Below are 94,676 nucleotides of genomic sequence, written 5' to 3'. Positions count from 1 at the left end.
TCGGGATGGCCGTGCGCCGGAACCACCACCGACACCGACAACACCGGCGTCCACTCCCCCAACGCGGGGGGCCGGAGGATGCCGTGATCGTTGCGCGGGACGCGGGGCTGGCGTGTGAAGTCGATGTCCTCCCGGGGCAGCACGGCCGCGGTTGCGGACCCGTGGCCGTCCACGGTGGCTTGCTGTTCGGTCTCTGTGGTGGTCAACGCTGTCCCCCTGTGTACTCGGTGATGGACCGGCCGAACTCCGCGGGCTCGCCCTCAAGGAGGGAGCTGGGCCGCCAACCGGCCCACTGCCGGGCGTAGTTGTGCAGGAAGTAGGCCATGTCCTCGGACCAGGTGTGTCCGCCGCCGGTGCGGCGCAGCACGTAGCCCAGCCCGTGTGTGCGATGGATACGGCCGCCGCCCCGGGTGACGGCGAGGAGGAGCTGGGTGTCGATGGCCCGGGGCAGCGGGCGGAAGCCGCCCGTCTCCTCCAGCACCACACGGTCGGTGAGGATGGTGCCCCCGGCGATGAACCTGGTGGCCGTCTCCGACTCGCGGCTGCGCCACACGGTGACGTCCACCTCCTGGAGGTAGACGAAGTCCTGTCCGGTGCCGACCAGCTCCGCGCCGGAGTAGGCGCGGGCCAGGGCCAGGTCCGCCAGGTGGTCGGGCCCGTACCAGTCGTCGTCGTCCCACTTGGCGATCAGGTCGCCCGACGCGCGGGCGGCGGAGTCGTTGAGCACCGAGCCGAACACCTGGCCCGCGTCGGCCTCGTGGACGACGATCCGCAGACCGGTCGCGGCCGCCTCGGTGATCGCCGCGGCCACCCCGGGCAGGTCGGCGGGGAATCCGTGCAGGGTGAGCACCACCTCCACGTCCACGTCGCGCTGCCGGGCGATCTGGGCGAGCGCGAACCCGACCATCTCGGGGCGGCGGGTGCACAGGACGACCGAGATCCGGGGTGCGGGCGGGACGGGGACGCCCGCCTCGACGGCCAGCGACCTCCACCGGGTGCGCAGGCCGTGGGTGCGCAGCGCGGCGCGGCGCAGCCGGACGCTGTACTCCTCCCTGCGGAGCCGGTCGGTGAGGTCGGAGTCGGCGGCCCCTTCCACGAGGTCCGCGAGCGTCCGTCCCAGTCCGGCGGCCCACCCGGGCACAGGGCCGCTGAGCAGGGGGACCCCTCCGGCCGCCAGCGAGGCGACGGTACGCACCGCCGCCGAGGGGCCGGTGTGCCCGGACCAGTCCACCCGGACCCCGCGCAGATGGCGCAGGCGGGTCAGGTCCACGTCGGTGACGGTGCCGTCGGGCGCGACGGTGACCAGGTCCTTGTTCCCCTCGCGGACGACCGCGCGGTCGCCGTGGGCGGTGAGGTCCGCGAGGGGGCCCTTCTCGGCCTTGGTGAAGCCGACGGGGTTGACGGTGAGCTCGTCCACGGGGGCGACCGCCGACACGGGGTCGGTCCCCCCGGCCGGGCGCACCGCCCGCAGGAGGGCGTGTCCGTGTTCCCCGGCCAGGTCCTTCCAGGCGTCCGCGCCGGTGGTGACGCGGTCCAGCGCGGGAACGACATCGTCCTCCCAGGAGGCGTGCACGCCTCCGGAGGCCAGTCGCAGTGCGAGGTCGGCGACGGGGGTGACGCGGCGCAGCGGGACCGGGCCGGTCGCGGGCACACCTGCCGCACCGGTGTCACCCGGCCTCCACAGGGCGCCCTCCGGCCCGGAGAGCGCGGCCAGGGGGGTGACGGCGGGGCCTCGACGGCGCCCCCGGGTTCCGTGCAGGACCGCGTCGAGGACCTCGGCGGTGTCCACCCCGTTGGGGAAGAACAGCTCGCACAGCCAACCCTGCCGGTCGGCCCGGCGCACCCGCACCTCCTGCAGGTCGCGCCACTGCCCCATGCCCGGGGAGGCGGGAAGCGGCGGGTCCTGGTGCCCGGGGACGGCGACCAGCGCGACCAGGACGTGGGCGGCCCTGGGCAGGTGGACGGCCGTGGTCAGGGCACGGTGCAGGTCGGTGGTGGTGGCGGCGACGACCGCGACCAGGCCCACCTCCCCGTGGTCGGCCACCGCCGCACCCAGGGGGTGGGCGTCCAGGTCGAGGACGACGTCGGAGGGGCGTGTCGGCAGCCCGGCCAGCCTGGCAGCGGTGCCGGCGCCCGTATGGCACAGCACGGCGGTTTCGTCCCCGCGGGCGCGCAGGGCCTCGCGGAGGGCGGTGGTGATCATCTGACGACCTCGGTTCGGGGGACGTGGGGCAGGTGTCCGGGAGGGGCGGCGGGGCTCAGGAGCGGGTGAACACGTGCGCGCCCTTCTCCGCGGCCTCCTCCGTGCGGCGCAGAGCGGGGTTCTCGGCGAGCCAGCGGTCCCCCAGCGCGCGCTCGTCTGTGCGGGAGGCGTCGTCCAGGATGATCACGACGTCCTCGGAGCAGTGCGGCAGCAGCGCGGGGACGGCCGGGTAGCGGGCCTGGGCCCCGGTGGCCTCCGGCGGTCCGTCGACGAACAGCAGGCCGATGCCCTCCAGGTCGGCGAGGACGGAGGTGTCGTACCACTGGCGGGGGCCCCCGCCCGCGCCTTCCGCCCCGTCTTCGGGCTCCTCGCCCCCGGAGGTGAACTCGGTGAGCGGTGCGGTGCGGACCTCCACCACGTCCTCCAGCCCGTGCGAGGCCACCAGGGCGCGGCTCAGCTCCGCGTAGCGGGCGTCGTGTTCGACGGCGACGAGCCTGCCGCCGCCGGCGCGCCGCAGCGCGTAGCCGATCCAGACACTGGAGGACCCGCTGCCGCACTCGACCACGAGTTCGGGGCGGCGCCGGTCGATCTCGCGGACCAGGAGGCGCATGACGTCGGGCGAGGCGGCCCAGCCGCGCAGGGGCGGCATGAACGTGGGAGTGCCGAGGTGTTCGCGCAGCTCGGTCCAGGCGACCTGCTGCTCGTAGTCGTTGCGCCCCTGCACGGTGATCGCGTGGGTGACCTCGCGCGTCAGCTTGGGTAGGGAGTGGTCCCGCAGGTGCGTGAGCCTCTCCTTGACCCCGTCCATCGAGCGGGCGGCCTCCAGGCGGTCGCGGCCCAGCGTCTCGGCGACCCTGCGGCTGTGGGTGTCCATCACCGTGGACACCGATGTGGCCAGGCGGTTCACGGTGCGGCGCAGCAGGAGGAGTCCGAGGGCCAGCACGAACACCGCGCCGCCGAGCGCGCCGAGGAGCACGAGGGCGGCCGCGTCCACCCAGCCGATCAGGCCGAGGGCCCCCAGGGCCACGGGGACCGCGAGAACGGCGGCACCGGCCACCGCGCCGATGACCAGGAGCGGACGGAGAAGGCTGCGAAGCGACCGCATGGGCGGGTACCTCCACGGGAGTTGGCGACCCGGCACCGCAAGGGTGAACCGAGGGGGGACACAGAGGGAAATCGGTTTTCTCCACACGGAGCGGCCGGTTCCGAACACCGTTCCGAAGGGAGGGGTGACAAAGGGGTCAAACTTTGACGAGACTAACCCTTCGCGTCGATGACGCGATGCGCGTGAGTCGAATCGAAACCCGAAGGGTGGTCAATTCTCCCGTTGTTCACCTTTCCATCACCAATTCCTTGTTTCCGCGTATCCCTCCCCTTCCCGAGCGGGTCGGTTCACCACCCGGTGGCACCGCGCAGCGCCTCGCCCATCACCGGTCCCAGGGTCGCGGAGTAGGTGGCGGTCATGTGGGAGTGGTCCCAGAACACCAGGACGTTCCCGATGACGGCGTCGCACCGCCTCTCCGGGCACACGTACTCGGTGAGGTCGACCAGCGTGACGTTGCCGGGCAGGTCCGCGACCGAGGCCGGGTCGGTGTCGTCCTGGCTGTAGTCGGCCGGGGAGACGCACTCCTCCAGGGGGCGGCTCTCCACGCACTCGGCCCCCGCGCTGTCGCGTCGGGGGAGGTCGCGCACGCCGATCACGTCGATTCCCAGCGCGTCGAGCTGCCGCCAGCGCTCCACGAACCCGTCGTGGACCGTCTCCCCGGCCGGGCTGGCCCTGGTGGAGGAGGTGAAGACGGCGTCGGGCCGTTCCCGTTCCAGAACCTCCATGGCCTCGGCGTTCCACGCCTCGCACTCGGGGAAGGGCTCACCGTCCCGGGTGGGGACGCCCGCGCTGAACTGGCAGCCGCTCTTGGTGAAGGACAGGAGCCTCCACCCGTTGGCGGTGGCAGCCTCCAGGACCGACGGGTACCAGTGCGCGACACGGGAGGCTCCGACCAGGGCCAGGGTGTGCTCGGCGTCGGAAGGGCCGGTCTCGCACACCGTGACCTCGCTCTGCGAGAGCGGGACGTGGCAGCCCCGGACGTGGTGGGCGGACAGGTCCTGCCTCGCGTCGGCGGGGTCGGGGCGCACCGGCATCTCCTGGAGCACCCGTTCCAGGGAGGGGTCGGACGCCATCATCGCGCCCGGGTAGTAGGCGGGTTCCGCGACCTCCTCCGCCCGGTGCCGCTGCTCCTCCTCGATCCGCACCGACCACAGCGTCGTCGCGGCCATCACGGGGACGACCAGGGCGGCGGCCACCCCCAGCGACCAGGCCGGGGTGCGCCGTCCGGGCGCCCGGGTGAGGCGTTCGACGCCGCCCTCGACGGCCTTGGAGGTGACCCAGGCCAGGACCAGGGACAGCGCGAGCACCAGCGCTCCCCCGAGCGGGTCGGCCAGGGACCGGTCGGTCACCGCCAGGTAGCAGACCAGGACCGGCCAGTGCCACAGGTAGAACGGGTAGGAGAGCGCACCCAGGGCCATGAGCGGCTTCCAGGTGAGCAGCCGGTCGGCGCCGAACCGGGTCCCGGAACCCGCCAGGACGACCATGACCGCGGCGCCGGTCGGCCACAGGGCGACGTAGCCGGGGAAGAGCGTGGACACCTGGAGCAGCATCCCGCAGGAGACGAGCGCGGCCAGGCCGGCCCATCCCAGGACCACTCTCAGGCGTTCGGGCAGGTCGATCCGGTGGACGACGAGCGCGAGCAGCCCGCCCAGGGCGGGCTCCCACAGCCGGGCACCGGTGTCGAAGTACGCCCAGGCCTGGTCGGCCCCGGTGATCCACACCGAGTAGGCGAGGGAAACCGCGAAGACCAGACCGACGACCGTGGTGAACGCCACCCCCGGGCGCACGCGGGCCCGGGACGCGACCAGGGCCGTGAATCCCAGCAGGAGGGGCCAGAGCAGGTAGAACTGCCCCTGGATCGACAGTGACCAGAAGTGCTGGACCGGGCTGGCCGCGGCCTCCCTGGCGAGGTAGTCGACCGCGGCGTTGGCCAGGGCCCAGTTCTCGTGGTAGAGCGCCGCCGCCCTCACCTGCGCGATGACGTCGGTCCACCGCGAACGCGGCAGCCACAGGTAGGTGGCGGCGAGGGTCGCCGCGAGCACGACGGCTGCCGCGGGGGTGAGCCGGCGGGCCAGCTTGGTCCAGAAGGCGGCGAGCCCGATGCGGCCGTCGCGTTCCAGCGCCCTGACCAGCGACCCGGTGATGAGGAAACCCGTGAGGAGGAGGAAGACGTCCACACCGCCCGAGACGCGGCCGAACCAGACGTGGTAGACGGCCACGAGGAGCACAGCGACGGCCCGCAGGCCCTCGATCTCGGGGCGGAACCCTCCACCCCGGCGCGTGCCGGACGGGGTACGGGAGAGCGTGTTCGAAATGGCGGGCGCGGGAGCCCCTGCCGTGGAGACAGACATGAGTGGTGAACGGCCCCGAAGAATAGGAAGTTTTCTACCGAAAGAGACGCGGAGCAGGTTCGGTCCCTCGAATGCGGCGATGAATCATCGCCGGTCCCGACGCCGCTCCGGTGAATGGCGGGCCAACGCGCGGCCAACGGCCCACCGACACTCGTGGCGATTCCCCTGGTGTATGCCCGGAACCCTAGGAGAAAGGGCTCCTCCTCAGCACTACGGGACCGGACGGGCGGTTTCGCCACCAAGGTGATGATTGCGGGAGAGTCCTGCGGGGAAGAGCGGGAGGGGGTCCGCGGCGAGCAGCACCGGCGGACCCCGGTGCGGTGCCGCCGCGCCGGGGTGCGGGGCCCGGTTTATTCCCCGTCCGGGATGTAGAGAGCCTGACACCCGGTGCTCGGCCACCTGGCTGATAGCTTGCTGCCTAGGCGATCCCATCGCTGGTGAACACGACGAACCCGTTCCTGGAAAGGTGCGTCAGAGATGTCTGCGCCATACACGCTTCCCGAACTGCCCTACGACTACGCGGCCCTGGAGCCGTGGATCTCCGGCCAGATCATGGAGCTGCACCACGACAAGCACCACGCTGCCTACGTCACCGGTGCCAACACCGCTCTGGAGAAGCTGGCGGAGGTTCGCGAGTCCGGTGACTACGCCACCGTGAACCTGCACGAGAAGAACCTGGCGTTCCACCTCGGCGGCCACGTCAACCACAGCGTCTTCTGGAAGAACCTGTCCCCCGAGGGCGGCGACAAGCCCGAGGGCGAGCTGGGCGCGGCCATCGACGACCAGTTCGGTTCGTTCGACGCCTTCCGCGCTCACTTCGGTGCCGCGGCCACGGCCCTCCAGGGCTCCGGCTGGGCGATCCTGGCCTGGGACGCCCTGGGCCAGCGGCTGATCATCGAGCAGCTGTACGACCAGCAGGCGAACATCGCCATCGGCACGCAGCCGCTGCTGATGCTGGACATGTGGGAGCACGCCTTCTACCTCCAGTACAAGAACGTGAAGGCCGAGTACGTCAAGGCGTTCTGGAACGTGGTCAACTGGGCCGACGTCCAGGACCGCTTCGACGCCGCCCGCAAGGTGCAGCTGGGCTAGCAGCCGGGCTGGATCCGGGCTCCCCGGACACCGGTCGCGCTCCGGTCGGAGAACCAGCACCGTGCCGGGGCTGCCCGGCCCGGGCCGGGCAGCGCGAGGGGCGGCACCACCGCGGTGGTGCCGCCCTCGCATGTGTCCGGTCCAGGGTCAGACGACCAGCCGGACGGGGTCCTCCGCCACCGGGCCGTGCCGGTTGAACTCGCGCCAGGCGCGCGCGAGCCGCCAGACCAGCTCCTCCCGGGTGGTCGCGTCGAAGGCCACGGGCAGCCGGAAGTACTCGGCGTGGCGTCCGTCGGGGGACGCCGACATGGTGGGGCCGGGGACCAGCTCCACGTCGTGGCAGAGCGCGACCTGGGCGTAGGCGCCCGAGTCCACGCCGGGGAGGTGCACCCACAGGGCCGCGCCCCCGTCGGGACGCTGCCACTCCCAGGTGGGCAGGGAGGCGCGGAGGAGGCCCTCCATGTGGGCGATGGCCTCGCGCATCAGCTCCGAGCGCTCCCGTGCGAGGTTCCCGTAGTCCTCCAGGAGGCGCACCGTCACCGCCTGGTCCAGGAGGGGGCCGGCCAGGTCGGCGAGGACCTTGCGGCGGCTGAGCCGCAGTGCCATCTCGGCCGGGGCCCGGAGCCAGCCCACCCGGAGCCCGGCCCAGGAGACCTTGGACAGGGAGTCGACGCTGATCACCTCGGCTCCGCGCGGGGCGAACGCCGCCAGCGGGGAGGGCTCGTCGGGGGAGCGCAGCCCGGTGTAGGCGGAGTCCTCCAGGATCGGCACCCCGTGGCGGGCGGACAGCTCGCCCAGCTCCCGGCGGCGCGCCGCGGACATCATGGTGCCCGTGGGGTTGTGGTAGGAGGGCATGACGTAGACCAGGTGCGGCGCGTGCTCGACCACGGCCCGGCGCACGCCGACCGCGTCGATGCCCTGGTCGTCCAGGGGCACGGGGAGGAAGCGGGCCCCCCGGTCCCCCATCAGGTCCAGGCATCCCGCGAAGCTGGGGTCCTCGACCACCACGGGCGACCCCTCGCGCAGGTACAGCTGGGAGACCAGGTTGACGGCCTGGTGCGCGCCGGTGGTGACCACGATCTGGTCCGGGGTCGTCGGCAGGTCCAGACGGCAGTAGTGGTCGGCGATGGCCTGGCGCAGTGCGGGCAGCCCGCGCGGGTAGTAGGTGCTCTCGGCCATGAGCGACGGCAGGTCCTCGGCGACGACCTGCCGGATGGCCGTCTCCACCCCCGGCAGTGCCGGGGTGTTGAGGCAGGAGGCCGAGATGAGGCCCTCGTCGCTCTGGAAGAGGTTGCGGTACATGGGGTTGCCGCTGCCGTTGCGGGTCCAGCCGTCCGGCCGGACGGGGGCGACCCTGCCGCTGATCCGCGTGCCGCTGCCCTGCCTGCTGTCGAGCAGGCCCTCCGAACGCAGGGAGTCGTAGGCGGAGACCACGGTCGTGCGGCTGACCCGGAGTGCGGAGGCGAGGACCCGCTCCGAGGGAAGGCGCTCGTTCGGCGTCAGAGTGCCCTGTCCGACGAGTTCGCGCAGGGTGTCCGCGAGACGCCGGTAGAGGGGCCCCTCTCCCCGGGACCAGGTGCCGAGGAGTGCCGCGAGTTCGGCGGGCTGCCGAGAAGAGTCCATTTTCCACTCCATTGGATCTGTGGGGTCGACCCCCTGGGTTCCATAATGGCACCCAGAAAGAAGAGTCCACCAGAGCCAAAGTGGACTCTTGAATCGCAGTCCACTTTCCGGTCGGAGCCGTCATGGACATCCTCGCGAAGCGCCCCCGCGCCTCCGCCTCCCACCCGCGTGCAACACGCTCCCTTCCCTACCCGCAGGGCCTCCGGGAACGTCGGCCCGTCATCGTCGAGTCGCGTACGATCCGGGGCGACCACCGGTACCTCGCCGGGCTCGCAGCCGCGTTACGGGAGCGGTCCGCCGAGGAGGCCGGCGCCCCGGTCGAGGTCCACTTCGCCGACGAAGGGGACCGGATACACGTCATCGTGCTGTGGCGCTCACCGACGGACGTACGGGAGTTCGTGGAGTCGGCGCACCGGGACCTCCTCGGCTTCCACGCGCGGGCCGGCGCCTTCCCCGAGGTGGAGCGTGTTCTGTGGTGGGCGGCCGAGGGCAGCGCCGTGACCGCGCAGGAGGCCGCCTCCCGGACGGACCACCTGCGTGAGCACGGGCCGGGCCGGCGCGCGTTCACGCTCGCCTCCCCCGTCCCCGCCCCCGTCTGAGCGCCGGCTCCGGTCACGGTGCCCGTCGGCCGTGCGCGGGGGTCGCGCGTGCGGGGTACGGATCGTGTCCCCCGTCGCCGGGTCCTCGTACGGGAGCATCCGCGGGGGCGGGGTCAGCGCGCGGCGTCGGCCGCCCAGGTCCCGCCCAGCGCGGGAGCCAGGGAACGGCGCGCCACGCCGGCGAACCCGTCCGGCTCCAGGCTCCCGGTGCCCTCCGGCACCACCCCCGCCAACGGCCCCGCCCCCATGTCCGGCAGGTCGGTGACGTTGCAGCGCATCGCCAGGTCCGGCTGGTCCGGCCAGGACCCCACCACGACGCCCACCGGGTGCAGCCCCCGGGTACGCAGCGCCTCGCCGGTCAGCGCGGTCGCGTTCAACGTCCCCAGGTCCGGCCGGGCCACCACCAGGACGGGCGCGGACAGCAGCACCGCGGCGTCGGCCAGGGTCTCGCCCTCGGAGTTCAGCCGTACCAGGAGCCCGCCGGCGCCCTCCACCAGCACCAGGTCGTGCTCACCGACCAGGCCCCACACCGCGTCGGCCACGTGTTCGGCCCGCACGGCGGGAGTCCCGCAGCGGGCTGCGGCCGTGGCGGGCGCGAGCGGGTCCGGGTACCGGGCCAGCTCGACCGTGGTCACCCCGGGAACGAGCCCGGCGACGACGTCCACATCACCCCGTTCGGCCGGCCCCACACCCGTCTGGGCGGGTTTGACCACGGCCACCCGTCGCCCCGCGGCCCGCGCCAGAGCGGCCACGGCCGCCGTGACCACGGTCTTGCCGACCTCGGTACCGGTCCCGGTCACCATCAGAACGGTCACGGCCACCACACTCTTTCCCCGTCGTCGCCCACGCGGCCCCTCACCCGTCCTCTCGTCTCCTCGTCCCCGTTACTCCTGAACGAGCAGCCTTCCCAATGAGGAGGGCTCCAAGCACGCCCCCTCCCCGACCGGTCTGTGACCAGTGTCTCCGGGGCCGTGCCCGCTCAGTGTCCGGCGTCCCCGCCCGCCCGAACCGAGGCCTCCACGGCGGCGACCATCCCCCCGGCGATCACGGCCACGTCCTCGGCCGTGCAGGTGTAGGGGGGCATGGCGTACACGTGCTCGCGGAAGGGCCGCAGCCACACCCCCGCCTCCACCGCCGCCCGTGTGGCCTCGCGCATCCGCACGGGGGCCTCCAGCTCCACCACCCCGATCGCCCCGAGGACCCGCACCTCCCGTACCCCCGGTATCCCCCCGAGCGGGGCGAGGCCCGCGCGCAGGCCGGCCCCGATCCGCGCCACGTCGCCCTTCCAGTCGCCACCGGTCAGCAGGTCCACCGATGCCACGGCCGTGGCGCAGGCCAGCGGGTTGCCCATGAACGTGGGCCCGTGGGCGAGGACCGGCACCTCCCCCTCCGCGATCCCCCGGGCCACACGACCGGTGCACAGGGTGGCGGCGAGCGTCAGGTACCCGCCCGTCAGCGCCTTGCCCAGGCACATCACGTCGGGGGCCACCCCGGCGTGGTCGGCGGCGAACAGCTCCCCCGTGCGTCCGAAACCCGTCGCGATCTCGTCGAACACCAGCAGCAGCCCGTGCCCGTCCGCGATCCTGCGCAACTCCCGCAGGTAGCCGGGATGGTGGAAGCGCATCCCCCCGGCCCCCTGCACCACGGGCTCCACGATGATCGCCGCCAGTTCGCCGGCGTGCTCGGCGGCCAGGCGCTCGAACCCCGCCACGTAGTCGGGGTCGGGAGGGGCCTCGAACCCTCCCGGGGGCGCGGGCGCGTACACCTGGGTGGGCAGGACACCGCCCCACAGGGCGTGCATGCCCCCGTCGGGGTCGCAGACGCTCATCGCGTGGAACGTGTCCCCGTGGTACCCGCCCCTCCAGGTGAGGAAGCGCCGCCGCTCCGGGCGCCCCGTGGAGCGGTGGTACTGGAGGCACATCTTCATGGCGACCTCCACCGACACCGACCCGGAGTCGGCGAGGAAGACGTGCTCCAGCGGCTCCGGCGTGATCTCCACCAGCGCCTCCGCCAGCTCGGCCGCCGGACCGTGCGTGAGCCCCCCGAACATGACGTGGCTGAACGAGTCCACCTGCTCCCGCACCGCCGCGTCGAGCACGGGGTGCCGGTACCCGTGGATCGCCGACCACCAGGACGCCATCCCGTCGACCACGCGGTGGGACTCCCCGTCCGACCACAGGGTCAGCCGGGGCCCCTCCGCCCCGGTGACCACGTACGGCGGTTCGGCCGCGGGGACCGTCGAGTAGGGGTGCCACAGGTGAGCGGTGTCGGTGTCCCGGACCCGCTCGGGCCCGGGCCTCGGGCGGACCGCCCCTGTGTCTGTGCGCGTCATGGTGTTCCATTGTTCACCCGGTGCGCACGGGCGCCCCCGTACCGTCCCACCAGGAATCCGCGCGGAACTTTGTGGGCTTCCACCGGTGACGGGCGGCCCCGCCTCCCGGCAGAGTCGTAGCTGCCTCCCTGGCACCCGGGACCGGGCCGGCCCAGCGGGATTGGCCGCCGCTGGGCCGGCCCGGTCCGGGAAGACCCGCCGCCGGACGGGTGTGCCGGACGCGGCCCGCCGCAACGGCGGCCCCGCGACGCCGCCCCGCGACGCCGCCCCGGGACGACGGCCCCGTGCGCGTGACGCCCGCCCCCTCCGCCCCGTCCCCATCGGAGTGTGCCCGACACCGACCACCGCACCGAGGAGCCCGTGCGCATGGAAAGCCGCACCGCCACCGCACCGCCCCGCCGCCCGTGGACCCTGCGGGCCACGTGCCTCCCCCCGCCGGTCACCACCGCCCGCGCCGACCCGCACCCCTTCGCGTGGCTGGACGGCGCGGCCCGGCGCCGCGCGGACGCCGGACTGGCCCGGCGCACCGTGCCCAGATCCGTGGACGACGACCTCCTGGACCTGGCCGGCAACGACTACCTGGGGCTGCTCCGCCACCCGGACGTGGTGGGCGCGGCGGCCGACGCGGCCCGCACCTGGGGCGCGGGCGCCGGAGGATCACGTCTGGTGACCGGCGACACCGACCTCCACCAGGAGCTGGAGCGCGAGCTCGCCGCCTTCTACGGCACGGAGTCCGCCCTCGTGTTCTCCTCCGGCTACACGGCGAACCTGGCGATGGTCACCGCTCTGGGTGCCGCCGACCGCGACGACGCACCCCTGGTGGTGTGCGACAGGTACAACCACGCCTCCCTCATCGACGCGACGCGGTTGGCGAAGGCCTCCGGGGCGCGCGTGGCACTCTTCGACCACGCCGACCCCGCCAGGGCGGCGGAGGCGCTCGTCCCGGCGCGGGGCCGGGCCCTGGTGCTGAGCGACACCGTGTTCTCGGTGGACGGCGACCTCACCGACGCGGCCGCGCTCGCCCTCGTGGCGCGGCGGCACGGCGCCGCCCTCCTGCTGGACGACGCCCACGGGTTGGGCGTGGTGGGGCCGGGCGGGCGGGGCACGCTCACCGCCGCCGGGCTGCGCGGCGCGGACGACGTCGCGGTGTCGGTGACCCTGTCCAAGTCGCTCGGTGCGCAGGGCGGCGCGGTCCTCGGGCCCCGCCGGGTGATCCGGCACCTGGTCGAGACCGCGCGCACGTTCGTCTTCGACACCGGCCTCGCCCCGGCGGCGGCGGGAGCGGCGCTCGCGGCCCTGCGCGTGCTGGGCGCGGAGCCCGAACGGGCCGACGCGGTCCGCGACCGCGCCCGCCGGCTGTCCGAGGGGCTGCGCGAACGCGGCCTCGACGCGAGCCGCCCCGACGCCGCCGTGGTGTCGGTGCGGGCGCCCTCGCCCGAGGCGGCCCTGGAATGGCGCGCCGCGTGCCTCGCGGAGGGCGTGCGGGTGGGGTGCTTCCGCCCGCCGTCGGTCCCGGACGGCGGGTCCCGGCTGCGGCTGACCGCCCGAGCGACCCTCGGGGCCGCAGATGTCGACCGCGTTCTCTCCGTCGTCGGAGCGACCCGCCCCCGGTAGTCTTGCGGAGGAATCAGGAGCCGTCCGGTAGGTGAGAGGCGGTATCGGCCGTGTCAGCACGTGGTGAGGACCCGGGGGCGCCGGAACCCGTGTCCGACGAATCCTCCGGAGCCGCCGGGGCCGGCGGCCCCGACGACGAACCCGGAACCGTTGTGGACGGATCCCCTCCCGACCACCCCGACGGTCCCGGTGACGCTTCGCCGGACACCGGCGGCGAGGCTCCCGGCAGGCCGCGGAAGCGGCGGCGCGGAGCCCGTGCCGCCATCGCGGTCTCCCTCCTCCTCGTCATCACCCTGGTCGTCACCCTGACCGTGCCCGCCACCCGCGAAGGGCTCATGGGTCTGTGGTGCGACGTCACCCGCGGCGTGTGCCCCGGTGAGGAGCTCCCCCCGATCGCCGAGGACGAGGAGTCCGACTGGCGGGTCCGTATGGAGCCGGAGGAGGCGGCCCTCTGGGGCAACTACGTGGCCCTGGGCGACTCCTACTCGTCGGGCGACGGCGCGGGCGACTACGACCCGGAGACCGCCGAGCCGGGCGGCTGCTGGCGGTCGGAGAACGCCTACCCCCACATCATCGGTGAGGAGTTCGACTTCTCGGGTTCCCTGGCCTTCTACGCGTGCAGCAGCCACAAGGGCAAGGACATGCTCAGCGAGGTCGGCGCCCCCGAGTCGCAGATCGAGCGCGTCACCGAGAACACGTCGCTGGTGACCATCGGGATCGGCGGCAACGACCTGGGGTTCACCCCGGTGCTGCGCACCTGCATCGTGCGGATGCCGCTGCTGGAGAGCAGTGTCTGCGTCGGGCAGGAGGAGGAGCTGGAGAGCCGGATGGACGCGTTCGAGGAGACCCTGGCCGAGGTGCTCGGCGAGATCCGCGACCGCGCGCCCGACGCCCGCGTGCTCGTGCTGGGCTATCCGCGGTTGTTCCCCGAGGAGCCCTCGGGCATGTACTACACACTGACCGTGAGCGACCAGGTCTGGTTGAACTCGGTCGCCCAGCGTTTCAACGAGCGCATCCGCGACGGGGTGTACGCGGTGGACGGGGACGTGTACGGCGGTCGCGGGACCGGCAGCGTCGAGTACGTGAACACCTTCAGCGCCCTCAACGGGTACGAGGTGAGCGCGGAGGAGTCCTGGTTGAACGGCATCGTGCTCGGCCAGTTGGGCGAGGGGCTGCGCGTGGACCGGGCCAGCTTCCACCCCACGGCCATGGGCCAGATGTCCATCGCCGAACGCGTGCGGCTCCAGATCCTGCAAGGGCCGGAACGCACGCTGTACACGTCCCGGGAGACCCTCGACGACGTCGATCCGGACCAGCTGATGTCGGAGCTGGGAGGACCGTTGGACCCCGTCGGTGTCCCGGAGACCCCGGGGTCCCCGGCCAACGAGGCCGACGCCCCCTGACACCTCGCGGGCGGGGTGCGCGGGTCGGGGTCCGGCGACCGCGGTGTGGAACCGGTGGCGGGCGGCCTCCGTCGCGGAGCCGGGTGTCCCACCGGTCGCCGGCCCGGCGGGGCACCCTTCTCACGTGGTCGTCTACTGCTGCGCCCTGAGCTCCTCCAGGACCTCGCCGAACCGGTCCAGGCCCCAGTTGAGGTCCTCCTCGCTGATCACGAGGGGCGGTGACATCCGCACCGTGGAGCCGTGGGTGTCCTTGACCAGGACGCCGTGCTCCGCGAGACGCCTGCACAGCTCCTTGCCCGAGGCGAGCCCGGGGTCGACGTCGATGCCCGCCCACAGCCCGATGCTGCGTGTGGACACCACCCCGTTGCCGACGAACTCCTTCAGGCGGCGCCTGAGCACCTCGCCGAGGCGGCGCGTGTTCTCCAGGTAGGGCCCCTCGGTGAGCATCCGGACCACCGTCGACCCCACCGCTCCGGCCAGCGGGTTGCCGCCGAACGTGCTGCCGTGCTGGCCCGGCTGGATCACGCCGAGCACGTTCTCGTCGGCGACCATCGCCGACACGGGCAGGATGCCGCCGCCCAGTGCCTTGCCGAACAGGTAGGCGTCGGGGACCACCCCGCTGTGCTCGCAGGCGCGGATGGTGCCGGTGCGGCCCAGCCCGGACTGCACCTCGTCCGCGATGAACAGCACCCTGTTGGCGTCGCAGATCTCCCTCACCCTGGGCAGGTAGTCCGGGGGAGGCACGATCACACCCGCCTCGCCCTGGACCGGTTCGATGAGGACCGCCGCCGTGGTGTGGTCGACGGCCTCCTCGATCGCCCTGGCGTCACCGTAGGGCACCGACCGGAACCCCGGGGTGTACGGGCCGAAGCCGGTTCTGGCCTCGGGGTCCGAGGAGAAGGAGATGACCGTGGTGGTGCGCCCGTGGAAGTTGGCTCCCGCCACGACGATGGTGGCCTGGTTCTCCGGGATTCCCTTGACCTCGTAGCCCCACTTGCGGGCCACCTTGATACCGGTCTCCACCGCCTCGGCGCCGGTGTTCATCGGCAGGACCTTCTCCTTGCCGACCATGTCCGCGAGGGAGCTGACCCAGGGGCCGAACCGGTCGTTGTGGAAGGCGCGGCTCGTGAGCGTGACCCGGTCCAGCTGCTGGTGCGCCGCCGCCAGCAGGTCGGGGTTGTGGTGGCCGAAGTTCATGGCCGAGTATCCGGCCAGGCAGTCCAGGTACTTCTTTCCCTCCACGTCCGTCACCCAGGCGCCACGGCCCTCGGCGATCACGACGGGAAGGGGTGCGTAGTTGTGCGCGGATCGCGCCTGTGCCAGCGCGATGTGGTCGGCGCTGGAGAGTCCTCGTCCGCCGGGGTCTCCGGCAGGGTCCTGCTGGCCCAGATTCTGGGTGGTGTCCATCTAGCCGCTCCGATCACCATTGACCGATGTCAGACAGTAGATACCCACCGGATGGCCCTGTAGAGCCGTCCGGCGGGCGATCCCCAAGAGTTGAGCAGATGATCCCGTGAGCCCACAAGGGGTGAGGCGTATCACAGATCGCCCCCCTGGCCCGAAACCCGCGCGCGACGACACCCTCCAGGCCCCCTGAGCGGGCCCCTTGCATCCACCGTGACCTGCGATAACACCCTGGGTGACGCGCTCCACAGCCCTGACGGCGATCGGGCCGCCCTCTGCGGGGTACCGTCGCACCAACAAGCCACAGTGCCGCCGCGAGCCCCTCCGCCGTGGACGGCCCGTCGACCCACGTCAGGGAGGCCGGAAGTGCCCACCGCCGTGTCCCCAACGTCCGCGGACGCACCCTTCTCCCTCGCCGCGCTGCTCGCCGCGGTGACCGACGCGGTTCCCGACCGGACCGCCCTGGTCGCGGGGCCCCGGCGCCTCACGTACCGGACTCTGCACGAGCGCTCCGTGCGCCTCGCCCGCCACCTCGTCGGCGCGGGCGTGGCCCCCGGCGAACACGTCGCGATCTTGGCCTACAACCGCGCCGAGTGGGTGGAGTCCTTCCTCGGGGTGCTGCGCGCCGGCGCGGTCCCCGTCAACGTCAACTACCGCTACGTCGCGGGTGAGCTGCGGCACGTCCTGGCCGACTCCCACGCGGTCGCGCTGATCGCGGAGGACTCCCTGGCCTCGACGGTCTCCGCCGTGCGACCCGACCTGCCCCGGCTGCGCCACGTGCTGCTCGTCTCCGACGGCTCCGCGCGCGGCACCGAGGGGGTCGACTACGAGGAGGCCCTGGCCTCCGCTCCGCAGGACGCGGCCCTTCCGCCGACCAGCGGCGAGGACCACTACCTGCTCTACACGGGGGGCACCACCGGCTATCCCAAGGGCGTGCTGTGGCGGCAGGCCGACATCTTCCGCGCCGCTCTGGAACGGCGTTCGCCGGGAGCGCCCCGCGCCCGGACCCTGGACGACGTCGCCCAACGCGCCGCCCGCTGTTTTCCGCAGCGCATGCTGGTCCTGGGGCCGCTGATGCACGCCGCCGGGCAGTGGAACGCCCTGAGCATGCTGCTGTGCGGCAAGCAGGTCGTGCTCTCCACCGACCGCAGCTTCCGCCCGGACCGGGTGCTGGAGGTGGCGCACCGCGAGGGCGTGCACACGGTCCAGCTGGTGGGGGACGCCATGGCCCGCCCGCTGGCCCGGCACCTGCTCACCGAGCCCGGCCTGTGCCCGGGGCTGACCGCGGTCCGCTCCGGCGGCACGCCGCTCACCCCGCAGGTGCGCGGCCTGTGGCGCGCCTGGCGCGAGGATGTCGCCCTGGCCGACTCCTATGGCGGATCGGAGACGGGCGTGTGCGGTTCGGCGACGGCGGCCGAGGGCTCGCCGTCGGAGGGGGCCGAGACCTTGGCCGGGGCCGTCGACGGCCGCAGCTTCACGATGGGCGGCAGCATCGCGGTGCTGGACCAGGCCCTGCGCCCCCTGTCGCCGGGCTCGTCGGAGGTCGGCCGGATCGCGCGCACCGGACGGATCCCGCTGGGCTACTACAACGACCCGATCACCACGGCCCGCACCTTCCCCACCGACGCCGACGGGCGCAGGTGGGCCCTGTCGGGCGACTTCGGGACCCGGGCCGAGGACGGGTCGATCGTCCTGTTGGGACGCGGGAGCGCCGTCATCAACACCGCCGGGGAGAAGGTGTACCCGGAGGAGGTGGAGGCCGCCCTGAAGGCGCACCCCTCGGTGGAGGACGCGATCGTGGTGCCCGCCTCCGACGAACGGCTCGGCCAGCGGGTGACCGCGCTGGTCTCCCTCGCCGCCGGCGCCCGTCTGGAGCAGGCGTCGCTGTTGGAACACTGCCGTGTGCGGCTGGCGGGGTTCAAGGTCCCGAGGACCGTCCACTTCGTGGACCGGGTGCGGCGCACGGCCGTCGGCAAGCAGGACTACCGGTGGGCGGCGTCGGTCGCCCGGGACGGTTCGGCCTCGCGTGGGACCGCGGGGACCGTGTCCCCCGGCCCGCTGCGGTACTGACGGCCGCCATCTGCGGCGTTGTCCCGGCGCGCGGGCGGGGGTGGTGACCGCCTCTGGCGGAGGACCGCACCCCGCCCCTAAAAAAGTACGGTTTTCGGATGCCATCCGCTTGATCCACCACAGGGCCAAAAAGAACGACATTCAAGGACAAAGTCCACGTGGGGGTTCTGACAACCCCTCCGCGGCGGCTCTCGGCGGGGTGCGGACGACCCCCGCTGTCTGCGGTGCCCGCCCAGAGCGGCCCCCGCCCCTTGTACCTTAGATCCCGTCGGCCGCAGTCTCCGGCCGATTCGGACGGTCCCCTTTCTCGCCTCATCCCCCACCCAGCGCACGTTCGTGTGCGCGGTGACACCCTTAGGACGGAGGATGGCGCGCCCCCTCCCGGGCTTCCCGGGCCGCGCCCAACTACTCAGATGGCCAATTCCGTAGGCTCCTACCTCTTCAACGCGGTGCGCGGCGGCGCCGTGGGCGCCTCTGAAGCGCTTCCCGGCATCAGCGGCGGCACCGTCGCCCTCATCGTCGGCCTCTATGACAAGCTCATCGGCGGCGCGGGCCACATGGTCAGCGGAATCAAGAGGTACGTGACAGACGTCCCGCGCGGGCGCGGCAAGGAGCGCGCACAGGAGCAGTTCCGCCAGGTGGACTGGAGCGTCCTGGTCCCCGCTCTGGTCGGCATGGTGATCTTCCTGGTCCTGGCCGCCCTCCTGCTCGCGCCGTTGGTCGACGCCTACACCCAGTACGCCTACGCCCTGTTCTTCGGCCTGGTCCTGGCCTGCCTGTGGATCCCCTACGCCGGGGCCGGCAGGCCCTGGAAGGCAGGGCACTACGTCGTGGCACTGGTGTTCGCCACAGCCGCGTTCCTGCTCACGGGACTGCCCGGCGCCAACCTGCCCACGCACCCGGTGGTCGTCTTCCTCGCAGCCGCCGTGGCCGTCTGCGCCCTGGTGCTGCCCGGCCTGTCCGGCTCGTTCATCCTGCTCACACTGGGCCTGTACGAGCCGACGATCAACGCCGTCGGCGACTTCGACATCGCCTACCTGGGCATCTTCGCCCTGGGCATGCTCACCGGCCTGTCCCTGTTCGTGAAGTTGCTCCAGTTCCTCCTGGAGAACTTCCACCACATGACCCTCGTCGTACTCACCGGCCTCATGGCCGGATCCCTGCGCGCGCTGTGGCCCTGGCAGACCGAGTCCCGTGAGTTCCTCACCCCCACCGACGTCCCCGTGACCGTCGCCTTCATGGTCGTCGGCTTTGCGATCGTGACCGCGGCCATCGTCTGGGAGCGCCGCAAGCGCACGCAGGCCGAGGCCCTCCGCGTCTCGACCGGCGTCTGACCGGCAAGAACGGAATCCACTGCTCATGCCAGCGAATCTGTGGACGGCGTCGAACCCGGCGATGGAGGGCGAGGTCGTCCACGAGTACGAGGGGTTCATCGGCTGGGTCCTGAGCCTGATGACGACCCTGGGCGAGCCCGGTGTCGGTGTGGCCCTGTTCATCGAGACCTTCTTCCCCCCGATGCCGAGTGAGGCGGTCCTGCCAGGCGCGGGGTTCCTCGCCTACGACGGGCACATGAACGTGTGGCTGGCCATCGTGTGGGCCACGGTCGGCTGTCTGGTCGGCGCCTGGGGCTTCTACGCGATCGGGGCCCTGCTGGGCCGGGACCGCACCAAGTGGCTGGTGGAGAAGACCCCCTTGCTGGAGGTCGAGGACTTCTACAAGGCCGAGCGCTTCTTCGCCCGCTTCGGCGGCCTCGCGGTCCTGCTGGGCCGGTGCGTGCCGCTGGTGCGCAGCTTCATCTCGGTCCCCGCCGGTATCGAGCGGATGCCCATCCTCAAGTTCTCCGTGTACACCGTGATCGGCTCCGCCGTCTGGAACTCGATCTGGATCGGACTCGGCTACGCCTTCGGTCCGGCCATCAAACCGATCCTGGTGCAGTGGAGCGGCCTGATCAGCAACATCGTGCTCGCCGTCATCGCCCTGCTGTTCCTGTGGTTCGTCGTCGTCCGCGTACGCAAGCTGCTCAGGGCCCGGCCCGCGGACAACGCCCCCACCGCCTGAGCCGCGCAGGCGGGCGTACGGGCCCCCTCGGGCCCGTACGCCCCCCACCAACGTCGGCCGCACGGGCCCGACCACACACTGAGCGGGGCCGCCCACACGGCGGCCCCGACGGCGCGGGGTGCCGGTGGCCCAGGCCACCGGCTGAGAGCACACCCGTCGAACCTGCCCTAGTTCGTACTAGCGAAGGAACGCCCATGAGCGCGTACAACATCGTCTCCGTCGCCGGCAGCGACCCCAGCGGGGGCGCCGGGATCCAGGCGGACCTCAAGGCCTTCTCGGCCCACGGCACCTTCGGCATGACCGTGGTCACGGCCCTGACCGCGCAGTCCACGCGCGGCGTCGCCGGGGTCCACCCGATCCCCGCCGAGTTCGTCACCCGCCAGATGGACACCCTCTTCTCGGACGCCACGGTGCACGCGGTCAAGGTCGGCATGCTCGGCACCGCCGAGGTCACCGTGGCCGTCGCCGAGGCGATCGGGCGCCACGAACTGCCCCACGTGGTCGTGGACCCGGTGATGGTCGCCAAGAGCGGCGACCGGCTGCTGGAGTCCTCCGCCGTCGAGGCCCTGCGCACCCGGCTGCTGCCGCGTGCGGACCTGCTCACCCCGAACCTCCCCGAGGCCGCAGACCTGCTGGACGAGCCCGAGGCCACCGATCTCGCGACAATGCGCGACCAGGCACGCCGCCTGCTGGAGTTCGGTCCGCGCAGGGTCCTGATCAAGGGCGGGCACCTGCCGGGCGGGGAGAGCGTCGACATCCTCGTCTCACGGGACGCCGACCCGGTCGAGTTCCGTGCGCGGAGGGTCCCCACCCGCAACACGCACGGCACCGGGTGCACTCTGTCCTCCTCGATCGCGGCCCTGCTGCCGCAGCGCCCGGACGCGGCCTCCGCCGTCGGCGACGCCAAGGCCTACCTGACCGAGGCGCTCCGGCACGCGGACGGGATCGACGCCGGAGGCGGGCAGGGGCCCGTGCACCATTTCCACGCCTGGTGGAAGTAGGCGCCGTCAGCGTACGGGCTCCATGACCGCGTCCGGGTTCCGCCAGTCGGGGTCGGCGAAGAACCTCCTGGTCTCGGCGACCACGACCGGCGACAGCAGGAGCAGCCCGATCAGGTTGGGCAGCGCCATGAGCCCGTTGGCGATGTCGCTGAACAGCCACACCGCGTCGATCTGCGCGGTGGCGCCGACGAAGATGAACGCGATGAACAGCACCCGGTAGGGCAGCACGAACACGCGCCCCGCCAGGTACACCACGCACCGTTCGCCGTAGTACGCCCAGCCGAGGATGGTCGTGTACGCGAAGACCGCTATCGCGCAGGCGACGAAGACCGGCCCCAGGGCCGCCAGTTCGGGGCTGATCCGGCCGAGTCCGACCTCCATCGCCGCGGTGGTGAGCAGGACCCCCCTGTTGCCCCCCTCCGCCCCCTCGGCCTCGGCGCCCTGCCACACCCCGGTCGTGATGATCACCATCGCGGTGAGGGTGAGCATGATCAGGGTGTCGATAAGGGTCTGCGTCATCGCGACGAGTGCCTGGCGGACCGGCTGGCCGGTCCTGGCCGCGGCCGCGGCGATGGCTCCGGTGCCCAGGCCGGCCTCGTTCGAGAAGACGCCGCGGGAGACGCCCTGGCGGATGACGCACATCAGGGTGGCGCCGGCGAAGCCGCCCACCGCCGAGGTGCCGGTGAAGGCGTCGCCGATGACCAGGGCGAAGGCGGGACCGATCCGGTCGTGGTGTACCGCCAGGACGAGCAGGTTGATGAGGACGAAGCCGGTGATCATGAACGGCACGACGGCGGAGGCGACCCTGCCGATCCCCTTGATGCCGCCGAGCACGACCACGGCGGCCAGCAGCATCAGGACGAGTCCGGTGGTCCGCTGGTCCACTCCGCAGACGTTGTTGACCGCGTCGGCCACCGCGTTGGCCTGGGTGCCGTTGCCGATGCCGAAGGCGGCGATCGCACCGAAGACCGCGAACCCCCAGCCGAGCAGGCGGCCGAGCCCTCCGGGGAGGCCCCTGCGCAGGTAGTACATCGGGCCGCCGGCCTGCTCCCCCCTCTCGTCGGTGACCCGGTACTTCACGCCGAGCAGGGCCTCGCTGTACTTGGTGGCCATGCCGAGGACGCCGGTGACCCACATCCAGAAGAGGGCCCCCGGGCCGCCGATGCCGATGGCCAGGCCCACGCCGGCGATGTTGCCGACCCCCGTCGTCGCGGCGAGGGCCGTGCTCAGGGCCTGGAAGTGCGAGATGTCGCCCCTGACGTCCTGGCCGGTCTCCTCCCTCCGGACGAGGGCGAACCACAGGGCGTGGGCGAGCCGGGTGAACTGGAGCAACCGGAGCCGGACCGTCAGGTAGCTCCCGGTGACGAGGAGCAGGGGGAGGAGCACGAGCGGACCCCAGACGACACCGCTCAGTACTTCGGCCATGTCGAGGAACAGGTCCACCGGGGTCTCCGTCTCGGTGCGCGTCGGCCCGGGACCACCGGCATCGTTCCACGAGGTCCGGCGGCCCGGGGGGTCGTGCCGACGCTAGTGGACACCGATCGGCCGCGTCGGGTAATCGCGACAACATGCGAAGAACCCGTGTCCTGGGGCGCGCGTCCTCACCGGAGGCCGGGGGCTACCGCCCTCCGACGGCCTCCGGTTCCCGGGGGCACGGGCGGGCCGGGGTCAGGATTCGTCCTTCTGGTCGAGGGCGAGCCTGCTGAGTGCCGCGGCGGCCCGGTCCGGGTCCGCGCCCCGGCCCACCGCGATGCCGAGCAGGTAGGTCGTGAGCGGGGCCGCGGGGCGGGCCACGGAGTGGGCGGCGTCCCTGGCCAGGTCGAGGACGCGGTCGACGTCCTCCTTGCCCAGCGGGTCGGTGTCGGCCAGTTCGAGTTCACGGCGGACGGCTTCCGCCCATTCGACGAGGGTCACCGGGTGACTCCTTGGAGAGGGATGTCGGTCACGTCAGGTGATCATAGCCACCTGGGGGTCACCGGGCGGCCACGGGCGCGCACGGGCGGGTCACCGTCCGCTCGACGAACCCACGCCTGCGCGTCGGGAGCGGTTCCCCCGGCTCCGGACCGTGGTTCATCCGGCTCTCCTAGGCTCGGGACCAGCCTTCCCCCGGCGTTGGGAGCCCCCGCATGTCCCCGACCGAGCCCTCTCGGCCGCTTCGCGTGGCGATCGTGACAGAGTCCTTCCTTCCGCAGGTCAACGGAGTGACCACCTCCGTGTGCCGGGTCGCCGACCTGCTCGCCTCGCGCGGGCACCAGGCCCTCGTCCTGGCCCCCGGGCCCGGCCCGTCCTCCTACGCGGGCTTTCCCGTGGTCCGCATGCCCTCACTGCCCCTGCCGTTCTACCGGGACTTCCCCGTGGGCCTTCCCGCCCGGCGCACGATGACCGCGGCGATCCGCGCCTTCGCCCCCGACGTCCTTCACCTGGCCTCACCCGCCCTGCTCGGATCGGCGGCGGTGGAGACCGCGCGTCGCTGGGCGCTCCCGACGGTGGCGGTGTTCCAGACCGACCTCCCCGGTTTCGCGGGGCGCTACGGGCTGCCGGGCGGGGACGGGATCTGGGCCCTGCTGCGGCGTACGCACTCCGCCGTCGACCGCACGCTCGTGCCGTCCTCGGCCACCATGGAGGCGCTGTCCGCACGCGGGTTCCCCCGGCTGCACCTGTGGCGCCGGGGCGTCGACTCCCGCCGTTTCTCCCCCGGCCACCGCGACGCCGACCTGCGCCGCAGGCTGGCGCCGAACGGTGAGGCCGTCGTGGGCTACGTGGGGCGGCTGGCCCGCGACAAACGGGTGGACCTGCTCGCGCACGTGGCCCGCCTGCGCGGTATCAGGCTGGTCGTGGTGGGGGACGGCCCCGAGCGCGCCCGCCTGCGTCGCCTCCTGCCCGACGCGGTCTTCACCGGCCAGCGCACCGGCGCGGACCTGTCCCGGCTGTACGCGTCGATGGACGTGTTCGTCCACACGGGCGCCGACGAGACGTTCTGCCAGTCCGTGCAGGAAGCGCTGGCCTCGGGGGTGCCGGTGGTCGCCCCCGCCGCCGGCGGGCCGCTGGACCTGGTCGTCCCCGAGCACAACGGGCTCCTGTTCGCGCCCGACTCGGTCCGTGAACTGCGGGTGGCGGTCGGGCGGCTGGCCCACAACGCCGGGGTGCGGGAGAAAATGGCCGGGCGGGCCCGCGCCTCGGTGGAACACCGCAGCTGGGAGGCGGTCGGCGAGCAGCTGCTCGGCCACTACCGCGCGGTGATCGCCCCCAGCCGTGAGCTGGGCCGGGTCGACGCCGGACATGGTTCCGGCCTCCCCCGGAAGGAGCGGCCGGGGGAGGCCGGAAGAGTGCGCGCCCGCCCCGCCCCCTTTGACGGGGCGGGCGCCGGGAGAGCCTAGGCCGTGTTCCGCGGATCATTCCGGGCTCGCAACCGCCAGGCTGCCTCTCGCTGCGCCGACCACGCTTGGACAGCCAGACCCGGGCTGACCTGCGCTACTCGTCTTGCGAGAGATTGTCTGGAGGCCGCTCGCGGCGATCGGCGCAAGCGCCGAATCAACCGAAAGCATCCACGGAACACGCCCTAGACGGCGGCCTGGGCGGCGGTCTGGGTCCGGGTGATGACGGTGCTGGGAGCTGCGTCGAGCAGCGCGCCGAGCACCTCGTCGAGACGGTCCAGGTGGGCGCGGACCCAGGGCAGGGCCAGCGGGTCAGTGGCGGCGAGCGCGGCGTAGCGCCGCTCCTCGGACTCCCCGTAGAGGAGGCTGGTGGCGACCCGCATGCGCAGGGCGTCGGTCCCCTCTCCGAACTCGACGGCGGGCAGAACGCCCATGCCGAAGCGGTCGAGGAGCAGCCCGGTCAGCTCGGGACCGGTGGTCACGCCGTGCAGGGAGGCCAGTCTTTCGCGGAACGGCTCGAAGTCGGGGTAGAGGTAGAACGCCGCACGCGGGGTGGCGACGGTCGCCCCGGCGCGCACGAACGCCTCGGTGACCGCGCGGGCGACGATGCCGTGCAGGCGGCGGCTCCGGTCGATGTGGTCGAGGAGTTCGGCGGGCTCGGTGAAGGCGTGTGCGGCGGCCTCCTGGACGGGGGCCGCGGGGCTGGACCAGATCTCGCTGGCCACGCCGAGCAGACCGCCGCGCAGCCGGTGGCCGGTCTCGGAGTCGGGCAGGCGCAGGACGCCGATGCGCCAGCCGCCCAGGGCGAGGTTCTTGCTCAGGCCGGTGGAGATGACGGTGCGCTCGGGCGCGTACTCGGCGGGACTGTGGATCTCGACGGGGTCCTCCCCCGGGCCCGCCGGGTGGACCAGGTCGCGGTAGATCTCGTCGGAGATGACGAGGAGGTCGAGCTCCCGCGCCACCTCGGCGAGCCTGCGGACGGTCTCGGCGTCGGCCACCGTGCCGGTGGGGTTGTCGGGCAGGGTGACGATGACGGCGTTGACCGTCCGGCCCTGCTCGCGGGCCGCGGTGACCGCGGCGTGCAGCAGGTCGGGCTGGGGCACCCCGCCCTGGCCCGTGGCCGTGGGAACCAGGATCGGCCGCTGGCCGAGCAGGCGGCTCTGCGCGGCGTAGCTGACCCAGCTGGGCGCGGCGATCGCGGTGTCGCCGCCGATCTCCAGCAGGAGGCTGTACAGGAGCGGTTTGCTGCCGGGACCGGCGATGACCATGCCGGGGTCGGTGGGAAGCCCGCGGCGTTCCCAGTAGCCGGCGGCGGCCCCGCGCAGGGCCGCGGATCCGGCGACGGGACCGTAGGCGTTGGCGCCGTTGCCGGCGGAGAGCTGGTCGCGCATGACCGGGTGGACCGGGAGCCCGGCCTCGCCGAAGCCGAGCGGCAGCACGCGCACTCCCTGGAGTCGCTTCTCGGCGAGGGCTTCGTTGACGGCAAGGGTGGCGGACACAGTGACGGTCATGGACGACTCATCTCCGGACGTATCGTTCGGCGCTTGACCGCACCTCAGGGGTGACGGTCTGTCACTCCCCACCATGCCCCTGTTCAGCCATCAGTACAAGCGAGTCTTTTCGATGGTGAGCATAAGCTGTTCTTATGCTAGATCTTCGCCGCCTGCACGTTCTCCGCGAGTTCGGTGTCCGAGGCACCATCGCGGCCACCGCGAGCGCTCTCGGCTACACGCCCTCGGCGGTCTCCCAGCAACTCGCCCGGCTGGAGCAGGAGACGGGTGTCGCACTCCTGGACCGCTCCCCGAAGGGCGCCGAGCTGACCGACGCCGGACGGCTCCTGATGACCCAGGCCGAGGAGATCCTGGCGCTGGTGGAGGCGACCGAGTCGGTCCTCGCCGAGCAGGCGGACGTCGCCCTGGGCATGGTGACCGTCACGGCGTTCCCCACCGCCGCCGTGGCTTTCGCCCCGCTGCTCGCGCCGCCGCTGCGGCGGCACGAGGGGATGCAGCTCGTGCTCCGCCAGACCCTGCTGTCGACCGGGACCCAGAAGGTGCGCTCGCGGGAGGTGGACATCGCGCTGGTCGACGACTGGAGCGGGCAGCACCCCGGCCGCGGACCGGATGCCGGCCTGCGCCACATCCACCTGCTGCGCGACCCCCTGGTCCTGGCGGTGCCCGAGGAGCACCGGCTGGCCGCCCCGGGCGTGCCAGTGGCCCTGGACGGGCTGCTGGGCGAGTCGTGGATCGTGGCACCGCAGACCGAGCGGTCGCGCTACGGGACGGACCGGCTCCTGGCCGAGGTGGGCGGACTGCCCGCCACCACCTGGGAGTTCGAGGGCCTGGGAACCATACTCAGCCTGGTGTCCCGGGGCATCGGGATCGCCGCGGTGCCGGCGTTGGCGATGGTGGGCGCCCCGGCGGGGCTGGTCTACCGGAGGTTTCCGGCGTCGGCACCCGAACGGCACGTCTACGCGGTGGTGCGTCCGGCCTCGCTGCGCCGGCCGGCGGTGCAGGTGACGCTCGCGGCGCTGCGGGAGGCCGCCCGGCAGGTCGACCGCGAGCTCGCGGAGATCACCGACCCGTAGTCCGTCCGCGGCGGGCCGGGCGGGAGGGGTGCCGGACGCGGAGGGCGCGACAACGGCGTGTGGCCCGGCCACCCGGGCCGGGCCACACGTCGAGCGGGTCGTGGTCGGTTGTTCGGTCCTGTGGCGCGGCCGTGTCGCACCGGTTCACTCGCCGTTGTCCCTACCGCGCGTCCGGTCGATCCTGCGCCGCAGTCTGCGGCAGACGTGGCGTGCGCGGTCACGGTCGTCCCGGGCGTTCCACCATCGCGCGTAGGCTTCCAGTCTCCGTTGTCGCAGCGACTCCAGCTCGGCCTCCATCCGGGTCACCCGGTGCTCCAGGTCGATTCGTTCGCGCTCGAACGACGACATGTCGCGCTCATGGAACCCCGCCTCCCGCTCGGCGCTGTCGAGCCGATCGGTGAGGCCCTCGGCGGTGTTTCCACCGCGGGTGATCCGGCCGCGGCCGGCCTGTCCACTGATGCCTTGGAACCACACAGTGACTGGTGTTTCCCGAAGCGGACCAACATCACCGATCGCTACGCAAAGAATACGGAAAGTGGCAAATGGTGCAAAATTCCCATTCAGGCCACCGCACGCAGTCCGGTCACACCGCGATCGGGCGCGTGGACACCGCCCTCTCGTCCCGCAGCGGCACCGGAGCGGCCCCACGCAGACGCACGTAGGCCGCCTCGAAACGCTCCAGCGACCGGTGGTGGTCGTGCCGCAGGGCGATCTCGCGGCTGGCCGCCCCCAGGGAACGGCGGGTCCGCGCGTTCCCGAGGACCGCGAGCAGGCGGTCCGCCAGGTGCGCCGAGTCGCCCGGCGGGAAGAGGAACCCGTTGCGCCCGACCTCCACCAGGTGCGGTAGCGCCATCGCGTCGGCGGCGACCACCGGCAGACCCGTCGACATCGCCTCCAGCGTGGCGATGCTCTGCAACTCGGCGACGCCCGCGATCGCGAACACGTCGCCCGCCGCGTACACCAGCGGAAGGTCCTGGTCGGGGACGAACCCCAGGAAGAACACCCGGTCCGCCACTCCCAGCTCGGCGGCCAGAGCGCGCAGCTCCTGCTCGCGTGCTCCGATCCCCGCAAGAGCCAGCTGGGCGTCCCGCTCCGGCAGGATCCGCGCCAGTGCCCGGATCGTGTCGTCGATCCGCTTCTCCGCGTCCAACCGGCCCACGAACACGATCGTGTCCCGGTCCGGGAGCCCGAACCTGGCCCGCGCCTGCGAGCGGTCCTGCGGCCGGGGGTGGAAGCGCTCCAGGTCGATCCCGCACGAGACCGCCTCGACCGCACGGGCGAACCCCTTCTCGCGGAGCAGTTCGGCCGCGCGCGGCGTCGGCGTCGTCACGTAGTCGGCCTCGGTGGCCACCCGGACCATGTCCTTCCACGCCAGCGCTCCGGCCGCCGACTGCATCGGCCGGGGCACCCGGGCGTGCGCGTACAGGTTGTCCGGCATGAAGTGGTTGGTCAGCACGACCGGGATGCCCGCGGCCCGGCCCCGGTGCATCGCCGAGCGGCTGAGCGTGAAGTGGCTCTGCGCGTGCACGACGTCCGGGTCCAGGCGCCGCACGAGCCTGGCGATGTGCCCGCCCATGCCGACCGGGACGGCCGCCCGCATGCTGGGTTGGAAGGGCAGGCGGGCGGAGCGCAGGCGGTGCTCGGTGACCGCTCCGCCGACCGCCACGTAGGGGTCTCCCAGCTCGGAGGGGCACACCACGTGGACCCGGTGGCCGCGCCCGGCCAGCCCCTCGGCCAGGCGGTGGGCGAAGTACCCGGCACCGTTGACGTCGGGGGGGTACGTGTCGGTGGCGATCAGGACACGCAGCGGACGCGTGGGCTCGGCCATGGTGGAACTCCTTCGTTCAACGTGGACGGAAACGGATCGTCTTCTCCGAGCTCCTCCGGCCGCCGGGGGCCTCGGGGTTGCGGTGGCGGGCCTGCGCCAGCGCGATGGTTCCTGCGATCGCCAGCCCGCTGAAGGCCAGCGCGCCCACCTGGGCCCCGGGGGTCTCCGGCGCGCCCTCCCCCAGGAGGAAGGCGCCGATCGCCACACCGACCACCGGGTCGGTGATCAGAAGGGTCGCGTAGGCGGCGGAGAAGTGCCCCGTGCGGTAGGCGTTCTGCATCAGCAGGGCGCCGAAGACCGCCGTGACCACGGCGAGCAGGGTCAGCCAGTCGATGACCCGGGTCCAGTCGCCGAGCGCGTTCGCGGTGACCACACGGGCCAGGCCGGAGGTGGTCCCCAGGGCCGCGCCGCCCACCAGGGCGAGCAGCAGGGCCCGGGTGCCCCTGTTCATCCAGTGCGCGGTGAGGTGGACGATGACGCCTGCGCCGATCGTGGCCCCGGCGAGCACGAGCGCCGTGGTGGTCGGGAGGACGGGGGTGTCGGATCCGTGCGGGAAGAGGAGGAGGACGCCGACGAGGCCGCCCATCACGGCGACCCCGGCGATGATCTGGGAGACCCCCACCCTCTGCCGGTTGAACACCGCCGACAGCACGATCGCGAACAGCAGCCCGGTCACGCCCAGCGGCTGGATGGTGGTCAGCGGCGCCCCGCTGAGGGCGATGAGGTGAAGACTCGCCCCCAGGACGACCGCGGCGCTGCCGATCAGCCAGCGGGGCTGGCGGAGCAGGTGCAGCAGGAACCCGGCACGGGCGACCTGTCGGCCGGGGGCCCGGACCGCGTCGCGCTCCTGGAGCGCGGAGCCGAGTGCCAGGCTGAACGCCCCCGCGACGGCGAGGATGACGGGCCACGGCATCACTGCCACCACCCGTCGTCCTCCACGGGCGTCCCCCATCTCTCCACCATCGCCGTATCCCCTGACATTCGGTCCCGACCCGGACCGTCGAGCTCCGGGTATGACCAGAACACTACGAACGGGAGGGTTCTGCCGGCGATGGGGCCAGCGCCCGTCCACCCGTAGTGCTCACCCCACCGCGCACCGGGGTTCGTCCACGTGCTGCGCCTTTCCTACGGTGGTTTTCGGCGTCTTCGCACCGTTCCGTCTGTTCCTACGTCTCCCGCAAAACACGGAGTGTTAAGAGCCATGCAGAGTCAAGACTGGGTATGGGGTGGACTCGAACGACGCCCCCGGAGGACCGATTACCACCAGGGGTGTGCCCTCGATGAGCACCGTGGCACTATGTCCGTTATTGGTCTAGACCGGACAGGAGCAGTCCACCGTGCCCGACACCCCCGTCTCACCCCTGCACCCCCGCCCCGTGATCCCCCGCCCCGCCCGGACGGAGCCCGGCGGCCAGGGAGGTCTCATCCTCACCGCCGCCACCAGGGTCTCCGCCGACACCGAAGCCCGGGGCACACTCACGTGGCTCCAGCGTGAACTCGGTGCGGCCACCGGGCTCGCCCTGGCCACGGGCGACGAGGCCAGTGCGCAGATCCGGCTCAGCGTCGACGCCCGGGCCGGTCTGGGAAGCGAGGGCTACCGGCTGATCGTGGACTCCGAGGGCGCCATCATCGTCGGCAACGACCCCGCCGGGGTGTTCTACGGCGCGCAGACCCTGCGCCAACTCCTTCCGCCCGACGCCTACCGCGACGCCCCCCTGGGTGGCACCGTGTGGGCACTGCCCGCCATCAGCGTCACCGACGCCCCGCGCTTCCGGTGGCGCGGCGCGATGCTGGACATCGCCCGCCACTTCTCCCCCAAACGGGAGATCCTGCGGTTCATCGACCTCCTGGCGATGCACAAGCTCAACGTGCTGCACCTGCACCTGACCGACGACCAGGGCTGGCGGATCGAGATCCGCCGCTACCCGCGGCTCACAGAGGTCGGCTCCTGGCGGACCGAGAGCCAGGTGGGCGCCGCCAGGCCGCCGGTGTTCGACGGCCGCCCCCACGGCGGATTCCTCACCCAGGACGACATCCGCGAGATCGTCGCCTACGCGGACGCCCGCCACGTGGCCGTCGTCCCCGAGATCGACGTGCCCGGCCACTCCCAGGCCGCCATCCACGCCTACCCGGAACTGGGTGAGAGCGGGCTGATCCCGGTGGGCACGCGGTGGGGTGTCTTCGACGAGGTCCTGGCGGTGACCGACAACGTCCTGGAGTTCTACAAGAACGTCTTCGACGAACTCCTCGAACTGTTCCCGAGCACCTACATCCACGTGGGCGGCGACGAGTGCCCCAAGACCCAGTGGAAGGACAGCGCGTCCGCGCAGAAGCGGATCAGGGACGAGGGACTGGCCGACGAGGACGAGCTCCAGAGCTGGTTCGTCCGGCAGCTGGACGAGCACCTGACGGCGCGCGGCCGCCGCCTGCTCGGCTGGGACGAGATCTTGGAGGGCGGGCTCGCACCCGGTGCGACCGTGATGTCGTGGCGCGGCGAGGAGGGCGGCATCGCCGCCGCCCGTGCCGGCCACGACGTGGTGATGAGCCCCACCGCCACCTCCTACCTCGACTACAAGCAGTCCGAGTCCGAGGACGAGCCGATCAAGGTGGGCACGCTGTTGCGGGTCGAGGACGTGTACACGGCGGAGACGGTCCCCCCGGGACTGACCGAGGAGGAGTCCCGGCACGTCCTCGGCGCTCAGGTGAACGTGTGGGTCGAGCACATCGACACGCCGCGCAGACTCGACTACATGGTGTTCCCCAGGCTGTCGGCCTTCGCGGAGAAGGTGTGGTCCGCAGATGAGCGCGACTACTCCGAGTTCGAGCCCCGTCTGCGGCGCCACCTGGAGCGGTTGGACGCCGCAGGGGTGGAGTACCGGCCGCTGGACGGCCCGCGCCCCTGGCACACCCGCCCCGGTGTCGGAGGCTGGGGGGAGTAGCGCCCCGCCCCGGTCCGCCGCGTTCGGGCGGCGGCAGGGGGGCGAGGTCAGAAGTAGGTGGCGACCGCGTCCACGACGGTGTCCGCGTCGTCCACCACCGGGATGACGTGCCAGCGGTCGAACGCGGTGCACGGGTGCGAGATGCCGAACGAGAGCAGGTCGCCTGGACGGACCCCCAGCTCCGGAGGAACGCGCAGGTAGGCGTGGTGGTCGTTGAGGTCGGTGATCTCGATGCCCTCCGCCTGCGCCGTGCCGCCGTCCGCGCGGCGCAGCAGGCGCGGGACGGGGAACCCCTGGTCGTGGTTGGCCTCGCGGCGCCCCAGGGCGGCGATCGCCAGTCCCCGCTCCGGCGTCGAGGTCACCTGCGCCCACAGCTCCAGGGCTCCGGCCAGGGCCCCGGGGCCCTCCGGAAGCCGGTTGTAGGGCGTGATCCGCTTGTACAGGCCGTCGTCGTGGGCGACGTAGGCGCCGCTGCGCAGGATCGGAACGTACTCGGTCCGGCCGCCCATCTCGTCGGCGACCAGGTCGAACCACGCACTGCCGCCCACTGAGACGATCGGCTGGTCCACCCCGAGCCCCTCCGTGAGGACTGCGGCGTCGCCGGAGAGGTCCCGGAGGAAGCCCCGGACCGCGTCGGCACCGGCCAGCGGGCCCTCGTAGCCCGCGACGCCCGCCACGGCCAGCCCCGGCGCCTCCCGCACCGCGTGCGCCACGGCGAGGACCTCCTCGCGGGTGCGGCAGCCGGTACGGCCGCCCGGGACGCCGCGTTCGACCAGGACCCTCAGGGGGCGTCGTCCCCCCGCCCCGGCGGCGACCGCGCGGGCGGCTGCGGCGACACCCTCCGCGGAGTCGGCGTAGAACAGGAACTCGAAACCGGGGTCGGTGTCGGCCTCCTCGGCCGCCCAGCGCAGGACCTTCTCGTCGAACAGCTGGTTGGCGAGCAGGATGCGGCGGACCCCGAACCGGCGAAAGTCCAGGACCTGGTTGGCGGTGGCGGCGGTGACGCCCCACGCACCCGCGTCCAGCTGGCGCTGGAGGAGGGAGGGGGCCATGGAGGTCTTGCCGTGCGGGGCGAACAGCAGGTTCCCCCGATGGGTGAAGTCGGCGAGCGCGGCGATGTTGCGGTCCAGCGCGGAGGCTCTCAGGACCATCAGGGGCCAGGTGAACGGGCCGGTGAACAGACCGTCGCGGCGGGCCGCGAACTCCTCCAGGGTGATCGGGTCGCCCGTCCACCACAGGCCCTTGGTCCGCCAGTCGACGTGCTCCTGGGGGATGGTCAGCCGATCGCTCACGTCGCCTTCGCCTCCTGCTCCAGTACCCCCGCGCCGGGAGCGGCCGTGGTCGGCCGCCCCCGCCCGGGGGTTCGGTGTGGTCGGGACCGATCATCCCATCGCCGGCGGCGCGGCCACCAGGGTCAGTAGCGGACCTGGGCGGGCACCGCCGTGGCGGCCCTCTCGATGGCGTCCCGTCCCCGGGTGAAGTCGGCGATCGCCCGCCGGCCGGTGTCGGGGAAGTCGGTGATGAACCCGTCGACCCCGAGGCGGAGGACGTGGTCCATGCGCGCTCTGTCGTTGACGGTGTAGGGCATGATCTCCAGGCCCGCCTCGTGGACGCGGTCGACGTAGGCCGCGTCGATGGTGGTGTGGTTGGGGTTGATCATGTGCGCCCAGGAGAACTCGGCGATGCGGCCCTCGGGTACACGCCCCAGGAGTGCGTGCGGGACGGCCGGCAGCAGGGACTTGGAACGCCGGACCGAATCCCAGTCGAAGCTCTGCACGATGAGTTTGCGGGGTTTCCAGGGCGGGTTGTGCTCCAGCCAGGTCCTGCGCCCGATCAGCTCCTCGGCGACCGCCCGTTCGATGCCCGGGTAGAGCGTGGGTTCCTTGACCTCCAGGAAGAGGTTGAGGTCCAGCTGCTCCAGCCGGTCGAGCGCCTCGTCGAAGGTCGGAACGGTCTCACCGGTGAAGGAGGGCGCGAACCACGACCCCGCGTCGAGCCGCTGGATCTCCTTCAAGGTGAAGTCGCCGACGAGGTAGGGGCTCCGGTCGGGGAAGACCGTCTCGACGTCGGTGGTACGCGCCAGCGTCGTGTCGTGCAGGAGCACGATCTGGTTGTCCGCGGTGCGCTGGATGTCGATCTCGACCGTCGCGGCTCCCAACTCGTGGGCCGCGTCGAGAGCGGCGAGCGTGTTCTCCGGTGCGTGTCCTGCGGCTCCCCGGTGGGAGACGGCGAGCAGGGGGCGGCTGGGTGCCGCGTGCTGGACCTCGATGACGTCCCGTGTGCTCGTCCCTGCCGGGTCGAGGGCCGGTGCCGCGACCGAGGCGGTGGCACTGACGGTAACGAAGAGTGAAACGGCTCCGACGACGATCCCGATGCGGCGCACCGGACCTCCCATGTGAGCGTGAACAGGCCGACTGCTTCCTCAGGGTGAGCGCGCATGGTGACAAGGCGGTGACCGTACGCAGAGCGTTCGGTGATCCGCTGCCCATCATCTGGTGGTGGACCAGCAACCCGGCGCTCCCATCTCACCCAATGCATCCCTTTGATTACTTCATGTGCGATTTTTGACCACAGAGTCCCCCGTTGACTACCCAGAGCCCTGAGACCATCACTATAAGTAGTCGATGGGAAGGAACACTTATGCGCAAGCACCACACGGGGTGGGTCGCGCTGCTCGGCGCCGCCGCCATCGCGACGTCGGGGCTGGTCGGCCTCCCGGCCGTGGCGTCCGCCGCCGACAGGGACGACGGGGGCCTGAGCTGGCCTGTGGTCCGGCAGGGGGTGTCGTCGTACAGCCTCGACGGGTTCAAGATCGGTTACCTGCCACCGGGGCTGGAGCGGTACGGGATCAACGCCTCCTCCACCACCGACCGGCTGGGGGCCCGCCAGTCGCAGATCTCCTGGGTCCAGGGCCCCGACCAGCTGTACGGCCGGGTCACGGTTCTGCGCTCGGAGCGGGTGCAGGAACTCGACGACCTCCGCCAGGGCCGTTACAGCCATCTGGCGGACAAGGGCCTGGAACGGCTGGCGGCAGGTGAGGACTTCGAGCACGAGGCCTACCTCTCGGAGTCCACGGGCGACCTGTTCTGGATGGAGCGACCGGGTGTCGCGATCACCACCCACCTCCAGCCGGAGCGGTGGGACAGGGGCGAACTGGTCGAGATGGCCGGTTCCGTGACCGAGGAGAACCGCTCCCAGGAGGCACCTGCGGAGCAGGCTCCGCAGACGCCGGTCGAGGCTCCCTCGGAGGAGGCCGCCGCCGAGGAGGAGGCCGCCGAGGAGGCCGCCGCCGAGGAGGCGCCCGTGACCGGGCCGGTGGCCCCGGAGGAGGCGGGAGCGCCCGCCGGGGGCCAGGACACCGCACCCGAGGTGCCCGCGGAGGAGGCACCCGCCGAGGAGGTTCCCCCGCAGGAGGCATCCGCGGAGGAGGCCGTAGAAGAGGCCGCCCCGGTCGAGAACCCCGGGGGTCCGCAGGCCCCCGAGGCTCCGGCGGAGGGCACCGGGGAACCCGCCGAGACCCCCGCCGAGACCCCGGCGGAGACCCCCGCTGAGGCGCCGGCGCAGACTCCCGGAAGCGCGGAACTGCCCGAGGGCGCCGGCTCCCGCGAGGTCAAGGAGTGCGTCATCGACCGGTTCGTGGACTTCGAGACCGGCGGGTCCGGGCTGGACGACAGCCGGCTGTCCCAGGCCGACGGGGAGTTCGTCGAGAGGGCCCTGACCAAGGACCAGCTCACCGAGGAGGACCGCGACCAGCTGCTCGCCACCGTCTGGCACTACGGCGAAGAGGGTGCCAAGACCGGTGCCGTCGACCACTGCGCCGGTGAACTCGGGCTGGAGACCGCCCAGGTGGAGGGCGTGATCGGCGAGGTCGTGGACCGGCTCGGCGAACTCTTCCAGGAGCCCGGACAGGAAGCGGCCACGGGTGTGGAGCAGGCGGCGGACGGGGACGGCGCACAGGAGGACGGCGCCACGGGCACGGAGTCCGAGCCCCTCGACCCCGTCGACGCCCAGGAGTGGGAGGAGCTGTGGGCCTCCCTGCCCTGGAGCTTCGAGGCCGGGGGCGTCTGACCCCTGGAAGGCCGGGGTGACCCGGACCGCACGGGCCCGGGACGGCTCGGGGTCACCCCGTCCCGCTCCGGGCCCGGGGCGGGACGGCCACCGGGCAGCATGATGCGGACGGGGGCCGGGGTCCCCCTGTATCCAGTCAACCCGGGGTTGGTGCGGCGCACCAGCCCCGGGTTCCGTCTGTGGACGGCCGTGCGGCGGGGATCCGACCCTGTGGACAACCCCTGGTGAGGCCCCAGGTGGGAACACCCCATGATGTACCGTCACCTCGATGCCCGCGGCCGGGCGCCCCGTCACCGACCCCGTTCGGGACGCCCCGCCACCGGACACCGACGGCGACCGCCGCCCCCCACCCCCGAGGAAGGGCCCGCTCAGATGCCCGGTTTCACCACACGTCCCCAGCTCCGCGGCGACTTCGGCATGGTCGCCTCCACCCACTGGCTGGCCAGTGCCACCGGCATGTCCCTGCTCGAACGCGGGGGCAACGCCTTCGACGCCGCCGTCGCTGCGGGCTTCACCCTCCAGGTCGTCGAACCCCACCTCAACGGCCCCGGCGGCGAGGTCCCCATCATCTACCAGGCGGCGGGCGCAGCCCCCCGCGTACTGTGCGGGCAGGGTGTGGCGCCCGCCGCCGCGACCATCGACGCCTACGAGGGCATGGACCGCATCCCGGGCAGCGGCGTGCTCGCCGCCACCGTGCCCGGTTCCTTCGACGCCTGGATGCAGCTCCTGCGCGACCACGGCACGATGACCGTCCGCGACGTCCTCGACCACGCCATCGGACTGGCCGAGCGCGGCTACCCCGTCCTGGACCGGATCGCCGCCGCCGTCACCGCCCTCGAACCCGTCTTCACCCGCCACTGGGCGGGGTCGGCCGCCGTCTACCTCCCCCACGGGACCGCGCCCGCCCCCGGGACGCGGCTGCGCAACCCCGTCCTGGCGGCCACCTACCGCCGGATGGTCGCCGAGGCGGAGAGCGCCGGCGGCAACCGCGAGGAGCAGATCGAGGCGGCGCGTGGAGCCTGGTCCCAGGGGTTCGTCGCCGAGGCCGTCGGCGACTTCCTGTCCTCCCCCGTCCCCGACGGCGCGGGCGTACCCCAGCGGGCACTGCTCACCGCCCAGGACATGGCGGACTGGAGCGCCGGCTACGAGGACCCGGTCGGTGTCGCCTACGGCTCCCACACCGTGCACAAGACCGGCCCGTGGGGCCAGGGTCCGACCATGCTCCAGCAGTTCCGCCTGGCGGAGGAGCTGGGGACCGGCCCCGGCGTCCGTGACGGGGTCACCGCCGACTTCGTCCACCGCGTGACCGAGTCCGCCAAACTCGCCTTCGCCGACCGCGAGGCCTGGTATGGCGACCCCGACTTCACCGACGTCCCCCTCAAGGAGCTGCTCGGCGCCGACTACGCCGCCGGGCGCGCCGCCCTGGTCGACGACACCCGTGCCAGCCTGGAGCAGCGGCCCGGCCGCATCGGCACCCGTTCCCCCTTCGAGCCGCCCGTCCACGTGCCCGGCCGGACGCCCGGCGACCGCACCACCGGCGAACCGACGGTGGGTGACGCGGCCGTCTCCAACCCCGCGAACCTGCGGGGCGACACCTGCCACGTGGACGTCGTGGACTCCCACGGCAACATGGTCTCGGCCACCCCCAGCGGCGGCTGGCTCAGCAGCTCACCGGTCATCCCCGCCCTGGGCTTCCCTCTCGGCAGCAGGGCCCAGATGTTCTGGCTGGACCCCGACTCCCCCAACGCCCTCGCGCCCCGCAAACGCCCCCGCACCACGCTCTCGCCGACCCTGGTCACCCGCGAGGACGGGCAGGCCGTACTGGCGATCGGCACCCCGGGCGGCGACCAACAGGACCAGTGGACGTTCACCGCGCTGCTGCGCGTCCTCAACGGGGTGGACGACCTCCAGGAGGCCCTGGACACCCCCATGTTCCACACCAACGCCTTCCCCAGCTCGTTCCACCCGCGTGAGACGGTACCCGGCGACCTGGTCGTGGAGCCCGGTGTCGGCGAGGACACCATCACCGACCTGATCGGGCGCGGGCACCGTGTGCAGGTCGCCCAGCCGTGGTCGCTGGGGCGGCTGGCGGCCGTGGCCCGCGACCCCGAGAGCGGCGAACTGCGCGCCGCCGCCGACGCACGCGGCTCGCAGGGGTACGCGGCCGGCCGCTGACCTGGAAGGAGACACGAGGGAACCGAAAAGGGGGTGGCCCTGAGCGGGGTGACTGTCGGACGCAGCTTGAGAGCGCTTGCCTGGCTTGATCTCGCCCCTTGCCAAATCGTCCGGTCACTGCTTATGTAGACCTGTGCAACGGACCCCCGAGAACTCTCGGAGCGCTCTCCGTCGCTACTCGAAACCATCGAATACAGGGTTCGCGCGCTGTCTCCCCCTCCCTCAGCGACGGCCCTGTTCCCCCTCCTGACCGAAGCCTGCCTTCCCCTCCCGGCTGGGTTTTTCGGACAAGGAGAAAAGAAGTGGGCCGTGGTGCCGCCGGCGCGGTGACATCACGGCCCACTCCTGTTTTCCCAGCGTTCCGCATTTCCCTCGTACACAAGGAAATCCCCGCCCGGACCAATTCCGGACGGGGAAATCCCGGGGTCACGCGTGGACGCGCACCGCGCCCGCGTAGTTCTGGGTCCGCACCGACGTGACGCGCACGTCCAGTCCGGTCCTCGGCGCTTCCAGCATCATGTCGTCGCCGAGGTAGATGGCGACGTGCGAGATGTAGTCCGGAGCCGTGGGGTCGGAGCGCCAGAACAGCAGGTCGCCGCGTTGGAGGTCCTCGTACTCCACCCGTTCTCCGGCGTTCCACTGGTCGTGGGTGACCCGGGGGATGTCCACCCCCGCCTCGCGGAACGCCCACTGGAGCAGTCCCGAGCAGTCGAAACCGACGTCGGGGGTGGTGCCGCCCCAGACGTAGGGGACGCCGAGCTGGGTCTCGGCGTTCGCGATGACCTGCTCGACGACCGTGGAGGGGACGGCGTCGCCGTCGACGAGGGGTTCGGGGGCGTCGGTGACGAGCTGGAGGGAGGCACCCTCCTCCCCCAGGACCTCACCCAGAGCCTCGTGCAGGTCCCACAGGTCGGCGTCGGGCGCCGAGACCACCAGGGCGTTGCCCCGGGGCATACCGAGTTCACCGGCGCGCTCGCGGGACACGAGCGCGTCGATGCCGGCGATGCCGGAGGTGGCGTGCGTCCACACCTCAAGGGGGATCTCACCGCGGCCGCCGGCCACGGTGACCTCGCTGCCGACCTCCAGTTCGCGGTCGGTGCCGACGTCCTTGGACAGCGCGATGTGGCCCTCGGCCACACCCTGCCAGATCTCGTCGGACTCGGCGGAGGGCTCGGGGGCGTGGTTGCGGAAGCTGGAGGGGCTGACACCGAGCAGGGAGGTCGGCTCTCCCTCGATCTCGACGCGGGCGGCGTCGACGGTCAGGACGTTCTCGACGCCCTCGATGTCACGGACGGCGTCGACGGCCCCGCGGGGCAGTTCGCCCGGGGCGACGGCGAAGTACTCGATGCTGCGGGCCTCGCGGAAGGGAGCCACGTAGGCGTCGCGTGTGAGATCGGAGACGTCGGAGACGTCGGGGGTCCGGGAGGTGGTCTCCTGGTCATGCCGGGGGTCTGCGCCGCTGGGGGCGTCGAGGGAGAGTTGTTCGCTGACGGGGGGGCGGTCCTGGACCACCGGGTCCGCCCAGGCAGGGCCGGCCCCGAGGGCGCTGAAGGCGACCGCGAACGCGACCGTGGTACCCGCACACGTTCTGAAACGGCTCCGCACGGGGAGATCTCACCTTTCTGTGAACCACCCGGGGTGTGGGGGACCCCTGAGGCGCACGGGCTGTCTGTCCTTGCGACACTTATCGCGTCCAAGAATGGGCGCACCACGACGAGTTTGCAAGAAGCCCACGCCGTTCGGTACCGGACGTTCAGCTCGCGGAGGTGCAGCCGTTCTAAAGACGTGCGTAGTTGTCGGTGACGACCGTCGCCAGGGGGAAGCGTACGGGAGTGTCCCCGAAAAGCGTCGTCCGGGTCTGCGTCTCCGCCTCGGCCACCGCGCGCACCGTCTCGTCCGCCAGTTCGGCGGGCACGTGCAGGACGACCTCGTCGTGGACGAAGAAGACGATCCCGCCCCCTTCCGGCACCTCCGGCAGGCGCCGCCGCAGTGCTGCCAACAGGACGAGCGCCCATTCGGCGGCGGTGGCCTGGACGACGAAGTTGCGGGTGAAACGTCCGTGGGCGCGCCGTCGGCGGTCGCCGCCGGGCCCCGCGACGGCGGCGGCCCAGTCGTCCGGTGCCGGTGAGGTCCGTCCCAGCCAGGAGCGGACGACTCCGCCGCCCTCCCCCGTGCGCGCGGCGGAGTCGACGTAGTCCAGGGCGCGCGGGTAGAGGCGGCGCATGGTGGCCAGGAGGGGTGCGGCGTCACCCGAGGTCTGCCCGTACATGGCGGAGAGCATGCCGATCTTGGCGCGTTCGCGGTCGCCGCCCACGTGCGCGGCCAGGCGGGCGTACAGGTCCTCCTCCGCGGCGGCCGCGGCGAGGGCGTCGTCTCCGGACACGGCGGCGAGTACGCGGGGTTCGAGTTGTCCGGCGTCGGCGCGCACGAGCACCCAGCCCGGGTCGGACCGGACCGCTCCGCGCAACGATTTGGGGATCTGGAGGGCACCGCCGCCGCGGGTGGCCCAGCGCCCGGAAACGACGCCGCCGACCACGTAGTCGGGGCGGAATCGGCCGAGCCGCTCGCCGTCGGGTCCGGGGCGGTCGCTGACCCAGGTCTCCAGCCAGGCCCAGCCGTTGGCCGAGTGCAGGCGGGCGAGCTCCTTGTAGCGCAGGAGCAGGGGCACGACGGGGTGGTCGACCTTCTCCAGGACCCAGGACCGGGTGGACTCCACGGGGTGGCCGATCCACGCCATGGCCTTGAGGACCTGGGCCGGCGAGTCGGGGTTGACCTCGCGGCCGACGGCGTCGCCGATGCGGGCGGCGAGGTCGGCCAGCACGGGCGGGCGCCGGCCGGCCGCGGGGCGTGGGCCGAGGATCTCGGTGAGGATCTGGTCGTGGACGCGGGGCCGCCAGGGCAGGCCGTCGTGGCTCATCTCGGCGGCGGCGAGCCCGCCCGCGGACTCCACGGCCGTGAGCAGGCGCATCCGCCCCGGGTGGGGGAGGTCGGCGATGCGGCGCAGCTGGTCGGCGTGCACCTCGACCAGGGCGGCGAGGCGGTCGGTGCCGGGCGGCAAAGTGGAGCGGTCGGCCTCGAAGAGCGCGGGCTGCGCCGCGGTCCCCTCGCCGAGCGGCCGGACCGGATCGGCGGGGACGGGCAGTCCGTGCAGCCTGGCCCAGGCCGCGCCGAGGGAGTGGGCCTCCCCGTGGCGGACCTGGTGGCCGAGCAGGAGCGCCTCGACCAGGGCCGCGTCGTGGCAGCGGGAGACCCTGGCGCCCGCCCTGACCAGGTCGGGGTAGACGTCCTCGCCGGAGGACCACACCCACCGGGGCGGCTCGGGGCCCGTGTGCTCGGCCGCGCGGACGGCGGAGGCGAGGTCGGCCACGCGTCGGACCGGGCCGGGGGCGTCGTCCAGTTCCTGGAGCCAGCCGCCGCCCTCGCCGTCGGCGACCACCGCGATCCTCATGGCCCCATTCTGGCCGCGCACGCCGACATTCGGTCGTTCCCTGCCAGAACGGGCACCGTGTCGGCCCACAGCCGCCCGCGGGGGCGGCGCCGACGGCGTCCGAGTCACCGCGGGCGGTGCCCGGAGCCCCCGGGAAGTCCGTGTCAGCGGGCGGTGGCCCCGATGTGGACGACGTTGTCCAGGGGCTCTCCCGAGGCCCAGCGGGCGAGCTGGGTGTCCATGAAGGCGCGGGCGCGCGGGTAAAACGCGGCGGCTCCACCCGCGATGTGCGGGGTGAAGAAGACCCCCGGCGCGTCCCACAGGGGGTGGTCGGCGGGCAGCGGCTCGGGGTCGGTGACGTCGAGGGCTGCGCGCACGCGGCCGTTCTGCGCCAACAGGGCCCGGGTGTCCAGGACCGCTCCCCGCCCCACGTTGACCACGAGCGCGTCGTCGCGCAGCAGGGCGAACTCCTCGGGGCCGAACAGGCCGCGGGTCGCCTCGGTGAGCGGGGTGACCATCACGACGATGTCGACGCCGGGCAGCAGGGCGTGCAGCTCGTCGACGCCGTGCACGTCCTCGTCGGGGCGGGCCCGGCTGGCCACGCGGACGACCTCGGTCTCGAAGGCGAGCAGGCGCCGCTCGATGGCCTTGCCGATGCTGCCGTAGCCGATGACCATCACGCGCGAGTCGGCCAGGGAGCGCAGCGGGACGGCCTCCCAGCGGTGGTCCCTCTGGTCGAGCGCCCACCGGGGGAGGTCGCGCTGCGCGGCGAGGATCAGGGCGAGGGTGTGCTCGGCGGTGCTGGCGTCGTGCAGCCCGCGCCCGTTGCACAGGGTCACGTGGTCGGGGACCAGCGGCAGGACGTGCTCGTAGCCCGCGGAGAGGAGCTGGACGACCTCCAGCGAGGGCATCCGCGCGATCACGTCGAGGCGTTCGTCGACGCCCTGGGAGGAGGGGGCGTAGGGCACCTGGTAGAAGGCGACCTCCTCGATGCCGCTCTCGGGGGCGGTCCCTCCGGCGTAGACGTCCACCGTCAGGGAGTCCGGGGCGCTCGCCCTGTTCTGTTCCCACTGCACCAGTGCTCGGCCACCCATGTCACCGCACCCCTTCCCTCGGTCCGTTTCACGGACACCCTAGTGTCCCGCGCACACCGGAGTCCGATGGTGGGACGAACCTCGCGTTCGCTCCGGCTCTTCCGCGGGTGGCGGGGCAGGGGCAGGCCGTCCGGGGGGACGGTGCGAGCGGCCCCACCGGCTTCAGGGGCGTGCGACGCGCGCCAGCTCATAACAGGCGATGGCCGCGGCCGCGGTGACGTTGAGGGAGTCGACGTCGCGCTCGGCCATCGGGATGTGCACCCGCGCGGTCGCGCGCTCCAGCCAGCGAGCGGACAACCCGTCGCCCTCGGTGCCCAGCAGCAGCCCGACCCGGTCCGTGGGGGCGAGCGAGGCCATGGCCTCGCCGATCGGCACCGAACCCTCCCCCGGCGTGAGCGCCATCAGGTGGAACCCCGCGGCGCGCAGGGTGTCCAGACCGCCGTGCCAGTCGTCCATACGGGTGTGGGGCAGCGTGAAGACCGCGCCCATGGACACCTTGACCGACCGCCGGTACAGCGGGTCGGCGCAGCGGGGCGCGAGGACGACGGCGTCCACGCCCAGGCCGGCCGCGCTGCGGAAGATGGCGCCCACGTTGGTGTGGTCCACCAGGTCCTCGAGCACGACGATGCTGCGGGCTCCGCGCAGGACCTCGTCGAGCGCGGGCAGGGCCCGGCGGTGGAAGGCCGCCAGCGCGCCGCGGTGCAGGTCGAAGCCGACGAGCCGCTCCGCCGTGTCCTCGGAGACGACGTACAGCGGCGCGTCGGAACCGGTCACCACGTCGTCGAGGGCCTCGGCCCGGCGTTCGGTGAGCAGGAAGCTGCGTGGGCGAAACCCTGCGGCGGCCGCCCGGCGGATGACCTTGTCGCCCTCGGCCATGAAGAGGCCGTGCTCGGCCTCCAGGTGGCGGCGCAGGTTCACGTCCCGTAGGCGGGTGTAGTCGGCCAGGCGCGGGTCCTCGGGGTCACTGACCTTGATGACGTCCATGGGACAGGATTATCTCCTGTCCGGAGTGCCCGCCCGCCGAGGTGCCGCGGGATCAGCCGATCTGGTCGGTGAGGGCGCGCAGGCGCTGCCAGCGCGCCTCCTCGCAGGACCCCTTGCGTGTGAGCGTCGTCTCGACCTCCTGGCCCTCCCAGGTGCCGATGACGGCGGCTTCCTGCTGGCCGTAGACCTTGTCGGTGCAGACGGTGCCCTCGCCGACCTCGGTGAACAGCTGTTCGCCACCCGGGTCCGCGGCGGCGGTGGGTTCGGCGTCGTCCTCGGCGGGGACCTCCTCCGACTCCTCCCCGGCGCCCTGCGCGCTCTCGGTCCCGCCCTCGAACTCGGAGGCGGCCAGGGCCAGCTCGGCACAGGTGGCGGGGTCCTCCTCCGCGTCGCCGGTGCAGCGCAGCGTCTGCACCCAGGCGCGGTCGCGGTCGCTGACCTGGATCTGGAGGAAACCGACCGGACCCGGTTCGGCCACCGGTGCGGGCTCCGGTGCGACCGGGCCGGCGTCGGGGGTCATCGCCGTGGTGGCCTGGACGTCCTGGGGTGGCAGCATCGACGGACCGACGACCACCCCATAGGCGATCGCGCCGACGCAGCAGGCGCCGGCGAGCATGACGGTACCGAGTGTGCCTCGGTTCCGGTGGTCACGATGCGATGGGGACATACCAAAAACCCTCGGGGGTCGGCTGGTCACGAGTCGTCCACTGGGGAGTGTGAGTCGGGGTGGACGCCAGGGGTGGGGCCCAAGCTTAGCGGTCGGCACGGATCACTCCTCCGAGAGCACCGTAACAAAGCGGTCACCCCGATCCGGCGGCTCCGGGGCACCCCGCGTGTACGGCCCGCCCCTTCCGCTTCACCGTTACCAACGAGTAAGGTCCACGTGAAGAATCGTTCGCGCCCCAGGGCGCGGTCGTTCGTACTCCACCCCGTGGGACGCCGGCCGGCGCGTGATGGTTCGCCACTTCCCCTACCGCGGGTGCGGGACGCCACCCCCTGCGGCCTCCCCTCGCACCCACCCGGCTTCCGGGCGGCCACCGGTCGCAAGCCGGACCCCGCCACACCCCCGGAGTGCACGTGTCCAGTGGACGCCACCGTCATCCCTCCCCGACCAGCCGGGCCACCCGCAGTGTGTTCAGGTCGCCGCTGGGGGTCGCCGCGATCGTCGTCGCTCTCATCACCGTCGCCGCGGTCGCGGTTCCGCTCGCCCTGAACTCACTGGGTTGCGGCGACGTCCGCTACCTGCGCGTGTCGGCGACCCAGAGCATCGCACCCGTGCTGCGCGAGGCCGCCACCGAGTTCAACGCCGACCGTCCCGGCTACGGCGACGCGTGCGTCTACGCGCAGGTCGACGAGATCGCGCCGCACCGCATCATGACCGCGCTGTCCGGCGGGCAGCCGGGCGACTCCACCATCGCCCCCCACGTGTGGGTGCCCGAGTCGTCGGCCTGGGTCGAGCTGGCCAGGGTCTCCGCGGGCGGAACACACGGCATCGAGCCGGACCCGCCCTCCCTCGCGTCCTCGCCCGTGGTCCTGGCCGCCCCCGAGCAGACCGACGGCATGCCCGACCCCGACGACACCAGCTGGACCACGGTCCTGCCCGACGCCCGGGACCCGGACCGTCCGCTGGTCATGGTCGACCCCAACCGCGGCGCCGACGGCATGACGGTCATGCACGCCGTGCGCAGCCACCTGGGCACCGGCGACGACGCCGACACCGCCATGACCGACTTCGTGCGCGACGTGCAGATGGACAGCGCGTTCGGCGAGATCGACCTCACCACCTTCTACACGGGTTCCGCGGCCTCCGGACAGCGCGTGGACCCGGTGATCATCGTCCCCGAACAGGCGGTGGTGTCCTACAACCTGGACCGGGCGCAGTCCGCGCCCCCGCTGGACGCCCACTATCCGTCCGAGGGAACCGTCAGCCTCGACTACCCCTACGTCACCACCACCGACGACACGGCGCTGCGGTCCGCCGCGGCGGACCTGTACGAGGTGCTGGGCGACGACGCCTACCGCTCGCGCCTGCGCGAGCTGGGGTTCCGCGACCCCGGTGGGAACGCGTCGTCCGCCCTGGCCGCCCAGCCCGGCCTGATCCCCGAGGAACCCGCCACCCACGAGGACCTGACCGGCGACGCCCTGCTGGCCTCGGTCACCGACTGGAACCGGCTGTCGATGCCCAGCCGCACGCTGGTGCTCGCCGACGTCTCGGACAACATGGCGGACGACCTCGACGGCGCGGGCGGCCCCACCAGGATGGAGGCCGCCCTCCAGGCCGCCCTGCTGGGCCTGTCGCTGTTCCCCGACGAGACCGACATGGGCCTGTGGCTGATGTCGGACGAGTACGGGGAGGAGGGCCGCGAGGAGTCGGCCGACATGCACCAGCTGGGTACCTCGGACGGCGAGGGCGACTCGACCCGCCGCCAGGAGCTCACGGCCGTGGCCGAGGGTGTCGGGGTGCGCGGCGGCGGCTCCCGCCTGTACGACAACATCCTCGCCGCCTACAACGAGGTTCAGGACGGCTACCACGAGGACAAGATCAACAGTGTCATCCTGCTCACCGCCGGTCAGGACGAGGGGTCCAGCGACATCTCGCACGCGGAGCTGGTCGCTGCGCTGCAGGACCGGTTCGACCCCCAGCGCCCGGTCAGCATGTTCATCATCGCCTTCGGTTCTCAGGCGGAGGAGGCGGAGCTGAGGCAGGTCGCCGGGGCCACGAGCGGTTCGGCGTTCGTGACCGACGACCCGGACGAGATCGGCGACATCTTCCTCAGCTCGATCTCCCGCAGGCTGTGCGTTCCCCACTGCGACAACTGAGGCGGACCCCCGGTCGGCCCCCGGAGTCCATCCGCTTCCGGGGCCGGCCGGCGAGAGCGCCCAATGGTCTCGATTGGATATCGGAATCGAGTTTCGGTCCGACCGCTTCACACTTCGCAGCCCGCGCGGAAGCGAACCGAATATCCCGAGGTGACCGGCGCTGAGCTCGGGTTCACCCCCCGTGCACCCGGGGGTCACCGGCCCGCGGCACGTCCGGTCGGCATTCACTACCGCTGGTCCGTTGAGTACCGTTCCCACCAGTAACACACCGGTGGCCGGTTCACTCCCGATGTGGACCGGTACGCGCGGCCCGTCCCGGGCCGGTCGCCCACGAGCCGGCATGTCTCCCCCCGGACGGCGCCCCGTCCGTACATCACCCCGTGAGGAAACCTGTGGGACGTCACCGCGGAAGATACGCAGAAGAACCCTCCCGCCAGGCCAGACGCCGGCGCGGCCGGGGCGGGGCCTTCGTGGCCCTGGCCGCCGCGCTGGTGATCGTGCTCGGCCTCGCCGTGGCGGGCGTGTACATGTTCGGCGGGTCCGACAGGTGCGGCGGCTCCGACATCGCGCTCGACGTGGCCGTCAGCCCCGAACTGGCCCCCGCCATCGACCAGGTCGCCTCCGACTTCAACGCCGGGGAGAACCAGGTGGACGGGCGCTGCGTGCACGCCGAGGTGCGCCAGGTCGACTCCGCCAACGTCGCCTACCAGATCACCGGTTCGGGCGCCACCATGGGTGACACCGAGTCCGACGTGTGGATCCCCGACTCCTCCGTGTGGCCCCGGCTGGTCCAGAGCCAGGCGGGCGACGCCGTCATCACCGAGACCGGCACCTCCGTGGCCCGCTCACCGCTGGTCCTCGCCGAACTCGCCGAGTTCTCCGACGGGGAGGCGGACCTGACCTGGGCGGACGTCATCCCCACCTCCGCCCCCGGTGAGCCGTCCGACCGCAGCGTGCGCGTCGTCGACCCCGCCCGAAGCTCCACCGGCCTGGGCACCCTCTCCTTGTTGCGGACCGCGTTGGAGGAGTCGAGCCCGGACGCCGACACCTTCAACGCCCAGATGACGGCCGCCCTCCAGGCACTCCACCAGGGGGCGTCCTCCGACGAGGACGCCGCGTTCCTCGCCCTCAGCGGCGGCCAGGCCGACTCCCCTCCCGCGATGGTGATGTCCGAACAGGCCGTGTGGCGCTACAACGCGGCGCACGCCGACGCCTCCGCCCGCGCCCACTACCTGGAGGGCGGCACCTACTACCTCGACTACCCGTACGTGGTGCGCAGCGAGGAGAGCGACCTCACCCGCGCCGCCGAGGTGTTCCGGGAGGCGGTCCGCTCGGACGAGGCGCTCCCCCACCTCCTCGGGCAGGGGTTCCGCGGCCCCGGCGACCAGATGGACGCCTCCGTGCTCACCGAGGAGGTCGGCTTCGCGGAGGACGCCCCCGAGGAGCTGCCCACCCCCTCCGACGGGACCGTGACCGACCTGACCCGGTCCTGGAACCAGCTCAAGATGGACTCCCGGGTGCTCGCGATCGTGGACGTGTCCGGATCGATGCTCGCCGAGGTGCCCGGTACCGGGATGACCCGCATGCAGGTGACGGGCGCCGCCGCCACGGAGGGCCTCCAGATGTTCACGCCCACCTCGGAGCTGGGCCTGTGGGAGTTCTCCACCGACGTCAACAACAACCTGCACTACCAGGAGCTGACGCCCGTCCGCGAGCTCCAGGCCGCCGGGGACGGCGGGACCGAGCACCGCGACGTCATCGCCGGGGCTCTGGCCGGACTCCAGCCCCGGCCGCAGGGCGACACCGCGCTGTACGAGACCTACCTGGCCGCCTACCAGGAGATGTCGCGCACCTACCAGCCCGACCGGACCAACGTCATCCTGATGCTCACCGACGGGGACAACGACAACCCCGGTGGGATGGCGTTGGACGAGCTGATGACGCAGATCGACGACATCGCGAGCCCGTCCCGGCCCATCCCGATCATCACGATCGCGTTCGGGCCGGACGTGCAGAACCTGGAACCGCTCCAGGAGATCGCCGCGGCCACGGGCGGCGCCGCCTACATGACGGAGGACCCCACCGAGATCGGCGACATCTTCCTCCAGGCGTTCTCGCTGCGGCTCACCGAGGACGATCCCGGTACCGGGTGACGGTGGTCCCGCGCCGGCGCGGGACCACCGGGGCGGCCCGGACACGGTGGTGGAGCGCGTCCGCGCCGCCTCCGGCGTCGGGCCCCGGGCGTGACTGGGGGTGACAAGACCCTGTCCTACAGAGAAGGGGATATGGACTTCTCCCCCGTGTTGGCGTACCCAGGGAAGGGCCGGGAACCGCTACCCGGGTGCCCGGCCCCTCGCGGAGGGGACGTGCCCCGCGGTCGGTCAAACCGAGTCTTCCGGGCCTTCCCCGCAGCGTCGGGCCCGGCCACACGACGACCCGATGGGGGAGTGCCATGGTGAAGGCGTGGATGCCCGGTGCCGAGAGGCTCGACGGCGGGGCCACCCGAACACCCCCCGGTGCGGGTGCGCCGCGCGCCGTGTGGACGGTGACCGGCTCCGACCCCGGTTCGTGGTCCGCGCAGGAGGAGGCGCGGCGGCTGGTGGGCGAGGGGCGCGCGACGCACCTCGTCTGGAACCCCCTGACCGGTGGAACCGTCCAGAGCCTGGCGGCGACCAGGCGCTGCCGTCTGGAACTGGGCAGTACCGACCTGTACGGACAGCACCTCGACCACGGGCACGAGGGCCGTGTGTGCCTGGTCGTGTCGGTGGTGGCCTTCCGTGAGACCCCCTTCACGGACGGCCCGATGCACGGCCTGGAACCGCTGCTGGCATGGCTGGAGTCCTGGGGGGTGCGCCGGGCGTGGCCCGCCGGCCCGCCCGGGGCCGACAACCCCAAGCCGGAGGAGGCCGCCCGCGCGTGGGCCAGGGGAGGCCACTTCGGCCATGACCAGGTCCCGGGGTCGTCCGCGAAGGGGCCGGGGAGGTTGGACACCGCGTACCTGTTGTCAGCAGCGGCGGGACCCGCACGCACGGGCGGGGGCGCGGAACCCGTCCTCCTGCCGAGCCCCCGCACCGACCCCGACCACAACCCTGTGCCACGCTGTGAACACGAAAGGTGATGGCCCTGTGGTCCACGCTCCCGTGAGCACGGGGAACCGGGTACCACTGGTCGATCACCGCCCCGCCACCCCTTAGTCTGTCGCCCATGGGTGGATCTATCGAGCCGGGTTGGTACGCGGACCCGCAGGGCGACGCGCAGACGCTCAGATGGTGGAACGGCGACGAGTGGACGCGGCATACCCGTTCACTGAGCGAACTCCAGGGCGGTGTCGGCGTCCCGGAGAACGAGGAGGCCGCCACGGCGTTCCTGGGCGCTTCCGACCGCGGGGACTCCGCTCCCCCTGCCGAGGAGGAGGTCGGGACCATACGGCTGGGCTCCTCCGCGCCGTCGGCCGCGCCGATCGAGGACGAGCCCAGCACCATGCGCCTCGGCCCGTCCTGGGCGCATGGCACCCCCGAACCGCCCACTCCGGTGGACGACGAGCCCAGCACCATGCGCATCAGCCCCTCGTGGGCGCAGGACTCCTCCCGGCCGCCCGCCACCCCTCCCTCCCCGGCGCCCCCCACCCCCGCGCCGATCGACGACGAACCCAGCACCATGCGCATCAGCCCGTCCTGGGCCCGGAGCGCCGCCCCCGCGCCCTCCCCCGAGACGACGGCCCCCACGCCCCCGCCCGCACCGGCGGACGACGACCACGGCACCGTGCGCATCAACCCCTCCTGGGCACAGGGCCCCTCCGAGGACGAGACGCCCACCGCGGACGTGCGCGGCCCCGATGACGACGAGACGCCGACCGCGGACCTGAGCGACGCCGGCGCCACCATGCGCGTGAACCCCGGCGACCTCCCCGGCCGGGACCAGGACGAGGCGCCCACCGCGGACTTCGGCGACGACGAGATCCCCACGGCCAACCTCACCGACGACGACATCCGCCCCCAACCGCCCACCCCCGTTTTCAGCCCCTCCGCCGACGCCCCCCGCACAGCGGTCTTCACGCCGTCCGCGCAGGAGCCCTCCGGAACGGCCGTGTTCGACCCCAATGACCCCATGTTCTCGGGCTCCGGGAACGCCGGGAATGCCGCAGACGACGGGGCCGAGGACGGCAAGGGCGGCAAGATCAACAAGTTCCTGGGCAGCCTCAAGGAGGGCTGGGCCGACCTCTCCGAGGAACGCAAGGAGCAGCGCCGCAAGTCCGAGGAGGAGGCCGCCAAGCAGCGCGAGGAGGAGCGCGTCCGCAAGGAGGCCGAACTCCAGGAGGAGGCCGGGCGCCGCGCGGCGGAGGCCGAACGCCTCGCCGAGGAGCAGGCCCGCAACCCCCAGGGACAGCCCCCCGGCCAGGCGCAGGGCCAGGCCCCGGGCGCCGGTGCAGCCGTGCCCGGCGAACCGCAGCCCGCGCAGCCGTGGCCCTCCCGGACCCCGGACGAGCAGGCCCAGGGCCAGGTCCCCGGCCGGCAGGCGTCCGGGCCGCAGGACAGGGGACAGCAACCGTCGGGGGCGCAGACACCCGCGCAGCAGTACCCGGGCGCCCCGCCCTTCTCCGGCCCGCAGCAGGGGCACGCCGTTCCGCCGTCCGCGCCCTCCGGACCGTATCCGGGGGCTTACCCGCCGCAGCGCTCCGGCCCGCAGCACCCCCCGTCGGGCCCGCAGCCCGGCTACCGCCAGCCCCCGCCGCACCAGCAGGGCGGTTTCCCACCGCCCGGGTACCCGCCCCAGCAGATGGGCCACCCGAACATGGGCGGCCACCCCCAGCAGGGCCCCCCGATGCCGCCCCCGCAGCAGATGCACCGACCCCCTCAGGGACCGCCGCCCGGTTACCCCCAGGGCGCCGGCTTCCGCGCGGGCGGCCCCGGAGCGCCCGGCGGGCAGCCGCCGATGGGTGGCCCCCGCGGTGGCCACCAACAGCCGCAGTGGGGCCCGGGGCCGGGTGGGCAGCCGCCCGGCGGCCAGCCGTACCCGCAGCAACCCCCTCAGCCGCCGCGGAAGAAGAAAAAGCGCGGCTGCGGCTGCGGCTGCTTCTTCTTCCTCCTGATCCTGCTCGTCGTCCTCGCCCTGGGCTACCTCCAGTTCTGGGGCGTCTACGACTGGATGTACGCCTTCTTCGGCGTCGGTGCGCCCTCCGGCATCTCCGACAGCTGGGTCTGGGACTGACCGGCCACTGGGGCGGTCGGGCCGGGGGCCCGGCCGCCCCTCCGCCATCCCCGGCACTTCCCGCAACCCCTAAGCTGACCGGTATGAATGACAGTTTGGTGTGGATCGACTGCGAGATGACAGGCCTCGACTTCGAGAACGACGCGCTGATCGAGGTGGCCTGCCTGATCACCGACGGTGAGCTCAACGTCCTCGATGAGGGCGTCGACGTCGTGATCAAACCGCCGCAGGCCGCACTGGACAGCATGGGCGACTTCGTCCGCACCATGCACACCACGTCCGGCCTGTTGGAGGAGCTGGACAAGGGCGTCACCCTGCACGAGGCCGAGGACATGGTCCTGGAGCACATCCGGCAGTACGTGACCGAGCCCCGCAAGGCCCCGCTGTGCGGCAACTCGATCGCCACGGACCGCACGTTCCTGGCCCGCGACATGAAGCGCATCGACGAGTTCCTCCACTACCGGATGGTGGACGTGTCCTCCATCAAGGAGCTGCTTCGCCGCTGGTACCCGCGCGTGTACTACGCGAGCCCGGACAAGAACGGCGGGCACCGGGCGCTCGCCGACATCACCGAGAGCATCCGTGAGCTGCGCTACTTCCGCGCCACCGCGTTCGTCGCCGAACCCGGCCCCAGCTCGGCCGCGGCCCGCGCCGCCGCCGCCGAGGTGATCACCGGGGGCAACGGACTCAAGGCCCGTGACGGGGCCGTCGGGGACGACGGGGCGGAAAACTGATCGAAGCACTCCCCGGAGTCCGCTAAGCTTTCATACGTACGCAAGGCCGTGAGGCCGAGCGAACGTGGTGGGTGTAGCTCAGCCGGTAGAGCACTTGGTTGTGGTCCAAGAAGTCGCGGGTTCAAGTCCCGTCACTCACCCCAGAGGCTTAAGCCCCTGACCAGCGCAGATGCGCAAGGGTCGGGGGCTTTTGCGTTGCCGGGGGTGCACCGGAGGGTGCACGGGGCCGGAAAGCCGGGTCGGTGAGTGTGCACCGCCCATCCCGTCACTCACTCCCCGACCGGGGGTGCACCCGGGTGCACGGGCACGCGTCGGCACGGCACCGAACCCCCGCACCCCGGGCATCAGCGGCGATCAACGGATCGACCGGACACCCCCGCTGGCCTGTGGAAAGATTGTCGAGAGCCTCCGCCGATCCCCTCCGTTTCCGTCCGCAGCCAAGCGGGTCCATGCCCCCAGGCCAGACACCTGACTGGCGGAACAAGACGTGTACAGATAAAGTTACCTGTACACGAAACGGATCATGGAGGTGAGCGCCTTGGAGATCCTGCGACCCAAGCAGACGCCCGACCTCGGCATGTCCAAGAGCACCCTGTACCGCGCCGCCCGCGACGGAACCTACGAGCGCGTCGCACGAGGCATCTACCGCTCCGCCGACGCCCCGGCCGCGGACTGGGACTGGATCGAAGCAGCGACCCGCCGACCCGAGGCAACGATCTGCCTCACCTCCGCGCTGGCCTACCACGACCTGACCGACTCCATCCCGGATGCCGTGGACATCGCGATCCCGCGCGGCACCCGCATCCCTGCGACCCAGGCCGCGATCAAGTGGCACGTGCTCGCGAAGCAGACCTTCGACCTCGGCCGCTCCGAGATCCCCATCCCAGGGTCGGAACTGCACATCGGCATCTACTCGCCCGAGCGCAGCATCGCTGACGCGTTCCGACTCCGAGGCGACCTCGGATACGAACTGGGAAGAGACGCCCTTCGCGAATGGCTCCGCCGTGGCGGCAAGCCGGCGCACCTCATGTCGGTCGCCACCCGCCTTCCCCGGGCCAAGGGCCCGGTCCTTCACGCGCTGGAGATGCTCACGTGACCAGTGGCGACGAGGTGTTCCGGCAGATCCAGAAGAAGGCGAGGGCGGCCTCGGCCGCAGAAGGCAGACCCGTACCGACCGCCGAGTACCTCACCAGGCACGCTCTCGAATCCTTCCTCGACCGACTGACCCGGACCGAGCACAAGGACGACTTCGTCTTGAAGGGCGGCATCCTTCTCGCCGTCTACGGGGTTCGTCGTCCGACCAAGGACGTCGACGCGGAGGCGATCAGGACCACGGTCACACCTGAGGTCATCACGCAGGTCATCCGTGACGTGGCCGCAGTCCAAGCCTCCGACGGCTTGGACTTCGATCTCAACACGATGCGCGTGCAGGAGATCCGCGACCAGGCGGACTACCCGGGTCTGCGCATGCGGGTCACCACCCACATCGGCTCACAGAAGACCGTCGTCGCCTGGGACATCTCGACCGGAGACCCGATCGTCCCGTCGCCGAAGCCGGTCAAAGTACCCCGCATCCTCGGGAACGAGATCGAGATGCTCGGCTACGCCCCCGAGACCACGGTGGCCGAGAAGGGCGTGACGATCCTGGAACGCGGCATCACCAGCACCCGCTGGCGCGACTTCATCGACATCGTCCAGTTGGCCGCGCGGCACGACATCGACGAGGAGCAACTGCTGGAGTCCGCGCGAGCCGTCGCCCGCTACCGCAAAGTCGAACTCGTACCGATCTCACCCGTGATAGAGGAGTACGGCGCCGTCGGCCAGGCCAAGTGGGCGGCGTGGCGGCGCAAAGAAGGCCTTGAAGACATCAGCGAAGCCAGCCTCGACGACCAGATGGCGAAGGTTGCGGAAGTGATCGATCCCGTGTTCTCGCATGGTCCGGACACCGCCAGCGCGAAGGCGTCAACCACCGGCATCTAGCGAGAGCCGGGTGCACGGACTGGCTACGAACCGGCATCAAACACCGCGTCCTGGACATCAGCGGCGATCGACGGATGGACCGGTCACCCATGCTGGCCTGCGCAAAGATCTTCGAGGACCTTCGCGGATTCTCTTCGCTTCGGCCCCCACCCAAGCGATGGTCCACCCATGGCAACCATCAACCAGCGCACTCTGGCCGACGGATGCATCCGCTACTGGGTCAAATGGCGGCTCGGCGGCACACGCACCGGCGCACCCCAGTCCGAACCCTTCGACACCCGCGCGGACGCCCACACCTTCCGTCTTCACGTCGAAGCCGCCGACCACCACTGGCCCAAGAACTGGATCCCCCGCCAGGGCTGGGCCGAGGGATGGGTCCCCGACCACGGTGGATCAAGGTCGAGGAAGAGGACGAACCCGAAGCCGAACCGGTGCTGTTCGCCGATTTCGCCCGCGAACTCATCGACTCCATGACCGGCATCGCCGAACGCACCCGCGCCGACTACCACCGCGAACTCGAACTGCACCTGATCCCGCACTTCGGACAGGTGGACCTACGGGACGTCACCCAGCTCAAACCCAAGGACGTCCGCGCCTGGGTCAACCAGCTACGCACCGGCCCCCGCCCCCAAAGCCTCCTACCGCACCCCCAAACCCCAGCCGCAAGAAGGAACCCGGATGGCTTCGCAAACCCCTCTCGCCCAAGTCCATCCACAACCTGCACGCGCTGCTGTTCACCGTCTGCGAGGCCGCCGTACGCGAGGACCCGCACCGGTTCCGTTCCAAGCCCGTTCCGCCCGCGTTGCCCAAGGTGGTCCATATCAACGCGCCCCGGGCCGCCAGCAAGGAGGAGACCGCTCCCGAGCTGGGAAAACCCGCAGCGAACGTCTCACAGAGATTGACAGCTTCCGATCCCCCACAACCGTCGCCAGGGCTCCCATCCCCGTGGCAGGACACGTCCCTGTCCTTCGAGCACGGCGGCTCCGCGAAGCCGGGTGTCCCCGCCCCTTCCCGTGGCCGGGGACACCGTGGGCGGAACCTGTCAGCCGGTGTAGATGCTCACGCCCCAGAGGTTCACCATCGGCATGAGCTCCGCGTAGTAGGTCGTGCCGCCGGAGGAGCAGTTACCCGAGCCACCGGAGGTGACGCCCTGGGCCTGTGAACCGGAGACGAAGGGGCCGCCGGAGTCACCGGGCTCGGCGCACACGTTGGTGCGGGTGAGCCCATAGACGGTGCCCTGCGGGTAGCTCACCGTCTGGTTACGGGCCTGGATGGTGCCGCAGTGCCAGCCGGTGGTGGAGCCGGAGCGGCACACCGCCGAGCCGATGGGCGCCTGGCTGGCGCCGGTCACGGCCTGGGCGCCACTGGAGTTGTAGCGCGACACCAGGTTGTGCAGGGTGAAGTTGGAAATACCGCGGACGAAAGCGATGTCTCCACCGGAGAAGGTCGAGTACTGGAAGACCCCCACCCCGTCGGGGGGGACGGTGACCTGGGTACCGACACGGCCGCAGTGAGCCGCGGTCACGAAACCGGGCTGTCCGGCGCTGTTGGTCGCGGCGAACCCGACCGAGCAGCGGCCGAGGCCGGTATAGAAGGGTACGCCGCCGATGATGTCGGCGTAGACCTGCGGAGCCTGGTCGGTCTCCACGACCTGGATGGCGGAGGCCTCCACGCCGGCCTCGGCGACCATGGCGTCGACGTCGGCGCCGGAGCCCTCCAGGACCTCGATCACGACCGTGTCGCCGGCCACGTCCGGGTACCAGCCCAGCACGCCCTCCTGGGCGGAGGCCTCGTTGAGGTCCTCCACGACCTCGGCCAGGCCCTCGGTGCCGTAGGAGACCACGGTGGCCTCGGCACCGGTGGCCTCGACCGCGTCGACGGCCGCGGTGTCGGTCACCAGGACGGTGAGCTTGTCTGTGTCGGTGTCGAACAGGGAGCCGGCGTAGGCGTCGCCGGCGGCCTCGGTCGCCTCGGCGTCGGTGTCCAGGGCGGCTTCTTGGACTTCCAGCAGTGATTCGGCTTCGGCCTGGGTCAGGTCGAGGTCGCGCTTGAGCGCATCCATCATGCCGGTGGCGTGGTCGTCGGCGACGGGATTCTGGGGTACCGGGCCGAGGGCCGCGAGGGCTCCCGGGGCCGTGGACAGTGCCAAGCCGAAGGCCAGGGTTGCTGAGCCGATGGCGGAGACGACGGGGGAGGGTCTCATATCCCTGATTCTCCAAAGGGGGGGTTGGCGGGGGAGGGGAACTTCCGCTCCGGTGGGTGCGGGAAGTCCCTTTCATGGCTCGGAGTTGGTCCGATTCACGAAGTTCACCGAGACATCCGGTAAACGGTTTTCCACCATAAGTGCACATTTTGACAATGGAAAGACCCCTTATTGAGCTGGAGTCTGTTGGTTCCTGTGGTGCTACAGGTGAATGAGCGATGACGATGACCGGCGTATGGATATGCGCAGCTCTCACCCACCCGACAGAGGGCATCCCGAATGCGAGTGAGGGGCGCGATCGACCACGGCATGCCCCAGGCCGAAGCCGTGTGGATCTTCGCCGTCGGCCCGGACTCGATCCGCAACCGGCGCCGCAGCCAAGGAACAGACGGGATCCAAGGACTGCGCTCTGGTGGGCCGGGCAGGAAACCGGGTGAGCGCACCAAACTCACCCCCTCCAGGAACAGGCCCCGGCCGAAGCGCTCTTGGACTACATCCCTCAGGAGTCGAGGGCGGTCGGCACCCTGCGGACTACTGCCAAGGTCACCGCTTTGGCCCAACGGTTGTTCGGTACCGCCTTCCCCGACCGAGGCGCCCGCAGATTCCCGCCCCTTCGGGGGTTGCACTTCCAGCGCCCGGACCGGCGTGCGACCGAAATCGACCCTCGGTCTCAACGGAAGTGGACCGATCAGACCTACCCGGACCTGCGTGCCCGGGCCTGGGACGAGGGCACCCGGGTGATGGTCGCCGCGCTCGGCGCCTACCTGCTGGTGCGCGTGGGTGCTCAGCGGAACGCTCTTCTTGGCGGGGCTTCTCCTGCTGTTGCGACCCCTCCCGGTCGATTCGAACCACCCGGATACCAAGCCGGGGCGAAACCCACCACCGGAGGTGGCCATCGGAGGTGGGTCCATTCCCGCATGTGTGGGGAGCAGTTGACGGCGTAGCGGCCCAGGAAGACACCGGTCGCCCATTCCCGCATGTGTGGGGAGCAGACCAGGCGACCTGGGACTTCATCGCGATGAACAGACCGAATCTGCGACTTGGCGAAAATCAGCCACGAAGCTATTTCCCCGCGAAGAGGAGGAAAGAGCCGCCCGTATCAACAAACGGTTTCCACAGACCGACGCGAGCGGCCAGCCCGACCGATTTCGGATCGAGTGGCTCCGCCGGCGTGAATCTCCGGTGTACCCGCGAAGGTGCGCCACGGAGAGCGAATGCGTGCACCCGCAGGGTGCACGCCCCCCCAGCGGCACCCGGGGCGACCCGGCACAATCGAGCACCCACCTCCCCCGCAACCCGCGCCTTCTCGCATCACCGCAGTTCATCCCACTCCCCCACCAGCGTTCAACTCCCGTCACTCACCCCACAGGCTCAAGCCCCTGACCAGCGCAACGCGCAAGGGTCAGGGGCTTTTGCGTTGCCGGGGGTGCACCCGGCCGCCGGGAACCGGAGGCGCTCCCCGTCCGGCGCCGACCCCGTCCCGAAAGGAGAGGGGACAGGGTCGAACCATGGTTGATCTTGGTCAGCCGGCAACCGGGTCCTTACGTGCGGTGAGACGGTGCGCGACGCCCCCGGCTATCAGAAGGAGGGCGGGGAAGAGCAGCAGCCAGCCGAAGCCCACGAGGACGACGAGGGCGGGCAGGGCCGCGCACAGGGCGAGGATCCGCTGCCACCAGGCACGGAAGACCGCACCATAGGCGAGGGCGGACAGGATGTAGCCGATCAGGAAGTTCACACTGGACAGCCGGAAGACCTGGTCCAGAGTGAGCAGACCGAATCCGAAGGCCACCACCACCCCGCCGAACATCAGCACCGACACCCAGATGGCCGGAACAGGGGCGCCGTTGGTCTTGTTCACTCGCGCAGCGACAGAGGGCAGCATGCCTTCCCTGGCCGTGGCGAAGACGATGCGGGACGTGGCCCAGGTCCCGCCCATCAGAGTGGCGAAGATGATGAGCACGCCCAGCAGCGCGGCGGCGAGCCCGGCGGAGTCGCCGAGGACCCGGCTCAGGACCGCCACCACGGGCGCGCTCGCGGTCACCGGGTCCTCGGGGTCGAGGGAGATCTGGACCGCGGCGGCCACGCCCAGGTAGAGCACGATCATGATGGCGAACGAGACACCGACGACGATGGGCAGGTCGCGGCGCGGGTTCTTGTATTCCTCCGTGGTGGAGGCCACCAGTTCCCATCCGGTGAACGCGAAGAAGACCAGGCCGATCGCCGGAATGACGGTGAGCGGGTCCGTTGGGGGGGTGATGGATCCAGTGGCTTCGAATCCCGGTACCGCGAACGGCATGACGGCCACCAGGGCGATGAGCAGAACCAGCACAGCCGTCACAACGGTCTGCAGTCCGCCGGCCAGTCGTGCCCCCTGTGAGTTGAGCACGGCGACTATGAGCAGGTAGACCAGCGCCGCGGGCAGGACCCACGATGGGGATCCCAGCAGGGACCCGGCGTAGCTGGCGCCGGTCAGCGCCATCGCGGCGCCACCGAAAGCGGTCGCCCCCAGCAGCACGTAGGCGACCGGTCCTGCCCCCGCACGCCCGAACCCGGCACGCAGGAACCCGATCACTCCGCCCGCGTTGGGGAAGCGCGCACCGAGCCGGGAGAAGACCAGCAGCAGCGGCAGCATGACGACGGCCGCGGCGATCCAGGCGTATAACGCGGCATCGCCGGAGTTGGCGAAGGCCAGGCCGGGCAGCACCAGCAGGCCGCTGCCCACCACCATGCTCACCGCGACACCTATGCCTCGCGTCACGCTCAGCGTCTTGTGTAGTTCTCCGGAGGTGTGGGCATCGGTGGCAGTCATGGACGGCACCTTCTAGTCACTGTGTCGCTGGCGGATGAGGATGCGCTCGCCGTCGTGCTCCGCGAGCAGTGGGATGCCCTCTCCGGCCGCTGTGGCGATGGGCTGGTCGAAGGTCTGCACAGCCTGGCGCCAGTGGGTGCCCTGGACATGCGGTCCGTTCGACAGGACGGCCCCTGCGCCCAGGTCCAGCTCGAACCACAAGGCGATGGCGTGGCTTCGGCCGCTGTCGGTAGCGGTCGGAGCGACAGCGACCGCTGTGTCGCCGTCTCCGCTGTGGAAATCGAAGTCCATGAGAGGAAACGGTGCGGTCAGCGGACGGTGTGCGTAGGTGTCCAGGTAGGTGGAGAAGTACTCCAGGGAGCGGAAGCGGTTGAAGTGTGAGACGTCGAAGCCACACGCCTGGCCGACGTGGTTGCGCTCGTACAGTTCAGGGCTGTCCACCAGTTGGCCCCACACTCGTGCGCTGCCGGGAATGAGGACGGCGTTGTCCGTGAGCAGGGCCTCGCGGGCGTGGGCGAAGGTGGACAAGGCACCCTCCCCCAGCAGCCCGCAGTCGAAGACCTCCGAGACCAGCACGTCGGCTCTCCGGGGCAGGTCCGCGCCGACCCGTAGGTCGGTGGACATCGCATCGACCACTGTGACGCGGTCGGCCAGGCCGGCGTCGGCGATGATCTTGCGGGCCGTGGCCGCGATCATCGGATCCGCCTCGCAGGAGACCACGTGCTCAGCGCCGGCCTGAGCGGCCAGCAGAGCGAGCAGCCCCGAGCCGGTACCGATGTCGAGAACCAGGTCACCGGAGTGGACCTGAGCATGGATCGCGTCCCGGTACGCGGTGTTCCGTCCCTGGTCGTTGAGCATGGAGAAGTGCCAGCGAGGGACGATCGCGCGGATCGCGCGGTTGTACAACCGGTCAGATGTCCCGTTGCCCTCGTGCCCGACCAGGGAGAGCAAGTCGATCGCGGCCACGTGGTCGTGCCGCCGTATCGCGTTCTCGGCGTGCTTGACCAGAATCCGTGTCTGGGGGTCGGGGGCGGTTTGTGCCGTGGGAGGGGAAGGGAGTCGATCCTTCATCGGCCTGGTCTCATTTCGCGAAGACGAGCTGGCGGGCGGGGACAGCGGAGGCGCCGGGGGCTGCGGAGGGGTAGGCGAGGAGTTCGTCGCCGACCTGTACGGCGGGGACTCCTCTGGCGCAGAGCCGTGAGAGCAGGAACTGGTTGCCATGCCAGGGGCAGTGCAACCGCTCGACGCCCCCTTCGTCCCGGACCGACCCCAGATGGAGCGGGCCGCCGCGATGAGGGCAGCGGCTGCGGATGACACTGGGCCCGGTGTCACGCTCGATGCGGAAGTAGAGTTCGTCGCCCACCCGGACGGTGTTGTCCTGGGGGCCGAACCGCACACGCAGGCGGGTGCTCATCGAGTCCCTTCCGCGGCTTCGGACAGCGTGACGGCGGATCCCTCGCCGGGTACCACTCCGTACAGTCGCCCGCGCGGTACCCGCACACTCTGCCCGGAGCCGAACCTCAGAGGTGCTCCGGTCGGACTCCAGTGCAGTTCGGCTTCCCCCTCCACGACGGCGATGACCGTGTCACGGTCGGCGACACGGGTCTCGAATGCTCCTCCGGGCTCCAGGGGTTCGCCGCCCGTCCCGGCCGCGTCGATGGCCTCGGGCCGCCAGGCGATCTGCGCGAGGAGGTCCTCATCGCCGATCCGGCCCAGCAGACGCACCTCTTCGATGCCCCGGACCATCTCCTGAATGGCGTACGCACCGTGCTTACGGCCGAGGGGGAGCAGAAGGTCGTAGACCGCCATCCGGCCGTGGTGCTCGTCGATGTGGGCGTGCTCGTCGAAGTAGCGGGTGTCCACCGCGTCGCCGTAGACCGAACGGAAGGTCTTGGTCATCGCCGCGAACGACGGAGCGAACGTGGCTTCCAGGAACGCCATACCGCCGATGTAGCGGAAGAAGTCGGTCCGGGACCGGGTGACCTTGTAGAAGTAGTTGTTCCCGGCGATCCACGACGGCAGGTAGAAGTACCAGTAGTGGTGTGGCTGGTCGTTCATGCCGACGCTGCGGGCGAGCTCGGCGAAGAGGGTGCTGTGCTTGGCGTCGAAGACCCCGTAGCCGAACTCGTCGATGAAGATCTTGAACAGCTCGCTCTGCTCCGCGCCGAACGCCCCTCCGAGGTTCTGCGACATGGCTGTGGCCTCGGTGAGACCATCCAGCGCCATCTGAGCGATCATCGTCTCCGCTGCGCGCTTCGGATCGGGCGATTCCTCGATCGCGCGCAGGACCGGGCGGTCGGCGGAAGTGGTCTCCTTGATCGCTGCGGTGACGTGGGCCTCCAGTGCGTCGGTGTCCCACTGGCCAGTGACCCGGACGGCAGAATCCAGGAAACCGAAGACGAACCGTTCCACCTCTGGGCGCGCGAGCTCGGCGGCTTGGGCGGCTTCGGTGCGGTAGAAGTCCTCGAATGCGGCCTGCTGCCTGGCAAGGCCGTCCGAGGGCAGGAAAAGAGAACCACTCTCATAGAAGTTCATCAGCAACCGGTTGGCCATCAGGCCCGGATCGCAGACCCAGTCCTCCTCGACCAAGGGAGCTGACCAGGAGATCGCTCCGAGCCTCTGGGAATCGAGTGGCCGATGATAAGGGGTCGCAGCGATGAGGGGTTTCTTGCTCGGCCGGTAGCTCGATCCTTCCGCGAACGTACTGATGACCTCAGTAAGCGGCCTACCAAAAGCAGATTCGTGGCGAATGGACATGTTGGCGCGTCCCTCCAGGGGATCCATTACAGGGAGCAGTCGACTTGAAACCGAGTGCAACATACTTCATACTTCGAAGATCCAGGAATTCGCCACATTCACCCGTCGGCCGATATTGCGAAACCCGCATCAGCTCTTCATTACCAGAGTTTTATACCATTGGTTGAATTCCAAGTCGATAATCTCGAATGTCCGGATGTGGCCACTTTCTGGGACAGAGTACACAAAGACCGTTTTCGACTTTGGCAAGGAATGGCGTTCGTGCTGTTCAGGGCAGACCTGTCACTCTCAAAGTTCGCGTGAACACCTCAGGACGAACGTCCATGGAACACCCCACTGGGTCGCTCCAGAGAGCGTGTACGCACCCATCTGTGGTAATGGAACGGCCGCCACCGCGGCACGACCGGATGGTCGACTTCGCCGCGAACTGCGAACTCTCTCGTCCTTGCAGGTCATGACCCTTGCCGACCACGCAGTTCACGTTCCGTCACTCACCCGCGGGCGGGAGTGCACCCGGGTGCACTCACTGGCCAGGACCCGACATCGAACCTCCGCATCCCGAGCATCAGCGGCGATCGACGGATGGAACGGGAACCCCTGCTGGCCAGACAGCGATCGCAGCGTTCGACATCTCCGCGCCGATCCAGGGCTTCATCGCCTCGGCCCAGCTCTTCTCGTCGAAGACCGGAGCATCCAGGAAGCAGGAGGTCGACGTTGGGCACGATCTCGCTGAGCACCGCCCCCCGGCTCTGCGCTTCTACAAGGAGGAGCGCTCCCCCACCCTCGTCGAGGCTCAGGAGCACGGTCCTCAAAGGCGTAGGTATGCCCCCTCGACGGAGCAAGCGTCATGTCTCACGAGGACAGCAGGACCACGGCGATCGACGTCGACTTCTACACGAGTGCGAGGGTTCTCTCCGAAGTGATCGAGCGCGGCAGCGGTGAACTCCCGGTTATCGACGGGGACATCAGGATCGACGGAGCGGGAGGTGCCGCTCCGCGGGAGGTTCTGGAGAGCGCGGGACTGCTCGGCGAGCGTGACGGAGAGTACTACATCGACTTCGACGGTGAGCCGGGGGAGGACGCCCGGGCCTCTTCCGAGGTTCAGGAGGTGTTGAACCGGTACCTGGACTCCAGGGAGGTCGACTGGACCCCGGGGAAGACCCACTCCGGGACCGACTTCTCGTCGAACTTCACCGAGTACTCCGGTGACTACTACAACCCCATCCAGGATCAGATGCGCTACACCAAGGACAACATCGACGGGCTCCACGAAGGAGTCCCGGCGGACGTGCCGAGTTCCTGACAGACGGGTTCTGCTACTGGTTTCGAAATGAAGGTTGATCACCCGTGAAAAGGGCTCCACTGGCACTGGCCGCCGTTTCCGCTTCTGTTCTTGTGCTTGTTTCCGCCTGTGTTTCCCCCGAGAGTTCACCGACCGGTAGTGACTCTCCTTCCCCCCCTGTGTCGAGTGAGCGGGTGACGGAGATATGGGTGAATATCACCATTGACGCCCATGTCATCCAGGAGATGTTCGCCAGGGACGAGGACGGATCCGTCATGGAGAACATCAGGGACTACTACGAGGAGCGGAGAGAGGTCGAGGAAGCCAGGGGCCTCGAACCGTTCGATGGCATGGAGGTGCTCCTGGACTCCGGTGTCCTCGTCGAAACCGACGAGGACTATCACGTGGTGGTTGATCAGGGCGAATGGAATACCGGGGGCGGTTCCGGGCCGGGGGAGAGCGAAGTTCTCCAGGCGATGAGGCATGTACTTGAGGCGAACCAGGTGGACTGGTGCGGCGAACCCGTGAAGGGGTACGAGTTCTCGGACCTCTACCTTGATTCCTACTGGGGAGCCTTCGACACCCGGGAAGAGTACGTGGCGAGCATCGCCGACTACGTCGGCTGCGGGACCGGGGATTATTAGGGAACCGACGGCCCGTGTGTACGAAGTGTGCTTTCATCCTTCCCGTTGGTCGCAGTATGCGTGAACTTGGTCCTCCCGCTGTAACTTTTCAGGTGGTGGTGGAGGCCCGCCGGGATCCGGCCACACGCCCCGGAGCGACCGCCCCCGCTCAGCCTCGGGGGCGCGCCGGCACCGGGCGGTTCGGGGTGGAGGCCCGGGTGTCGAACCTCGTGCTCGCCAGGGTGCGCTCCGCCATGGTGATCAGGTCGAGCACATCACGGGCCAGGTAGGCGGTCGCACCCCGTTCGATCGACTTGGTCTGGAGGATCCCTGCCTGGCGCAGTTCGTCCAGGGCCGCACTCGCCGCCGGGAACGAGACACCGAGGATCCTCGACAGGGTCGTCGCCGTGACCACCGGAGCCTCGGGCAGCCGCCCCAGCAGGCGCGCCACGGCCGAGTCCGCACGGGGGGCGGCACGCCGTCCGAGGGACTCCCGGTGAGCGGACAGCTGTTCGTTCCACGAAGTGCGAAGCTCGTTTACCTGCCCCATGAGCTCCACCGACTGCTCGACCGCGATGGCGCAGGCCTGGACGAAGGTCTCCAGCCACGCGTTGACCGATGCGCTCGCCTGCGTGCTCCCCGTGGGCGCGTCGTGTCGATAGGCTCCGAGCCCGTCGACGTAGCGGTCCCGCAGGGTGGCGAGCACGAGACTGACCGGAAGGACTGCGTCCTCGGTCAGCCCGCGGCGGGCCAGGACCGTGTGGATGAGGGCGCGACCCACGCGCCCGTTGCCGTCGGTGAACGGGTGGATCGTCTCGAACTGGGCGTGGACGATGGCGGCTTGGATCAACGAGGCGTGTGCCGCACCGTTCATGTAGTCGACGAGATCGATCATCAGCGCGCGAACCCGGTCGGGATCGGGGGGGACGAAGTCGGCTTCGACGGGGTTCCAGGTCGAGCCGCCGATCCAGTTCTGCGCCGTGCGCAGCCCGTGGTGGTGAGGCTGGTCGGGAAGCAGTGACCGGTGGAGTTCGACGATATGGTCCACCGTCAACGGGTCCGCCTCGACGAGTTCGGTCGTCGATCGGGCAACGACCGTCATGTTGTTGGCCACGAGTCGGGCCTGTTCACTGACCCCGCGAACGGCTTCTGACTGGCCGAGTTCGGCGAGTGCGACCTGCTGTGCCGACGGTGCGATGCCCTCGATCCGCGAACTCGCGATGGCCTCCGAGCGCAGGAGGAAGCGGGCGATGCCGGCCAGGTTCTCCGCGTTCGGGCCGTTGAGAGCACGGATGCTGCGCTCGACCGTGTTGACGCTTCGTGAGAGGTCGCCGTCGACCGCCAGGGCGAGGCCGTCGATTCCGTCGGGGACGTAGCGCTGGTAGGTCCCTGAGAGCCGTGCGGAGCGCGGCACCCCGGAGCCGACACTGGACTCCCAGTGCGCCTCTTCCCATGTGGCCATCAGCGGTTTCCTTTCATCGAACCACCATCCATCAAAGGATAATAGGTGAAGCTTTGATGGATGGGTGATTCGTTCAAGGATTCTCCTGACCGCATCGGCCCCGCCGCGGATTCGTCACAGGCCCGCGGGGCCGACACTCCAAGGGTTGGCCCCTGTAGTGCAACCGGGCGACCGTCCATCCCACCACCAGGCTCAAGCCTTCCAGCAGAGTCCCAGTGGTCACTTGGAAACCATCAGAAACATCGGCCCCATGGTCTACTCCTCGGCACAACAGCCAAAGAGCGACCGTAGGCACCAACTTTTGAAAATCGCTTATTGTTTAACTGACAAGAAGCTAGGCTCGCCGCATGCCGAACGAAACGTGGCAACCACCCTCCGTCATGCTGACGGTCGACCTGGTGATCCTGACGCTGCGGTCATCGACCCTTCACGTCCTGGTGATCGAGAGGGGCATCGAGCCCTACAAGGGGCACTGGGCCCTTCCTGGAGGGTTCATCTCGGACGTGGGCGAGGACATCGTCGACGCGGCCCGGAGGGAACTCCGGGAGGAAGCCGACCTCGACGCGACATCACTGCACCTGGAGCAGCTGGGCGCCTACGGACGCCCCGGCAGGGACACGCGTGGACGCGTCGTCTCCGTCGCCCACCTCGCCATCGCGCCAGGGCTGCCGGAACCGGAAGCGGGCACCGACGCCTCGGCGGCCTCCTGGTGCCCCGTCGAGGAGTTCACCTCGGGTCGAAGAACCCTGGCCTTCGACCACCGGCAGATTCTCGGCGACGGGCTGGAGCGGGCTCGCACGAAGATCGAACACACATCGCTGGCCACTGCGTTCTGCGACGAGACCTTCACCCTCACCGATCTGCAACGCGTGTACGAGGCGGTGTGGGGGTTCGAGCTCGACCCGCGCAACTTCTACCGCAAGGTCCAGGCGGTACCCGGTTTCCTCACCGCGGTCGGGCCGGACCGTCGCACCACCAAGGGTCGCCCCGCCCGCCTTTTCCGAGCCGGTCCCGAGCACCTGCTGCGCCCCCCGATGATGCGTCCCCTCCCCACAACCCAGAGTGAGACGGAATGACGAGCGACGACCTTGTGGTGGTCCTGACCGCCCTGAACCTGGAATACGAAGCCGTACGCGAGCGCCTCACCTCCCCCGAGCTGTACCTGCACCCCCGAGGCACCCGGTTCGAGTTCGGCTCACTGCCCGGCGGCCATGGGCGCGTCGTCCTCGGTCTGACCGGCAAGGGCAACCAATCGTCCGCCGTCCTGACGGAAAGGGCCATCCAGGAATTCTCGCCCGCCGCGCTGCTCTTCGTCGGTGTGGCCGGAGCGCTGTGGGGCACACCGCGCGGCGACGTGGTCGTGGCGACACACGTGTACGCCTACCACGGAGGGACCAGTGAGGACGACGGCCTCAAGGCCCGGCCCCGTGCGTGGGAGTCACCGCACGGGATCAGCCAGACGGCCGCGCACCTGGCCAGGCTCGGCACGTGGACCCGGCACGCTCCCGCGCAACGGGCCCGGCCACGGGTGCACTTCGGCCCCATCGCCGCTGGGGAGATCGTGCAGAAATCCAGTGTCTCCCGCGAGGCCGAGTGGATCAGGCAGACCTTCAACGACGCCCTGGCCATCGAGATGGAAGGTGCGGGAATCGCCCAGGCGGGGCACCTGAGCTCGACACCGGTGGCGATCGTGCGCGGAATCAGCGACCACGCCGACGGGGAGAAGACCACCGAGGCGGACCGGACCTGGCAACCGATCGCCGCCGCGAACGCCGCTGCCTTCGCCCTGGACCTCGCCCAAGAACTCGTGCGACAAGAGGAGCCCTCCACGATGCGTAGCGACAACGCGCCCCGGGACACCGGCAACGTCACCAACACCGCTCACGGCAGCGTCGGCGTCCAGGCCGGACACGTCAGCGGCAGCACCTTCCACGTGTCTTCGACCTCCACCGGGCAAGCCCCCGTCGATCTGTCGGCGCGACTCTCGGCGCTGCGAGAGGAACTGTCACGGGAGCGTTCCGCAGGGCGCATCGACACCGAGACCCACGAGGCCGCCTCCGAGGAGATCGACATCGCGAGCAAGGGCATCGAGGAGGGGACTGCTGAGAGCCGGAAGACCTCGGTCCTGGCCCTCAAACGCCTGCGCGGCCTCATCGGCGATCTGGCGTCCCTGGCCGCGAAGGTCGGGGCGCTGATCAGCGCGGTGAGGGGGCTGTCGTGAACGGATCCGACACCTTCAACACCGCCGAGTCCGGTTCCTTCGTCGGAGCCCAGGTCGGGCAGATGCACGACTCGACCATCTACGTTGTGAACCCCGACGACCCGCCCGAACAGGACTTCAACGTCGGCTGCCGCTACCTCGCCGACGGCGTCCCGAGCAAGGCGAGGGAACACCTGGAGCAGGCCCGTGCCCGTGGATTCAGTGGGCCGGAGCTCCACTTCCACCGAGCCCTGGCCATCCTCAGCAAGCGCTCCTACCGCGACCTCGCGAAGGAGGACCGTGTGGTCCTGCGGGAACTGTCGGCTCGCGGGACGCCGACGGGCCGCGATGCCTGGCGGCGGGGCCTGGGCGCCGTCTCGGCCCTGCTGTCCTGTGTGGACGGCTCCGGCGGGGACGCCGAGGCCGCGGCGGCCGGGCTGGACGACCTGCCGGCCGTGCAGCGCGACCTGGTCCTGCGCCACCTCGACCTGGTCCTCACCGGCGGTATGAAGCAGCGCGTGTGGCACCGGGTCAAGAAGAACGCCGAGAAGGAGCGGTTCTCCAACGAACGCGTGGACCGCGTCTGGGCCTACTTCGAAGCCGAGCCCGCGGGTCTGCGGGCCGAGCTCCCGGAACCGCGGTCGACCGGCGGTAGGGAGATCTTCGTCGGGCTGCTCCTGGCGGCCGCGTCCCTGGCCCCCGTCGCGGTCGTGACCGGCTCCGCCCTGTCGGAGGGAAGCCTGACGGCGCTGCTCGCCTGCCTCGCCGTGCTGACCTTCGGGCCGGCAGCGGGGTGGCATGTCGCCGACTGGCATCACACGTACCGGCGCAGGCTCATCCTGGAGCGCGCGTACGGGCACGGGCGGTCCCCCTCGTCTCCGCCCAAAGGCGGTTTCGCCGATCAGGTGGAGCGAGAGTTCGAGCACTACTTCGCCAAGTACGCCCCCGACCCGCTGGACAGGAACGCCTGGTTGCAGAGGACGAGGGGCGTGCGCCGCTCCCTGCGCGACGAGGTCGTCCGGATCTACCGGGAGACCAGGATCGAAGCCGATCAGGTCAAGTGGCTGATCCGGTTCCTGGTGCGGGACGTGCGGCAGCGCCTGCTCGCAGGGCAGCCCGTGGAACCGTACGAGGTCCACCGCGTGGACTCGGCGGTCAAGGTCCGCTGTGCGGCCCTGTGCCTGGCCACGGCCGCAGCGACGGCGATGGTCGTGGTCACCGCGTTCCAGCAGGCGCCGGTCTCCACTGCGGGCTGTCTCGTGCTCACCGCCGCCGCGGCCAGGTTCGCGGTCCCCCTGTGGCTGAAGATCCACAGTGAACGACGACGTTTCGCCGAGGAGTCCCAGGAGTACGAAGCCGTCAAGGCCGCCCGCGAGACGGAGTACGAGCGGTGGAAGAACAAGCTCGATGCCCTGCGCCCCCGTGAGGAGGAGATGGAAGCCTGGCTGGGCGCGGACAAGACGCTGATCCTCGACGAGACTCTGAGGAACCACCGTCTGGCCTGGCACGAGGTCGTCGCCCACGCCTTTCTGCCGACCCCGAAACGGCCCTGTAAGTCAGCCCATGTGCGCAAGGGCCCTTGGCGCTATTCGAGGTACGAGATCAGGGTCTTCCTGGTCACCGAGGAAGGTGTCCGGGAGGCCACGGCCGTCCTCGATTTCGCGCGGTCCCGGTGGCGGACCAGGTCGCGGAAGAACTACCGGTTCGACGCGGTCTCGTCGGTGCACGTGGAGATAGCGAGCACGCGTCGCTACACCCTGAACATCACCCTGAACAACGGACCGTCGGAGAGCATCGTGGTGTCCGAGGCCCCCAACCGCGATGCGGTGCTGGACGAGGAGTCGCAGACCGACGCGCCTGATATCAACCTCGACACCGCCGGGTTCTCCCACACGCTCCGCGTCCTCGAAGGCATCGCGGCCGAGGGCAAACCGTGGTTCGGGCGTGCGGGAGATCCTCCCTCCGCCGATTCGTCCGATCCGTCCGCTGCCGCCTGAAGTCCAGACCGGAAGACTCGGCGTTCCCGGATGGGCTGGGTCCTCACCATGTCCGTCTCCGAACGGATAACCGCTGTGGTGCACCCGCGAGGGTGCACCACAACGGCCGAGGGGTTCATCTGGCGAGTGCACAGGGGCAGAGCCCGAAACCTGCGGAGGAGCCGCGAAAGGCGGGACGGCGGCCCTGCGCGAACCGGGCCCGCGTACGGTCAGCAGGGGTTCACGGGCGTGCGGGCGTGCGGGCCCGCTCACGACGGCCGCGGGCACCCGGCAGGGCGACGTGCCCCTCGGTGACGAGGTGGAACCGTTCGAGACCCGGGCACTGCACCTGCACGACGGTCGTTCCGTGCTCCAGCACCTGGAGCGGGTGGGCCACGACGCGGTGTCCGGCGGCCCCGATCCGCTCCACCACGGCGGCGCGCTGATCGGACACCGACGCTCCCCGGGCGAGGGTCTCCGCCGGCAGAGGCCCCCGCGGCGACTCGCGCAACCGCCCGGCGAAGTCCAGCAGTGCGCAGGACAACAGGCGCGGGTGTGCGCGGAGCCGGGCGTACACGTCCGCTTCGATGTCGTGGTCGGCTATGAGCTGCGCGAACGGCCCGGACCGCTCGTCGGACGCCGCCTGTTCCGACACCACCCGGGAGAGCAACTCGTCCTGCACGAACTCCGTGAGCGCGCGCTCGGCGGCGAGCGCGCCCCACAGGGACGCACCGAGGCCGTAGCGGTGCTTCGCACCCGGTCCCGAGCCGGACCGGGTGTGCGAATAGGCCACCACGACGGGTACCGAGAGGTCGCTGGTCAGGTCCAGGAGCGTCACCGTCCCGCCGACCAGTTCCTCGGCCCGGTCCAGGTGGGCGCGCAGAGTACCGGGCAGGTCAGCTCGGGACACCTGCGACGGCATGGGGCCGCGGTCGTAGACCGACCGCAGGAGGAAGAGGGAGAACGCGTCGCGCTCCACCCACTCGTTGAGGGCGTGCAGGAGCGCCTCGTCCTCCGTGGCTCCGATGGCGCAGCCGGAGTTGACGCTGTAGGCCAGCGCCGAACTGTAGTCCGACGTGTCGCCCAGTCCGCGACGGAGCGCCGAGCCCTCCGGGGTCGGCGACGTGTACCAGGGAGCCCAGAGGTACACCGGGACGTCGAGGTCCGGACCGCCGTCGAGCGACTGGTAGCGCACGCACGCCACCCGGGCACCGTCCTGCGCGGCGATGTCGCGGACCGCCCGGTCGGAGGCGAACGGACCCCCGGACAGCGTCGAGGCGCCGATGGCTCGCACCGGTAGCGAGTCGAGGGCCTTGGGGCCGGTGAACGCGTGCTCCACCGCTTCGAACTGCGCGCCCACACGGGCGGGCAGGCCCAGCCCTTTCCCGGCGCCCAGGCCGTAGGGAACCTCATCGCCGGCCTCGTCCCACAGAGCGCACTGGACCGCGGTCGGGTCGGCGTCGTCCAGGACCCTGTACCGCGACGCCCAGCCCAGAGCGGCGATGTCCGCCCGGATCCGGCTCTCGGCCTCCTCCAGGGTCAGTTCGCGCTCAAGCGTCCCAGCCCATCGGGCACCCGGTTCGGGGAGCGGGCGCGTAGCGCCCCGCTCCCCTTCCGAGCGAACCCATGCGGGTCGGGCCACAGTCACTCCGCGCTTTCCTCATCGAGTTCCTCGACGGCGGGAGCGATGTCCTCGGTGGGGTCGATGGGGGAGGACATCATGAGAGATGCGCAAGCCATGGTCGGGTCCTTTCCTCTTGGCCCAAGCGACGGAGGGCATCCGCTCTCGGGCGTTCCTGTCTCGACTCGGCCGTTTCTGCCACAGCGCATACTGCTAAAGATGAGCTGATCTATCAATGGGTCTCTGCACGTTTAAGAACAAATGTCCCATCTCACCTGCAAAGATGCAGGAAGTAACTTCAGCTGGCACACTCTCGCCATGGTGAACGCGCGATCAGATCTCATGGGCCGGGTCGACGACATGTTCGACCAGGTGTGGGTACTGGCCGCGCTGGCCGCGGCGGTGGGGAACACTCCGCTGCCGAAGGAGCACGGGGAGCTCCTGGCCGCCTCCGGGTTGGCCGAGCGCGGCACCGAGGGCTGGCGACTGCGCGCCGACTACGACGCTGTGCTCACGAGCCGGCCGAACGCGGCTGCCTTCCCGCGCCGGATCGCGGAACTGCTGCGCCAGGCCGCGGATGCCGCCGAGGGCATCACCACACCCGACCGGTCCGATGACGCCGCCTACCTTGCCGACGGCCGCTCGTCGGGCAGACACATGCGTCTTTTCCTGGATGCGCTAACCGATCGGATACCTGGTTTCGCCGGGTTGCTGGATCACGGATCCCCTCGGTTCCTGGACGTGGGAACGGGCATCGGAGCGATCTCGGCCGTGGTCGTGGAACGCTCTCCGGGCGCTCGCGCGGTGGGGCTGGACGTGGACCCGCGAGCGCTGCGACTGGCAGAGGAGTACCTGACCGGACTCGGGCTGCGCGACCGGGTCGAGACACGGCTTCAGGACGTCGCCGACGTGTCGGAGTCCGACGTCTACGACCTGGTCTGGTTTCCGTTGTCGGTGTTGGACCCCGAGACCGCCGAGGCGGCGCTGCCCCGGCTACGGGCCGCCCTTCGTCCCGGCGGTCTGCTGGTGGCCGCGACGGCGTTGACCTCCGATCCGGGGGCCGAGCCCGGTACCGGGGAGAGGGACGTGCACACCGCTGTCACCCGCTGGCGGATGAGCCGGGCGGGCACAGCGCCGTGGGGACCCGGGGAGCTGGGCCGCAAACTGTCCGAGTGCGGTTTCGAGGACGTGCGGTCCGCGGGGTCGCCCAGCGGCACCGTCACGCTCCTCACCGCCCGCGCCCCGTCGGCACGGGAGCGGTCGGGCTGACGGAGGATGCGCTCCGTCGGGGAGGCGGCCGTCGCCCCGGTCGGCCCGGACGACGTCAGGGGCAGCACGCCGGTCTCCCGAGGGCCGGTGCGGACGTGCCGCGGGCCCAGCGTTTCCGCGGGCCGCACGGCTTGGCCGACACAGCTCGGCTCCACCAAACCCAGTGCGTGCCATAGCCTCCATCACGCCCGGCACGAGGCACAACGCTGGCCGTTGATCCCCTGGCGTGGCAAGATGACGCTCATGCCCCGATCGACCCCCTTCGGGTTCCCCCCGAACACCCCTCTGCCCGGTCCCCGGTTGGGCACCGCACCGCAGCGCCCGCAGGGGTCGCCCGCGGACAGGGCCATCACGATCGTCCTCATGTGCCTCGCACCACTGGTCTGCCTCGGGGCGAGTTTTTGGGGCTTCTTCTCGGTCATGGCGACCGCGAGCTGCGGAAGTGACTGTGGCGGCGCCGTCAACATGGCCATCCCACTGATGATCTTCTCGCCGTGGGTGGTCTGGCTGATCGTCACCATCTGGGCGGTCGTGCGCCTGGCCAGGAGGAGGCCCGCAGTCTGGGTGATGCTCCTGGGTCTGGGGGTGGCGACCGTGATCTATGTGGCGGCGAACATCATGCTGTTCACCGCCGTGGGCTGATCACCCGCAAGCGTGGAGGTCCCGTCGCTCACCCCACAGGTGCATGAGCCCGTCCCCAGGGCATTTCGCGTTGCCGGGGTGTACAGCGGTCACAGATCCACCCGGCGGGTGGGGGGCCGCCGGTGAACGCATGGATCGTCCCGGAGTCCGTACGAGGGACCGGTCCGGTCTCGGCGCGCGGACGCCGGTGGCGGCCCGGAACCCCGCTGTGTGGTGCCCACGCACACAGGTGGTTCCGGACCGCCTCGGCTTCCGGCGGCAGAGCCCCCCGCTGGGCCCTGCCGTAGGTGCGTCCGGTGTCGGGGACGGACACCTCTCCCCTCGGCGCGGAACCGTGCCCTCACCGCAGGCGGCCACCGTGCCCTGTGGCCGGTGCGGCGATGACGCGGTTCCTCGGCCCCTTCCGGGCGCCGCCCCGCCGCGGCGCTCCGGGAGCGGCCCGCCCGAACCCCTCGGGCTACCGCCGATGCGTTCCTCCACCTGGTTGGAGGCAGTATCAGGAGAGATGGACGCCGTCGTCCGTCAACCGGTTCCCTGCGGTCGGTGAACCGGAGTGCGGTCTCCGACCGGTGTGGTGACCGGAGGCCCCCTGGACTTGGGGGCCGCGATCCCGCCCTGTTGCCGGTGGCTGCCCGGAGCGGACGGTCGGTCGGTCCGTTCCCCCCGCTGGGAACGGATCCGCTCACCGCCGGTCCGGCGCCGGACACCGGCGTCGAGGCCGTGGACGCGGGCGTCGTCGGCTCTGCCTTCCCCGGGGACGGTGTCGCCGGAAAGGGCGGGGCCTTCGATGGTTCGGGGCTGTGAAGGGTTCGGGGAGTCCCCGGTTTGGAGGGCGGCGCGGTCACCGGTCGGCCCGGCGGTCGCCTCCCCGTCCGGGGAGCCATTCACGGTGCCGGTCGGATCGGGGGCCGTGCCCGGGGTCTGCGGTGTGCTGTGGTCGACGGCCAGCACCGGCGGGCTGTCCTCGACATCGAAGCGGCGCCAGGCCGTGGTTCCGGACTCGTCGCGTTCCCCGAGCCTCAGGTGGAGGTGGGATTTCCCGTTGTCCACGGCCCACTGGTAGGCCTCGGTCACGTCGAACTCCACGCCACCGGCCACGGGGCAGGCGGCCTGACCGCCCCTGACCTTTCGGGTGTCGAGCAGGGCGCGGGCCGTCGGCTGGTCGTTCCAGGTGGTCCCGGCGTCGAAGGGGTCGACCCGGTGCAGCTGTGCGAAGGAGTCGCTGTCGCAGTCGTAGGACCACGCCACCTCGGTGCGCAGCACGGCGGAGTCCACGACGGTGCCGGGTTCGGACGCGACCGGGAACCGGAACAGGGCCCTGCGGGTGTAGACGCGGTCCCATGCGAGGCGCCCCGTGCCCACGCTGGCGGCCTCGGCGTCTCCGTAGGCCCGGTCGGGAAAGGCACGGTCCACGTAGGTCCACGAGGAGATCTCGGTCTCGGTCCGACCGGCGCCAGAGCGTGCAGGGGCCGCGGAGACGCCCTCGGCGAAGGAGGTCTCTTCCGGTCCACCGCTCCGTTCTCCGGAGACGGCCGTGCCATCGACGGCGGCCGGGGTCTTCTCGTCGGCTGTGGCGGGAGCGACCGACCCCAGCGAAATGACCAGGGCGTAAGCCGCACAAGCCGCCGTCGCGCGGGTCAGGGAACGACGCATTACGGGGGGTGCCTACACATTCCAGCTATGACCGAAAAAGAATCTGGGCGGGATATTCTCACCCCGCTCCAACCACAGGGAAGTTACCAAATTCCCGCAGCGACCCACAAACCCCAGAGATATAAATACGGACCAAAACCATCATTACTACCACCAGAAACACGGGCACCACACGGGCACCACACAAGCCCGTGCACGCAGCCAGAAGCCCTCGGCCGCGCCGCCCGCCTTCATTCGGTGAATACCAAACATCAGTTCACATCGAGCCGAAAATCAGCCGTCCGCAAAGGGCGGACAGGAACGCGCCACCGCACCACCCGCGCGACAGTTCGACACACGCGCCCGCGTCCATTTCGGCGCAGCCCGACATAGCTCTGCAGACAGCCAGAATTCTGCGCCCGAGACAACGGCGAGAGATCGGGGCGGTTCGTGCCGTTTCCCTCGGGGCACGGCGCACCCCGCCTGCAACCCGGGCAGGGCGGTCCCGCGCCTCTGCGACCTCGGCAGGACGGATGCGGCCGGCGGCGTCGGAACTGATGGTTCGACCGTTCCGAACAGGCCCGAAACCCTCACGGAAGGGCATCCGCTACGCTTCACCCTGCATCCCCAGCGCTTGGAAACGACCCCCATGGAACCACTACGTCCTGACGACCCCCGAGAGCTCGGGGGCTACCGGCTGCTGCGCCGTCTTGGCGAGGGCGGTATGGGTGTCGTCTTTCTCGCGGTCTCCGACGACAGCGCGGGGGCCGACCTGGCTGCGGTGAAGGCCATCCGGCCCGAGTACGCCGGGGACAGGGAGTTCCGAAAGCGGTTCGTCGGCGAAGCGGACCTGGCTCGCCGTGTGCGGGGGCCATACACCGCCCGCGTCCTCAAGGCCGACACCGACGGCCCGCAGCCGTGGCTGGCCACCGAGTACGTTCCCGGCCCGTCACTGAACGACGCGGTGCGCGACAGCGGCCCCTTTCCGGAGGACTCGTTGCTGGCCTTGGCCGCCGGTCTCGCCGAGGCGCTGTCCGCCATTCACGCGGTCGGGCTGATCCACCGCGACCTCAAACCCTCCAACGTCCTGTTGTCGCCTCGGGGACCCCAGGTCATTGACTTCGGTATCGCCCGCGCGGCCGAGGCCACCGCGTTCACCCGCACCGGTCAGACCCTGGGAACTCCCGCCTACATGTCGCCCGAGCAGGCCACCGGGGCGGACCTGGGCCCGCGCAGTGATCTGTTCGCCTTCGGCGGCGTACTGCTGTTCGCCGCCACCGGGCGCCCGCCCTTCGGTACCGGCGCCCCCTCGGCCCTGCTCTACCGCGTCGTCAACGAACGCCCCGATCTCAGCGGGGTACCGGAGACACTGCTCCCCCTCGTCACCGCGTGCCTGGCCAAGGACCCGGATGACCGGCCGGACCTGGGTTCGGTGGCTGCCGACCTCACTGGCACCGTGCTACCGGAAGGCGAGGACGGGGAGGCCACCGTGTGGCTACCCGAAGCGGTCGCCACCAGGATTCAGAGCACTCTGGTGGCCGTCACCCGGATCGCGCCGACACAGGCCCTGACCAAGGTGGACGGCCTCGTCGGAGCGGATCCCGCGGCGCCGCTCCCCACACCGGACCCGGACGGCGCGAGGAGCTCCGAGCCCCGTGCGGTCGCGGTTGCCAAACCCGCTGAAGGGCCTGCGGACCGCACGGACCACCGCTCCACATCCGTGATGGGCTGGGGTGCCGCCATCGCCGGGGTGACCCTGGTGATCGCTTTGGCGGTTGCACTGGATTCCTCGGAGGGAGCAGCTCCCCAGGCCGGGGCGGATCGGAGCGGCCTGGAAACCGGGCAGAACACCGCTCCCCCCTCGTCGAGCCCTGCGGCCACCGAAGCTCCGTCGTCCGCGCGCGACTGGACGGTCCGGGACACATCCTTCTTGGGCGGAAGCGATCGCTTCGCGGTCCTGTCCACCGCTGGGGTGGATGTCTTCGAGGCGGACCGGCCCGATGCGGCCGAACGGCTCAGCGACCCGAACGAAGGGTATGTCTTCAGCTATTCCGAGCTCGCTTCCACACCCGACGGGTCCACGCTGGCCGTCCAAGCGGTGAAGTCGTCCCGTGGGGGCGTGGCCTCCGTCCACGTGTGGGACCTCGACGAATCCGAACGGCACGTCGTCGAACTGCCCGACGGCATCGGCGACAGTGCGAGCTCTGCGCTCTCCCCCGACGGCGAGACGCTGTTTCTCGGCTACGGCAGCGAGGTGAGCGCCTACCGCATCCGCACCGGGGAGGAGCTCTACAGGCTCCCCACCCCGCAGGACGAGCGGGGCCGGGAGGGATTTTTCGCCGGACTGGGCACATCTGCGGACGGGGAGTTGCTGATCGCCGTGCTGGACACGGGCCTGGCGACGTGGGATGCCGCCTCCGGGGAAGTGCACGCCTCCTACCCGGAATTTCGGGAGTCCCCTGCCGAGATCACCGACCCGGTGGCGTTCGGTGACGGCCTGGTGGCCACCCCCGCCGGCGATTCGGTCCTGTTGTGGGACATCTTTTCCGACGACGACCCCACGGAGCTTCGTCTGCGCCTGGCAGACAACGACACGTACATGCCCATCCGTGATGTGTCACTCGGCGCCGAGGGCAACAGAATCGTCGCCGTCGGCAGTGACACCGACCGGGAACAGAGCTTCCTCAACGTGTGGGACACGGAGGGAGAGGTACTGGTGGAGGAGCACTCCGTGAGTGACTACTCCTCGGTCAGCGTCTCCCCGACCGACGACCGCGTCCTGGTTGCGTTCCACCCGCTCACGGGAGGGGAAGGGCGCGAAGAGCTCAGGTTCGTGGACGCGGACCTGGAGACCGTCCAGGACTTCCCCGTCCCGGGGCGCTGACTTCGCGCGACGTCGCGGATCTTCGCGGCCCTACCCGGTGGCGACACGGTCGGGGACTGCCGACGGGCAGGCTTCCGAGCGCTCACTCCTCCTCGTCGGGGCCGCCCTCCGGCCGTTCCTCAGTCTGTTCCTCCGGCTGTTCCTCGGGCGGGCGGATGCGGCTGGCGAGCCGGTAGTCGACGTGGATGTCCTCGTAGACCACCCCGGATTCGACGGGTCGGGGAACCCCCGACCGGTCGCTGCCCGAGGTGCCCTCCGGCTGCGGCTCCCCCCAGTACCGGGACCTGACCTCCGGCGCCTCGTGGAACGTCACTTCGTCCGCGGACACGGCGGCACTGATCTCCACGTCGTGCTCGGGTTCCTTCCGATCGCTCATGGTCTCCACCTCCGCTCACCGGCGGATACGTCCGCGGTCCCTGAGTCCTATTTCCCGGTCTTGCGAACAGTGCCCTTGGCCGCGCCCCCAGCACCCTTGGCCGCGCCTCTGGCTCCCCTGGCCGCGCCCCCAGCACGCTTGGCAACGCCCTTGGCCGCGCCCCCGGCGCCCTTGGCCGCGCCCCCAGCCGCGCCCCCAGCACGCTTGGCGGCACTTCCAGCACGCTTGGTCGCCTCCCCGGCGCCCTGACCGACGCCCTTCGTCGCCTCCCCCGCGCCCTGACCGACACCCTTCGTCGCGTCCCCGGCTCCCTCGCCCACGTCCTCGACCGCGCTACCGGCGCCCTCGCCAACACCCTTCACCGCACTTCCGGCGTCCTCGCCGACGTCCTCCACGGCACTTCCAGCACCCTCACCCACGTCCTCCACAGCGCCCCCCGCGCCTTCACCGACGTCCTCGACCGCGCTACCGGCTCCCTCGCCGACATCCCCCACAGCACTTCCAGCGCCCTCGCCGACGTCCTTCACCGCGCTCCCCGCGCCCTCACCGACCTCCTCCACAGCACTCCCGGCTCCCTGCCCCAGAGCGCCCACGGCCTCACTCGCGCCGCCCGCCACCTGGTCGAGCGTGGATTCCACCCCTCGGGTCAGGTTCTCCAGGATCTGCGGGTTGGCGTCGATGGTCTCCAGGACCCGCGTGATGATCTCCCGAACGTTGCCGAGCCGGACCTTGAGCAGGGCCTGGGCCTCGACCCCCTTGATGTTGAGGTGGACACGGCCGAGTTCGACGTCCGCCCCCACCTTCAGTTTGAGCAGGTCCAGCACATCGGCCTGGAGCGAGACGGAGGCCAGCAGGTTCTCGACCTCAAGTTCGATCTCGTCGACCTTCAGGACGGGGACGTCGAGGAGCACGTCCGTGTCCCCGCCTCCGGCGGCACGGTCGGTGGTGTCGCGGCGGGGCTCCGGAACGTTCTCCGCGCTCTCGGGCCGTTTCGTCCGAGCGGGCCTCGGCTTCGCGGTCGTCTCGGCCGGCACGTCCGTCTTCGTTTCCCTGCTGCCTGCGCGGGTGGGCCGTAGCTTGCTCTTTCCGGCCTCCTGAGTACTCCGATTCACCTTCTCAGCACCCTTCTGAGTGGGTTCGGGCACATCCCGCGGTCCTACGCTCTCGTGAGGATGTCGCCTGCCCGGTCGGCCACGGCGCGGGCATCCGCACCGGCTGTCCCGTTCGCCACCGTTCGGGACGGTGAGAGCGTGTCCGCCCCATGTACCCGCGGCTACCGCTGGGAAACTGTTCTCCCTGTTCAGAGCAGGCCCAGGGCGCCGTCCGGGGTCGGGGCCACCGCGCGGCGCGCGCTGTGGAGCTTCAGGGCGGCGCCCCTGTGGCCCCGGGCTCCCCGAGGCGGCGCAGCGCCTCCTCCCAGCGGTGGCGGCGCGCGTCGCCGTCCTGCTCCCACCAGGGGGTTCCCCGTTCGCCCAGGCCCTCCTTGGCCAGGGTCACCCGCGCCCGGGCCAGCCGCTCCGCCCCCGGGTCCCGCGCACGCAGTGCGGCGGCCACGTCCCGGCGAGCCGACATCAGGTGGCTCACAAGGTCCTCGCGCTCCCGGTCCGGCAGGGACGGGTCGCTCGCCCGCCACCGCCGGCCCCTGATCACGACGTAGCGGCCGTCGGCGGTGTGTTCGGGTTCCGGCATGTCCGGGTCCCTGCCCAGAGGCTCGGGCGGCCACACCGGACACGGCCACCCGCACCGAACACGCCCCCACCACCCGGTGACCGCTCCTCCGCAGGCCAATCCTCGAACTCCCTTGGGTTTGTCCCAGCTCAACCCCGGGCAGCGGCACGGGGGACGGGTTACGGTCCGCCAACACATGGGAGACGACATGATCAGCAAACTGTCCGAACTGGGCGTCACCTCCGAAATGGCCTACTACGCGGGGTTTGCGTCCATCGGCCTGACCTTTCTGACCTGGCTTGCCTCCGTGAAGAAGGAGGACGCCGGCAAGGACGCCGCCGAGCGCAAGGGGCTGTTCGTCGGCGAGTGGGCGCCGACCTTCTTCGCGCTCGGGGTGGCGCTCCGGATCGAGGAGTCCAAGAAGTAGTCCGGCGCGAGCCCCGTCGCGGGCACCGCGGACGGCACGCCCGGCCGGTGAACCGGCCGGGCCCCGGCTTGTCCGGCACGGCAACGGAAGGAGGGCGACTCGGTGGCAACGTCACAGGCCGTGGGCGAGAACACGCGCGCACGGACACCGCCGGCGGACGGGCACGGCGAACGCCACGGGGACCGCGTCGCCGCCAGGCTGGTGGCAGAGGTCGCCGCAGGCGGACTCGATCTGCCGCTTCCCGGCGGCGGCGCCACCTGGTCGCGCTGGGAGCGCCTGCGCGACCTCGCCGGGGAGGACCTCTCCCTGGCCCGGCTGGCCGAGGGCCACACCGACGCCCTCGCGATCCTCGCGGAGCTGGGCGGCCCGACCGCCGAGCCCGGTGACGTGTGGGGTGTGTGGGCGGCCCATCCCCCCGGCGCGACCCTGACGGCACGCGAGGCCGGCGGCGGCTGGAGACTGTACGGGGCCAAGCCGTTCTGCTCCGGAGCCGACCTCTGCACACACGCCCTGGTCAGCGCCGACGTCGCAGACGGGCAGCGGGGCCTGTTCGCGGTCGACGCGGCGGGGGCGACGACGCTGCCGGGCACATGGGCCGCCGCGGGCATGGAGGCCAGTGCCACGCTCACCGTCCGGTTCGACGGCGCGCCCGCCGAACCCGTCGGCGGCCCCGGCGACTACCTGCGCAGGCCCGGGTTCCACCACGGCGGCGCGGGGGTCGCCGCCTGCTGGTACGGGGGCGCCCTGTCCGTGGCCCGGCCCCTGGCCGACCGGGCGGCACGGCGGGGGGCCGACCCCCACCTGCTCAGCGCGTTCGGTGCCGTGGACCGGGACCTGTACGTCGCGGAATCGGTGCTGCGCCGCGCCGCCCGCGAGATCGACGACCACCCCCGCGACGGCGACCGCGCCGCACTGCTCGCCGCCCGCGTGCGCGCGGTCGTCGCCGGGGCCTGTGCCACCGCGCTGCACAGGACGGAGGAGGCACTGGGCGCGGGCCCTCTCGCGGGCGACCCCGTCTACGCGCGCGCCACCGCCGACCTGGCGGTGTACCTCCGCCAGTACCACGCGGACCGGGACCTGGCGGGGCTGGGCGCGCTAGCGGCCCACCACCGGGAAGGAGACGGGGATGACCGCTGACGGAACGTCGTCGTGCACGGCGCAGACCACGGGCACGCCCGAGGAGGAGTGGGCCCGGTGGCCGGGGCTGGACCGCGTCCCGAGCCTGGATCTGGGGGGTGTGCGCGAGGCGGTCGTCGTGGCGCCCCACCCCGACGACGAGACCCTCGGGTTCGGCGGCGGGCTGGCCGTGCTCGCCGCCCGCGGCGTCCGTCTGCGGATCGTGGCGGTGACCGACGGGGAGTCCTCGCATCCGGGCAGCTCCGTGTTCACCCGGAACGAGCTCGTCGCCCGGCGCGCGGACGAACGCGCGCGGGCCCTGACGGCTCTCGGGGCGGGTGCGGCCGAGGTGGAGCGTCTGCGGCTGCCCGACGGCGGTGTGGGGGAACGGGAACCGGAGTTGGCGCGGCGGCTGGCGGAGCTGTACCGCGGCGCGGACCTGTGCGTGGCGCCGTGGGAGGGCGATCCGCACCCCGACCACGAGGCCGTGGGGCGCGCCGCCCTCGACGCCGCGCGGGCGCTCGGCACCCGGCTCCTGTCCTATCCGGTCTGGGCCTGGCACTGGACGCGCCCCGGTGACGCGGCGCTTCCGTGGGACCGGGCGGGTCGCCTCCGTCTGCCCCGGGACGCCCGGCGCCGCAAGGCGGCCGCGATCGGGGCCTTCACGACGCAGATCTTCCCGATCGGGCCCGGGGCCGCGGACCGGGCGATCCTGGGGCCCTCGGTGCTCGCCCACTTCGCCCGCGACCACGAGGTGGTGTTCACGTGACGGTCGACGGGTCCTACTTCGACGCGATGTACTCCTCCAGTGACGACCCCTGGGGGTTTCGGACCCGCTGGTACGAGCAGCGCAAGCGTGCTCTGAGCATGGCCGCCCTGACACGTGAGCGCTACGGGCGCGCGTTCGAGCCGGGGTGCGCGATCGGGTTGCTGACCGGGGACCTCGCATCCCGCTGCGACCAGGTCCTGGCCTGGGAGGGTGCGGCCGAGGCCGCCTCCCGGGCCCGGGAGGAGACGGCCGCCGCCAGGAACGTCCTCGTGCGGCGGGCGCGTGTGCCCGCGGAGTGGCCGGAGGGGCGGTTCGACCTCGTCGTCCTGTCGGAGCTGCTCTACTACTTCGACGACGCGGACCTGGCTGCGGTCCTGGACCGCACACGGAAGTCGCTCGGCCGGGGCGGGACCGTCCTGGCCGTCCACTGGCGCCACCCCGTCCCCGATCACGTGCGCTCGGGCGATGACGTGCACCTCGCCCTGGCGGCGGTCCCCGGGTTGGTGCGGGTGGTCGAGCACGTGGAGGAGGACTTCCTCCTGGAGCTGTACCGGGCAGCGGACGGCGGGGAGCCGGTGTCGGTCGCCCGGGCCGGAGGGCTGGTGTGATCCGCGCCCTCGCGGTGGTGGTCCCGGCGCACCAGGAGGAGATGCTCCTGGGCGACTGCCTGAGGTCGGTCGGGGCGGCGTTGGCCGCCTCGCCGGTCCCGCAGCGGGCGCGGCACGTGATCGTCGTCGCCGACGCCTGCACGGACCGGACCGCGTCGGTCGCCCTGGCCGCGGGGGCGCACGTGGTGACCTCCCGGCACCGCAACGTGGGCGCGGCCCGCCGTTCGGGGGCCGAGCACGCCCTGCGCCTGGTGGGGGGCACCGACCCGGAGGCGGTGTGGCTCGCCGTGACCGACGCGGACACCCTCGTGCCCCGGAACTGGATCACCGAGCAGCTCCGCCACGCCCGCGGCTGCGACGCCGTGGTCGGGACCGTGCGAGTACGGGACTGGTCCCCACGCCTGGCGGGCACCGAGCAGAGCTTCGACCGGGTGTATCCGCGCGGAGGGGGCGGGACGCACCCCCACGTGCACGGGGCCAACCTCGGTGTCCGTGCGTCGGCCTACCTCGACGTCGGCGGTTTCCCTCCCCTGGCCTGTTCCGAGGACCTCGCGCTGGTGACCGCGCTGGAGGTCGCCGGCCACCGGGTCCGCCGCCCCCGCGACCTGGCGGTGACGACCTCGGCGAGGTCGGACCCGCGCGCACGCGGGGGCTTCGGCGACTACCTGACCCGCGTGGGCGCCGGCGAACGCCCGCGGTCGGCTCTGCCCCGCACCTGAAACCCCGGGCGTCCGTCCGGGCCCCTTCGTCCAGGGGCGCGGCACACGCGAGGGCCCCGCACGGTCGCTGCCGTGCGGGGCCGTCTCCTCCCGTCGTGTTCGGCCTCAGTGTGCCGGGCGGGCACCCGAACACGGGAAGTACGGGACCCGGAGCGGTGTCACCCGCCCGGGTCAGCGGACCCTGCGGGTCCTACCCAGGTCGCTGAGCCAGCGCAGAGGGCTCTTGCGGGGCCGTCGGCCCCCCGGAGGGGTCCTGCCCGCCGGGGACCGCAGCGGATTGACGGGCTTGGGAGTTCTGGCGGGACCGCCCGGCCCCAGCAGGGAGTTGCCCACGTGACGGAGAGGGTTGCGCGCGGGCCCCGGGGATGTGCGCACCCCGGGCCGCCGCCTTGCCGACGGAGCCCTCCTCGTCACCAGGTTCCTGGCCTTCCTCAGGGGGTTCCTCATCACGGTTCTCCTCCTCCTCGAACTCGGATCACGTTGTCCTGGTCGTTTCCTCGCGGCGTCGCCGCCACGGTTCTTGCGGGCCTCCCCTTGCCGTCCGCACAGATGGACGGCCGATACGCAAGGGAGAAATCATTACGAAAGAGATACTTTTTTCATCCTCAACCGCTGTGCTACCCCACCATGTGGTAGTGATGCGTCTTTTTTGAAAAAAGCTTGCGCAAAGGCGCCTCGGCAGAAGAGGCCGGGTCGGCATCACCGCAGGTCGTGACCCCTGTCGCGGGAACTCTCAACCCCTGCGAGATTTTCGACCGGGAGGGGTCCTCACCCGGCGGCCGCGGGCGGGAAGCCGCCCCCGGGTACGTGGTCGGTGCCCTGCTCCGGGTCACCGCTCAGCTCGGGACACGCCTGGCGTACGCGGTCCGCCACGTCGTCGAAGCCGCCAAGCCCCAGGACGCGTACCTGCTCGCGAGCGAACTCCGCCCGGGCGGAGTCGTCCTCGATGTCGTCGATCAGGCCCCGGATGATCGCGACCTGGACGTCGCGTTCGGCCTCGTCGTGGCCCTCGGTCTCGGCGGGCCACCAGTAGCTCTCGAAGCCCTCGCTGTCGACGTCGTTGCCCGGACCGGCGGGTGGCGGGGGCCCGTCCGCGTCCACACGCGGGACCGCCGCTCCCCCGGGGACCGGGCCACCGTCCCCGAACGGTGCGTCCGCGGGGTCGAGCTCCCCGAACGGGTACAGGTCCGGGCTCGGCAGCGGGGCCACCGCGGCGGCCTCGTCCAGTTCCTCCTCGGCCTCGCGTACCGCCTCACGCAGCGCGCCGTCCTTGCGCAGCGAGGAAAGGCGACGCAGCCGCTCGCTGTCCTCGTCCGCCAGGCGCAGGCTCACGTCCTCCGCCCACGCGACGACCCCGCTGCCCAGGACGGCGGTCTCGACCGCGAGCCGGGCGGCCAGCTCGCACTCGGCCATCCCCTCCCGGGCGGGGTCGGTCGTACGGGCCAGCTCGGAGGCCCGCGTCACGACGGCGAGGACCGCCGGGGCCACCGGGTTGCGCAGTCTCAGGTCGACGTGGCCCGACCAGCGCCAGTGGACCGTCGCGGAGAAGTACAGGTCGTGGTCGTCGACGGCGCTCGCCAGCGCCACGGGGCGGATGCGCGTACCCGGATCCCCCGCGGGCCCCCGGACGGGGCCCGGCTCCGGTTCGGACCGGTCGGGCTCCCCGGGTGCGGTGTCCCCTCCGCCCGAACGCGGCAGGAGTGCCACCAGGCAGAGCAGCACGACCGGAGCCCACAGAAGGGCCCAGGGTCCGACCAGCGGGTACAGTACGCCGGGAACGAGGGCCACCGCGGTGGCGGCGGCGATCAGGCGCGCTCGGTCGACGGGGGTGACGGTGCGGCTCCTCTCGCGACACGGCCTCGGCGGACCGGGTCCTGCCCGGTGCCGGTGGACGGGCACGGCCCGGCGACCGGGCACGCGGCGGCGAGGCCGCGGCGCCTTCGGTGGGGTGGCACCCGTACACGACAGTGTGCCCGAGATCCGGAGCGCGTGTGCCGGGAACGGGCCCATACGGGGACCGTGTGGGGAACAACCGGTCACGAACAGGTGTCCTTTATGCCCAGGTTGGACTAACAGCTCCCCTCTCAGCGCCCCGGGACGCCAATCGGGTCTCCGGCACACCACAGAATGCGATCACCAGTTCCGCGGCCCTTCCGGTCGCCCGTCCCCGAACCCGCTCGCGGAGCACACCGAATGCCTGCCACACCTCCCGGGTCCGAACGCCGGTTCCGCCCAGAGGTCCAGGGACTGCGCGCCGTCGCCGTCCTGCTGGTCCTCGTCTACCACCTGAACCCCGCCCTCCTGCCGGGCGGCTACGTCGGCGTCGACGTGTTCTTCGTCATCTCCGGTTTCCTCATCACGTCGCTGCTGTACCGCGAGGCCACCGCGCACGGGCACGTGTCGATCGGCGGCTTCTACGTGCGCCGCGTCCGGCGCCTCCTCCCCGCCGCGACGGTGGTGCTCCTCGGCACCGGCATCGTCTCGTTCTTCGTCCTGCCGGTCACCAGGCTGACCGACACGGCATGGCAGTTGGCGGCCTCGGCGTTCTACGTCGAGAACCTCTACCTGGCCCGGCAGGCGGTGGACTACCTGGCCGCCGACACGCCGCCCAGCCCCGTGCAGCACTTCTGGTCGCTCTCGGTGGAGGAGCAGTTCTACCTGGTGTGGCCGCTGCTGTTCGCGGTGTGGGCGCTCACCCGCCGCCGCTGGCGGACCACGGCCCGCGCCCTCGCCCTCGTGCTGGGGGCGCTGCTGGTGCTGTCCTTCGCCTGCTCGGTGGTGCTGACCTCGCAGGAGGCGGCGTCCGCGTACTTCCTGCCGACGACCCGCGCCTGGGAACTGGCGGTGGGCGGTCTGCTCGCCGTCGGCCTGGCCCACGGCCGGCTGCCCGAGCGGGTGCGCCTCCCCCTCGGTTGGCTGGGCCTGGCCGCGATCGTGGCCTCCGCCCTGGCCTACGACGACGCCACACCGTTCCCCGGCTGGGCGGCGGCCCTTCCGGTCCTGGGCAGCGCGGCGGTGATCGCCGCCGAACAGGGGTCCGGCCGTCTGTCGGCGTCCGCGCTGCTGGGCACCGCGCTGGCCCGGTGGGTCGGCGACGTCTCCTACTCCCTGTACCTGTGGCACTGGCCGCTGATCGTCTTCGCGCTCGTCCTCACCGGCCGGGACAGCCTCGGCCCCCTGGACATCGCCGTGGTGGCGGGCGTGTCCGTGCTGTTGGCATGGGCGACGAAGGTGTGGGTGGAGGACCCGGTGCGCGACCGGGGCCTGGTCCAAAACGGGCGCTCCGCTCTGGCGGTGGCCACGGCGGGGATGGTGTCGGTGGCGGCGGTCGGCGGCGCGGCGTACATGCAGGTCGACCGGTCCGGGTCGGTGACGTTCGACCCGACGGTGCACACCGGACCGGCGGCGATCGGGCAGTCCGCCGCCCCGGAGGGCCGGTGGACGTACCCCTCCCCGGTCAACGCCGAGGACGACCTCCCCCTGTTGTACGACGACGACTGCCAGGCGTCGAAGGAGGACACCGACCCCGGCGGCGCCCAGTGCGTGTACGGGCCGGAGGACGCCGGGACGACGGTGGCGATCGTCGGGGACTCCCACAGCGCCCAGTGGTTCCCGGCCCTGCACGCGATGGCGGAGGAGAGGGACTGGCGGCTGTTCCTCTACACGAAGTCGTCCTGCGCGTTCACGGACACGATGACGGCGGACGCCGAGGGCCGCGACTACGAGGAGTGCCAGGCGTGGAACCGCGGCGTGGCCGAGGAGTTCGCGGAGCTGAGCCCGGACCTGGTCTTCACCAGTTCGTCCACGACCAGCAAACCCGCCGGCGCCGACTCGGCCGAGAAGGGCAAGGCCGCGATCGCCGAGGGCATGGGCCGGCTGTGGGAGGACGTGGCCGAGGTCTCGGGGCCCATCGTGGCCATCCGGGACACCCCGCGCCACCAGCGCGACGTGGTCGAGTGCGTGTCCGCGAACACCGACGATCCGGGCCGCTGCGAGGTGACCGAGGGCGAGGCGTTCTCGACCTCCGACCCCCAGGAGGAAGCCGTCCGGTCCCTGGGGGACGAGGCGCACCTGATCGACCTCAGCGACCGGTTCTGCGTCGACGGCGCGTGCCCTGCGGTGATCGGCAACGTGATGGTCTACCGGGACGCCGGGCACATCACGCAGACCTACATCCGTCTGCTCGCCGACGACCTGGGCAGCCGCCTGGACCGCGCCCTGTCCTGACCGCGCCCTCCGACGGGTCCGGCGCCGCCCCACGGCGGCACCGGGCCCGTTCGCCGTGCGCCCTCCGGGCCGCCCCGGCCCGCGGCGAAGCGCACGGAGATCGGAGCACCGCGAAAACCCTCTGGTTCTGCCATTCTGAAAATTGCTCCACCGATCACAGAAAAGGCACCAAAAGAGAAGAAAAATATCAGAAAAGACCTTTTTCCGAGCATCCATCAGCTTTCGATCGACCCACGCAAGAGCACGTGGGAGGCCATGACAAGCCCACCGATAATATGCGCACCCATGGGCATCCACGCCATGTGTCCTCCCCCTCCGCGAAGGCCCGCGAGAGTATGCTCGTGAACCACACCGGCCGCATTGTGAAACGCTGCGCCACGAGAACTCCGAAGGCGGGGGGCGGGGAAATGGAGCCGCACGACGGCGAAGGTCCGGCGGAGGTCACCGCCTGGCTCCGGGCCCTCGACGGGCGCCTCACCGCCCCGGACGCGCGCGCCCGGCACCGGGAGGCCGTCATCGACCGTCCGCGCGTCGGCGACCATGCTCTCCGCGCGGGTGGGCACCGCTTCCTTCCGGCCCGGAGCCCCGGGGGCGGCGACAGCGCTCCCCCCGTCGTGTGCTCCGGGGCCGCCGTCGGCATACGCACCTCCGGCTGACCGACCGGGGAGCCCGCCCGGCCGGAGCCCCCGAACACGCGGACGACCACCACGAGCGCGAGGGGAACGGCACGATGCCCTGGGACGCACAGGACCGCAGACGCCACGAGGACGGGGTGCCGGCCGCCCGGCTCGACGGGGTGGAGCTCCCTCCCCCGCAAGGGGCACGCGCCCGGGTGGAGGGCCGTGACGTCGTCGTGTCCTGGCAGCCCGGCCCTGGCCCGGGTGCGCTCACCCACCGGGTGGCGCGGCGGACGGGCCGGCCGGGGACCGCGCGCGAGGTCCCGGTGGGCGAGGTGTCGGGCACCGAGATCACCGACGTCGGCGCCCCGGTGGGCACGCAGATCCGGTACGCGGTGGTGGCGGTGCGGGACGGCCGCGCCGTGTCGGAGCCCGTGGAGACGCACCCCGTGGTGATCACGCCCGAGGTCTGCGCCCTCCGGGTGTGCGCGGACGACGTGTCGGTGTCCGCCTCGTGGCGGATCCCGGCGGAGGCGGTGCGTGTGGAGGTGCGGCGGGGCGAGGGTGCGGCCCCGAGGGGGGCGGGCGACGGGGCACGGGTGGAGACGGACGGCGCCGGGTTCCGGGACGTCGACGTCCGCCCGGACACCGAGTACTTCTACCTGGTGCGTGCGGTGTACCTGGCCTCGGACGGGCGCGCCCGGGCGTCGGAGGGGCTCGTCAGGCGGGCGAGCCCGGGGCCGCTCCCCGCTCCGGTGCGCGACCTGTCCGTGTCCCCGGACGGCGGGACGCGGGTGTGGGCCCGGTGGACGCGGCCGTCCCGTGGACGGGTCGTCCTGAGGGTGGGACCGGAGCCCGCGAGATGGGCGCCGGGAACGGTGGCCGACCCCGAGGAGCTGGCCTCCCACGGGCCGGAGGTGCTCCAGGAGCCCGGGCCGTCGCCGGAGGGGGAGCCGGGTCCGGGACAGGAGCGGGTGGAGCTGTGCCTGGGCGCGGGCACCAGCCACGTGCTGGCGGCGACGGTCGCGGGCGGCCGGGCGGTGGTGGGCGACTCGGTGCGGATCACGACCGCCCCGCCGGTGGAGGGGCTGTGCGCCGAGCGCTTCGACACCTCGGTCCGGCTGGTGTGGACGTGGCCGGACGGCGCCGCCGCGGCCCTGGTCTCCTGGCGGTCCGACCTCCCGGGCGTCCCCGGGTCCCGGTCCGCGAACGCGCTGCGGTGCACCCGGCGCCAGTACGAGGCGAACGGCGGTTTCGAGGCGCCCATGGGGCCGGACGAGGTGCGGGCGAACGTCCGCGCCGTCGTGGTCTCGGGCGGTGAGGAGGCGGTGAGCGCCCCCGCGTTCGTCACCGTTGCGGGCCGGGCGGTGATCGCGTACCGCGTCGAACCGGCCGGACTGCTCCGGCGCGAACGGGTGGTCCACCTGGTCGCGGAGCGGGCCTGCGCCATGCCCGAGGTCTCCGTGGTCTACGCCGAAGGAGCGGTGCAGCCGCACTCCGGCGACCAGGGGCGCGTCCTGGCGACCCTGCCCGCCCGGCGCCTGGGGGCGGGCGAGCGGGTGTCGGTGCGCGTACGGCCTCCCCGGGGTTCCGGAGACGGCTGGCTGATGTGCTTCCCGGCCGACGACGACCGCGCTGCGCGACTGCGCCAGCCCTCGGTGAAGGAGCTGCGCCTGTGAGGACCCTGGACGCGTTGCTCTCCCTGAACCCCCTGGACGGCCGCCGCCTCGTGTGCCCCTACTGCTACACGCGGTTCACCGAGCGCCTGATCCGGTTCCGCTGCACCGGACGGCCCGGCCCCGACGGGCAGGTCTGCGCCCCGGTCGAGGACGCGGCGATCCGGGCCCAGCTGGGGTGGCGCGAACGGCTCCCCCCGGTGTTCGAGGCAGACGGGCGGCGGGCCCTGGCGACCTGCCCGGAGTGCTCGGCGCCCACCGGCAAACAGGTGTGCGCCACCTGCCACGCCCAGCTGCCGGTGAACTTCGGCCGCACCCGCAGTCGGATGATCGCCCTGGTCGGAGCCCGGGACACGGGCAAGACCGTGTTCATGACGGTGCTCGTCCACGAGCTGATGAACCGTGTGGGCGACCGGTTCGGGGCGTCCGTGGGGGGTTCGGACGACCACACGCGCCACCGGTTCAGGGCCGACTACGAGACCCCCCTGTACCAGGAGGCACGGCTGCTGGGCGGCACCCGGCGCACCGGGACGACGCGTGAGCCGCTGGTGTTCCGGTTCACGGCGCCCCGGCGGGGCCTGACCGGAAGACGCCCCCAGCACACGCTGCTGTCGTTCTTCGACACCGCCGGGGAGGACCTGACGTCCGAGGCGAGTGTCGAGGCGAACCTGCGGTACCTCAACAACGCCGACGGGGTCATCCTGCTCCTGGACCCGCTCCAGATGGAGGGTGCCCGCAGCCTGGCCCCGGCGGGGACGAGGATGCCCGCGCCCGGCCACCCGGAGAACCGGCCGCTGGACATGTTGGGAAGGGTCACCGACCTGCTCATGAGACGGCCGGGGGCGGCCAACCGGCTCATCGGGGTGCCCATCGCGGTGTGCCTGACCAAGATCGACGCTCTGCGCGGCCACCTGGACGCTGGTTCGCCCCTGCACCGGACCCAGCCCGGGGCGCCGTTCTTCGACGACTCCGACAGCCAGGACGTGCACGCCCAGATCCAGCAGCTCCTGCACCGGTGGGACGGCGGTGGGATCGACGGCCACGTACGCAACCACTACCGCAACGCCCGCTACTTCGGGGTATCCGCGCTGGGAGGCGCCCCCGACGCCGGGAACCGGGTCAGGGGCGGGGTGCGCCCCTACCGGGTCGCGGACCCGTTCCTGTGGATGCTGGGCGAGTTCGGGGTGGTCCCCTCGCGGGAGGGCCCCTGATGCCCTCGGGGCCGCAGTGCGACGTACCGGGAGGCGGCCCCGCCGGCCGCCTGACCCCCGCGAACGACCAGAACGACCGGAAGGGCGCGCCGATGGGTTTCGCTCAGCTCTACTACACCTCGTGCGAACACGGCCTGGCGGGGTACCCGGGATACCAGTTCAACGCGGCCACCCCGGGGGTGGACCCCCGGGTCCTGAGGGAGGTCGAGCGGTTCACCGTCTACGAGCCTCCGCGCCGGTCCTCCCCCGAGCAGGTCGCCGCGCACCCCGTCAACCTGAGCTACGCCCCGGACGTGGGCGGGACGCCGGTGGTGAGCCGGGTGGTCTCCAGCGGCGACGACCCCTCGGGGCGCCCGGGCAACTACTTCGCGCACAGCCTGCTGCCCGTGGACTCCGCGGACTCGGAGGGGACGGACCCCGGCGACGGGGGCACGGGGCCGCTTCCCGCCGAGCTGTGGGGCGCCGGCTTCTGGGCGGAGGCACCGGTCGCGGACACCGAACTGCCGGTGCTCCGGGTACGGCGCGGACCCTTGGACAGGGCCTGCACCGACGCCTGGTTGCGAAGCCGGCCCCCGGAGGCCGTCGCACGCCTGCTGGTCGGCGCGGACGACGCCGTGGAGGGCGCCCGTCCCCTCGTGCTCGTGGCCGACAGCGCCTGTGTGGCCCGCTGGGTGGCGGCTCTGACGCACCTGCTGTCCCCGGGGAGGGCGCGGTTGCTGTCGTTCGCGACGTACAGCGGCAGTCCGGACGGGACACCGGTGCACGTCATCGGGGTACCGCCGGGTTCGGACACAGCGCCGTGGGAGGGCAGGTTCACCGTGTACGACCCGGAGTCGGGCTCCCCCGACGGGCTGCCCGAACCCGACGAGCGGTCGCGCGCGGTCGCCGACCGGCTGGCCCGGTCGGGGACCCGTGGGGCGGTGGAGCTGTGGCGCAGGACCGCCGCCTATGCCTCGGGGCGGGAGCGCCTGCTGTCGGACTGGCGTCCGGTGATGGCCGCCGCGGTCCTCCTGGACGGGGGGTCCCCCGGGTCCGCCGACCTGCGCGCGGTCCGCGAGTGGCTGTCGGAGGCGGTGGACTGGCTGGCGCCCGCTGATACGGCCGCCCTGGTCTCAGCGGTGCTGGAGGCCGACGCGGAGTCGTTGGACGGGGAGTCGCTGGCCGGGTTGCAGCGGGTGGCGCACCGGGCCGGGGCGGACGAGGTCACCGAACGGCTCGAACACGTCATGGTGCGCCGGTCCCTGGACGGTATCGCCGCGGGCGGGGCCGCTCCCCGGGTCGCTCCGATGCGGTCGGAGTCGGTGCGCGCGGCCGCGAGGGAGCGCATCTCCGCGCTCCTGGGCGCTGCGCCGCGCGAGGGCGGCGCCGACGACCGGGACGGACGGGGCCCGGTCGCGCCCGACCGGGCCGTGGAGCTGCTGCGCTGGGCACGCGCGGGAGGGCTGGTGCCGTCGGCGGGGGGCCTGGAGGGGTACGGGCGCGAGGTCGTCGCCCCGCTGCTGGCGGGCACGCCCCCGGGCGGCCCCGCCGCGGCCGGGCACGGGGCGCACCCGGGGCGGGAGGGCCCGGCGGCCCGGGGGACGGCGCCGACCGCTCCGCCCTCCCCCGCCGTGGCGGTCCTGTTGGCCCACCACCACGAGGTGCGGCGCGGCGCCGCGGAGCGGCTGGCCGGGCTTCCGCGCACCCTGCTGGCGAAGGTGGCGGTCGGGCCGGCCGGCGCCCTGTTCGCCGAGGACCGCGACGGGTCCAGCGCGCTCGTGCGCGAGTTGCGCCGGCTGGGAACCGACGACCGCGCCGACCCGGTGGGGCTGCTGGCCCACGTGGTGTCGGTGCGCAGGGAGGGCCGGGTGTCGAACGCGCCGGGCCTGGCGGAGCACGACCTGGACGACGCCCTGCTGACGGAGGTGTGGGGTCCCGGGCACGGTCCCCGGTCCGCCCTGCTCACCCTCCGGGCGATGCGGCCCGGGGTCCTGGTGTCCCCGGGGGTGGGGGGTTGGGTGGCCGAGGCGTTGGTGTCCCCGCCCGAGGCGGGCGCGGAGCGGGCGTGGCGGGACCTGGTCGACGAGGTGTCCCGGCACTGGCTGCGCGACCGGCTGCCGGTCTCAGGGCGGCGCGTGCTGGTGGAGTGGTCGCAGGTCCGCCCCGCCCTCCGCGGGCTCCGGCTGGCCGACGAGGCGCAGGGACCGGGGCGGCTCACCGCCGTGTACCGGGCGGTCCGGGAGGCCCATCCGGCGGTGGGCGCCGTCGCCCGGCGGATGGTCGTGCGTGTGCTGTCCGGGTGGCGCAGCCCCGGGACGCTGGCCTCGGCGCTGCGGGACTGCCCCGAGGACGTGTTCGGGGCCTTCTGCGGGGTGGTCGCGGCCCGGCTGGCCGATGAGCGGCCCGACACGGCGACCGCCGCCGCGGTGTACCTGGCCTCGGGGCACGAGGGGCTGGCGGGGCACGAGCGGGGGCGGCACCTGGACACGGCGGTCCTGTCGCCCGCCGTGGCGGCGTGGCGCCGCCGTCACCTGGTGGGGTTGCGCAGGCGCCTTCCCCGGGAGGGGACCGCCGCCTTCGACGCGTGGGCGCGGCTGCGGCGCGAGGACGGGGAGCGGAAACGGTTCGGGCTCGGCCGGTGGGGAGGCGGGCGGAGGTCGTGAGGTGTCCGACGGGAGGGAGGCGGGGAGCGGGCGTCGGGCGCGCCGTCCCCCGGGGCGGCGGTCGGCGGGAGGGCACGGGCCGGGCGTCGGCCGTGGGACCGGCGGGGGAGCCGTGGTCGCGTCGGGACGAGGGCGGTGCACACCTGGGGTCGGGCTGTGCGGCCGCGGCGGCGGTGGTGCTCGGTCTGGTGGCCGTCTACGTGCTGCGCTGGTGGCTGTTGGCGATCCTGGTCAGCGCCGTCGTGGCCGCGGCCGTCACCGCCTCCGTGGTCGGGGCCTGTGTGCTGTCGGTCCTGTACCTGCGCCGGACGCACGAGGTGATGTTCGGTGACGGCCGCCCCGAGGAGCCGCTGCCGGGGCCGGGGGAGGACCCCGCCCACCGCGCCTACCACGGGGGCCCTGCCTGGTGGGACCTGCGGACGATCGTGGGCAGGACCTGGACGGCCGCCGCCCCGTGGGGTGTGTTCCTCGGGGTGCACTTCGCGGCCCACGCCCTGGTGGTGGCCGCGTACCTGGCTGCGGCCTGGACGCTCGTGGGGGTGCTGAGGGTCGCGGACGCCGCGCTGCTGGTGGCACGGCGGGTGCGCATGGTCTGTCCGGGGTGCTTCCTGGGGCTCGACTACCCGGCGTACCTGTGCACACCGTGCGGGCGCAGACACGGTGCGATCCGCCCGGGGCTGCGGGGGCTGGTGCGTCGCGGGTGCCTGTGCGGGGCCCGGCTGCCCACACTGCTCCTGCTGGGCTCGGCCGACCTGGAGGCGCTGTGCCCGCACTGCGACCGGGCCCTGGAGCACCGGCCCGGCGAGGCCAGGGAGTTCGTCCTGCCGCTGTTCGGCGGCGCGGCGGCGGGCAAGACACGGCTGGTGGCGGGGATGAACGCGGCGCTGGCGCAGGCCGCGCGCGACACACCGGGGGCGTACGCGGAGCCCGTCGGCGAGGAGACCGCCAGGCGGCTGCGCGACGGTGAGCGGGCGCTGGCTGCGGGCCGCCGGCCCGCACCGACTCCCCCCGGCCGTGAGGTCCGGGGGCTGACGGTACGTGTGGGTGCCGGGGGGCGGACCCTGCTCCTCCACGTGTTCGACGCGGCCGGGGAGCGGGTTCAGCCGGTGGTGCGCTCGATGATGAGGTCGGCGTCGCGGCGCAGCTTGTCCACGGCGCGGGACAGCGTGCTCTTCACGGTCCCGAGGGTC

At 71.8% G+C, this 94,676-nt stretch carries 73 protein-coding genes, 1 tRNA gene, 3 pseudogenes and 1 riboswitch; of the genes and pseudogenes, 40 read left to right on the top strand and 37 right to left on the bottom strand.

The features are described 5' to 3' along the window. The 4 genes and pseudogenes from ACFWTE_RS06055 to ACFWTE_RS06040 form a co-directional block, all read right to left on the bottom strand. A pseudogene (locus ACFWTE_RS06055) lies at positions 1 to 206 on the bottom strand (glycosyltransferase family 2 protein); the annotation flags it as partial. Further along, a complete protein-coding gene (locus ACFWTE_RS06050) occupies positions 203 to 2,203 on the bottom strand; it encodes a glycosyl transferase family 2 (RefSeq protein WP_378778220.1) in 2,001 nt (666 codons plus the stop codon). The pseudogene ACFWTE_RS06055 and the gene ACFWTE_RS06050, both read right to left, overlap by 4 nt. A 55-nt stretch (positions 2,204 to 2,258) precedes the next feature. Beyond that, the gene (locus tag ACFWTE_RS06045) at positions 2,259 to 3,308 is read right to left on the bottom strand and encodes a class I SAM-dependent methyltransferase (protein ID WP_378778219.1); all 1,050 of its coding nucleotides are present in this window, start codon (positions 3,306 to 3,308) and stop codon (positions 2,259 to 2,261) included. A 287-nt stretch (positions 3,309 to 3,595) separates the two neighbouring features. Then, positions 3,596 to 5,659 (bottom strand): acyltransferase family protein, encoded by a 2,064-nt coding sequence (locus tag ACFWTE_RS06040; protein ID WP_378778218.1) that lies wholly within the window; start codon positions 5,657 to 5,659, stop codon positions 3,596 to 3,598. 477 nt (positions 5,660 to 6,136) lie between these two features. On the opposite strand from ACFWTE_RS06040, the gene ACFWTE_RS06035 reads away from it, so the two are divergent. Further along, a complete protein-coding gene (locus tag ACFWTE_RS06035) occupies positions 6,137 to 6,751 on the top strand; it encodes a superoxide dismutase (RefSeq protein ID WP_378778217.1) in 615 nt (204 codons plus the stop codon). A 147-nt stretch (positions 6,752 to 6,898) separates the two neighbouring features. Here the strand turns inward: ACFWTE_RS06035 and ACFWTE_RS06030 are convergent, their stop codons facing one another. Then, positions 6,899 to 8,374, bottom strand: a complete 1,476-nt coding sequence (locus ACFWTE_RS06030) for a PLP-dependent aminotransferase family protein (RefSeq protein WP_378778216.1) — start codon at positions 8,372 to 8,374, stop codon at positions 6,899 to 6,901. Positions 8,375 to 8,496: 122 nt separating this feature from the next. Here ACFWTE_RS06030 and ACFWTE_RS06025 point away from each other — a divergent pair, with 122 nt between their 5' ends. Next, entirely contained in the window at positions 8,497 to 8,973 is a 477-nt protein-coding gene (locus ACFWTE_RS06025; protein ID WP_378778215.1) for a DUF3291 domain-containing protein, read from the top strand. Positions 8,974 to 9,086: 113 nt separating this feature from the next. On the opposite strand, the gene bioD is transcribed toward ACFWTE_RS06025, so the two are convergent. Both bioD and ACFWTE_RS06015 read right to left on the bottom strand, forming a co-directional pair. After that, positions 9,087 to 9,788: a dethiobiotin synthase gene (bioD, locus tag ACFWTE_RS06020; protein ID WP_378778214.1), complete on the bottom strand. Its 702-nt coding sequence runs from the start codon at positions 9,786 to 9,788 to the stop codon at positions 9,087 to 9,089. 164 nt (positions 9,789 to 9,952) lie between these two features. Then, on the bottom strand, positions 9,953 to 11,305 hold the full coding sequence (locus tag ACFWTE_RS06015) for an adenosylmethionine--8-amino-7-oxononanoate transaminase (protein ID WP_378778213.1): 1,353 nt from the start codon (positions 11,303 to 11,305) through the stop codon (positions 9,953 to 9,955). A 366-nt stretch (positions 11,306 to 11,671) separates the two neighbouring features. Here ACFWTE_RS06015 and ACFWTE_RS06010 point away from each other — a divergent pair, with 366 nt between their 5' ends. Then, on the top strand, positions 11,672 to 12,919 hold the full coding sequence (locus tag ACFWTE_RS06010) for an 8-amino-7-oxononanoate synthase (protein WP_378778223.1): 1,248 nt from the start codon (positions 11,672 to 11,674) through the stop codon (positions 12,917 to 12,919). Positions 12,920 to 12,969: 50 nt separating this feature from the next. Continuing rightward, positions 12,970 to 14,322, top strand: coding sequence for an SGNH/GDSL hydrolase family protein (locus tag ACFWTE_RS06005; protein ID WP_378778212.1), 1,353 nt, complete (start codon positions 12,970 to 12,972; stop codon positions 14,320 to 14,322). 132 nt (positions 14,323 to 14,454) lie between these two features. Here ACFWTE_RS06005 and rocD read toward each other — a convergent pair whose 3' ends face one another. After that, a complete protein-coding gene (gene rocD, locus ACFWTE_RS06000; RefSeq protein WP_378778211.1) occupies positions 14,455 to 15,729 on the bottom strand; it encodes an ornithine--oxo-acid transaminase in 1,275 nt (424 codons plus the stop codon). Between the two features lie 375 nt (positions 15,730 to 16,104). On the opposite strand from rocD, the gene ACFWTE_RS05995 reads away from it, so the two are divergent. The 4 genes from ACFWTE_RS05995 to thiD all read left to right on the top strand — a co-directional run bounded on the left by ACFWTE_RS05995 (position 16,105) and on the right by thiD (position 20,855). Continuing rightward, positions 16,105 to 17,796: an acyl-CoA synthetase gene (locus tag ACFWTE_RS05995; protein WP_378778210.1), complete on the top strand. Its 1,692-nt coding sequence runs from the start codon at positions 16,105 to 16,107 to the stop codon at positions 17,794 to 17,796. Between the two features lie 413 nt (positions 17,797 to 18,209). Continuing rightward, positions 18,210 to 19,130, top strand: coding sequence for a DUF368 domain-containing protein (locus tag ACFWTE_RS05990; protein ID WP_378778209.1), 921 nt, complete (start codon positions 18,210 to 18,212; stop codon positions 19,128 to 19,130). Positions 19,131 to 19,155: 25 nt separating this feature from the next. After that, positions 19,156 to 19,854, top strand: a complete 699-nt coding sequence (locus tag ACFWTE_RS05985; RefSeq protein ID WP_378778208.1) for a DedA family protein — start codon at positions 19,156 to 19,158, stop codon at positions 19,852 to 19,854. A gap of 104 nt (positions 19,855 to 19,958) precedes the next feature. Continuing rightward, a riboswitch (TPP riboswitch) is annotated at positions 19,959 to 20,060 on the top strand. Then, positions 20,049 to 20,855: a bifunctional hydroxymethylpyrimidine kinase/phosphomethylpyrimidine kinase gene (thiD, locus tag ACFWTE_RS05980; RefSeq protein WP_378778207.1), complete on the top strand. Its 807-nt coding sequence runs from the start codon at positions 20,049 to 20,051 to the stop codon at positions 20,853 to 20,855. It overlaps the preceding riboswitch by 12 nt. A 6-nt stretch (positions 20,856 to 20,861) precedes the next feature. Here thiD and ACFWTE_RS05975 read toward each other — a convergent pair whose 3' ends face one another. Both ACFWTE_RS05975 and ACFWTE_RS05970 read right to left on the bottom strand, forming a co-directional pair. Then, positions 20,862 to 22,298: an alanine/glycine:cation symporter family protein gene (locus ACFWTE_RS05975; RefSeq protein WP_378778206.1), complete on the bottom strand. Its 1,437-nt coding sequence runs from the start codon at positions 22,296 to 22,298 to the stop codon at positions 20,862 to 20,864. Positions 22,299 to 22,523: 225 nt separating this feature from the next. Next, entirely contained in the window at positions 22,524 to 22,769 is a 246-nt protein-coding gene (locus ACFWTE_RS05970) for a DUF6457 domain-containing protein (RefSeq protein WP_378778205.1), read from the bottom strand. Positions 22,770 to 23,014: 245 nt separating this feature from the next. Between ACFWTE_RS05970 and ACFWTE_RS05965 the strand changes: the two genes are divergently transcribed. After that, the gene (locus ACFWTE_RS05965; protein ID WP_378778204.1) at positions 23,015 to 24,232 is read left to right on the top strand and encodes a glycosyltransferase family 4 protein; all 1,218 of its coding nucleotides are present in this window, start codon (positions 23,015 to 23,017) and stop codon (positions 24,230 to 24,232) included. A 182-nt stretch (positions 24,233 to 24,414) separates the two neighbouring features. On the opposite strand, the gene ACFWTE_RS05960 is transcribed toward ACFWTE_RS05965, so the two are convergent. Next, on the bottom strand, positions 24,415 to 25,740 hold the full coding sequence (locus ACFWTE_RS05960; protein WP_378778203.1) for a pyridoxal phosphate-dependent aminotransferase: 1,326 nt from the start codon (positions 25,738 to 25,740) through the stop codon (positions 24,415 to 24,417). 134 nt (positions 25,741 to 25,874) lie between these two features. Here ACFWTE_RS05960 and ACFWTE_RS05955 point away from each other — a divergent pair, with 134 nt between their 5' ends. After that, a complete protein-coding gene (locus ACFWTE_RS05955) occupies positions 25,875 to 26,813 on the top strand; it encodes a LysR family transcriptional regulator (protein WP_378778202.1) in 939 nt (312 codons plus the stop codon). Positions 26,814 to 26,957: 144 nt separating this feature from the next. On the opposite strand, the gene ACFWTE_RS05950 is transcribed toward ACFWTE_RS05955, so the two are convergent. The 3 genes from ACFWTE_RS05950 to ACFWTE_RS05940 form a co-directional block, all read right to left on the bottom strand. Further along, positions 26,958 to 27,287: a hypothetical protein gene (locus tag ACFWTE_RS05950; RefSeq protein WP_378778201.1), complete on the bottom strand. Its 330-nt coding sequence runs from the start codon at positions 27,285 to 27,287 to the stop codon at positions 26,958 to 26,960. Positions 27,288 to 27,396: 109 nt separating this feature from the next. After that, a complete protein-coding gene (locus ACFWTE_RS05945) occupies positions 27,397 to 28,641 on the bottom strand; it encodes a glycosyltransferase (protein WP_378778200.1) in 1,245 nt (414 codons plus the stop codon). Positions 28,642 to 28,657: 16 nt separating this feature from the next. Further along, positions 28,658 to 29,554: a DMT family transporter gene (locus ACFWTE_RS05940; RefSeq protein WP_378778222.1), complete on the bottom strand. Its 897-nt coding sequence runs from the start codon at positions 29,552 to 29,554 to the stop codon at positions 28,658 to 28,660. 424 nt (positions 29,555 to 29,978) lie between these two features. On the opposite strand from ACFWTE_RS05940, the gene ACFWTE_RS05935 reads away from it, so the two are divergent. Next, a complete protein-coding gene (locus ACFWTE_RS05935) occupies positions 29,979 to 31,580 on the top strand; it encodes a beta-N-acetylhexosaminidase (protein WP_378778199.1) in 1,602 nt (533 codons plus the stop codon). A gap of 47 nt (positions 31,581 to 31,627) precedes the next feature. Here ACFWTE_RS05935 and ACFWTE_RS05930 read toward each other — a convergent pair whose 3' ends face one another. Both ACFWTE_RS05930 and ACFWTE_RS05925 read right to left on the bottom strand, forming a co-directional pair. After that, on the bottom strand, positions 31,628 to 32,872 hold the full coding sequence (locus ACFWTE_RS05930) for an alanine racemase (RefSeq protein ID WP_378778198.1): 1,245 nt from the start codon (positions 32,870 to 32,872) through the stop codon (positions 31,628 to 31,630). A 122-nt stretch (positions 32,873 to 32,994) separates the two neighbouring features. After that, positions 32,995 to 33,963, bottom strand: coding sequence for a glycerophosphodiester phosphodiesterase (locus tag ACFWTE_RS05925; protein ID WP_378778197.1), 969 nt, complete (start codon positions 33,961 to 33,963; stop codon positions 32,995 to 32,997). A gap of 257 nt (positions 33,964 to 34,220) precedes the next feature. Here ACFWTE_RS05925 and ACFWTE_RS05920 point away from each other — a divergent pair, with 257 nt between their 5' ends. Both ACFWTE_RS05920 and ACFWTE_RS05915 read left to right on the top strand, forming a co-directional pair. Further along, positions 34,221 to 35,648: a hypothetical protein gene (locus ACFWTE_RS05920; RefSeq protein ID WP_378778196.1), complete on the top strand. Its 1,428-nt coding sequence runs from the start codon at positions 34,221 to 34,223 to the stop codon at positions 35,646 to 35,648. Between the two features lie 372 nt (positions 35,649 to 36,020). Continuing rightward, complete coding sequence (locus ACFWTE_RS05915; protein ID WP_378778195.1) at positions 36,021 to 37,823, top strand: gamma-glutamyltransferase family protein; 1,803 nt, start codon at positions 36,021 to 36,023, stop codon at positions 37,821 to 37,823. A 426-nt stretch (positions 37,824 to 38,249) separates the two neighbouring features. Here the strand turns inward: ACFWTE_RS05915 and ACFWTE_RS05910 are convergent, their stop codons facing one another. The 5 genes from ACFWTE_RS05910 to ACFWTE_RS05890 all read right to left on the bottom strand — a co-directional run bounded on the left by ACFWTE_RS05910 (position 38,250) and on the right by ACFWTE_RS05890 (position 43,995). Then, the gene (locus ACFWTE_RS05910) at positions 38,250 to 39,428 is read right to left on the bottom strand and encodes a C40 family peptidase (RefSeq protein ID WP_378778194.1); all 1,179 of its coding nucleotides are present in this window, start codon (positions 39,426 to 39,428) and stop codon (positions 38,250 to 38,252) included. Positions 39,429 to 39,600: 172 nt separating this feature from the next. Then, positions 39,601 to 41,271: a bifunctional 3'-5' exonuclease/DNA polymerase gene (locus ACFWTE_RS05905; RefSeq protein ID WP_378778193.1), complete on the bottom strand. Its 1,671-nt coding sequence runs from the start codon at positions 41,269 to 41,271 to the stop codon at positions 39,601 to 39,603. Between the two features lie 143 nt (positions 41,272 to 41,414). Then, positions 41,415 to 42,344 (bottom strand): 2-hydroxyacid dehydrogenase, encoded by a 930-nt coding sequence (locus ACFWTE_RS05900; protein WP_378778192.1) that lies wholly within the window; start codon positions 42,342 to 42,344, stop codon positions 41,415 to 41,417. A gap of 162 nt (positions 42,345 to 42,506) precedes the next feature. Next, positions 42,507 to 43,328: a TrmH family RNA methyltransferase gene (locus ACFWTE_RS05895; protein WP_378778191.1), complete on the bottom strand. Its 822-nt coding sequence runs from the start codon at positions 43,326 to 43,328 to the stop codon at positions 42,507 to 42,509. Between the two features lie 52 nt (positions 43,329 to 43,380). Further along, positions 43,381 to 43,995: a hypothetical protein gene (locus ACFWTE_RS05890; protein ID WP_378778190.1), complete on the bottom strand. Its 615-nt coding sequence runs from the start codon at positions 43,993 to 43,995 to the stop codon at positions 43,381 to 43,383. Positions 43,996 to 44,405: 410 nt separating this feature from the next. Between ACFWTE_RS05890 and ACFWTE_RS05885 the strand changes: the two genes are divergently transcribed. From ACFWTE_RS05885 to ACFWTE_RS05850, 8 genes are all read left to right on the top strand, one after another. Then, entirely contained in the window at positions 44,406 to 46,148 is a 1,743-nt protein-coding gene (locus ACFWTE_RS05885) for a substrate-binding domain-containing protein (RefSeq protein ID WP_378778189.1), read from the top strand. A 392-nt stretch (positions 46,149 to 46,540) separates the two neighbouring features. Then, positions 46,541 to 48,301: a substrate-binding domain-containing protein gene (locus ACFWTE_RS05880; protein WP_378778188.1), complete on the top strand. Its 1,761-nt coding sequence runs from the start codon at positions 46,541 to 46,543 to the stop codon at positions 48,299 to 48,301. A gap of 299 nt (positions 48,302 to 48,600) precedes the next feature. Further along, on the top strand, positions 48,601 to 49,266 hold the full coding sequence (locus tag ACFWTE_RS05875) for a hypothetical protein (RefSeq protein WP_378778187.1): 666 nt from the start codon (positions 48,601 to 48,603) through the stop codon (positions 49,264 to 49,266). An 86-nt stretch (positions 49,267 to 49,352) separates the two neighbouring features. Further along, the gene (locus ACFWTE_RS05870; RefSeq protein ID WP_378778186.1) at positions 49,353 to 51,356 is read left to right on the top strand and encodes a hypothetical protein; all 2,004 of its coding nucleotides are present in this window, start codon (positions 49,353 to 49,355) and stop codon (positions 51,354 to 51,356) included. 83 nt (positions 51,357 to 51,439) lie between these two features. Continuing rightward, positions 51,440 to 52,090, top strand: coding sequence for an oligoribonuclease (orn, locus tag ACFWTE_RS05865; RefSeq protein WP_378778185.1), 651 nt, complete (start codon positions 51,440 to 51,442; stop codon positions 52,088 to 52,090). A gap of 67 nt (positions 52,091 to 52,157) precedes the next feature. Continuing rightward, a tRNA-His gene (locus ACFWTE_RS05860) sits at positions 52,158 to 52,233 on the top strand. Positions 52,234 to 52,613: 380 nt separating this feature from the next. Next, on the top strand, positions 52,614 to 53,186 hold the full coding sequence (locus tag ACFWTE_RS05855; RefSeq protein WP_378778184.1) for a type IV toxin-antitoxin system AbiEi family antitoxin domain-containing protein: 573 nt from the start codon (positions 52,614 to 52,616) through the stop codon (positions 53,184 to 53,186). Beyond that, positions 53,183 to 54,070 (top strand): nucleotidyl transferase AbiEii/AbiGii toxin family protein, encoded by an 888-nt coding sequence (locus ACFWTE_RS05850; protein ID WP_378778183.1) that lies wholly within the window; start codon positions 53,183 to 53,185, stop codon positions 54,068 to 54,070. Before ACFWTE_RS05855 ends, ACFWTE_RS05850 begins: the two co-directional genes overlap by 4 nt. A gap of 305 nt (positions 54,071 to 54,375) precedes the next feature. Here the strand turns inward: ACFWTE_RS05850 and ACFWTE_RS05845 are convergent, their stop codons facing one another. After that, entirely contained in the window at positions 54,376 to 54,597 is a 222-nt protein-coding gene (locus ACFWTE_RS05845) for a hypothetical protein (RefSeq protein WP_378778224.1), read from the bottom strand. On the opposite strand from ACFWTE_RS05845, the gene ACFWTE_RS05840 reads away from it, so the two are divergent. Next, the gene (locus ACFWTE_RS05840) at positions 54,541 to 54,972 is read left to right on the top strand and encodes a hypothetical protein (RefSeq protein WP_378778221.1); all 432 of its coding nucleotides are present in this window, start codon (positions 54,541 to 54,543) and stop codon (positions 54,970 to 54,972) included. The genes ACFWTE_RS05845 and ACFWTE_RS05840 overlap by 57 nt on opposite strands. 140 nt (positions 54,973 to 55,112) lie before the next feature. Here the strand turns inward: ACFWTE_RS05840 and ACFWTE_RS05835 are convergent, their stop codons facing one another. The 6 genes and pseudogenes from ACFWTE_RS05835 to ACFWTE_RS05810 all read right to left on the bottom strand — a co-directional run. Then, a complete protein-coding gene (locus ACFWTE_RS05835; RefSeq protein WP_378778182.1) occupies positions 55,113 to 56,273 on the bottom strand; it encodes a S1 family peptidase in 1,161 nt (386 codons plus the stop codon). Positions 56,274 to 57,795: 1,522 nt separating this feature from the next. After that, positions 57,796 to 59,082 (bottom strand): APC family permease, encoded by a 1,287-nt coding sequence (locus ACFWTE_RS05830; RefSeq protein WP_378778181.1) that lies wholly within the window; start codon positions 59,080 to 59,082, stop codon positions 57,796 to 57,798. A 12-nt stretch (positions 59,083 to 59,094) separates the two neighbouring features. Then, positions 59,095 to 60,153, bottom strand: a complete 1,059-nt coding sequence (locus ACFWTE_RS05825) for a 50S ribosomal protein L11 methyltransferase (RefSeq protein ID WP_378778180.1) — start codon at positions 60,151 to 60,153, stop codon at positions 59,095 to 59,097. Between the two features lie 10 nt (positions 60,154 to 60,163). Next, positions 60,164 to 60,496: a Rieske 2Fe-2S domain-containing protein gene (locus ACFWTE_RS05820; RefSeq protein WP_378778179.1), complete on the bottom strand. Its 333-nt coding sequence runs from the start codon at positions 60,494 to 60,496 to the stop codon at positions 60,164 to 60,166. Beyond that, complete coding sequence (locus tag ACFWTE_RS05815) at positions 60,493 to 61,671, bottom strand: iron-containing redox enzyme family protein (protein ID WP_378778178.1); 1,179 nt, start codon at positions 61,669 to 61,671, stop codon at positions 60,493 to 60,495. Before ACFWTE_RS05815 ends, ACFWTE_RS05820 begins: the two co-directional genes overlap by 4 nt. Before the next feature lie 772 nt (positions 61,672 to 62,443). After that, positions 62,444 to 62,594, bottom strand: a pseudogene (locus ACFWTE_RS05810) (glutamate--tRNA ligase); the annotation flags it as partial. Positions 62,595 to 62,686: 92 nt separating this feature from the next. Between ACFWTE_RS05810 and ACFWTE_RS05805 the strand changes: the two are divergent. Together ACFWTE_RS05805 and ACFWTE_RS05800 are read left to right on the top strand one after the other, a co-directional pair. Further along, on the top strand, positions 62,687 to 63,142 hold the full coding sequence (locus tag ACFWTE_RS05805; RefSeq protein WP_378778177.1) for a hypothetical protein: 456 nt from the start codon (positions 62,687 to 62,689) through the stop codon (positions 63,140 to 63,142). A gap of 173 nt (positions 63,143 to 63,315) precedes the next feature. Next, positions 63,316 to 63,765, top strand: coding sequence for a hypothetical protein (locus ACFWTE_RS05800; RefSeq protein ID WP_378778176.1), 450 nt, complete (start codon positions 63,316 to 63,318; stop codon positions 63,763 to 63,765). A 148-nt stretch (positions 63,766 to 63,913) separates the two neighbouring features. On the opposite strand, the gene ACFWTE_RS05795 is transcribed toward ACFWTE_RS05800, so the two are convergent. Continuing rightward, on the bottom strand, positions 63,914 to 65,206 hold the full coding sequence (locus tag ACFWTE_RS05795) for a Fic family protein (protein WP_378778175.1): 1,293 nt from the start codon (positions 65,204 to 65,206) through the stop codon (positions 63,914 to 63,916). Between the two features lie 347 nt (positions 65,207 to 65,553). On the opposite strand from ACFWTE_RS05795, the gene ACFWTE_RS05790 reads away from it, so the two are divergent. The 3 genes from ACFWTE_RS05790 to ACFWTE_RS05780 are packed head-to-tail and all read left to right on the top strand — an operon-like array spanning position 65,554 to position 69,403. Next, positions 65,554 to 66,282, top strand: coding sequence for an NUDIX domain-containing protein (locus tag ACFWTE_RS05790; protein WP_378778174.1), 729 nt, complete (start codon positions 65,554 to 65,556; stop codon positions 66,280 to 66,282). Continuing rightward, a complete protein-coding gene (locus ACFWTE_RS05785) occupies positions 66,279 to 67,427 on the top strand; it encodes a purine phosphorylase (protein ID WP_378778173.1) in 1,149 nt (382 codons plus the stop codon). The genes ACFWTE_RS05790 and ACFWTE_RS05785 overlap by 4 nt, the downstream gene beginning before the upstream one ends. Then, positions 67,424 to 69,403 carry a hypothetical protein gene (locus tag ACFWTE_RS05780; protein ID WP_378778172.1) on the top strand — a complete coding sequence of 660 codons (1,980 nt, stop codon included), beginning with the start codon at positions 67,424 to 67,426 and terminating at the stop codon, positions 69,401 to 69,403. The genes ACFWTE_RS05785 and ACFWTE_RS05780 overlap by 4 nt, the downstream gene beginning before the upstream one ends. 220 nt (positions 69,404 to 69,623) lie before the next feature. On the opposite strand, the gene ACFWTE_RS05775 is transcribed toward ACFWTE_RS05780, so the two are convergent. Beyond that, complete coding sequence (locus ACFWTE_RS05775) at positions 69,624 to 71,030, bottom strand: YcaO-like family protein (protein WP_378778171.1); 1,407 nt, start codon at positions 71,028 to 71,030, stop codon at positions 69,624 to 69,626. Positions 71,031 to 71,321: 291 nt separating this feature from the next. On the opposite strand from ACFWTE_RS05775, the gene ACFWTE_RS05770 reads away from it, so the two are divergent. After that, the gene (locus ACFWTE_RS05770) at positions 71,322 to 72,272 is read left to right on the top strand and encodes an SAM-dependent methyltransferase (protein WP_378778170.1); all 951 of its coding nucleotides are present in this window, start codon (positions 71,322 to 71,324) and stop codon (positions 72,270 to 72,272) included. A gap of 243 nt (positions 72,273 to 72,515) precedes the next feature. Beyond that, on the top strand, positions 72,516 to 72,914 hold the full coding sequence (locus ACFWTE_RS05765) for a hypothetical protein (RefSeq protein WP_378778169.1): 399 nt from the start codon (positions 72,516 to 72,518) through the stop codon (positions 72,912 to 72,914). Between the two features lie 522 nt (positions 72,915 to 73,436). Here the strand turns inward: ACFWTE_RS05765 and ACFWTE_RS05760 are convergent. After that, the gene (locus tag ACFWTE_RS05760; RefSeq protein WP_378778168.1) at positions 73,437 to 74,567 is read right to left on the bottom strand and encodes a DNRLRE domain-containing protein; all 1,131 of its coding nucleotides are present in this window, start codon (positions 74,565 to 74,567) and stop codon (positions 73,437 to 73,439) included. Positions 74,568 to 75,195: 628 nt separating this feature from the next. Between ACFWTE_RS05760 and ACFWTE_RS05755 the strand changes: the two genes are divergently transcribed. After that, the gene (locus tag ACFWTE_RS05755) at positions 75,196 to 77,430 is read left to right on the top strand and encodes a WD40 repeat domain-containing serine/threonine protein kinase (protein ID WP_378778167.1); all 2,235 of its coding nucleotides are present in this window, start codon (positions 75,196 to 75,198) and stop codon (positions 77,428 to 77,430) included. Positions 77,431 to 77,512: 82 nt separating this feature from the next. Here the strand turns inward: ACFWTE_RS05755 and ACFWTE_RS05750 are convergent, their stop codons facing one another. From ACFWTE_RS05750 to ACFWTE_RS05740, 3 genes are all read right to left on the bottom strand, one after another. Then, positions 77,513 to 77,806: a hypothetical protein gene (locus ACFWTE_RS05750; RefSeq protein WP_378778166.1), complete on the bottom strand. Its 294-nt coding sequence runs from the start codon at positions 77,804 to 77,806 to the stop codon at positions 77,513 to 77,515. A gap of 47 nt (positions 77,807 to 77,853) precedes the next feature. Beyond that, complete coding sequence (locus ACFWTE_RS05745) at positions 77,854 to 78,840, bottom strand: hypothetical protein (protein WP_378778165.1); 987 nt, start codon at positions 78,838 to 78,840, stop codon at positions 77,854 to 77,856. A 328-nt stretch (positions 78,841 to 79,168) separates the two neighbouring features. After that, positions 79,169 to 79,495: a hypothetical protein gene (locus ACFWTE_RS05740; protein WP_378778164.1), complete on the bottom strand. Its 327-nt coding sequence runs from the start codon at positions 79,493 to 79,495 to the stop codon at positions 79,169 to 79,171. Positions 79,496 to 79,682: 187 nt separating this feature from the next. Here ACFWTE_RS05740 and ACFWTE_RS05735 point away from each other — a divergent pair, with 187 nt between their 5' ends. From ACFWTE_RS05735 to ACFWTE_RS05715, 5 genes are all read left to right on the top strand, one after another. Beyond that, positions 79,683 to 79,901, top strand: a complete 219-nt coding sequence (locus ACFWTE_RS05735; RefSeq protein ID WP_378778163.1) for a hypothetical protein — start codon at positions 79,683 to 79,685, stop codon at positions 79,899 to 79,901. A 102-nt stretch (positions 79,902 to 80,003) separates the two neighbouring features. Beyond that, on the top strand, positions 80,004 to 81,038 hold the full coding sequence (locus tag ACFWTE_RS05730) for an acyl-CoA dehydrogenase (RefSeq protein ID WP_378778162.1): 1,035 nt from the start codon (positions 80,004 to 80,006) through the stop codon (positions 81,036 to 81,038). Then, positions 81,028 to 81,786 (top strand): PIG-L deacetylase family protein, encoded by a 759-nt coding sequence (locus ACFWTE_RS05725; RefSeq protein ID WP_378778161.1) that lies wholly within the window; start codon positions 81,028 to 81,030, stop codon positions 81,784 to 81,786. Before ACFWTE_RS05730 ends, ACFWTE_RS05725 begins: the two co-directional genes overlap by 11 nt. Then, entirely contained in the window at positions 81,783 to 82,394 is a 612-nt protein-coding gene (locus ACFWTE_RS05720) for an SAM-dependent methyltransferase (RefSeq protein ID WP_378778160.1), read from the top strand. Before ACFWTE_RS05725 ends, ACFWTE_RS05720 begins: the two co-directional genes overlap by 4 nt. After that, a complete protein-coding gene (locus ACFWTE_RS05715; protein ID WP_378778159.1) occupies positions 82,391 to 83,113 on the top strand; it encodes a glycosyltransferase in 723 nt (240 codons plus the stop codon). Before ACFWTE_RS05720 ends, ACFWTE_RS05715 begins: the two co-directional genes overlap by 4 nt. A 768-nt stretch (positions 83,114 to 83,881) precedes the next feature. Here the strand turns inward: ACFWTE_RS05715 and ACFWTE_RS05710 are convergent. Then, positions 83,882 to 84,901, bottom strand: a complete 1,020-nt coding sequence (locus ACFWTE_RS05710) for a hypothetical protein (protein ID WP_378778157.1) — start codon at positions 84,899 to 84,901, stop codon at positions 83,882 to 83,884. Between the two features lie 405 nt (positions 84,902 to 85,306). Between ACFWTE_RS05710 and ACFWTE_RS05705 the strand changes: the two genes are divergently transcribed. The 5 genes from ACFWTE_RS05705 to ACFWTE_RS05685 all read left to right on the top strand — a co-directional run bounded on the left by ACFWTE_RS05705 (position 85,307) and on the right by ACFWTE_RS05685 (position 93,486). Then, positions 85,307 to 87,340 (top strand): acyltransferase family protein, encoded by a 2,034-nt coding sequence (locus ACFWTE_RS05705; protein WP_378778156.1) that lies wholly within the window; start codon positions 85,307 to 85,309, stop codon positions 87,338 to 87,340. A gap of 407 nt (positions 87,341 to 87,747) precedes the next feature. Further along, complete coding sequence (locus ACFWTE_RS05700; protein ID WP_378778155.1) at positions 87,748 to 87,996, top strand: hypothetical protein; 249 nt, start codon at positions 87,748 to 87,750, stop codon at positions 87,994 to 87,996. 74 nt (positions 87,997 to 88,070) lie between these two features. After that, entirely contained in the window at positions 88,071 to 89,636 is a 1,566-nt protein-coding gene (locus tag ACFWTE_RS05695; RefSeq protein ID WP_378778154.1) for a hypothetical protein, read from the top strand. Continuing rightward, positions 89,633 to 90,844 carry a hypothetical protein gene (locus ACFWTE_RS05690; RefSeq protein ID WP_378778153.1) on the top strand — a complete coding sequence of 404 codons (1,212 nt, stop codon included), beginning with the start codon at positions 89,633 to 89,635 and terminating at the stop codon, positions 90,842 to 90,844. Before ACFWTE_RS05695 ends, ACFWTE_RS05690 begins: the two co-directional genes overlap by 4 nt. Further along, positions 90,844 to 93,486 carry a GTPase-associated protein 1-related protein gene (locus tag ACFWTE_RS05685; protein ID WP_378778152.1) on the top strand — a complete coding sequence of 881 codons (2,643 nt, stop codon included), beginning with the start codon at positions 90,844 to 90,846 and terminating at the stop codon, positions 93,484 to 93,486. Before ACFWTE_RS05690 ends, ACFWTE_RS05685 begins: the two co-directional genes overlap by 1 nt. Positions 93,487 to 93,871: 385 nt before the next feature. Here the strand turns inward: ACFWTE_RS05685 and ACFWTE_RS05680 are convergent, their stop codons facing one another. Both ACFWTE_RS05680 and ACFWTE_RS05675 read right to left on the bottom strand, forming a co-directional pair. Next, positions 93,872 to 94,075 carry a hypothetical protein gene (locus ACFWTE_RS05680; RefSeq protein ID WP_378778151.1) on the bottom strand — a complete coding sequence of 68 codons (204 nt, stop codon included), beginning with the start codon at positions 94,073 to 94,075 and terminating at the stop codon, positions 93,872 to 93,874. 510 nt (positions 94,076 to 94,585) lie between these two features. Further along, positions 94,586 to 94,676, bottom strand: a pseudogene (locus ACFWTE_RS05675) (SigE family RNA polymerase sigma factor); the annotation flags it as partial.

The organism is Nocardiopsis sp. NPDC058631, from assembly GCF_042716955.1.
Lineage (GTDB): Bacteria > Actinomycetota > Actinomycetes > Streptosporangiales > Streptosporangiaceae > Nocardiopsis.
This window is presented reverse-complemented; position numbering and strand designations above follow the sequence as displayed.

What these genes read in the sequence shown, in the direction of transcription:
- ACFWTE_RS05900 (WP_378778192.1), bottom strand. Translation starts at nt 42,344, where the DNA reads ATGGGTGGCCGAGCACTGGTGCAGTGGGAACAGAACAGGGCGAGCGCC.
- ACFWTE_RS05790 (WP_378778174.1), top strand. Translation starts at nt 65,554, where the DNA reads ATGCCGAACGAAACGTGGCAACCACCCTCCGTCATGCTGACGGTCGAC.
- ACFWTE_RS05765 (WP_378778169.1), top strand. Translation starts at nt 72,516, where the DNA reads ATGCCCCGATCGACCCCCTTCGGGTTCCCCCCGAACACCCCTCTGCCC.
- ACFWTE_RS05695 (WP_378778154.1), top strand. Translation starts at nt 88,071, where the DNA reads ATGCCCTGGGACGCACAGGACCGCAGACGCCACGAGGACGGGGTGCCG.
- ACFWTE_RS05735 (WP_378778163.1), top strand. Translation starts at nt 79,683, where the DNA reads ATGATCAGCAAACTGTCCGAACTGGGCGTCACCTCCGAAATGGCCTAC.
- orn (WP_378778185.1), top strand. Translation starts at nt 51,440, where the DNA reads ATGAATGACAGTTTGGTGTGGATCGACTGCGAGATGACAGGCCTCGAC.
- ACFWTE_RS05805 (WP_378778177.1), top strand. Translation starts at nt 62,687, where the DNA reads ATGTCTCACGAGGACAGCAGGACCACGGCGATCGACGTCGACTTCTAC.
- ACFWTE_RS05855 (WP_378778184.1), top strand. Translation starts at nt 52,614, where the DNA reads ATGGAGGTGAGCGCCTTGGAGATCCTGCGACCCAAGCAGACGCCCGAC.
- ACFWTE_RS05760 (WP_378778168.1), bottom strand. Translation starts at nt 74,567, where the DNA reads ATGCGTCGTTCCCTGACCCGCGCGACGGCGGCTTGTGCGGCTTACGCC.
- ACFWTE_RS06025 (WP_378778215.1), top strand. Translation starts at nt 8,497, where the DNA reads ATGGACATCCTCGCGAAGCGCCCCCGCGCCTCCGCCTCCCACCCGCGT.
- ACFWTE_RS05755 (WP_378778167.1), top strand. Translation starts at nt 75,196, where the DNA reads ATGGAACCACTACGTCCTGACGACCCCCGAGAGCTCGGGGGCTACCGG.
- ACFWTE_RS05915 (WP_378778195.1), top strand. Translation starts at nt 36,021, where the DNA reads ATGCCCGGTTTCACCACACGTCCCCAGCTCCGCGGCGACTTCGGCATG.
- ACFWTE_RS05960 (WP_378778203.1), bottom strand. Translation starts at nt 25,740, where the DNA reads ATGACCGTCACTGTGTCCGCCACCCTTGCCGTCAACGAAGCCCTCGCC.
- ACFWTE_RS05785 (WP_378778173.1), top strand. Translation starts at nt 66,279, where the DNA reads ATGACGAGCGACGACCTTGTGGTGGTCCTGACCGCCCTGAACCTGGAA.
- ACFWTE_RS05840 (WP_378778221.1), top strand. Translation starts at nt 54,541, where the DNA reads ATGACCGGCATCGCCGAACGCACCCGCGCCGACTACCACCGCGAACTC.
- ACFWTE_RS05945 (WP_378778200.1), bottom strand. Translation starts at nt 28,641, where the DNA reads ATGGCCGAGCCCACGCGTCCGCTGCGTGTCCTGATCGCCACCGACACG.
- ACFWTE_RS05990 (WP_378778209.1), top strand. Translation starts at nt 18,210, where the DNA reads ATGGCCAATTCCGTAGGCTCCTACCTCTTCAACGCGGTGCGCGGCGGC.
- ACFWTE_RS05895 (WP_378778191.1), bottom strand. Translation starts at nt 43,328, where the DNA reads ATGGACGTCATCAAGGTCAGTGACCCCGAGGACCCGCGCCTGGCCGAC.
- ACFWTE_RS05750 (WP_378778166.1), bottom strand. Translation starts at nt 77,806, where the DNA reads ATGAGCGATCGGAAGGAACCCGAGCACGACGTGGAGATCAGTGCCGCC.
- ACFWTE_RS05955 (WP_378778202.1), top strand. Translation starts at nt 25,875, where the DNA reads ATGCTAGATCTTCGCCGCCTGCACGTTCTCCGCGAGTTCGGTGTCCGA.
- ACFWTE_RS06015 (WP_378778213.1), bottom strand. Translation starts at nt 11,305, where the DNA reads ATGACGCGCACAGACACAGGGGCGGTCCGCCCGAGGCCCGGGCCCGAG.
- ACFWTE_RS05905 (WP_378778193.1), bottom strand. Translation starts at nt 41,271, where the DNA reads ATGAGGATCGCGGTGGTCGCCGACGGCGAGGGCGGCGGCTGGCTCCAG.
- ACFWTE_RS05705 (WP_378778156.1), top strand. Translation starts at nt 85,307, where the DNA reads ATGCCTGCCACACCTCCCGGGTCCGAACGCCGGTTCCGCCCAGAGGTC.
- ACFWTE_RS05835 (WP_378778182.1), bottom strand. Translation starts at nt 56,273, where the DNA reads ATGAGACCCTCCCCCGTCGTCTCCGCCATCGGCTCAGCAACCCTGGCC.
- ACFWTE_RS06030 (WP_378778216.1), bottom strand. Translation starts at nt 8,374, where the DNA reads ATGGACTCTTCTCGGCAGCCCGCCGAACTCGCGGCACTCCTCGGCACC.
- ACFWTE_RS05920 (WP_378778196.1), top strand. Translation starts at nt 34,221, where the DNA reads ATGCGCAAGCACCACACGGGGTGGGTCGCGCTGCTCGGCGCCGCCGCC.
- ACFWTE_RS06050 (WP_378778220.1), bottom strand. Translation starts at nt 2,203, where the DNA reads ATGATCACCACCGCCCTCCGCGAGGCCCTGCGCGCCCGCGGGGACGAA.
- ACFWTE_RS05940 (WP_378778222.1), bottom strand. Translation starts at nt 29,554, where the DNA reads ATGCCGTGGCCCGTCATCCTCGCCGTCGCGGGGGCGTTCAGCCTGGCA.
- ACFWTE_RS05740 (WP_378778164.1), bottom strand. Translation starts at nt 79,495, where the DNA reads ATGCCGGAACCCGAACACACCGCCGACGGCCGCTACGTCGTGATCAGG.
- ACFWTE_RS05870 (WP_378778186.1), top strand. Translation starts at nt 49,353, where the DNA reads ATGGGTGGATCTATCGAGCCGGGTTGGTACGCGGACCCGCAGGGCGAC.
- ACFWTE_RS05700 (WP_378778155.1), top strand. Translation starts at nt 87,748, where the DNA reads ATGGAGCCGCACGACGGCGAAGGTCCGGCGGAGGTCACCGCCTGGCTC.
- ACFWTE_RS05770 (WP_378778170.1), top strand. Translation starts at nt 71,322, where the DNA reads ATGGTGAACGCGCGATCAGATCTCATGGGCCGGGTCGACGACATGTTC.
- ACFWTE_RS06040 (WP_378778218.1), bottom strand. Translation starts at nt 5,659, where the DNA reads ATGTCTGTCTCCACGGCAGGGGCTCCCGCGCCCGCCATTTCGAACACG.
- ACFWTE_RS05825 (WP_378778180.1), bottom strand. Translation starts at nt 60,153, where the DNA reads ATGAAGGATCGACTCCCTTCCCCTCCCACGGCACAAACCGCCCCCGAC.
- ACFWTE_RS05795 (WP_378778175.1), bottom strand. Translation starts at nt 65,206, where the DNA reads ATGGCCACATGGGAAGAGGCGCACTGGGAGTCCAGTGTCGGCTCCGGG.
- ACFWTE_RS05820 (WP_378778179.1), bottom strand. Translation starts at nt 60,496, where the DNA reads ATGAGCACCCGCCTGCGTGTGCGGTTCGGCCCCCAGGACAACACCGTC.
- ACFWTE_RS05875 (WP_378778187.1), top strand. Translation starts at nt 48,601, where the DNA reads ATGGTGAAGGCGTGGATGCCCGGTGCCGAGAGGCTCGACGGCGGGGCC.
- rocD (WP_378778211.1), bottom strand. Translation starts at nt 15,729, where the DNA reads ATGGACACCACCCAGAATCTGGGCCAGCAGGACCCTGCCGGAGACCCC.
- ACFWTE_RS06010 (WP_378778223.1), top strand. Translation starts at nt 11,672, where the DNA reads ATGGAAAGCCGCACCGCCACCGCACCGCCCCGCCGCCCGTGGACCCTG.
- ACFWTE_RS05685 (WP_378778152.1), top strand. Translation starts at nt 90,844, where the DNA reads ATGCCCTCGGGGCCGCAGTGCGACGTACCGGGAGGCGGCCCCGCCGGC.
- thiD (WP_378778207.1), top strand. Translation starts at nt 20,049, where the DNA reads ATGAGCGCGTACAACATCGTCTCCGTCGCCGGCAGCGACCCCAGCGGG.
- ACFWTE_RS05830 (WP_378778181.1), bottom strand. Translation starts at nt 59,082, where the DNA reads ATGACTGCCACCGATGCCCACACCTCCGGAGAACTACACAAGACGCTG.
- ACFWTE_RS06045 (WP_378778219.1), bottom strand. Translation starts at nt 3,308, where the DNA reads ATGCGGTCGCTTCGCAGCCTTCTCCGTCCGCTCCTGGTCATCGGCGCG.
- ACFWTE_RS05680 (WP_378778151.1), bottom strand. Translation starts at nt 94,075, where the DNA reads ATGCGCACCCGCCGTGCCACCAGCAGCGCGGCGTCCGCGACCCTCAGC.
- ACFWTE_RS05890 (WP_378778190.1), bottom strand. Translation starts at nt 43,995, where the DNA reads ATGTCCCCATCGCATCGTGACCACCGGAACCGAGGCACACTCGGTACC.
- ACFWTE_RS06035 (WP_378778217.1), top strand. Translation starts at nt 6,137, where the DNA reads ATGTCTGCGCCATACACGCTTCCCGAACTGCCCTACGACTACGCGGCC.
- ACFWTE_RS05725 (WP_378778161.1), top strand. Translation starts at nt 81,028, where the DNA reads ATGACCGCTGACGGAACGTCGTCGTGCACGGCGCAGACCACGGGCACG.
- ACFWTE_RS05985 (WP_378778208.1), top strand. Translation starts at nt 19,156, where the DNA reads ATGCCAGCGAATCTGTGGACGGCGTCGAACCCGGCGATGGAGGGCGAG.